Below are 115,343 nucleotides of genomic sequence, written 5' to 3' on the forward strand. Positions count from 1 at the left end.
ACTATTGCAAAATTGATAGTGCAGCGTCAGATGATGCTTGTTGAATCTAAATGGGTAGATTTAATTAATAAGATGAAACAGCAAGGTGCAACGGTTTTAGGTCTTCAGGAAATAACGGCCCCATGTAATTTAATTGAAAATTATGAAGGATGGTTATATACCTTACTTTACGGACTCAATATTAATTTTACTAATAAAGTTAATGATAAAGATGTATTTAGATTTAATCCAAGCGATGCTGAAGCCCCTATTTTTTATTTAGGTATAATATTTACCGGTAATATAAATAGAGTAAAAGCTCTTATAGAGTTCTTAAAAATTATACCGAAACAACCTAAAAAAATAGTAATTTTTGCAAATAATAAAAAAGATTTAGAAAATATGGACTCTTATTTAAGTATGGTTGATATAGGATATTATGGAATTGAATATTTGGGGTGGCAAATGTTACCGGGGTCACCTGATCATCAAATCGCTGAGTTGCAGCAATCTACGTTTTTAAATACCGGTCAGTGGTTAGAAGATGATACAGCTGCAAAGATGTTAAATAAATAATTATGAATGACAATTTAATTAATGCTTTAAAAGATTTAATTATTAATACCGGCAAGATTGCACTAGATATAAAAAAGGCAGGAATGTTGACTGATATTAAATCAGATGGGTCAGTAGTCACTAATGCCGATAAAGAAATTAGTAAAATAATTTATCAAACTCTACAAACCTTAACCTCTCAAATAGCTATAGTATGTGAAGAGCAGCCGCTACCTATATTCAGCAGTGATACTTTTTGGTTAATCGATCCTATTGATGGGACATGGAGCTATGTAAACGGTAAAAGTACATATACGGTCAATATAGGGCTTATTGAAAACGGTTTTCCAACCATCGGCTTGATATATCACCCTGAAACAGCAAAGCTATATTATACTGATGTAAACGGTCGGTTAAAAATCGAACAGAATTCTAAAGAAATATTTGTTAATCATGAACCTAAACATGAAGAGCTTAATGCGGTAATAGGTTTTTATAATTCAAATAAAGCTACTAAAGAATTTTTAAGTAAGTATTCATTCGGTCAAATAAATGCAATAGGCAGTTCAATGAAACTATGCTTAATTGCTGAAGGAGCAGCTGATATATATCCAAAATTCGGTCAAACTATGGAATGGGACATAGCGGCAGGTCATGCTTTAATTAAAGCCGGCGGTGGTAATATTTTAGATACGCATGGACAAGAAATTACTTACGGTAAAGAAAGTTTCGCTAATCCTAATTTTTTCGCCTGTAGTAAATATTGGTTGGAAAGGGAGGCAAGGTTGCATAGATACTAGATCGTCATTGCAAGCAGCAGTAGGCTGCGTGGCAATCTCATGAAATAATAACAAACTCCTGAGATTGCTTTGTCAAAACTTGCAGTTTTTCCTCGCAATGATGAAAAAACTGATCCACGCAGGCACTGCCAAACTCGCATCAAACCAACTTCTTTAACTCATAAATTAACTCAAGTGCTTCTTTAGGGGATAGTTTATCAGGATCGATAGTGCTGAATTTTTTATCTAATTTGCTGCTTATAGTAGTTTTATTAGGTTCAAGATAAAACAAACTCAAATTATTTGATTCCGTTGATAAAATATTTTTTCCTTTACCTGTAGAAGTTTTTTCAAATTTAAGCAGAATCTGCTCAGCTCTGTTTATAACACTCGCAGGAAGACCGGCAAGAGCCGCAACATGAAGACCGTAGGACCTATCGGCAGCACCTGATATAATATTATGTAAAAATAGAATATCTTTACCTGACTCCTCAATAGCAATAGTATAATTTTGCAAAGCCGGCAGGAAATTACTCATAACGGTTAGCTCATGATAGTGCGTTGCAAATAAACAGCGACATTTCAGCTTATCATGAATATATTCAAGCACCGACCATGCTATAGATACCCCGTCATAAGTGGATGTGCCTCTACCTACCTCATCAAGTATGATTAGTGAGTTTTTTGTAGATTGAGCAAGAATTGCCGAGGTTTCAAGCATCTCTGCCATAAAGGTCGATTGTCCCTTAATTAAGTCATCGGCAGCACCTATTCGGCTAAATATTTTGTCGACTACCCCTATTTTAGCACTTTTTGCCGGCACAAACGAACCTATTTGAGCAATGATTGCAATAATGGCGTTTTGACGTAAAAAAGTACTTTTACCTGCCATATTAGGACCGGTAATTAACCAAATACGCTCAAGCTCTGATAAATGACAATCATTATATACAAAGCTTTTGCTTTCTCGCTGTAGTGCTTTCTCTACTACAGGATGCCGTCCTTTAACGATATCAAAGCTTAAATCATCGGTAAACTCAGGCTTAACATAATCATATTCATCAGCGATGTAAGCAAAATTACAAAATACGTCAAGCCCGCTTAAGGAGCTTGCAAGCATTCGTAAATAGGAAGCTTTTTCGATTACTTGGCTACAAATATCCGCATATAATTCTTTTTCTAAGCTTATTACTAAGGTTTTAGCATTGACTAACTCACTTTCAAGCTTTTGTAGTTCAGCAGTAGTGTAACGAACATGATTAACCGTTGTTTGACGGTGAATAAATTTGGGATCAAGGATTTTATTAACATTTTTAGCGGTGATATCGATAAAAAGCCCTATAACATTATTATGAGATATTTTTAAACTGTCTATTCCCGTTTCTTTGCGATATTGATCTTGTAGCTTTTCAATATATAATTTTCCATTATTAATTAAATCATGTAATTGGGCTACTTTCGGATGATATTCATGTTTTATTATACCTCCGTCATTTAAATTATTCGGTGCATCTTCTCGTATTGTTTCGTCTATTAAATTATATAATTCTGCATCACCTGATAGAGGTTTAATAATTTTTTCGATAAAATCAGGTAAATTAAAACCGTAAGCGTCAAAGAATACTCCTTTAATAATCGTTGCCGTTTCTAAAGTATATTTAATGCTAAGTAAATCACGACCTGAACTTCTGTTCATCGTAATACGTGTTAAGCAGCGTTCTATATCACTAGTTTTTTTTAGAAGTTCTCTAATTTTTTTTACTATTTCTAAGTTGGAATAAAAGAACTCGGTAATATTTAAACGATGATTTATTTTAGCAATGTTGGTTAAAGGACTTGAAAGAAAATTATATAGTAAACGTCCACCTTGTTTAGTAACCGTATGATTAAGGGTGCTTAATAAACTTCCTTGCGAGCCGTCTTGTGAGTTTGTGACAATTTCAAGGTTGTGTCTAGTAGAGAAATCAATAGTCATATAGCTATGAAATTTGATAATTCTAGGGATTGGCAAATGAGGAATATTTTGTTTTTGCGTTAACGATAAATATTCTAAAACGCTACCTATGGCACAAATTTGACTACTAGATATCTCGCCGATTCCTTTAATATCTTTCATTTTATAAAAATCTAAAATGATTTTTTCGCATTTATTAATCGCAAAAAAACTATCAACTTGATAGGTAATACGAAAATTTAATTGTTTGAAAATACTATCCGCAAGATTAGAAGATCTCAGATTTTCGCTAAGCAGAATTTCACGAGGTTTTAAACGAGCCAGCTCATTAAGAATTTCCGTTTCCGGTACATTAACTACAACAATTTCGGAAGTAGAAAGATCAACATAACAAAGGCTAGCTGTTTCTTTATTTTTCGGTATTACGAGACTTGCTAAATAATTAGGTTCGGCTGAAGCAATTAAATTTTCTTCAATTATAGTTCCCGGAGTTATAATACGTGTAACATCCCTAGTAACGACCGCTTTATAACCGCCTCTATTCTTTGCTTCTTCAGGTGTTTCTAGTTGATCACAAATAGCAACCTTATAATTTGCTTCAATTAACTTAGTTAAATAATTCTCAAGGGCATGATAAGGTACCCCGCACATCGCAATTTCTTCTTCGCCGTTTTTGCCCCGCTTTGTTAAAGCAATGCCAAGTACATTGCTTGCTAGAATTGCATCTTCATAGAACATTTCATAAAAATCACCCATTCTAAATAGTAGTAAACAATCTAAATGAGCAAATTTAATGTCTAGATATTGCTGCATCATTTTCGTTGCAACATCGTAATTATATTTTTGTTTCAACTCTTGAAGATTCATATTAAGCAGCATAATTTATATTATAGTTTGGCTTTATTGCATGGATACCGAATCGTCATTGCGAGCGACTGCAAGGAGCGTAGCAATCTTATGAAATAGTGCAAAATGCCTGAGATTGCCACGTCGAGGCTTTGCCTCTCCTCGCAATGACGGATAATAACAATGTTTAACAGTTTATACAACTATTTTATCTTTGATAGGCGGGTGCTATGTCTGCCGCCTTCAAATTGGGTAGTTAAAAACTTATCTATAATATCAAATACTATTTTTTGGTCTATGGTTTTTGCTCCGAGTATCAAGATATTAGCGTCATTATGAGCTTTAGCATTTTCGGCAGTTAATATATTGTTGCACAAAGCGGCTCTTATTTCCGAGCTACGATTCGCAGCTATAGACATACCAATCCCCGTATCACTAATTAAAATACCGATAGGTGCTGATTTTTCAATAATAATATCTACTACTTTCTTAGCATAATCAGGATAATCAACGGTTTGTGTATTATTTGTTCCGCAGTCATAAATCTTTAGAGATTTCTGCTCTAAATAATTGATAATTTCAGACTTAAGCTCATAACCTGAATGATCACTAGCTATGACAATATTATAAGTTTTCATAGTTAATTTTTTGATGGAAAATAATGATAAAAATTATATACTATGTAAGATTTGTTTTCTAATGTAAATAATAGTTTTGTTAAATATATGAAATATCCTGTTGTACTTAGTATCGTTATATGTTTTTGTTTAGTTGCTTGTGTTGATCAGCCACCGGCTCCAATTGAGTATAAAGTAGGAGATGTTACTGCAAATAATAATTCTACCGCACTAGATCACGATGAGGGTATGATAGTTCAAAGAACTATGGAAGACAATCCCGCGTCAGAAAAAGTTAGCGGTAGACTCGAAGAGCCAAAGGCAAAAATTATAGAAGATGATAATGATGATATTGAGATTCCTATGTCTCGGAATGAAGACGAAGATGAAGAATCGATAGAACAATTACACTTTGTAAAACCGTTAAATGGGGTAATTATTACCGAGTTTAAAGCCGGTAAAAGTAAAGGGATAGATATTGTAGCTAAAGAATATAGTGAAGTTAAATCGATAGCTGCAGGAACGGTAATATATTCAGGTTATAATAAGCAATTCGGTAATTTAGTAATAGTTAAATTAGATAAAGACGATCTAGAAGTAGCATATGCGAGTTTAGATGATTTATTACTGAAAAAAGGTGATAAAATTGCTAGAAATAGTGTTATCGGACATGTAGAACATAAATTATATTTTGCTATGCGTAAAAATAAAATAGCAGTTGATCCTAATAAGTATATAGAATTTTAAATGGAAGATGTTATTACTCTTACCAAATATGGTGAACCTCAAAATGTTATAGTAAGAAGGAGTAGCAAAGCTAAAAATATAGCCATCCGCATTACGTCTAAAGGTGCAGAGCTTGTATTACCTCTTAAGGTAAAAGCCGAAAAAGGTCATAATTTTTTGTTAAGTCAAGAATATTGGGTTAGGCAAAAATTACGTCGTAATGTAACTGCGATACCAAAAGATGAAGATAAGATTTCTATTTTGGGTAAATCTTATGAAATAATACATATTGATTCGTCTAAAAATCAGATAAAATTAAATGATTCTACGTTAGAAGTGTATTGTTGTAGTCAGGTACTAAAAAAACTTAGTATAGAAGTATTCCTTAAAAAGAAATTATTAGCAGAAATAAAAATAATAGTAGAGAATATATCTAAAAAACATAATTTGACTTATTCCAATATTAGAATAATGGAAAATGTTAGCCGTTGGGGGAGTTGTTGTAGCAAAGGGAATCTTGTTTTTAATTGGCGGGTAGTTTTTGCCCCCTTTGAAGTATTGAAATATTTAGTAGCTCATGAAATGGCACATTTAAAAGAAATGAACCATAGTAAAAATTTTTGGGAGCTAGTTGAGGATATATATCCCGAATACCAACCGGCAAAATTATGGTTAAAAAGAAACGGTAAGAATTTATATAGTTATTTGCCATAACTTTATGTCATTCCCGCGAAAGCGGGAATGACATAAACGAGCCATGCAACAACGCAGTAATGACATCGGAAAGGTTAATTTAAAGAAAAACATAAAGGATAAATAGAATGCATAACACCACAAAAAGAGTAACAGTCCCGGCACTTGAAGAAATCTTATATGAGCCTATAAAAGTGTTAGATTACGGCTTTATTAGAGTGATCGACTATATGGGGGATGATAGTGCTATAGTACAAGCAGCTCGTGTTTCTTACGGTAAGGGTACGAAGCAATTAAACCAAGATAAAGGGCTGATAAACTACTTGCTTTGTCATTATCATACCACTCCTTTTGAGATGTGTGATATCAAGTTCCATATTAAACTACCGATATTTATTGCAAGGCAATGGATTAGGCATAGAACAGCTAGCGTTAACGAATATTCGGCAAGGTATTCTATTTTAGGTAATGAATTTTATCTACCTGAACCGGCAAATATTGCTTCCCAATCTGCTGTAAATAAACAATGTAGGGAAGGGGATAGCTTACCGAAAGAAGTGGCTGAAAAGGTCCTTGCAATTTTAGAGGAAGATGCTAGACAGTGCTACGGGCATTATAAGGAACTGATGAATGCCGATGAAGAGGGTAATATTATAGATGAGAACGCCACAGGGATAGCAAGAGAGCTTGCTCGTATGAATTTAACTTTAAATTATTATACGGAATGGTATTGGAAGATTAATTTACATAATTTACTTCATTTTTTAAGATTGCGAGCCGACCCTCACGCTCAATATGAAATTAGAGTTTATGCTGAAAAGATGCTTGAGATAGTCAAAGCTTGGGTTCCTTTTGTTTACGAAGCTTTTGAAGAATATCGTTTGCAGGGAGCAAACATTTCACGTAAAGGTTTGGATGTAATTAAAAGAATGATAAACGGTGAAAAAGTTACCCATGAAACTAGTGATATGACTAAGAGAGAATGGGAAGAACTGATGAAGATTTTTGGGTAATGTATGTCATTCCTGCGAAAGCAGGAATGACATACAACAACCATAACGGAATTTGATAAAAAGGAGTATTTTAAGTGAGAAATATTATATATTTTATACTATCACTATTGTTTAGCGTTACCAGCTATGCACTTGAAACAATAAACATTGAGCATGGGCGAGCTGACCCAACACCTATAGCGGTCAATAAATTTGATGCCGATAATTCTGCCGCTGATGTATTAGGTCACGATATGGTTAAAGTTATCTCTAATGATTTAAAGCTTTCGGGGTTATTCCGTCCTATTTCTGCTGCCTCTTTTATAGAAGAGAAGACAGGAATAGAATATAAACCGCTTTTTGCTGCATGGCGTCAAATTAATGCTAGTCTTTTAGTAAACGGTGAAGTTAAAAAACTAGAAAGCGGTAAATTTAAAATTAGCTTTATATTATGGGATACGTTGCTTGAAAAACAGCTCGCCGGTGAAATGCTTGAAGTACCGAAAAATCTATGGAGAAGAGCAGCACATAAAATTGCCGATAAAATTTATGAAAAAATTACCGGTGATGCCGGTTATTTTGACACTAAAATAGTGTATGTATCAGAAAGCAGCTCTTTACCGAAAATAAAAAGAATTGCTTTGATGGATTATGACGGGGCTAATAATAAATACCTTACCAATGGAAAGTCACTAGTCTTAACCCCAAGATTTGCTCGTTCGGCGGATAAGATTTTTTATGTTTCATATGCTACTAAAAGAAGAGTACTTGTTTATGAAAAAGATTTAAAAACAGGCAAAGAAAGTGTAGTAGGTGATTTTCCCGGTATATCTTTTGCTCCTAGATTCTCACCAGACGGTAGAAAAGCTGTAATGTCGATAGCTAAAAACGGCTCGACGCATATTTATGAAATCGACCTTGCTACTAAACGGCTTCATAAATTAACTGACGGATTCGGTATTAATACCTCTCCTAGCTATTCACCGGACGGTAAAAAAATTGTATATAATTCCGATAGAAACGGTGTGCCTCAATTATATATCATGAATTCAGACGGAAGTGACGTTCAGCGTATTAGTTTTGGCGGTGGTTCTTACGCAGCTCCTAGCTGGTCGCCTAGAGGAGACTATATAGCATTTACTAAGATTACTAAAGGAGACGGAGGAAAAACTTTTAATATCGGAATTATGAAAGCATGTCCTCAAGATGATGAGAATAGTGAAAGGATAATAACAAGCGGATATTTAGTCGAAAGTCCTTGTTGGTCGCCTAACGGACGAGTTATTATGTTTGCTAAAGGTTGGCCGTCGAGCGCTAAAGCTCCGGGAAAAAACAAAATTTTTGCAATTGATCTAACAGGTCATAATGAAAGAGAAATTATGACACCGGCAGATGCTTCTGATCCAGAATGGTCAGGTGTACTGAACTAATGTCATTTCTACGAAAGCATTGTTGGGTGGATCGTTTTTCCGTTGTCATACCGTGACTTAATCGCGGTATCCAGTAAAAATACTATTAGTTGTTTTTGGATCCTGTGGTCAAGCCACGGGATGACAGTCCAATAAGGCTTAAGCTACTTCTCTACTATGGTTTAAAATAAACTTCTTTATTTTTTCAAAAGCCGTATTTTCTATTTGTCTAATACGTTCCTTAGAAATATTATACTCATTGCTTAGAATATCTAGAGTTTTAGGAGTATCCGTTAATTTACGCTCTGTTAAAATACGCAGTTCCCTGTCGTTTAAAATCTTCATAGCATTTGATAGTAACTGCCTTTTACTGGTAGAATTTTGCTTATTAATAGCCATAGCTTCAGGAGTAGGGCGTGTTTCTGGTAATAGTTCTATTAATTCTCCGGATTCTGCATCGTCACTATTTATAGAGTTATTTAACGATAAATCAGGACCTGAAATTCTAGTATTCATTTCAGAAACTTCATTAACCGAAACGCCTAGCTCATCTGCTATTTGTACAAAATCATCGGTAGTAATAGCCCTTGAGTATAAATTAGTAATTTTATGCTTAACTTTATTAAGACTAAAAAATAATTTTTTTTGTGCGGCTGTTGTTCCCATCTTTACTAATGACCAAGATTTTAATATATATTCTTGTATGGCTGCTTTAATCCACCACATCGCATATGTTGATAGGCGAAAACCAAGTTCGGGATTGAATTTTTTTACTGCCTGCATTAAACCTATATTACCTTCTGAAACCAATTCGGTAATAGGAAGACCGTAAGTCCTATAGCCGCTTGCAATTTTTGCAACAAGTTTAAGATGGCTTGTTACTAATTTATGTGCAGCTTGTAAATCATTCCCTTCTAAATAGGATTTTGCTAATAACAATTCTTCTTCTTGCGTAAGTGAAGGAATTTTATTGATTTTCTGTAAGTAGCTATAAAATCCTGATTCGCTAGAAATTGCTAATGCATTAATATTATTAGTCATACTAACCTTAAAAACTATTTTTTTTATACTAACACATATATGATCTAAAATAAACTTTTTCTAGAATATTTTTAAATAAAATCAAATAATGTCTAAAAAATCCAATAAAAATTTAGCTTTTTCCTTGCTGGGATTAATAATTAGTATGGTGTTACTCAGTTTTGCTTCCGTACCTATCTATAATTTATTTTGTAAAGTTACAGGATATGGCGGCACTACTGCAAAAGAAACGGTGAGTGTATATTCTAAGGTAAAAGGCACTAAACCTATAATTATCGAGTTTGATGCTAATGTTGATAAAGATTTACCTTGGCGGTTTATTCCAAGGCAGCAAAGAGTGCAAATTGTTCCGGGGCAGAATACTCTAGTGTTCTATGAAACGGAGAATCTAAGCGATAACGATATAATAGGTACTTCCGTATATAATGTTACTCCAAATAAAGCAGGAAAATATTTCGTAAAAATTCATTGTTTTTGTTTTGAAGAACAATTATTAAAAGCCGGCGAAAGAGTCTTAATGCCGGTTACATTTTATATAGATAAGGATTTTGAGCTTGACCCTGAAATGCAAGACATTAAAGTACTTACTTTATCTTATAGTTTTTTTAAAGTACGAGAGATGTCGTCATTGCGAGGAAATTACGTAAGTAATTGACGAAGCAATCTCAGGAGTTTGTTATTATTTCATGAGATTGCCACGCTCTCTACGTTCGCTCGTAATGACGGCTTTGGAATTATGCAACAACACCGGCTCATTGAATATACTCGATAACCCATTTACGAAGTCTAACAATCGTCGGAGTATTTATAAGAGAGGTAGCAGGTAAAACTTTGCCGTTAGTATTAAAATTAATTATAGGATCTATACCGTATATGCTATACCAAGGTTTTAACGGTGAGCTATTTGAATATTTACGGTGGAACCAAGATAAAGAAGGTGTTGTTTTTTCATATTCTATTACTTTAACCGATTGTGGATTTTTATGATATATAAGGCTCAGTACCGATTGATCGGAATGATGCCATTTATATTCATCGTAATTAGGATGGATATTATAATTTTTACCTGAAAGAATTCTAATATCTTCACAACTTTTTAGCCATGTTTCAATGAAAGAACGAGAAAGCTTGGTATTACGCACAATAATAATGGCACTCCAAATGTGATCGTCATTTCTGCATTCGTCTGTAAGGCAATCCATTAAAGCAAAAGTTTCGCCTTTAACAAAACTACCGTTTTTACGATTGCGATCATGTACCAGTAATATATCATTATCGCCTAAAAGATTTGTTAAATTACTGATATGCTTTTTAATAACAAATGCTGAATCTAAATATACTATAATAGCTCCTTCTGGTGCATTTTTCATTGTTTCAAGTATAATATAAGGCTTCCATAGCCATAACCCCGCTCCTGCAGGTTCATTAAAAATTTCTTGGTTTTTTTCTATAAACGCTTGATTTATGTGCTTTTTCTTATAGTTAAATATGAAGTCTATACCTTTATTAATTGCATAATGAGTGGTTGCATTTTGATTACGATAAACATACTCCAGACCGTCGGCATAAGAAACTAAATAAATTGGTTCTTTTATGGAATTCTGAATAGATAAATCTACTTTTTGTAACGATAAGTCATTAAGAAAACCTTGACGTGCATATTCTAAAATAATCAGTATGAAATAAATTAGAGCTAATGTAATAACTGTTTTGTATAATATTTTAAATAACATATAATTTTTGCATTATTTGAAGCATTTTGTCATTCCCAGGTGGATTAGTAAAGCGTCATTGCAAGGAAATACGAAGTATTGACGAAGCAATCTCAGGAGTTTGTTATTATTTCATGAGATTGCCACGCAGCCTAGGGCTGCTTGCAATGACGAAATCGATAATTATTAGACAACGCCAATTATAGCATTTTAATATATTAAAAGATAGTGTTGTAATTTAATTATAAATTTAGTATAATTTGCTGTTTGTTTAAGGTTGGTATGATTAATTTAGGGGATAAGCAGTCTACTATAGTTGTCGCAATGTCAGGCGGGGTTGATAGTTCGGCGGTTGCCGCAATGCTGCATGAACAAGGACATAATGTTATAGGTATTACCTTGCAGCTATATGATCACGGTATGGCAGTAGGGAAGAAAAATGCCTGTTGTGCCGGTCAGGATATTTACGATGCTAAAATGGTAGCAAATAAGCTAGGTATTCCCCATTACGTACTTGATTATGAGAGCAAATTTAAAGAGTCGGTAATAGATAATTTCGTCGATAGCTATTTACAAGGTGAAACACCGCTTCCATGTGTGCAATGTAATAAATCGGTAAAGTTCAGGGATCTAATTAAAACGGCTAGAGAGCTTGGAGCAGATAAGCTTGCTACCGGTCATTATGTACGAAAAATAAACGGTGATAACGGAGCGGAATTACATACAGGGCTTGATCCAGCAAAAGATCAAAGTTATTTTTTATTTACGACAACTAAAGAGCAATTAGAATATTTACGTTTCCCTCTAGGAGGGCTTACTAAGGATGAAACACGAAAGCTTGCTAGTAAATTTGGGCTTGAGGTAGCGGATAAGCCCGACAGCCAAGATATTTGTTTCATACCTGACGGAAATTATAAGAGCGTAATAAATAAAATACGTCCAAATAGCAGTGAAAGCGGTAAAATTATTCATGTAAACGGGTTTGAGCTAGGAGAGCATAGCGGTATAATTAACTACACCATAGGGCAACGTCGTGGTCTTGGTATAGCTTATAATGAGCCTTTATATGTAGTAAAGATTGATCCTAAGGACAATATAGTATATGTAGGACCGGAGTCCGCATTAAACGTGCAGGAATTTATCATTAGAGATGTGAATTGGCTTGCAGATGAGATTAAAGATAACGAAAAGTTAGAAGTAGCAGTTAAAATTCGCTCGACAAGACCGCCGCGTCTAGCCGAAATAAGTAAACTCGGTGATGATAAAATGAAAGTAAAATTTTTATGCGAAGAAAAAGCCGTTGCCCCTGGGCAAGCATGCGTTATTTATGCCGGTGAAAGAGTACTTGGCGGCGGATGGATTACTAGAGAGATAAGGTAATTGTGTCATTGCGAGGAGCGAAGCGACGTGGCAATCTAGTTAGACCTCCTGAGATTGCCACGCTCCTTTTAGTTGCTCGTAATGAGACACAATTCACAAAAAAATAAGCTCACTAAAACAGGAGAAACTAATGAGTTTTTTAAGGAAGAAAAGTTTTGAATCAGTAAAAGAGATAGGCAGTTCAAGCGGTCTTAGCAAGACACTTGGAGCATTCGATTTAATATTACTGGGTCTTGGTGCGATGATCGGCACAGGCGTATTCGTCGTTACCGGTATAATTGCTGCTAAATATTCAGGACCTGCAGTAATGTTATCTTATGCGATTGCAGGTATTACCTGTATCTTTGTAGCGCTTGTTTATACTGAACTTGCTGCAATGCTTCCGACATCAGGAAGTATTTACACTTATTCCTATGTAGCATTTGGCGAAGTATTTGCTTGGATGATCGGTAGTGTTATAATATTAGAACTTGGTGTTGCTGCAGGAATAGTAGCTGCAGGCTGGTCGGGCTACGTACAAGGAATACTAGCAGCAGGTGGAATCAATTTACCGAAAGAATTAACTACTGTACCGACAAACGGCGGTATAATAAATTTACCGGCATTTTTAATCTCGGGATTTATTGGATTTATTTTATATTTAGGTACTAAAGATAGTAAGAGACTAAATGCAATTTTAGTTTTCATAAAAATGACTGCAATATTTGTATTTATACTCGCTGCTGCCCCTCATTTTGATGCTACTAACTGGAGTAATTTTATGCCTTTCGGTTTTAGTAATGTTTTAGTAGGTGCGTCTATTTTATTCTTAGCTTTTACGGGTTTTGGAACGATTGCAACCGCAGCTGAGGAGTGTAAAAACCCAAAACGCGATATAATGATCGGTATTATTGGCTCACTTGTTCTAACTACTATAGTTTATGTAACAATGGCAGGGCTTGTTACCGGTATTGCACCTTTTGATCAGTTAAATAACGATCAACCGCTTGCTTATGCTTTAACTATCAATAATAGCAAGATCGGCTCTGCTATTGTTGCAACCGGAGCAGTTTGCGGTATGATGACGGTGTTGATGATGAATATTTACGGTACTTCTCGTATTTTTTATGCTATTGCACGTGACGGTTTACTACCGAAAAGTTTTGCAAAGCTGCACCCAAAATATGATAGTCCGTATATTACGATTATAATATTTGCTTCTTTAGCCGCTATCCTTGGAGGATTTTGTTCTACGGAATTATTAACGCAATTAACTTCAATGGGAGCTCTTATTGATTATATAACCGTTACAATAATAGTGGTATTATTTAGGGTAACGCTACCTGATGCTCAAAGACCTTTTAGATGTCCTTTAGTATTTATTATCGTACCGTTTATTTTAATTGCTTGTGCATATTTACTATTTATTCAAATATATGACGGTGAATTTAATCTATTAACCGCAGGTCGTGCATTAATATATTGGTTTATTACAATATTTGTTTTATATATTATAAGATCGTTTTTTATGCAAAAAGAGCAGAATTAAGAGGGGGATATCCGTCATTGCGAGCGAACGTAGAGAGCATGGCAATCTCATGAAGTAGTACAAAATTCCTGAGATTGCCACGTCAAGGCTTTGCCTCTCCTCGCAATGACGAGTTAGTAGTATCCACGCAACAAAACAAAATTAACCAAATGACTGAAAAGCTGCAACCACTCCGAGGAATGAAAGATCTCTTGCCGGATGATTATAAAGTTCACGACTATATAATTAACAAAGCAAGAGATGTTGGAGTATTGTACGGCTATAAACAAATGAGTACTCCTATTGTGGAGTATACTAAAGTCTTTAACCGTTCGATGGGTGAAAGTTCTGACGTAATCAGCAAAGAAATCTATAGTTTTTTAGATAAAAGCAATGATTTCGTAGCATTACGACCTGAATTTACAGCGTGTATTATAAGAAGCCTCATCTCAAACAGATTACAACATAAATTACCATTAAAGTTTTTCGCTACCGGTCCTGTTTTTCGTTATGATAGACCGCAAGCAGGGCGTCAGAGACAATTTCACCAACTAAATTATGAGTATATCGGTGCTAAAGGAGCAATTACTGATGCTGATACTTTGAAGTTAGCCGTTGATATATTAAAAGCACTCGAAATAGAGCAGGATACTACCTTAGAGCTTAACTCTCTTGGATGTAATGAATCAAGAAGCGTTTATCAGCAAAAATTAGTAGAATATCTAAATGATTTTAAAGATCAATTATCAGAAGAAAGCAAAATAAGGTTATCCAAAAATCCAATGCGGATACTTGATTCTAAAAGTGAGACTGATCAGAAAATAATAGCAAACGCACCGGTTTTATCTGAATATTACACTGATGAATCCAAAGAATATTTTGAGGAGTTAATACAGTATCTAGATATTTTAGGTGTGAAATATAGCATAAATCCACGCTTGGTTAGAGGGCTTGATTATTATTGCCATACTGCTTTTGAATTCACTACAAAAAAGTTAGGGAGCCAATCTACTATTCTAGCTGGTGGACGTTATGACGGGCTTGCTAAAATCATGGGTAATAACGATGATGTGCCGGCTATCGGTTTTGCTGCCGGTATTGAGCGAATTGCTTTAATGCGGGAATATAATATATCTGAAGTTAAGCCAGTATTTGTATTACCTATAGGCAAAAATAATATTTGCTATGCTTTAGAAATTGTAGATAAATTGCGAACAGAAAATATTGCTATTATCATAGAATCCCTAGGTAAAATAGCTAAAAGAATGCAACGCATTTTTAATGAAAATGCTCAATTTATTATTTTTATAGGTGACGAAGAGCAGGCGAATAATAACTTAAAAATTAAAGACTTAAAAAAAGAAGAAGAATATATAGTAGATTTTGCAAAAGCTCTTGAGCTATTGAAGAAATAAGATTTTTTATTGTTATACCGTGAACCTTCCATGGTATCCATCAAAACTAACTTTAAGTAATAAGCATTTATGAATCTTGCCACAAGCTCGGCATTGCCCGCATGGCTCTTATGTTATGCCTGCATAGGTCTTGTTGTGTGGATACTGAAGGTCGTCATTGCAAGGAAAAACTGTAAGTTTTGACGAAGCAATCCAGTAAAAATTCTGATTTACAGAATTTTTTTATTATTGTTTTGGACTGCCACGCAGTCTACGACTGCTCGCAATGACAGGGCGGTATCTATGCAACAACGCCTTCGCTGGAATGACATAAAACGAGCCATGCAACAAGATCTGCAGTTGTTCACAATGGCGATTAGGTGTCTATACAATAACACCATTTAACCACGACATCTAAAAATATGATTATTATAAACGATTTAGCCATGAGTTATGGTACAAGAAATACTATTTACCGATGTAAATTTGCATATTAAAAACAATAAACGATATGGTGTAGTAGGTGCCAACGGAGCAGGTCAAACAACTTTTTTCAAAGTCTTAACTAAGGAAGAAGAGCCAGCTTTCGGTGAGATTAACATACCAAAAAACTCCAAAATAGGTTGTTTAAAACAAGATCAGTTTCTTTATGAAAATACTAAAATTATAGATACGGTAATAGCAGGGAAGAAGGAGTTATGGAAAGCTTTACAAGAAAAAGAAGAGATATTAAATCGGCAGGAATGTAGCGATGAAGATGGGTATAAGTTTGGTGAACTTGAACAGGTAATATACGATAATGACGGTTATACTGCTGAAATTTTTGCAGCTAGCTTGCTTGTAGGTCTTGGAATAGCCGAAAAATACCATTATGAGCCGCTTTCTGCGTTGTCAGAAGGTTATAAGCTTTCGTGTATTACTCGTACAAAGTCTATTTAATAATCCCGATATTTTACTACTCGACGAACCGACAAACCATCTTGATATAGAGTCAAGAGAAGCTCTTAAAAAATCTCTAATTGATTTTGATGGTACGGTAATATTAGTAACGCACGATCGGAATTCTTGCTCTTTCCCATAGGAAAAAGATTGTTGATTTTAAAGGTAAATATGATGATTATATTGAGAAATACGGCAACGATTATTTAAGTTCTACTACAAAATTATCCTAAGTTTTAGGTATTGCTCATTAAATATAGATATCGTCATTGCGAGGAGGCGTTGTTGCGTGGATACCACCACGTCATTGCGAGCAGCCATAGGCTGCGTAGCAATCTCGTCAAATATCCTGAGATTGCTTCGTCAATTGCTATGCAATTTCCTCGCAATGACAATAAAAATCGAGTCATACAACAAAGCAGAATCCTAAAGTTAATCACTCCACATTATAAAACTCCAAATGATGACCGCTAATAAACTTTTTTATTTCAGCATGGTTACCATACTCATCAACATTTAATAATAACCCTTGTTCATTAAAATATAATATATTCGTAAATAATCAGTCATCACAGTCCCACTTAGCTTTAAAAGCATTTTCTTTAATAAGTTTAACTCCGGTTACTCCGTGTTTGTGATATATTATTCCTTTTTTTAAAGCAGAAACAAAAGAGGTAACTTTACTTTTATCAAAGGTGTTATAGATTTTTTTAGACATTGTACCGTAACAATCAAATCCTCTATATTTGCCAAGAAATTTATCCGTACCTTTTGTTACTTCCTGATTATCAATTTTAATTTGATCTTCTTTAGGAATATTCCAAGAATTATTATTGAAGTTGGTAATCTTGTGAGTGGCTAGATAAAATTCATGTTTCTTTTTTAGTTGATAATATTGATGGATTTTTTTTGTATAATATTGAAGGGTTAATTGTTCTAAGTTTTCTATTGGCTTATTATCGGGGGAATAGCTTGCAATAATCCCTTCTTGTTTTTTTGACTTCATTTACTTGCATATTCTTGTACTTTTTTAGGTTATTATTTAATAAGGCGGTAACTACTCCAATTTCTAAAGTGTTTTCATTGCAAGAATCATTTTGCAGAGCATTTTCAACATTTTGGAAAATCTTTTTAGATTTTTCAGAAGTTAATTTAGTCTCGTTATCTGCTATTAAACCGGTATTAACGGCGTTAAGAACCTCTGTTTTTTCATTGGATGTTAGAGTATTATTTTGAGGTAACGTATAATTTGGGTCCACGTAACTCCGAAGTTTTATAATAGCCTTTTCATACAAATTTATTTGATGCTCAGGTATCTTATTTAAAAGATCAGAAGTCGTTTTAAATTGCTTACTACATAGGGCAAGTGAGAATGCTAGAAGTATGTTGTTTGGGGTATCACTAATTGCTTTTAGTTTTGCGGTTAATATTGATTGCTGGTTTTTGTTAATTTTTTTATTGGAAATGCTGTTATAAAAAGCCATGTATTCACAGCCATCATATATTGATGAATAGAAAGGAACTAAGGTATTTGTTTTATTACATCTAACGTCTTATAAGAAATTTCATATGGATGAGTTAACATTTCTAGAATGTATTGTATATATTCTACCGGCACATATTGTATTAAGTCATTAGCTTTATCACATTTGCCTTGTATTCTATAATTAGATCATAAATGATAGGCTGCTGTTGGATGTGTAGGTAGAAGCACAAAAGCATGTTCATAACATTTAGTGGACATATCATAGCTCCCGGTTTCTTCATAAACACGCCCTGTTCTATAATACCACTGGGCTAAAACCTGATTTTCAGTGTGAGTATTTAACGAAAAAATAGATTCTTCAAGTAAAGTTTTGACCCCTTCAAAATTTTTATTTTCCATTAATAAATCAGAGAATTGACCTGACAAATCTAAGCTGGATTTTATATACGGTACTAGTGCTTGGGTCATTTTAAGCTTAGATTCCGGTTCAATAAGCTTTAGTACGGGGAGTAGATATTCTGCACATTTGCTATATTGTTCAACTTCTTTTGCAAAGTAATTAAAATATAGATTTATTGCTGCAATTATACATTTAAATATCTCTTTAGCAGCTTCATTGTGTCTATTGAATATACTACATTGAAAGGCAAGACTCATTATTTGAATTTTGGTTAGCGTATCAGGTGGTATAGAAATGATTTTATCCGGCATCCATTTTATGAGTTCACCATCTAATTGATATTCAAAAAAGCCTGGTCTCTGTATTATTTCATAATTTTTCAACAATTCATGATTTGTGTAACTTTCATATGGATAATTAGGCATTAATTTATGTATTAGTGAATGCTTAATTTCTGTAACTTTCTTGCTACTTACTGTAGATTTTTCACTATTTAAATGTCCAAATATATAATGCATTACTTCTATAGCGGCACCAACAGTTGGTATAGATGAAAAGTTTTTATCCATTTCTACTACATCAAGACCGGAAAAGTTTTTTCTAAAATTTCTTATGTTACTTTCTGATAATATATTGAGGGTGTTATAAACCGTGATAATATCAAGCTTAAAAGTAATTGAAGGCTCTGCATTGTTCATGAATATAATTTAGTATTAGTTGGGCTTAAGAACTGCTACAATGTGATAGGAAAGGTTTAAAATTTTACATAGAATTATTATTAAAAACTTACAGTGTATGAACTTTTTATTACTGGATTCCTGCTTCTAGCTAGGAATGACATCGAGAGGCTCAATTAACTCACAAAGCAATTCTTTCTAAGTAATGTCTATTCAAACCCAAATCCAGTAAAATATTTATGAAAATATCCGGTATCATGACCTATCATTTTAACTTTATCATAATAATAAGGTGATTCAGATTCACGATATATAGTTGTGCCGTAATCCATATAGTAAATAGAATAAGATGGAAGGCCATAAGGTCTAAAAAAAGTGTCTTTACTTATAACTTTAGGAGCTTTATCGGATTTTTGTATATTTTCTGATTTCAGCATATTAATTTTCTTAATAAATGATTGTTTTATTAATATATAATTTTTATATATTATCACAAGAATAATTATAATAGCTATCTACAGAACCTAGAAATTCAGATTTATCAATTGCAGTATTATATTCATAAGGATATTCTAAATATTTTTGCAATTTTAAAGTATTTTTTTGAAACAATGGGTAATTATTTGATTGTTCGTGCTTTGATAAATTGAAATATTTTCTCGCCAAGAATTTCTTATCTTGAACATTATTAAAAGCTTTGATTTTTGAATATCTGTCTTGTTGTTTTTCTTGTAAAAAATAATCTTCATAGTCCTTATAATTCTTTGGAAGATTTAATATAAATCTAGCATATTGTTCTAACTGAAAGTTAGTTAACCAAGTAAATATAGAATATAAATTTGCTCTATAGTCCGAAGAAAAAATAACAGCAACTTCTGATTGCTTTATCTCTTCTCTTTGCTCTTTCAATAACGTTATTAGATAATATAAATAACGCTTTATTAAAATGTTTTTTATTTTCTTGAGTTTGAATGATTATATCAAACAGCTCAGTTTCTAATTCATCTGAGGTAAATAATTGTTTGTATTTTGTATTTTGTATTTATTAAGCCATGGAACAAAAGCTATAGATTCAAGTTTTTTTAAATATTGAATTAATTTATGTGCAACTTTAGATTAAATTTAAGAGCGGCATTTTATATGAAAAATTGACATAAGTCAAGAGATATTAAATTAATGGTTTAAAAATATGTGTCACCTCGTGATTTATTCACAGAATCCAGTTAAAAATACTAATAATATTAGTATTTTTAGTTGTTTTCTGGATACTGTGGTCAAGCTACGGTATGACACTGAAGTGTTTTTCAAAAGCCATACTAAATTGATGACTAAAATTTTTCACATAACCTAATGACAAAAATAAAATATGAATATATTATTTAATTTTAGAATAATTTAAATAATATATATTCAATGAGTGCAGATACTAATATTAGCGACGGTTTAGAAGTCATTACGCAAGATCATTTATCGATTTTTTCTTTAATAAGCTCCTCCGACATTATCGGTAAGTCAGTTATGCTGATGTTGCTTATTGCCTCTATTTGGTCATGGGCTATTATTTTGGATAAAATATTTAAGCTAGTGCAAGTGCAAAAAAGCATGCGGGCATTTGAAAATGTGTTTTGGTCCGGTGGAGTATTAGAGCAATTATATGAAAGCATAAAGAGGTCGGTTAATAATCCGCTAGCTTTAATTTTTGTCTCAGCTATGGATGAGTGTAAAAGCTTAAGCACTAAAGGGCTTTCTGAAGGCTTAAAAAACAACCATAAAGAGCGTATAACGGGTGCAATGTACTTAGCTCAAAATAGGGAAGTCGAAAAGCTCGAGAAAAATTTAAGCTTCTTGGCAACTGTTGGATCAAGTGCTCCTTTCGTAGGTTTATTCGGTACCGTTTGGGGGATTATGCATAGCTTCCAATCGATTGCTACTTCAAAAAATACTTCTCTTGCCGTAGTAGCTCCCGGAATTGCTGAGGCGTTACTTGCAACTGCGATAGGCTTATTTGCAGCTATTCCGGCAGTAATTTTTTATAATTATCTGATTTCCCGTATTACTCTTATCAATAATAAGATTGAAGATTTTATTAGTGAGTTAAACTCTATACTTTCTAAGGCAATTGATCAGGAGAAAATGTAATGGCTATAAAGCTTGCCGGAAGTAATAGAAAAAGTAAAAGAGCGGTAGTTAGCGAAATTAACGTTACGCCGCTTGTTGACGTGATGCTTGTGCTATTAATTATTTTTATGATTACTTCTCCAATGCTCGTGTCAGGAGTAAACGTGGATTTGCCTGAGACAAATTCAAGCCCGATTTCAGGTCAGGATGAGCCTTTGGTTGTTACGATCAATAATAAAGGCAAAATTTTCTTACTTGAAATTCCAATAGAAAGAATGCATTTAACCGACAAGCTTGCAAATATCACTAAAGAAAAAAAGGATGCTAGAATTTTTGTAAGAGGCGATAGAAATGTTTCTTATGGGCAGGTAGTAGAGATAGTTGCCGAAATTCATGCTGCCGGCTTTTCTCGTGTAGCTCTTATTTCAAATATTAAAAATAATGAAAAGTAATCAAAATAAGGATAATTTTACGGTTTTCCTTAGCTTCTCTATTGTTCTGCACTTACTTCTTTTATATTTTTTTCTATTCGGTATGCCGTCACTTTTTGAAAAATTACCGGAAGAGCAAACTATAACTTTTGAAATGTTACCTGTTAGCGATAAATCAAATATTATCACTCAGACAAAGCAAAAAGAAGCCCCTATAGAAAACGAAGACGCTAAAAAATCTGAGCAGAGTAAGCCAAAAGAAGAACCGCAAGATTTGCCTAAAGAAGAAAAAGCAAAAGAGCCTGAGGCTAAAACAATGGAAGCAAAGCCTAAAATAGAAGAGAAAAAACCTATAGAAGAACCAAAGTCTGAAGAAGCAAAAGAAGCGTTACCTGAGAAGAAAGAAGAAGTAAAGGAAGAAAAACCTAAAGAAGAAGAAAAAAAACAAGCAGAAGAAAAGAAGAAGCCCGAAGAAAAGAAAGAGGAAACGAAACCGGCTGAGAAACCTAAAGATGTGAAGAAAAAAGAGCCTAAAACCGATGAGCTTGATTCTTTGCTGAAGCATTTAGAGCAATCTTCAGAAGGGGATAATGTAAAATCCAATAAGCATCAAAGGTCAAAAAAAGCTGATAATGTACAAGAAGCTAAAGGGGTTTATACGGATGGGCTGCGTCTTTCCGATAGTGAAACATCTTTGATAAAAAGACAGATTGAAAGACATTGGAGTAATGTACCGGCAGGAGTTAGAGGTAATAATAAGGTAAAAGTCATTATTAGTATTACGCTAGATAAAGCAGGTAATGTTGAGCAGGCAAAGGTTAACAAAAAAATCTGTCCTAATATTCCGGCTAGTGTTTGTGAAGCTTTGGCAGATAATGCAATTAGAGCGGTATGGCAAGCAAGCCCTATCGAAAACCTTGACTCTGCACGCTTTAACCATTGGAAAGAGATTAATTTTAGCTTTGATCCAAGTAAATTGTAGGTTGGGCATTGCCTGCGTGGATACCACCCCGTCATTACGAGCAGTCGTAGACTGCATGGCAATCTCATGAAATAATAACAAACTCCTGAGATTGCTTCATCAATTATTTCATAATTTCCTCGCAATGACTATTTTCGAGCCACGTAGGTAAGCCTTTCGCAGGAATGACATTAAGAACCATGCAATAATTAAAAAATATTATTCATCATGTTCGTGGTGATCACCGATTAATTCAAGCCCCATATCTTTTGGCTCATTATTGAAACAACAGTAGCAGCAATAACCAAACAAGAATAATAAGGTTGCTTCCATTAAAAATAGGGTCAAAGCAGCATTACTAGAGCTTGCTAACTCATATTCTGAAGGTAATAAATCTGTAGGGATGTCTTTGTTCATAAAACTTAGTTATTATGTTTACTATTTGTAAATAAAAAAACTCTATAACTTTGTCTATTAAAATTACATTTATTTCACAAAGTTTTAAGAGCAGGATAAGTAAATAATAATACATGGCATAAATTTAGACCGAAATGAACTATCACAGAGCATAATATTTTGCCTGTTTTATAATATGCATAACCATAGAAAAAACCGCATATAGTGCTTAAAGCTATATATTCTGCCTTGAAAATATGTAATCCCAAATATTAAAGATGCTATAATAACAGCTAAAATCTGCTGTTTTGGTAAAAGATTTTGTAATGTTCTTTTTAAAAAACCCTCGAAAGAATACTTCCTACGCCATACAGACGAAAAAGAAATATTGTTGTAATGAGAAAAATGTAGGTGATAGTTAAGAATGACATATAAACCTTTGTAAAAAACTATTTTTAATATATAGTTATTTTTTAGCATTAAAAATAGAAAATTTATTAAATATAGAGATTTTTAATAAATAATAATTGGATTTTAAAAAGAAAATATAAAAGATAATCATCAAAAAAACCAATAAAATAAATAAATAAATATATATATATATATATATTTATATTTATAATATATATATAATGGGACGATTGTATGAAAGATATAGAATATTGGGAAAAAAATTTTGAAAGCTGTAAATATTCAGATCAATTAATCGAAAGGCTTTTATTTTTAAATACCCAAGTCAAACAACCTATCGATATTAGAGAAGTTCAAAAAGGTATTTATTATGCTCGTAAATATCATGGTGAGCAAATGCGTCAATCAGGTGACCCTTATTATTCTCATCCAATCGCAGTAACGATTATGGTAGCGGAATTTGTAGCAAAAGAAGTGCCTAAACTCTTTACTTTTAGAATGCTACAAGCTGCATTACTTCATGACACTATTGAAGATACTGAACTTACTGAAGAAATAATTAGCAATATTTTTGATGAAGAAGTAGCAAGGCATGTAGCAGGTCTAACTAGAATTAAACCTTGGGGCAAAATAAGTAGCGAGAAAAGTCTTATTTTATTAATTAAACAAAAAAGATACGATACTGCTCTTATAAAACTTTTTGATAGAATACATAATTTACAAACTTTGGAAGCAAAATCGCCTGAAAAAGCTCATAAAATAATTAAAGAGACATTAAAAAGCTTTTTAGTGTTAAGTGAAATACTTGAAATACCTTCAGTTTCAGAGCTTATATATGCTGAATGTTATAAAAATAATTTAAAATTTAATATAAATTCTACTTTTAATAAAATTATAAATTTCGATTCGTTTCCATTTTCTCAAAATAAGTTACTCCCATAAAAAAAGTTATACCTACCGGAATGAAAATTAAAAATAATCCCCAATATCCTAGATAATTGGTAATATAAACTAAACCAAATGACGTTATAATATAAGTAAATAATTTTGCTATTGCACTTAGCATACTAGTATATGTAAATCTCTTAAAAACCGGAAAATATTTATAAAATATAGGAGCTGCTGGTACGTGATCAAATACGAATAATGCAGCTAAACATTGAAAAATAAAAATATATAAAGGAGTAGGGTTATAATTTAACATTATAGGAAAAAAAATGAGAGAGGTAAAAAATAGATATAATTTTACCTTTAGGATTTTTAAAGGATGGATTTTATAGCTAATAAATGCAAGACCGATAATACCGAGTAAATCTATTATAGATACCCAAAAATTTTGATTTATAATTTGATTTGGAGTAAATCCACATTCTCTTGTTAATATATCACCGCAATATATATATACGAAATAAAAACACGGTGGTCTAGCACACTGGATAAAGAAATACCAAATAGAAGTGGTGTTTGGAACTTTTTGATCTAGAATATCTTTATCAATTTCTTCAAGCATAATATTATTTTCTTGAAGTCTTAGTTTTAATTGGTTTCTTTTATTTGAAAATGCCTCTGCTTCTTTTAAACTAGTCCTTGCAATAGTACCTACAAAAGCGATAGTTGCACCAACGAAAAAGGCTATACGCCAACTTGACTCATGGTGATAAATATTTTGATTAGTAAAAATTGATGCAATACCTAGTGCTACCGTAGTGCCTACGGCAGAAAATACGGTTATAATTGTTACTAATGGATATTGTATAGGAGGAGATGAATTTTCGGTTAAGTACAGCTCTGCACCTCGTGCTTCTGCAGTTGCTGACATACCTTGAATTATACGACATATAGTAAGAACCCAAGAGGCTGTTATACCTATCTGTGCATATGTTGGCATGCTGCCTATAATCACACAAGTAATAGCCATTAATAGGGTAGTTAAAACAACTACAATCTTACGTCCAAAATGATCGCCTATATACCCAAATATTAATGCTCCTATAGGTCTTAGCAAATAGGTAGAACAGAAAGAAAAGGCAGTAAGCAACGAAAAAGTGAAAGGATCATATTCCGGAAAAAATAAATTATTTAAAAGCACCGCCATATGCACATAAAGCATAAGGTCAAAATACTCTAGAAATGTACCTATAGAAAGTAATCCGACTGCTTGTTTTTGTTCTCTATTTAAACTTCTTTGTTCTTTTTCGTATCCTAACATAACCTTTGTATATTAATTAGATTACAAAATACGCTATACTGCTTTTGATTCAAAGTCAATAAAGGATTAAGAATTTTTAATAAATATTGTAAATATTTAGGTTTCGTAAAGTTATCTAACTTAAAATTTTCAAATTATCTATTTTTCTCTGAAAGCTTTAAATGCAGTATCAGTAACGGGATCAAGTAAATATCTAAGTAGTGTTCTAGTACCTGTTACGATTTGTACCTCAGCTTGCATACCGGGGTGTAATTCAAGATTTTTAACTTTAGCAACTTTGTTAAATTCATCCATATCGATTTCAACTCTTGCAACATAATAATTATCTTGCTGTTGTCCCGGATGCTGTCTTTCATCTTGTACGATATCGGGAGATATGCTTACTACTTTACCGGTAAATGTTGGAGTTGTTCTTGATTTAAATGCACTAAAACGTATTTTTGCAACTAATCCCTCATGTACTGAGTCAATGTTTTTTTGAGATACCTTTGCTTCTATTATTAATGGGTCATTAGTTGGCGAAATTTCCATAATAGGTTGTCCGTGACTTATAACACCGCCTATTGTATGATATTTTAAATTATTAACTATACCGTCAACAGGTGATCTGATTATCACACGATTAAGCGAATCCGTCAGGGCATTATATTTTTCTTTAAGAGATGCGGTTTGTACTTGAGCTTCACGAAGCTCTGTTAAAGTCCGTTCAGTGTATTTATTTTGTTGATTTATAATTTTAATTTGAGTTTCGGTAATAGCATGGCGTATTCCTGCTATTTCGGCTTCAGTTGTTGCAACATCGCTTTTTGAAGCGGCAACTTTTGCCTCTTGGTCTAATAAGGCTGCTTTTTGTATAAAGCCTTTTTCTTTTAACGTTCTTAAAGCTTTTAAACGGTCTTGATAAACTTCAGCAGTTTTGGAGGCGGCAACTTTTTTTGCTTCTAAACCTTCAATTTTTTTCTCAAGTTGAGCAATATTTTGATGTAATGCATCTTTCTCTGAGTTATATACTTCTTTTCTAGATCTAAATAAATTTTCCTGCGTATGAATTATTTTAGCTACTTCCGGTAAATTGATATCCTGCATTAGAAAATCAGAGAATTCGATTTGTTCTAAATTATCACGTTCGGCAATTAAACGATTTTCAGTTGCTAAAAAATTACGGTACTGACCAAGAATATTTTCATGTTCGCTTTTTATTCTAGTTTCTTCAAGCTCTATTAATTTATCGCCTTCTTTGACTTTATCACCTTGCTTCACATAAATAGCATTGATTATTCCGCCTTCATGATGTTGAATCGTTTTTTTATTTGTGCTTGGCATTACGATACCGACAGCTACAGCACCACTATCAAGTGGAGCAAGAGCTGACCATAATCCACCTATTAATACTAAAAAGATCATAACATAAATACCGAAAAGTATAGGTGATCTTGCAGCTTGGGCTACGTTATTACGATCTTTATCGGTTTTCTTGGTAATAAAATTAACAAACCTATCAAGTTTTACTAATAAGAATTCTATAGCATGAGAGGTTTTCTTTAATGTAGTATTTATTAAAGCTTTACGTTTAGAACTTTGACCTTTAAGATTTAACGCATCTTCTCTTAAGGACAATAATTGTTTTAAGTGTTCCGGAGTAATTTGAGGTTTATTGTGTTTTAAGTCCTGCATAATATTTAATCATTATTATATTTAGTCAGTATTGTTTGTATTTTGCGTCATTGCGAGGAAATTACGAAGTAATTGACGAAGCAATCTCGATAGAATTCATGAGATTGCCACGCTCACTAAAGTTCCCTCACAATGATGATTTGGAAGCCATGCAACAATGCCAATCAAGTCACGATATGACATTTTAGTTATTAATATGAATTGTACCGCTTTTTAAAGTTTTAAAGTGTTTTTGAATCTCTTCTTCCGTTCCGTAAACTGCAACGGCTCCATCCTGTAATATTAGAATTTTATCAACAACGGATAATACGGATGGTCTATGTGAAATTACAAGAACTGCTATTCCTTTAAGTTTTGCTTGTTTTAAGGCACTTGCAAGGGCAACTTCACCTGCCTCATCTAAATTAGCATTAGGCTCATCTAAAATGATGAGTTTTGGATTACCGTAAAAAGCTCTAGCAAGCCCGATACGCTGTCTTTGACCACCTGATAGATTAGAGCCTGCAGGACCGATATCAGAATCATAACCGTCAGGGAATCTTAATATCATTTCATGAGCTCCGGCTATTTTAGCTGCTTCAATAACTTTTTGCGGATCGGCATCTTCTTCCATTCTAGCTATATTTTGTTTAATACTACCGCTAAAAAGTTCTATTCCTTGAGGAAGATAGCCGACATGTCTACCGAAATCTTCTCTATTCCAACGATAAATTTCAGCACTATCTAAACGTACGGAACCTGATGATTCTTTCCATACCCCGACTATGATTTTAGCTAAAGTTGATTTTCCTGTAGCCGAAGGACCGATAATTGCTAAAACTTCGCCCGGTTGTACTGCAAAACTAACGCCTTTTAAGATATATTTCGGTACGGGAGGTTGCGGTAAATATTGCGGTATAGGGTGAGCATAATAAATATTTTCAACAGTAAGATGACCATCAACGTTCGGAATTGGCATCGTTTCGTCTCTAGAAGAATAAGTGTTAAATAAATTATTAATGTTTTTGTATGATTTAATAGCACCGCTCATACTTTTCCATAAATCAATAGCATTATCGAAAGGAGCAAGAGCTCTACCGACTATGATAGAACTCATAATCATATTACCGGGAGTCATATCTGCACTGTGAGATTTTACAACAATGTAAGCACCGACTCCGGTAACAGCCATTTGCATTATATTACGGATAAACCTTGAAAAGTTAGAAATAACACCGTTACGATAGCTAGCAACCGATTGCTTATCAAGTGCTAATATGTTAAATTTATGCCAATTTTTTGTAACATTCTTCATCATTCCCATTGCTTCAATTGCTTCTGCATTTCTGTTTGCAATATCGGCTTGTGTCATACCTTTGATCGAAAATTCGGTAGCTTCACCAAGTGTTTTATTAGTAGCTGCAGCGTTAAAGAAAGCGGTTGAAACTATTATAATTGCACCAAAAACGGTAATAAGACCGATATATGGATGAATTGAAAAAATAACCGCAATATAGATAAGGCTCCAAGGGGCATCGAATAAAGTATTAATTCCGGTACTTGTTAGGAATGTTTTGACGGCTTGAAAATCACGTAATAATTGGCTAGAACCCATATTTGCTCGTGTTGCAGCTGCAGAAATTGAAGAAGCAAAAATTACGGGAGCTACTGTTCTATCAAGCCATTCTCCTACCTTTATAAGTGTAAAAGAACGAGCAATTTGTAATAATCCGTAAACAAAATAAATATATGCGATTATTATTGATAAAAATAATAATGTTTGTAGATTACCGCTTCCAAGGACTCTATCAAGAACTTGTAGTGAGTAAAGAGGAGTAATTAACATTAGTAAGTTGATTACAAAAGCAAACCAAAAGACTATCCAAAAAGCTGTTCTACATTCGCCTAATGCTATTACTAGTGGGTTTTTTTTATTTAGATTATTATTTTTATTATCCATATTAGTTATATTATAAATAATTATTAATTAATTCTTCAGCAATTTGAACACTGTTTAAAGCTGCTCCTTTACGTAAGTTATCACATGTGATCCATAGATTTATCGTATTATCTCTACTTACGTCATTTCTAATTCGGGAGACATATACGGCATCTTCGCCTACCACTTCAACGGGTGAGATATACGCAAGGTAATTATTATTAGAAATTGTAACAATTCCATCGGCATCTTGTAATATTTCTTCGACTTCTTTGGCATCAATTTTGTCGTTAAATTCTATGTTAACCGATATAGAATGACCGATAAATACTGGTACTCTAACAGAAGTAACGCTAGCTTTAAAGTGATTACCTATAATTTTGTTTAGTTCAGAAGCAATTTTTGCTTCTTCACTTGTATAGCCATCTTTATTTAAATCACCTATATGAGGAAAAAGATTAAATGCAATCTGTTTTGGAAATTTCTTAGGATCATTCTCTCCAAAAACATATTTAGATTTTGTTTGGTCGTAGAGTTCGTCCATTCCTGCTTTACCTGCTCCTGATACTGATTGATAAGTAGATATCACTACTCTTTTAATCTTTATTTCATTATCTAGCGGTTTTAATGCTACTGCAAGCGGAATGACGATACAGTTAGGGTTAGCTATGATATTTTTAGTATTAAACTCTTTAAGTGTTGATAAATTAACCTCAGGTACAATTAACGGCACTTGATTATCAACTCTAAAAAGTGAGGATTTGTCGATAACTACACAATTACTAGCAGTAGCTTTTGGTATAAATTCTTTTGACACTTCTGAACCTGCACAAAAAAAAGCAATATCGATATCGTCAAAATGTAAACTTTTTAAACTATTAATTTGTAGTATTTTTTCTCCAAAGCTTACTTCCCGCCCTAGAGAGTTATCTGAAGCTATAGCATAAACTTTATTAATGGGGAAATTACGCTCAGCTAGAATATTTAGAGTTTCACGCCCTACATTTCCTGTAGCTCCGATTACTGCAATATTGTATTTTTTAGTCATTATTTATTAATCCGATGAGTTTTTCACCTCCGATAATATGGAAATGGAAATGAAAAATAGTTTGTCCCGATTTCTCGCCTTTATTAGTTATTAAACGATAACCGTCTTTATCTAAACCCGCTTCATTTGCTATATCAGAAAGTTTAGCAAAAAAATGTTTTATTTCGTCTATAGAAGCTTTAGAGATGAAATCGGCATAATCTATATATTCGTTTTTAGGTATAACGATAATATGTACAGGTGCTACGGGTGCTATATCTTTGAATGCTAAAATTTGTTCGTCTTCATAAATTATTTCTGCCGGAAGATTTTTACCTATGATTTTTGCAAAAACATTTTCTTTGTTATATATCATTTTATTCCTGTTAAAAGCTTTATTGTATGGTTTAATTTTCCGTCATTGCGAGTAAAAAATGTAAGTTTTGATGAAGCAATCCAGTAAGAAATGCTAATTTTAGCATTTCTTTAATTTTTTTCTGGATTGCCGTGCAGTCTACGACTGCTCGCAATGACGATTTAATATTTATGAAACCACGTTGCTGTTAAACAAGCATACTACGTTTTAGAAATTTTAATTCAGCTTCAATTCTAGAGTTGGCAATTATTATATCTTCTAGTCGGTAATTATTTCTTTTTAAATAATTTTCTCTAATATCTGAAGCAAAAAAGCCGAAGCCTAATATTAAGACTATCTTAAATATAAACTTTAACTCTTCGATATTAATCGCCGTAACGATTATATTCGCTATTACGGCAATAGCAACAATTAACCACATTTTATGGTATAATGCCCAAAATATACTTAAAAGAGCCGCTATCCATGAAAAGCCTTCTGCAATAACAATAAAATTATTATTTTTTTGTGTGGAGTTAATGTATATTGCGTATATATTCATTATTTAAGTTTAAGCCTTGAAAATTCAAGGGACAATAATTAATTAAATTGGATTAGTCAAGTATACTCGTTTAATTTGGAAAATTGGCTACGTCGTTTTGGTAAGTCCTCGGATGCGCACGTATTAATATACGCTCCGCTCCTCGGCTTACAGACTCCTTGCTCTTTTCCAAATTAAACTTCGTCTATTCGTCTACTTAACAGTAATTCTAATAGTACTTAATTAACAACTTAATATCAATAAATTTTATATTATGTCAGATAATTTATCCTTACACGGTACAACAATACTTTGTTTAAAAAAGAACGAAGAAATAATTATAGCAGCAGATGGACAAGTCTCGCATGGTAATACCGTACTAAAATCTACAGCACGAAAACTTCGGACTATAGCAAATAATAAAATTATTGCCGGTTTTGCGGGTTCTACGGCTGACGGTCTTGCGTTATTTGAAAAGCTTGCAGTAAAGATAGAGCAACATAAGCATAATTTACTTAGAAGTGCAGTTGAGCTTGCAAAAGATTGGCGTAGCGATAAATATTTGAGACGTTTGGAAGCAATGATGATTGTTGCTGATCGTAGTCATATATTAATTTTAACCGGTAACGGTGATGTCGTAGAGCCTGAAAATAATGTTGCAGCAATAGGTTCAGGCGGTTTATTTGCACTATCTGCCGCTCGCGCTCTAATGTCTTACGAGAATAATTTAACTGCTGAAGAAATTGCTTTAAAATCTATGAATATAGCTGCAGATTTGTGTGTATTTTCTAATCATAATATTATAATGGAAAAAGTTGTATGAAAGCTACTAAAACTACTTATAAAAAAGACCCTATGGGGCTTACCCCTTCTCAAATAGTGAATGAACTTAATAGATTTATCGTAGGTCAAGAAAAGGCCAAAAAAGCTGTTGCTATTGCACTTAGAAATCGTTGTCGTCGTAAAAGAGTAGAAGGTAATTTACATAATGAAATAGTACCGAAAAATATTTTAATGATTGGTTCAACCGGTGTCGGGAAAACGGAAATAGCAAGACGCCTTGCAAAGCTGACTAATTCTCCTTTCTATAAAATTGAAGCAACTAAATTTACCGAAGTCGGATATGTAGGGCGTGATGTAGAATCAATAATTCGTGATTTAGTCGAAATAGCCGTTAATACTGAAAAAACTTTAGCAAAAACGAAAGTAGATATTCATGCCCGTGAAAAAGCGATCGAGAGAATATTAGATAGTTTAGTAGGTAAAACTTCTAGTAGTGAGACTAGAGAAAAGTTCAAAGAAAAAATTTTAAACGGCGAACTTGATGATACGGAAATTGAAATTAGCGTAGCTGATACTACACCTGTCGGCGGTGGAAGTTTTGAAATACCGGGTATGCCGGGAGCATCTATGGGCGTTCTTAATCTTGGCGATATGATTGGACGAGCCCTTGGCAGTAGTAAGACTAAAACAAAAAAAATGCTAGTTAAAGATGCTATGGCTATTATTATACCTGAAGAATCAGAAAAATTAATAGACCAAGAAAAAATTATTCAGCAAGCTATAAATTTAGCTGAAAATGACGGTATAGTTTTTATTGACGAAATTGATAAAATAGCTTCAACTGGTAGTTCCGGAGCAAAAAATGCCGAAATAAGTAGAGAGGGAGTGCAAAGAGATTTGCTACCTTTGATAGAGGGCACGACGGTTAATACTAAATATGGACCGGTTAAAACCGATCATATATTATTTATTGCTTCCGGTGCTTTTCATATTGCTAAACCTTCTGATTTATTACCGGAGTTACAAGGAAGGTTACCGATTAGAGTAGAATTAAATTCGCTTACCAAAGATGATATGATTAAAATATTGCTTGAGCCTGAAACTAGTTTAATAAAACAATATTCGGCGTTAATAGGTACTGAAGACGTACGTCTTGAATTTGCTGCTTCTGCTATTGAGAAGATAGCGGATTATGCGATCACCGTTAATTTAGAAGTCGAAGATATAGGGGCTAGAAGGCTGCATACTATACTTGAGAATTTGCTTGAGGATATAAGCTTTGAAGCTAGCGAAATGAAAGGCAAAAAAATAACTATCGATGATAAATTCGTAGAAAATCAATTATCAAAAATAATAACTAATCTCGACTTAGCTAAGTTTGTTCTATAGTACGTTTTTCAATCAATGGTTAAGGTAAGATTGTTATTTTTCATCATTACGAGGCAATTACGTCAGTAATTGACCAAGCAATCTCAGGAGTTTGTTATTATTTCATGAGATTGTCACGCAGCCTATGTCTGCTCGCAATGACGATTTAGTAGTATCCATGCAATAACATCTACAACCTAGCAAAATAGTATTTTAAGAAAAATTTCATGATAAGGCATATAGCAAGTATAACGTGTTAAAGCAGTGTTATCTTCTATAGGGCTTGCACTACATACTAAAAAGATTTTAATAAATTTAGTTCTGGCAGATTTAGTAAAAGAAGGAAGCCACTTCGATCTTGCGATTGCTTGTGCCTTACCGCAATGAATATTTTATCTGAACTTGAAATTGCGGAATATTTGATAATAGGAGAGCTATCATTAGACGGTTCAAGCTTACCGGTAAGTGGAGCTTTACCTGCAGCGATTGGGGCTTCTGTTAGAGGTAAAGGTCTTATTTGTTCAAGTAAAAACAGCTCGGAAGTTGCTTGGTCGGGTAATGATAATATACTTGTTGCAGGTAATTTAATTGAACTAGTAAATCATTTTAAGGTTCACAAGTTTTAACTCCTCCGGAAGCTAAGCTACAAGATGAGCCGATAAATTATCCCGATTTTAAAGATATAAAAGGTCAAAAAATTGCTAAACAAGCTTTAGAAATTGCAGCATCAGGTGGCATAACCTTTTAATGTTTGGTCCTCCCGGAACCGGTAAATCAAGACTTGCTGCCTGTCTTCCCAGTATACTACCTAAAATGTCTACAAAAGAAATTTTAGAATGTAGTACGATTACAAGTATTGCAGGAAAATTTTTAGACGGTAAACTTACCAAAGCAAGGCCGTGTAGAACTCCACATTATTCATGCTCATTGGCCGCTATGGTCGGTGGCGGTGTCGGAAAAAAAGTAAAGCCTGGGGAAATTACGCTAGCTCATAACGGAGTATTATTTTGAGATGAACTACCTGAATTTCCACAGCATGTTATTGATGCATGAAGAAAGCCTATTGAAAACGGTGAAATACTAATCTCACGATCAAATGCTCATATAAAATATCTGGCAAATTTCCAGTTAATAGCAGCTATGAATCCTTGTAAATGCGGTTATTGAGGCGATTCTTATAAAGAATGTATGAAAGCTCCAAAATGTGCTAGCGACTATCAAATGAAAGTATCGGGACCTATTATGGATAGATTTGATTTGCATATAGAAGTATCTAGTATTAATGTTTATAATTATGACTTGATTGTAGATAACTCTGAGGAAGAATCTGAATATATAGCTGCAAGAGTTGAGAAAGTACGTTTAATTCAAGAAAAGAGATATGAGGGCTATAATATTAAAACAAATAACAGATTAGATGGGCAGTTATTAATAGATTATGCTATGCCTGCGGATGAAGGTAAAGATTTACTGAATGAAGCGGCAAATAAATTTTGTTTATCAATGCGTGCTTATAACCGAATACTTAGAGTAGCACGCACGATTGCTGATCTTAAGAATGTTGATAAGGTCTTGAAAGTGCATATTGCAGAAGCTTTGAGTTACCGTAAAATGGAATTTGATAATATGTATACGAAGATCAACTTCAAAAATGCTACGTCGTCCTACAAGAGCTTCGGTACTCACGTATTAAGTATACTCTGCGTTCCTCGCCTTGTGGACTCCTTGCTCTTTTTGAAGTTGATCTTCGTATACTGTCTTCATTTTTTGCAATATATTTAAGATGATTTAAGGATAAAAGATATGAGTACTATAATCAGTTTTGATTACGCTATAAAATATTTATTAAAAGATAAAGGGGATTATGAAATAGTCGAGGGATTTATTTCGGCTATTCTTAAAGATGCTGGTTATAGTGCTGTTAAAATAAAAGCCCCTTACTAGAAAGTGGCAGTAATAAAGAAAATGATAGCTTAAAATCTAGCGTAGCAGATGTCATTGTGGAAGATGAAGAAGGGCATAAATATATAGTAAATAGATAAATCCTATACAAATCTTTTTATGCATAAAGCTTGTTTTAATTCTAGTAGATTAATAGTTGATAGTATTTCTAAGAGCGAGGATTATTCTACTATAAAAAAATATTTCATATTAATTTATTGTATTTTCCTTTTGATAATATGAAAGCACCTTTATATCACGGTAAGACTATTTTTAGAAAAGTTGATAAAAAACACCCTATGAAATTTTCTTTGGGAGATATGAGAGGTAAAATATTTGATTTATATAATGTATTTCCAGAATATGTTGTAATATCAGTACCATTATTTAATGATGTTATAAGAGATGAATTGGATGAATGGCTATATGTAGTAAAACATTCTGAAGTTAAGAAAGATTTTAAATCACCATATATGAAGAAAGTAGCAAAACGTCTTGATATACTGAAGATGACTCCTAAAGAGCAAATAATTTATCATGCCTATATGAATAAAAGCTATAAAGAGCGTGATTATATAGTTTCTGCTGAAGAAAAAGGTAGAGAACAAGGTATGGCAAAAGGAATAGAGTAGGGGAGGAAAAAAGTAAACAAGAAGGTGAAGTTACAAAAAGTATAAAAATAGCAACAAAGATGTTAATGAAAAAAAACTCGATAGAAAAAATACATGAGATTACTGAAGTATCTATAAAAGAAATAGAGCGATTACAAACAGAAATTGAGAACCTTAAAAAATAACTATCTTTAATGACAAAAATTTACTTTATAGCTGGTGAGGTGTCAGGAGACTTTGTAGGTGGTCGTATAATGCAGCATTTAAAAAACAATACAGGAGTACAACTCAATTCACCTGTATCAAGTTTTGTGAATGACGCTGTACAGTTTGTTGGTGTTGGCGGCAAATATATGGAGGAAGCCGGTAGCTTTAAAAGCTTATTTCCTATTACTTCCATAAATTTAATGGGTTTTGTAGAAATTTTGCCTCATATTTTTAAGCTTAAAAAATTAATTGATAAAACTGTGGAGGATATAATAAATAGTAAAGCTGATTTATTAATTACCATAGATTCACCAGGGTTTACTTATCGTGTGGCAAAGCGAGTAAGGAAACTTTTACCAAAGCTGAAAATGATTCATATCGTTGCACCGTCAGTTTGGGCATATAAAGAGGGTAGGGCAGTAAAATACGCTAAAATTTATGATTGTTTATTTGCTTTACTACCGTTTGAACCTCCATATTTTACTAAAGTCGGTCTTGATTGTAGATATATAGGTCATCCGATTATGGAGCAAGAGTTTTATAGTGATAAAATAGCTTTACGTGAAGAGTTTAAAATAGATGAGAATGAGAGAGTTTTGTGTGTTACTCTTGGTAGTAGAAAGGGTGAGATTCTAAGGCATTTATCGGTTTTTGTTTCTTCTATTGAAGAAATATTCAAGAGTTGTGATAATCTTAAAGTTATATTTACTCTTGCAAATCCTGCTCATGAGGCAATAATAAAACCGTTTCTAGAAGATGTTAAGTTTAATTATTTATTTTCAAGTGAGAGACTTAAAACTTATGCTGTTGCGGATGTAGCTTTAGCAAAATCCGGTACTAATACTTTAGAGATAGCAGCTTCCGGTACTCCTATGATTGTGGCTTATAAAGTTAATCTTATAAGCTTTTTTATTATCAGGCTATTGATAAAAATAAAATATGTTACGTTGATAAATATTATAGCCGATAAAGAAATAATTCCGGAATTTATCCAATTTAATTGCCGAGCTAATCTTATTAGTAATAAGCTTCAAGAGTTATTATTTAATTCTAAGAAAGCTTATGAGCAGGTAATAGAAAGCCAAAAAATTTTGCAGCAATTAGGATTTAAATCAAACCGATTACAGCTAAATTCAGAAAGTTTTAGACACGATGAATTTAAAGGCAAGCTAGCTAGGTGTACAAAAGTACGTGAACACAGGCTTAGCTTGGAAAATTCGCTTGTATCAAGTGATCGAGATGACGCTGTACCTTCTTATATAGCTGCAGCAATTATTAAACAGGAGTTCTTAGAACCTAAAATAAAGTTGTTAAAAGAGAAAGATTAGTACTTGAAACCGGTGGTCCACAACATTTTCTGAATTATAATAAACATTAATATTAATATAATAACAAAATATATTTCCATGTTTTTTCTTATAGTATTAATTTGTTTCATTAAAATTTTTAAATCATTGGAAATTTTTTTGTATTCCTCATTGTTATCAGAACGCATTGTTGTCAAGAAACCGGATAAGTTTCCTAACTTATTTTGTAAAGCTTTTAACCTTGCAGTCTGTTCTTCGTGTTTTAGATCGGTATTGTGATCTTGTATCATAATATATAATGCCCATTATAAGATCAGTATTAACGCCGGTATAGTAATATGCACTATGAATAAAGATGTATATTTTTTGTTTGTAATAAAAATTCTAACTTTTCATTTTACAGGAGTATACTATTGTTATAGTAAATTGGTTTGCGTTATTAATTTGTTGCTCATTAGTTATCTCATTTTAATTACCAAATATTAAAACTATTGATTGATTTAGCACAAACTATATAATTTAAATTTAGCAAAAAGTTAGTTTTACTATATGTTATTTCAAATGTCAAGAAAAAAACCACATTTCATGGTAATTATTTTATCAATATTTCTAAGCCTTATAAAATAATAGTTATTATGTTAAACAACCTATTAAAAACTAAACTTTTTTTAGTTATAGTATCTCTAACTATATTTATTACTTTGCTAAATTTTAGTATATTTTATATTTTTGTGCCGGGTGATCTTACTCAAAATAAAACGATAATTATTGAACCTAAATTATCCGTAAATCAAATAGTTACAAAACTTTATTCTAATGAAGTAATCAAATATCCAAGAATTTTTAAGGTAATTGCTAAAATTTATTCTATAAAAAGACCTCTTAAAAGTGGTGAATATGTGTTTACTCGTAATATATCGCCTCTGCAAACTTTAAGAATATTAGCAAGCGGTAAATCTATAATACACAAGATAATTGTCCCGGAAGGTACGGTAGTTAGTGAGGTTATAAAGAAAATTAATGAAGAAAGTCGATTACTTGGAGAAATAAAAGGGATAATACCTGAAGGTTTTTTAATGCCTTCCACGTATTTTTTTTCTTACGGTGATCAAAAAGAGCAGATAATTGATCACATGAGAAATTTAATGTCTGCTAATTTAGATAAAGTAATGCAAAATCTTGCACCGGATTCTCCATTAAAAACTAGACTTGAGGTATTAACGCTAGCTTCGATAATTGAAAAAGAAGCCGGCTCAAATGCAGAAAAGCCTATTATAGCAGCAGTATTCATTAATCGTTTAAAGAAAAATATGAAGCTACAAGCCGATTCGACTACTATATATGCTTTGACTGAAGGAAAATTTAAATTAGCAAGAGCTTTAACAAAAAAAGATTTATTGCAAGAACTACCCTATAATACTTATTATATAAAAGGTTTACCACCCGGTCCGATTTCTTGTCCGTCGTTAAAATCTTTAGAAGCAGTGGTAAAATCTGCTAAAACGGATGCATTATTTTTTGTAGTTGACGGTAAAGGCGGGCATAATTTTTCTAACAATCTTAATGATCATAATAGATTTGTTGAAACTTATCGAAAAAGTTTGATTAAAGTACCTGAGCCGGCAATTGATCCTGAAAAACCATCTACTCGATGAACTTCAAAATTGGCTGCGTCGTCTTATAAGAGCTGTGGTGCTTATGTATTAAGTATACGCTCCGCTCCTTGCCTTATAGACTCCTTACTCTTTTTGAAGTTGATTTGCGTATATTTTTATCTACTTAAGGGATGTTATCATGAATAATATGAATAATAGTGAATTTAGTAAAATAGCCGAGACAACAATTGCATATATAGCAGAAAAGATAGAAGAGCAGGATAAAGAAGCAAGTATAGATGTAGATTTACAAGGCGATATATTAAACCTTGATACTGATAAAGGGGTATATGTAATAAATAAACAAAGTGCCGCCAAAGAAATTTGGTTGTCGTCGCCGGTTAGCGGTCCTTATCATTTTTTTTATGAACAAGGCGAATGGACAAATAGAGCAGGGCTTGAATTAATGGCTATTTTAACTGAAGAACTTAATATTAAATTTGATACTCGCCCCACTTGAAAAATTAGCAACAATGTCTTTGTAAGACCTCGGATGCTGAACGTTTAATATACGCTCCGCTCCTCGGCTGACAGACCGATTACTCTTTTCCAAGTTAAACTTCGTATCACTACTCTTCATTTTACTTCGGAGTATATATGAAAGATTTTGAAACTGCCGATAGTGCCGAAAAAGTTTATGATTTAATAATAAAAAATGCTCCTACTCGTGCATCTATATTCATTGATGTTGACGATACGCTTATAACTCCTAAATCAAAAACTTTTAAGCAGCCGCCTTATAATCAAATAATTGATAGAATTAAGGAAAATAAAAGTAGTTATGACAATTATGAGGAAATTATCAGTAATTGGCGTTTGCAGCGAAAAGTAATATTAATTGATGAAGAGTGGGTAGAAGTTATAAACAAGCTCAAGGAAAAGTTTTCGGTTTATGGTCTTACACAAATGAATACGGGAGCATTCGGCAATATTCCTTCTATGCAAGATTGGCGATATAAAGAACTAAAAGAGCTGGGTATCGAATTTTCAGATAATGAAAAATTAGCAATTTATAATTCAGGACAAAAGGATGATGCTATTTTTTATAAAGGTATATTTATAACCGGTAATCACTCAAAAAGTGGTACTTTATCAAAATTTTCTGAAGAGCTAAATGCTAGTTTTATTGTATTTGTTGATGATCGTGCGAAGCATATTGAAGATGTAGGAGATTATTGTAAAAAGAATAAAATAGGTTTTTTAGACATTTTATTTAACGGGCTTAAAAATTTAACAGGCGAACCTGATCCTACACTTGCCGAATTTTAAGAATCATATTTAATAGAAAACGCTAAATGGCTTGAAGACATAGAAGCTTATGGGCTAATGGTCAGGAAGTAATAATTAAATAGAATACATGCATACATAGATATCGTCATTGCGAGCAGCCATATAGGCGGTGTGGCAATCCATAAAAAATAATAAAAATTCTGTAAATCAGAATTCTAATTTCAAATCTAGTATCCGCAAATACTTATAGGCAGATACATTACAAAATAACACCTTTGTCTAATACGTCTGTTTCAGCTATCAAAGTTGAGACGGAAATAATCGGCAATATGAGTGGTGAGGTTGTTTTAGATTTACCCTATGCATGGACAAATGCCTACATATTACAAGCAAATCAAAAATGTTAAGCTAGAATATCCTATTGGAAAATTACAGTTTAGAAATCAAGACTCGAATAAAGCTATGTTAAATACGGGAAAAATCAATATTATTCGTTTAAGCTACGCAATATATCAAAAAACCGGTAATCCTTGTGATATCCACGAAGCAATAATTAGACAAAATTTAATTCATTCACCGGGTTATGGGCTTTTTGCTACTCCCGGTGATCTAAATGGAAATGATATAGTAGCGTTTAACATTGAATGGAATAATATTCCTGATAGTTGGGAAACAATATCAGATTATGGTCTTGGTAAAAGCGTGAAATTTAAAGCTATGCCGATTGAATTATATAGTGCAGTTTATGCAGCGGGTGATTTACGTGTTTACAAAATTGTCGATCAAAAAAATCCTGTATATCTTTCGTTACATGGTCAATTTGATTTTAAAGATTAAGAAATAGCTGCTTATATAAATAAAATTATCAAGGGACAAAGAACATTTTTCCATGATAATGATTTTCCTTATTATCTACTAAGCTTAATCGAGGGGAATCAACCTAGACATATAGGCAGAACGGGCTTAACTCATAGTTTTACTGCATTTATTCCTCAAGGTTTGGACAAACAGGATTATATAACGTTACTTGCTCATGAACATCTACATAATTGGACAGGGAAGAAAATACGTAATAACTTAGAACGATTAAATTATTGGTGGAGTGAGGGATTTACCGATTATTATAGCAGGGTTTTAGCCTTACGTTCTAGTGTTATAACGCTTGAGGAATTTGTAGAAGAATTTAATAAATTCTTTGAGAATTATTATTTATCACCTGTTATAAATGAACATAATAATTTAATCGAAACAGATTATTGGCAAGATTATGCAGTACAAAGATTGCCATATTATCGTGGATTTGTTTTGGCACTTTATTTGGACAATTTCATTAAAGAGAATAATAAGAGTAAATCGCTGGATAATGTTATGCTTGATTTATTTAAAACCTCAAAAGAACAAGAATTTTCAAGCGATTATTTTAAAACAATAGTTAAAAATTATGTTCCAAAGGGCATAGATAAAGAGATAAACGAATATATAGAACAAGGTAAAACTATAGATTTAGCTAATGTTGCTAAAGTGCTGCCGATCGAGAAAATAACAATGTGGGCATATGATCGTGGTTTTGATAGAGATGCTTTAATAAATAATTATACAATAAAAGATATTGACGAAAATAGTAACGCTTATAAATCTGGACTTAGAAACAGGGACATAGTTATAAAATATGATTTTCCTAAATGGGGTTCTCCTGATCAGATAGTTACAAGCAACACAATTAAAGGCGAGTTTCAATTTAGACCTGAAAGTGCTAATAAAAAAGATATATACGGGTTCAAGCCTACTTTGTCTAAAGAAGATAAGCTAAAAATCAAAAAGTTTTTTAACAGCTAAAACTTCTTTTTATCTTAAAGTATTATTAATTTTTTAATTATTTATTAATAATATCCATTAACACAACAACATTTAAGTTATAATTGCGTCACGATTTAATTTTAAGGGGAAAAATCATGACAAAAAACTATACGGGGCCACAAATAAATAGCGGAAACGTCAATTACAATAATAATGATTGTAAAAACTTCAAAAAAAACATCTAGTTACTTTGACAGTGCTACAATTCATTTTCAAAATGCTACCAAAGCTGCGACAGATTTCACAATGTATGTGCTACCTTAGCAACGGAACATGCTATTAATGTGATAGAAAACGGTGCAAAAACTGTATGTTCCGTTCAGGGTTGTGTTTCTGATGTGAACAACTCTAATTATTCTGTTGTATCTACATTTGCTCAAGCAACTGTAGCAAGCCTTGCAACTTTTGCTTATTACAATCCTCCGGTTTTTATCGGTGCTTTTACATTAGGAGCAATTTTAATTTCGCTGTCCGATTAATAAAAAATACAGTAAAAGCAGGACTAACTGCAGGATATGTAGCTTATGAAACTGTGGGAAGGTTTAGTAGCAGGAACAGCAGGTATACTTTCTCTTATTGCCGATAATATTTACGGTGATACCGCAAAGCTTGCCGGTGCTATTAATACTCACATGATAGAGTATTATAATTAAAATATTGTCATACTCAATTGTCATTGCGAGGAGTTGCATGGTTTCTATGTCATTCCCGCGAAAGCAGGAATCTAGTAAAACATATAAAAACTTGTTTTTATATGTTTATTTTACCAAATATATAATTTTTGTACCAATAAGATTATTTTTACTGGATCCCCGCTTTCGCGGGAATGACATAGAGAGTCACGCACTAGTTAAACGCTTTATTATCTCTTCTCTATCAATCAAAGGTAAAACGCTTGCGATTTCCGGTCCTGATTCTCTGGCGGTTAAAGCAAGGCGAAGAGGTAAAAATAACTCCTTACCTTTCCTGCCTGTTATATTTGTTATTTCTTTAGTCCAAATGCTCCAGCTATCTTTAGTGATTTCACCTTTCGGTAATAATTCTGCTGCTTGCTTTAAGTATTCCTTATCTAAATTTAGATTTTCTACATTCGGAGTTTGATGGCAAATTTCCCACCAATCTTTTACATCACGTAATTTTTGCAAGTTAGGGCTTACCGATAACCAAAAATTTTCATCAATATACTCGGCATCTATTTCTTTAAGGCGTTCTTTTACTGTATCAAAATCTAAACTTATAAGTAATTTATGATTTAATCTTTCTAAATCTTCCGGCTGATAGATAGTTGGACTTTTAGAGAAACTACTTATCTCAAATTGATTTGCTAGCTTCTCCATTGATTTATAAGGCAAGATTTGTGCTGATGAACCAAGTAAACTAAAAAAGCTAGCGATTGCCATAGCTTCGATTCCGATTTCTTTTCTAAGAGTTGCGATCTCAAACCCTCCAACTCTTTTAGAAATTTTCTCATCTTTATTGATTATTAAACTTAAATGCCCAAAAGTCGGAGGAGTAGTATTTAAAGCCTCAAACATTTGCATTTGAATGGCGGTATTGCTAACGTGATCTTCACCCCTAATAATATGAGTAATATCATAATCAATATCATCAATAACTGAGCATAACATATAGGTCATACTACCGTCTGCTCTTATCACTATTGGGTCGCTTAAAGCCTTGCCGTCATATTTAACTTCGCCTTTGATCATATCATGCCAGCTAATCGGTTCATGATTTACCAAAAATCTATAATGCGGTTTTCTTCCTTGTTCTATATATTTCTTTGCTTGCTCTTCAGTTAGATTTAAGCTAGCTCGATCATAAATCGGTGGTAAACCTTTAGATAATTGAAATTTACGCTTTAATTCTAGCTCTTCAGGAGTCTCATAGCAGGCATATAATCTTTTTTTGTCTAGTAATAGATTTTTGATTGCATCATATCTACTTAAACGACTTAATTGATTAAATGTCTGATCCCAATTAATATTTAAAAATTTTAGATCTTCCTCGATAGCGTCTTTATATTCCTGTTTACTACGCTCTAGATCCGTATCGTCAAATCTTAAAATAAACTGTCCGTTATGCTTCTTTGCATATAGCCAGTTAAGCAATGCTGCCCTGATATTCCCGACATGTAACATACCGGTCGGTGACGGAGCAAATCGTGTTATAACTTTTGTCATAAATAAGTAATTTTATTAATTGTCATCCCGTGGCTTGACCACGGGATCTTGTATCACAGCCTGTGTCCTGAGACCCCGTGATCAAGTCACGGGGTGACACTAAACCATTTACGCCTGTTTCTTCTCTAATTTCGCTTTATTCTCTTCAATTAGCTTCATCGCATCATCTAAGCTTAAATTTAGAAAATCATATTTTTTTTGCACCGAAATAAATTGACCCATATATTTTATGTAAGGACCGAATTTACCGTATCCTATCATAATTTCCTCGTCGCTATCTTTATGAATACCTATTTTTAGCGGTAAGCTTAGAAGCTTTAATGCTATATCAAGTGTAATATCATTTTGGTTCAAGCTAGCAGGCACGGGGCTACGTTTCGGCTTTACTTTGCCTTCTTGTTTGCCAAGTTGAATATAAGGTCCGTAAGGTCCTTTTTTCAGATATATTTCTACTCCGTCTTTATCCGTACCTAAAACTTTATTCTCACTAGGCATAGCGGCAGGCTCGCCTTCATTCTCGTTGTTATCGTTACCGCTAACAATAGATTTTCTAAAAGTACATTCAGGGTAATTACTACATGCTAAAAACGCTCCGAACTTACCAAGCTTTAAGCTAAGCTCGCCCGTGTTACATGAAGGACAAATTTTAGATTCTTTATTCTCACCGAACAGGTGATAATCAAGGGCTTTTTGTACATAGCTAATAATCTCGGTTATTTTCTGCTCGTTTACTGATTCAATATTATGGTTAAAACCGCTCCAAAAATTATTTAAAGCAGCTTTCCATTCAAGTTTGCCGGCTGCTATTGCGTCTAATTCGTTTTCAAGTCCTGCAGTAAAATCATATTCAACGTATTTTTTGAAGAAACCGACTAAAAATACCGTTACCAAACGTCCAAGCTCTTCAGGTATAAATCGTTTTTTCTCAAGAGCAACATATTTTCGATCTTGTAAGACCGATAAAATACTAGCATAGGTCGAAGGACGACCGATCCCAAGCTCTTCAAGTTTTTTCACTAAACTTGCTTCTGAATATCTTGGAGGCGGTTCGGTAAAATGTTGATTTGGAATAACTTCTTTAGTTTTCAGCGGCTCTTGTTCTTTTAAAGGCGGCAGCATTTTATTTTCTTCTTCAGCTTCATCGTCCATACTTTCACGATAAACCTTATAAAATCCGTCAAAGGCTATAGTCGATCCGTTTGCTTTTGCCAAATATTCTTTATTTTCCGAAGCTAAATTTGCAACTACCAAATCCATTATAACATTTTCCATTTGGCAGGCTATAGTTCTTTTCCAAATCAACTCATAAAGCTTATAATAATCCTTGTCTAGCTTTTCTTTTAAGCTATCAGGAGTATAAGTAATATTTGTGGGTCTTATTGCTTCATGAGCTTCTTGAGCATTTTTTATTTTGGATTTATAAATTCTAGGGCTAGTCGGTAAATATTTATCGCCGTAACTTTTATCGATTAACTTACGTATATCTGCTATTGCATCATTTGATAATGTAACGCCGTCGGTTCTCATATAAGTAATAAGCCCTATAGTTTCCTTACCTATATCAACACCCTCATAAAGTTTTTGTGCTATTTGCATAGTCTTTTTAGCACTAAAACCTAATTTTCTTGCTGCTTCTTGTTGTAGTGATGAAGTAATAAAAGGAGGTTGTGGTTGACGTTTTTGTTGTTTTTTTTCTATCTTATCGACATGAAATTTTTGAGATTTTAATTTTTTGGTTAAATCTTTGGCGTTTTTTTCGTTAATAATTGAGAATTTTTCTAACTTCTGATCGTTTACGTGAGTCAATTTAGCAGTAAATAGTTCGTTATTACTATTTTGCATTTTAAGGCTAATATCCCAATATTCTTCTGACTTAAAACGCTCTATTTCATCTTCTCGCTCACATATTAATCGCAGAGCCACGGACTGCACACGTCCTGCCGATTTACATCCCGGTAACTTACGCCATAAAAGAGGTGAAAGGGTAAAGCCGACTAAATAGTCTAAAGCTCTTCTTGCTTGTTGGGCATTTACTAAGTTAGTGTCAAGTTTCCTAGGGTTTTCAACGGCATGAATAATTGCTTTTTTAGTGATTTCGTTAAATGCTACCCTTTTGAAAAAATCATCGGATTTAACTTGATTCTTTTCTTTTATTACCTCTGCAACATGCCATGAGATAGATTCACCCTCACGATCAGGATCGGTTGCAAGATATACTGCATCAGCTTTTTTAGCATCTTTAACTATGGCATCTACATATTTACCGGCTTTATCGGAAATATCATATTTCATTGCAAAATTTTCATCAGGTAACACCGAGCCTTTTTTAGAAGGTAAATCTCTAATATGACCGAATGATGCAATGACCTTAAACTCATCACCTAAATATTTATTTATCGTTTTTGCCTTTGCCGGCGATTCTACTATTACTAATTTCATCTACTTATTATAAACTAATGATATTTTATTACCGGCGTGACTCATTACTGTCCCGGCGAGTTCTAATTCTAATATTACCGTATATATGATAGGAAGCGGTAATTCTATTTCTTTTTGTAAATATTCCAAGTCTATTATGGGTACTGCCGATAATAATTCCAATATAGCAAGCAGTACGCTCCTTTTGTGACGGTTCTTTAACATATCTCGTATTTACTGTTCCTAGCTCAACAAAATCCTTAAATAATCCATCATCTTTTTTCATAAATTCTTCATATTGCGGTAAATTAGCTACAATATCGTCTACTGATTCCACTAAATATGCTCCCTCTCTAATCAATTTATTTGTACCTTGACATTTTGGATCTAAAGGAAAGCCGGGAACAGCAAATATTTCCCTATTTTGTTCAAGTGCAAATTTTGCAGTTATTAATGAACCGGATTTTAAGCTTGCTTCTACTACCACTACTCCTAAGGCTAGTCCCGATATTATCCTGTTACGCTGTGGAAAATGTTTTCCAAGCGGGGTAAAGCCGATAGGTAACTCATAATATTAAACCTTCTTCTGCTAAATTTTCAAATAGTTTTTTATTTTCCGGTGGATATATATGATCAATACCGCCTGCAATAACTCCGATAGTTTGAGAAATTGCAGCTTGATGTACGCTGCTATCTATTCCTCGTGCTAACCCTGAAACGGTTATATAACCTTCTTTTACTAAATCATTTGCAATTTTATGCGCAAAGCTTCTTCCGTTTGCAGTAGCGTTTTTGTACCTACTATTGCAACGCATTTATATAGTATGATTTAATAACTCTATATTATTATAGCTTAATATTAGCAGTGGATCATAAATTTCAAGTAATAATTTTGATATTCCGGAGATTTATATGTGATGATCTTAGCATTGTCTTTTTCGAGAAGCTCTAACTCTTTTTCAGCATCGCTTTTACTGAAAAATTTAATTGGTTTTGACTTTCCGCCTCGCAATGAAAAATCCGGAACGTTATCTATGGCAGTTGCTACATCACCAAATAATTTAATTAAACTAAAGAAAGTTTTAGGACCGATATTTCACTCCTAATAAGACGTAAAATATTAATTGTTTCAATATTATAAGATATTTTAGGAGCAGAAAATAATTCTTTATTTAGGGTTATTTGATATTGCGTTAGTGCTGTATGTCATTCCTGCCTAGGCGGGAATCCAGTCAAGCATATAAAAATTTGTGTTTTTATATGTTTATTTTGTTAAATATGTAATTGTTTATCAATGTTAAGGTTATTTGTTGCTGGATTCCCGCTTTCGCGGGATATGACATCGAACCATGCAACAACACTAGACAAGCCACGGTAGGACAGTTTTCCACTTTAATAACACAGTAGTAATATATTACAGCTTCTCTGCATGTGAGCTTAAATAATGTGCTATACCTTCATGTGATGGGGTAATTGCTTCCTCACCTTTATGCCAGCCGGCAGGACAAACTTCGCCGTGCTTTTGATGATGAGTTAAAGCATCGATTACTTTTAATGTATAATTAATATCACGACCGATAGGTAAGTCGTTAACTAGCATGTGACGTACTATGAAATCCTTATCGATTAAAAAAGTTCCACGCAAAGCAACACCGTCTTCATTAAGTACATTATATTTTGAAGAAATATCCTTTTTTATATCGGAAACCATTGGGAATTGTACTTGTCCAAGCCCGCCTTTATTATGCGGAGTATTTTTCCAAGCTAAATGGCTAAAATGAGAATCAACACTAACAGCTACTACTTTAGTACGTCTTTCGGTAAATTCACCAAGCTTATTGTGAAATGCTATAATTTCCGATGGACAAACAAAAGTAAAATCTAGGGGATAGAAAAATAACACTATATTATCCCCTGCAGCATAATTGCTAAGTTTAAACTTATCGTCTATATTATTATTAGGCATAATAGCTTTAGCTGTAAAATCCGGAGCAGTTTTGCCGACAAATACTGACATATTCATAACCTTTTATTAATTAATAATCTGATATGATATATAAAACTAATTATTATTACAATAATAAATCGTTATAAATTGTTACTTATCTATTTTCGTTCCCGAAGAAGAAGCTTTTAATTGGTTAAATATAGTTAATGCTTCGGTTATAAAACTACTCGGTTCTGAAAGATTTGCAGGTAAAATTACGGTGTTGGTATCTTTAGCCAAATTACCGAACGCACTAATATATTGCTCGGCTATTTTAAGAGCTACTGCATCACTTCCTCCCGTTTTTTGTACGGCAGTTGCGACAATCTCAATACTATTTGCCGTAGCGGTAGCGACTAAGCCTATTGCTTCAGCTTCACCTTTTGCCCTGTTAACTTGATCTGTATAAGAAGCTTCTGAATTCAGTACGATTTGTGCTTTTTCACCTTCTGCATGATTAATTTTTGCTTGTCTATTACCTTCCGACTCTAGAATTTGAGCTCTTTTTTGACGTTCTGCCGCTACCTGCAATTCCATAGCTTTAAGTATAGTTTGCGGAGGTTGAATATCTTTAATTTCATAACGCATACATTGTATGCCCCAATTTATAGCAGCCTGATTAATAGCTGCTACAATTGCTACGTTTAAAGTTTCGCGCTCTTCAAAAGTTCTATCTAAAGGGAGTTTACCGATTTCCGAACGCATAGTAGTTTGAGCAAGCTGTGTTATGGCATAGTAAGGATTATTAACACCATAAGATGCTGCCATTGGATCAATGATCTTAACATATAAAACACCGTCTATAGATAATGTTACGTTATCGTTTGAAATAGCTGTTTGAGCGGTAACGTCTATTGCTTCTTCTTTTAAAGTATGTTTGTATGCTACTCTCTGAATAACAGGGATGAGTAAATTTAAGCCAGGCTGCAGTACCTTATCGAATTTTCCAAGTTTTTCTACTACCCATGCTTGTTGTTGCGGTACAACTTTAACCATTTGTATTATAACTAAAATCGCTATAATACTGAAAATTAATAATGCATATTCCATAATTCAATACCTTTTTTTATTTCCACTCTATATTATTTTTAATTATAAAAAAAGGATTTAAGTTAAACGGTACTTAATTATATATTTTTTTTATCATTAAAATGGGTTTTAATTACTTTGAGTAAAGAAAGAATGCTTGAATATTCTTCAAGTTGTTCATTTACATTTTTTATCTCATTTAAAGCGCTATTAAAATCTTTCTGCAATAAATACGTTTCAGCAGCTTTATTTTGTTCTAGTGTTTTAAGTAAAATACTTTGTAAAAATCTATAATAATAGTCGTCTAGTTTAGGTATATCAGACATAATAATAAATCATATAATTATATTTATATATAAATTTTTTAATAATTCAATAATTTTTAACTAGATTTACATATACTTAAGTCTTTATCTATTATGTCGGACTCTATATTTAAACAGTTAAGGATTGAATGAAATACATAATCATGGCTAATTTCGGTATTAGCATAATTTTTAATTGAAGATACTGATTTAGGATATTTGGCTTGAAAATCATCTGATACCCAAACTATAAGAGGTACGGTTATTTGTTCTGCAAGTAGTGGACCGCCGTGACCGTAATAACCATTTTCTCCGAGGGACTCGCCGTGATCAGATACATATAATAAAAATGCATTTTTATCTTTAAGCAAATCTATTAAATTATATAAAAAAAAATCGGTATATAAAATAGAGTTATCATAACTGTTAACTAAAGCAAGCTTATCGCAATCACTTGCATCTCCCTTAACCTTAATAGGACAGGTAGGGGTAAAATACTCAAACTCTTTTGGATATCTCGCATTATAGTTCCAATGGCTGCCGGAAGTGTGAACTACTAAAAATTGTTTCTCTGAGTTTGTTAGTATTTCTTTTATAAAAGGCAATATTTTTTCATCATGATCATTTAAAGAAAATAGGGCAGAGCCGCCCGGTACTATAGTAAAATTAACGTCATTATATATATTACTGAGGTCAAAATTTGCAAAACTCCTCATTAAAGTTTGAGTACCGATCCAGGTAGTATTAAAGCCAAGATTTGTTAAAATTGATAAAAAGCTGTTCTCTTGTCTACTATTTTCAATTTGACTTGCAGGATAACGTGAAAGTAACGACGGTACGGAAAGATAGGTAAGGTTAGAAGAAGATTTAGCTTTGAAAGAAATTAGGTTTTGAGTAGTCTTTAAGTAAGGAGTCGTATCTCTTTCATAACCGTTAATACCGAAATGATCAAATCTTGCTGATTCTCCTATAACTAAAACACCGATAATATCTTTATCTGACTTATCTATAAAGTTATATTGTTTGCTAATATCTATACATGCATAATTTTTTTCACCGAAATTTCCGGCAAAATTAAGGTAGCTATTATGTAAATACTGAGTGGGAAAATAATTTTTTAGTATCTTAAATGAAGGAGTAATAATGTTATATACAAAAATAAGTAAGCAAGCGGTAGATAATAGTTTTGTTACGAATGATTTAGAATTTTCGGCGGCAAAAGATTTGAGAGTATAAAAACAGATAAAAAGGCAAAAAATTATCCATATTATTAACTTAATGCTGGTTAATTCATAAACTTCGTTTAAATCCGTTGAGAAAAAACTACCTATTACTTGTTTAGTAGGATTGATTTTGAAGAAATAAATGTAATAACTAGCAATAGCGGATGTTATAAATAAAAACCCCACGCCGATTTTTAACACTAATCTATGTACGCTAAGACCGAAAAATGCTATAAAAGAAAATATATAAATATAGCAAAAATCTTTTGATAACTCTAATATCCCTCTAAAGATTGTTGCTTTATAATAATCAAATTTATAAATCAATATTGCGGTATTAAATAATAAACAATAAATAAAGGCTAAAATCGCCGATAATTTAATTAATTTCGTATCTAAATGTTTCTGAATAGTTTTTAGCATAAATAATAATTAATAAAGTAATTTTTATAACTATCATGATCATAAAAAATCTTCAAGAATTTTATCGGCTTTTAATACCAAATGCTCCGCTTATCGCTATTGATTACGGAAGCAAAAAATTAGGAATCGCATTATCTAATCAAGAACGTAGTATTGCTATGCCCTTAAATACTATAGCCGAGATAAATAAAAAAATTGTTATTACTTCCTTGCTTAATATCCTCGAGAAATATAAAGTTTGCGGTGTTATAATAGGTCTACCGATTGATATGAGCGGAGCAGTAACGGAGCAAACAAATATAGTGATGAAATTTGCTGAAGAGCTAGCAAAATCTATAAACTTGCCTATATATTTACAAGATGAAAGATTAACTACCAAAGCTGCAAATAATTTGCTTAAATCGTTTGGAGTGAAAAGAAAAGACCGTAATAATAACGATGATGCAGTAGCTGCTAGTATGATTCTTGAAACCGTGCTTGATTCTATAAAAAATATTTAATTAGGAAAGAATTGAGGAGTTGTTGTATGGATCGAAAAACCTACTCAATGTCATCCCCGCGAAAGCGGGGATCCAGCAAAATAACTTCAATATTGATATAGAAGTGGCATATTTGACAAAATAAACCTATAAAAACAAGTTTTTATAGGTTTTACTGGATGCCCGCCTACGCGTGAATGACATAAAACGGTCCATGCAACAAAGTCAAGAATAAATTACCTCCTATTTCACTGGGACAAATTTTACTAGCAGAATTTATGGAACCTATGGGGATTAGTCAAAGCAAACTTGCTCGTGATATTGATGTACCCGTTACTAGGATCAATAATAGAATTAAGCATCATCGTTCAATTGCCGCTGATACAGCCCTTCGTTTGGGTAAGTATTTTAATATTAATCCTCGTTGGGAATATGCAAGACCAATATGATTTAGAGCTTGCAGAAGATGAAGGTTGGAAAATTACAGAAGATAGAATAAGAACCTTTTCTATGGCAAGTTAATTATTTATAACTCAATATTGTTACGCACTCAAAACATTATTGTAAAGATATATTATTTATGATAGAACCGATTCGGTAAAAATAAATAAAATATACTATGAAAATATTAATTTTAGGTGTTACCGGTATGCTAGGTAATAGCATATTCAGGTTTTTAAGTAGTGATAAAAAATTTGACATTTTTGCGACAGCCCGAAATAATTCAGCTCGTTCTTACTTTTCTAAGGATTTATCCGATAAATTAATTACAAATGTAGATGTTGAGAACCATGATGTGTTAGTTGAGGTATTTAATCAAACAAAACCCGATATAGTAATAAATTGTATAGGGCTTGTAAAACAATTGGCAGATGCTAATGACCCGTTAAAAGCATTACCGATAAATAGTTTGCTGCCTCATAGGCTAGCTAATTTATGTAAACTAGCTAATTCAAGGTTAATCCATATTAGTACTGATTGTGTGTTTTCAGGAAAAAAAGGTAATTATAAGGAAAGCGATTTTTCTGACTGTTATGACCTTTACGGTCGTTCAAAATTTCTTGGTGAGGTAGATTATCCGCATGCTATCACATTGCGTACTTCCATTATAGGTCATGAGCTAGCAGGCAATAGAAGCTTAATCAATTGGTTTTTAAGTGCAGAAGGTTCAGTGAAAGGGTTTGAGAAAGCTATTTATTCAGGATTCCCGACAGTAGAGCTTGCAAGAATAATAAGGGATTTTGTGTTACCTAATAAAGAGTTGCACGGGCTTTATCATGTTGCCTCAAAACCAATTAATAAGTTAGAATTGTTAAAATTAGTAGCAGAAATATATAATAAAGACATCGATATTATTTCATCAGATGAGCTTGTAGTAGATCGCTCACTAGATAGCACTCGTTTTAATGAGGTGACGGGATATACGCCTCCTGAATGGCGTGAACTTGTAAAGCGTATGTGTGAGTTTAAGTAAATTGTCATTGCGAATATAGGCTTGTACACGGAATCCAGCATAAAGTGAGATAAATCGAGCTTTTTATGTTTGTATTTTTTATAACTGGACCCTGTGGACAAGTCACAGGATGACTACCTTAGAGTGTTTCTCGATTGACACAATGACAGAATGAATAATAACAAAATAGGTATTTATATATAATGTTTGTAGATAAAACTTTAATGATTACAGGAGGCACCGGTTCGTTTGGTAATGCAGTGCTTTCTCGTTTTCTTAAATCCGGTATTATTAACGATATTAAGGAAATTCGTATTTTCAGTAGAGATGAAAAAAAGCAAGAGGATATGCGTATTGCTTTAAATAATCCGAAACTTAAATTCTATATCGGGGACGTACGCAATTATAAAAGTATTGATGAGGCAATGCATGGTGTAGATTATGTATTCCATGCCGCTGCTTTAAAGCAGGTTCCGACTTGTGAATTTTATCCTATGGAAGCAATAAATACTAACGTCTTAGGTGCTGAAAATGTTTTAAGTGCTGCTATTAATAACAAAGTTACAAAAGTTATTGTACTGAGTACCGATAAGGCTGTATATCCAATTAATGCAATGGGATTATCTAAAGCATTAATGGAAAAGTTAGCAATAGCAAAAGCACGTATGCGTTCTCCAGGTGAGACTGTGCTGTGCGTTACTAGATACGGTAACGTTATGGCTTCTAGAGGTTCGGTCATTCCTCTTTTTATCAATCAAATAAAACAAGGTAAGGAATTAACAATTACAGAACCGTCAATGACACGTTTTTTAATGTCGCTTGTAGATTCGGTGGATTTAGTTTTATATGCATTTGAGCATGGTCATCAGGGTGATATTTTCGTACAAAAATCTCCGGCAAGCACAATTGAAGTACTCGCAAAAGCGTTACAAGATATATTCGATAGTAAAAATGAAATACGTTTTATCGGTACACGTCACGGCGAAAAACATTACGAATCATTAGTATCATCAGAAGAAATGGCAAAAGCTGATGATTTAAGGGATTATTACCGTATTCCTATGGACGGGCGCGATCTTAATTATGCAAAATATTTTGTTGAAGGTGAAAAGAAAGTAGCACTTTTAGAGGATTACACTTCCCATAACACAAAACGTTTAAATTTAGAAGAAGTAAAAGAGTTATTACTGACTCTTGATTACGTACAAGAGGAGCTAAAAAATGCTTAAGGTAATGACGATTGTTGGTACTCGTCCTGAACTTATTAAACTATGCTGCGTGATTTCTGAGTTTGATAAATATACTCATCACATCCTAGTGCACACCGGTCAAAATTATGCATATGAATTACATCAGGTTTTTTTTGATGATATGGGAATTAGAAAACCCGATTATTTCTTAGAAGTAGCAGCAGATAATACGGCAAAATCTATCGGGCTTATTATCGAAAAAGTTGATGCAGTACTTGAGAAAGAAAAGCCCGACGCCGTTTTATTTTACGGTGATACTAATTCATGTTTATCGGCAATTGCCGCTAAACGCCGTAAAATTCCGATTTTTCATATGGAAGCGGGAAATCGTTGTTTTGATCAGCGTGTACCTGAAGAAATAAACCGTAAAATCATTGATCATATTAGTGACGTTAACATTACGTTAACCGAGCATGCAAGACGTTATTTAATTTTTGAAGGTTTACCGCCTGAGCTTATTTTTAAATCAGGTTCGCATATGCCTGAGGTCCTTGATCGCTTTATGTCTAAAATATTAAAGTCTGATATTTTAGATAAATTGTCACTTACCACAAAGCAATATTTCTTAATTAGCTCACATCGTGAGGAAAATGTTGATGTCAAAAATAATCTGAAAGAATTATTAAGTAGTTTACAAACGCTTATTAAAGAGTATAATTTTCCTGTAATCTTCTCAACACACCCAAGGACTAAAAAAAGGCTTGAGGATTTAGAGGAGTTTAAAGAACTTGGCGATAAAATAAGATTTTTGCCAGCCTTCGGGTTTACGGACTACGTCAAACTTCAGATGAATGCATTTTGTATTTTATCCGATAGCGGTACTATCACTGAAGAGGCATCTATACTTAATTTACCTGCTTTAAATATTCGAGAAGCACATGAACGTCCTGAAGGTATGGACGCCGGAACGCTTATTATGTCGGGTTTTAAGGCTGAACGGGTACTACAATCGGTGAAAGCTATTACGGAAGAACACGAGAATAATAAACGCTTGCAAGAGATCGTGCCGGATTATGCAGAAGCAGGACTTGTATCAAAGAAAATATTACGTATAGTTTTAAGTTATGTGGATTATGTTAACCATACAGTATGGTTTAAAAAGTAATCCTATTCATTATTATCATATCAAAAACATGAAATTTTTTAAATTAATAAAACTTAACACTTTATTTTTAAGTGTTTTTTTACTAATAACTCTTATATCTTCTTTTTGCTATTCCAAAGAAAATTCTTATAAAAAAATAGTTTTCCTTGTTAGTACAGAGACATTCGGCGGCAAAGGCGTATACGCAATGTATAATGAGATGAAAAAAATAGGTCATGATGTCAAAATTGTAATAGTACCTCATCCTCATCCCAATATTCAAGGAGGAATAGATGCCGGGTTTATTAGTAAATTTGATGCACAAGATGTGATATATCCATGCGGTAAGTATGCTTCTTATTCAAATGTTAATACAAAATGTGAAATTTCTGAACTAAAAAATTATCAGCCGGATTTTATCTTTACGCAAAATCCTTACGAAAATTTTCAAGGCTATATATCAGAACCTTTTACGGCTGCTAATTTGTATAAGAGCTTTAGAGGAACTAAAACAAAAATTATGTATATAGTCTATGGTCCGCATATCTTTCATCAAAAAAATATTGATGATGATAAGTTATCAAGTTGCATAGAGACGGTATTTGTTGATTCAGAAAGTACAAAGGATATCTTTATTAGTAATTATAAATTTCCTAAGGATAGAGTTATTGTTTCAGGTTATCAACCATACTATGAAGTAAGAAATTATAATATTAAAGAAAAACCAAACTCGGAAACCATTTTATGGCTTCCTAGATGGGAATTATCATTTAAAAATAGAGATTTATATGAAGGAGGTTCTACTTTCTTAAATTATCACTATTTTTTCTATAATTATGCATTACAACATCCTAATATTCATTTTATTATAAGACCGCATGTTACACTATTTACCTATGCAGTCGGTAAAAATTACTTAAGCCAAAGTGATATGGATAATATATTAAGTAGATTTAACTCTTTAAAGAATGTTACTGTTTCTGCACATGCATTCAGGTCGTTACTGGATGATATAATGGTGTCAGATATTGTAATAAGTGACGGTACTTCATCTCTTGCTGAAGTAGTAGTTGCCGATAAGCCTATAATTTACTTAAGTAATGGTTGGAATAATGAATTTAATAGCAATGCTCTATCTAAAGAATTAAAAAAATATATGTATTTTGCTTATGAGCCGCAAGATATTATTAACTATATAGAATTTATTAAGCAAAATCATTATTTACCTTATTATGAAAATAGTAGTGGCAGAAATCAATTTAAAAAGATGCTTGATCCTGTAGAAAACCCTGCTGCATTTATCGCCGAATATTTATTAAAATTATAATAGTTTAAATAATTTATGTTAGAAGAAATTTATAATGATGGAGAAAGATTAATTCTTGGGGCAACTTATGATGTTTTAGAGGTAATGCGTCATAAAAGTAGCTATAAGATTTTTAAAAAAATTATAGAAGCCGATATACTTAATAGCCCATTAATGCTAAATCAAAAAATAAAAATTTTAGATATAGGTTGTGGAACGGGACACGGAACTTTCATGCTTAGCGATATATTAGGAGTAGAAATTACAGCAATAGATATCAGTAAAGAATCTATAATTTATGCTGAACAAAATTGTGGAGCATCTAATATACAATATATTAAATCTGATTTAGTTAGTTTTATTAAAAAGGCAGAAGAATATGATTATATTGTATCACGACATGCACTTGAGCATATTGAAGATGGGTTAAATCTAGCACTTAATCTTAAATATAAAAAACGATTAATAGTAAATGTACCTTTTAATGAACCGGAAGGGAATATACATCATTTAGTTAATTGAATTACTGAAAAAGACTTTGAATCATATCCGAACAAAGAATTTTTCTATGAAGGAGTAGATGGTGTAACTAACGACACGCATTCTGAAAAAATCCTCCTAATTCTATAATCTGTATATCTAGTAACTCAGATTTAAAGCCTATAAAACAATTATTTAACTATCCAATCTCAGCTTGGATTCTGGAATTTTTAGAAAAGCTAGGTTTGCAATCCCAAGATATATTAAAACAATTGCTGCAAACTAGAGATGCATTTAAAAATAGCGAAGAGAAACACTAAATTAAATAATACTGTAACAGAGCTAAATAATGCTTTAGAAGAAATAAAAATTTAAAAATAAACTAATTATTAGTGAAGAAGAAAAATCTATTTTTCTAAAGCTCTATAGAAAATTTAAACAATAAAACTAACATTTTATAAATTATTTTTAAAAGTTATGACAACTAGAAAAGATAAACCTCTAAATATTTATCATACTTTAGTTTCCATTATTATACCTGTCTATAATGGGGCTAATTATATGAAAGAAGCTATAAATAGTGCTTTAGCACAAACTTACAAAAATATTGAAATTATTGTTGTTAATGATGGTTCAAAAGATAATGGAGAGACAGAACGTGTAGCATTATCATATGGTGATAAAATACGCTATTTTCATAAAGAAAACGGAGGTTGCGGTTCGGCCTTAAATTACGGTATAAAAAACATGCAAGGGGAATATTTTTCGTGGCTTAGCCATGATGATATATATTATCCTAATAAAATCGAGCATCAAGTTGACATATTAAATAAATTAGATAATAAATATACTATCATTTACGGTGGTTATGAATTAATCGATGAAAAAGGCAACTCTCTACGTTATATTAAACCGGATAGTGTGCTACCTATAAATAAACTTAATATTTCTTTATTACCTTTATTACGAGGATTAATACATGGTTGTTCGTTATTGATGCCTGCTAAATATTTTCATGAAGTCGATATATTTAATGAGGCTTTACCGACAACGCAAGATTATGATTTATGGTTTAAAATTTTCCGTGTTGCCCCTATTCATTTTGACGAATCTATCCTAATTAAATCTCGTTTTCATTCAGAGCAAGGTAGTAAAAAAATATCAAATCATAACGAAGAATGTAATGTATTATGGTCATCGTTTCTTCACGAGTTAACAGAAGAAGAAATGATCAAAATGGAAGGTTCTCCTTATTTATTTTTAACTCGTACAGCTACTTTTTTATCCAATAATACTCCGTATAAAAAAGCCTGTGATTTAGCAAATACTATGGCTAAACAAGTACTAAATGATACTAAAATTAGTGTTATTATACCGGTATATAATAGAATAAATTGGGCAATTGAAGCTATAGAAAGTGTACTTATTCAAACACACAAAAATTTTGAGATACTTATAATAGATGATGGGTCGACTGATGATATATCAGAATTAACTGCAATATGCAAAAAAGATAAAAGAATAAAATATTTTCATAAAAAAAATGAAGGACCTGCTGCTGCACGTAACTTAGGTATTAAAAATGCTATAGGAAAATATATTGCTTTCCTTGATTCGGACGATTTATTTTATAAGGATAAAATAGAAATCCAATTAAAGTTTATGGAAGAAAATAATTTTATATTTTCTCATACTTCATATCAAAAAATAAATGAAAAAGGCAAATATATCGAATCTGTTCATTCCGGGCTTTTTAGTGGCAATGTTTTTCCTCAAGTCATACAAACTTGTCCAATAGCAATGCCGACAGTTATGGGAACTTTGACATTATTTCAAGAAAATTTATTTCCTGAAAATATAAGAAGTGGTGAAGATTGTTGTTTATGGATATCTATTGCTAGTAAAAACTCAATAGGCGGTATAGACAAAGAATTGTCTAAAGTACGAATTAGCGGTGGTACTAATACGTTTATGGACCCAAATAAATATTCAGTAGGTTTAATAAATATTACTTCTTATGTTCTTAATGATTCTTATTTAAGTAAATTTAGTCCGTTTACTATTAATTTGTTATTAGCAGCTGTTACACAATTAAGATTACTAGAAAATAAAAATGAAGACTATAAAAAAAGTAATATTTCTTTTTTCAAAAATAATTATGTAATTCAAAAAATACGAACCTATTGCTTTATGACAAAAATTTTGATTTTATTAACTATTACTTCTATAAGGCAAGAAGGAATACGTGCAACAATCTCTAGAATACAGAGATGGCTTAAAAAGCATATATAAATAACTATTCCTCAAGTATCTTAACTTTTGAGCCATCACCAATTTTAGTCATACCTTCGGTAACGACTAAGTCACCTGCTTTAATATCGTCAGAGATAATTTCAATTAGACCTTCTGTACGTGTACCGATTTTTACATATAATTGTTTTATCGTATAACCTTCTATTTTATAAATAAAATTACCTTGATTATTTCGTTGAATACAACTTTCAGGAACGGTTAGGTTTTTATGAGGGTTAATTATAAGCGTAACATCTACAAAGCTATTATGTAGGATTTTTGTACCCATAGGTAAAATAATTTTAGCTGTTAAAGTACCATTATCTGATAAGTAATGCGATACTGCCCCGATTGTACTTTTAATTTTTCCTGCAATTAAAACTTCAGTATCGACGCCAACTTTTCCGCTTAAAGACTCCAGCAATTCAATAAAAATACTTTGTGAGTTTTCTGTTCCGGTAATGCTAAAAAGATAGTCACCTATTTTTACTTCATCGCCGACCATAGACTTAATTACGCCTATTTTACCAGAGTAGGGTGCAGTAATTATCATATCATTATATGTTTTTAGAGCTTTGGAATAATTAAATTTTGCATCTTCAAGTTCGCTTTTTGACCTTTTATATTCCTCGTTGCTTACAAATTTTTTAGCGAATAAAGCTTCTTTTCTATTATAATCTTCTTGTTTTGTATTTAATAACGCTGCTGCTCTAGATTTAGTGGTTTCTGCTATGTTTTTATCTATCACTAGCAATATATCCCCTTTTTTTACTATTTCTCCTTGATGTGCTGAGACTTGTTCAACTACTCCGGTGGCATTGGCATAATAATCACGACTATTATCATTCTGGCATTGCCCTACAATATTAAATATGTCGTAAAGCTCAGCAATTTGTACTTTAGTTGCTTTTACTTCTGTAATTTTTTCTTCTTCCTTTTTACTTGCCATAGTAGAAAGCGAGATAAGTAAGGTAAAAAGAACAATAAGTTTTGCAAACATCATATATTATACTCTAAGGTGCATAGGTGTCATCTATTAGTTTGTCCACGGCATCTAGGAAAAGCAACTAAAAGTGTATGTTGTTGTGACATTTTTAGCTGGATACTGTGGACAAGCTACTAGATGACAAAGTATGCTTTTTCAGTTCCTCATCCGTTAACCATTTATATTCTTTTTCTAGAATTTCAAATCTAATTTTTTCTAATTGTGCATCAAGAACAGGTTCAGGAACGATAGCAGAACCGGTAAACTCAAATCCTTGATAGTTAATTTTTAGTTTCTTACAAATTTCTTGTAATGATAATAAATTTTCTTCTATATCATCGATAAATATTATTGATTGTGGATAATAACTTGTTTTTCGTAATACATACTCAAGCATGCTTCCTTTATCATATTCCGCAGTGTAAATTATTCCGTCTTTTAATGTAGGTTTACCGTAACCGGCATTAAAATCTTCTATTATTATCTCATCTTCTAAAGGTGAAAATTCTTGAAAATTTACCTTTAATTCAGTGAGTTCACGAATTCTCCATTCGATCATATCTTCAATTACGCCGAATTTACCGGTAGGAAGTTTAGTAAGACCCATTGCCGGTACATTTTTTTCTGTAAGTAGAGCAAATATCGTTAAGATATCTGGGTTAACAAATCTAGCTTTCCTATCTTTAAGAACAATACTAAGTAACAATTCACATTCTTTTCTAGTAAGTCTTTTTTCAATGTTCTTCATTAATTCTTTTCTATAACCATGTGTTAACCTAGATTCATCACTATCCATTACAATTACTTCATCTACATCAAAAAGCACCAAGCTAGTATTATCGGCTTGTTTTACCGCTTCTATAACTTCTTTAAAATCATGAACTTTATTTATGTTGCTATACATATTTATTGTTTATTTAATCTTACTTAAGAGTCTAATTACTTCTTCTAAGGAATTTGTCATTACCTTTAAATCTTCTTCTCTAGATAAATTATGGTGACCGTCTTTAATTAGCTTCATTACTATTTGTTTGCTCGTTATTTTTTCTAATAATTTTACTGAAACATTATAAGGCACGTCTTCATCTAACATCCCATGAATGAGATGTACCGGTATATTTATATCAATCTGTTTCTTTGTCAATAATAAATGTTTTTTTGCATCTTCTATCAGTTTATAGCTTATAGGATATTTATGCTCACAATTTTTACCGCTTACTTCTAGTATTTCCTCTTTTTGCATCTTATTTTGATCATTTAGAGATATATTTTGCCAAATATTTTCAGTACAATCTGGAGCAGGGGCTACACACACAAGTCCCTTTATTTTATCAGGAAATCTTAAAGCCGCAAGAAGTGCTAGCCATCCTCCTATGCTCGAACCTACTAATATCGCCTCCGTATTAATTAATTTATCTAAAATTAGTGATACTCCTTCTAACCAATCACTAATTGTTTGATCCTTAAATTGTCCTGATGCGTTTCCATGGCCGAAATTATCAAAAACAATAAAATTATAATTGTTTTTTTTACAATAATCTATTAAATAGATAGCCTTAGTTGATTGCATACTAGACATCAAGCCGTGTAAAAAAATTACAGATGGAATATTTGTATTAATTATTCTATAATTATCATAGACAATAAATTTGTCTTGTGTTTTATTATAAAGTTTGTGCATTTTAAATAATTATTTTAATAGATTGAGATTTAATGCCTTCATTAAAGTCAAGTAAACGATACAATAAATATACTATTTTGCAAGTAGTGCCTGCTCTAGTTTCGGGAGGGGTTGAAAGAGGTACTATAGAAGTTGCAAAATATCTTAAAATTCTCGGTCATACTCCTATCATAATTTCAGCAGGCGGTACTCTAGTTAAAGAGTTAGATAAGGAAGATATATTGCATATTGAAATGAATAGTAACAGTAAAAATCCTTTTGTAATTCTGAATAATGCAAAATTGATAGCAGAAATAATCAAAAAATATAATGTTGATATAGTTCATACAAGATCAAGAGCACCGGCATGGAGTTCATATCTAGCAACAAAATGGACAAATGCTAAATTTTTGACTACCTTTCATGGGGTTTATAATATTCCGAATAGTTTTAAAAAATATTATAATAGCATAATGCTAAAAGGCAAGAAAGTTGTTGCCGTGTCTAATTTTGTAAAACAACACTTGCTCGAAAACTATAAAATTGATGAAGATAAAATAGTAGTAATTGAGCGTGGAGTGAATTGTGATTATTTCGATCCCGCAAATTTAACGCCGGAAAAACTTGAAAAATGTTGTGATAAATATGATGTACCGAGTAACGTGCCGATAATATTAATGCCTTCTAGAATGACAAGTTGGAAAGGACATCTTGTTCTAGTAGAAGCATTAAGTAAATTAAAACATAGAGACTTTTATTGTTTAATGGTCGGTGATATATCTAGACATCCCAATTTTACTAATAGAGTAAAAGAGCTTATAGCTAATCTAAAACTTCAAAATAAAATTCAAATTTTTGGTAATGATTCGGATATAATAAACCTATATGGGATTTCCGATATTATCATTTCTGCCTCAATCGAGCCTGAAGCTTTCGGGCGTACTATTATAGAAGGGCAGGCGATGAAGAAGCTTGTTATTGCAACTAATATCGGTGGGGCAGTAGAGACAATAAATAATAATATAACCGGTTTCCACGTAGAACCAAATAATGCCGAAGCGTTAGCACAGAAAATCGATTATTGTTTCTCGATTTTAGGTACTGATCTTGCTAAGAAAATCCAAGAAGCGGCAAGACATACGGTAATTAATAATTTCTCTCTTGATCTGATGCTAAGAAAAAACCTTGAAATCTATAAAGAAATCTTAAAAAACTCCCATAATTGAACATCTAGATTTAGTATATACTCATGATAAATGAAAAGTAGTCAAGTATATAGGGTTGAATAGAATAGCTATTCTCCTAATAATTTTATTTCAGCATACAAATCTTCAAGATTTATACTGATCATAAAAATTATTATAGTCATGCGATTTACCGTCATGATGCACTACAAGCATTAAAGTTTCCGGTAAAAATTCTTTTAAAGCTTGTTATGCATTTTCTATAGATATTTTATCAAGATTAGCAAATACCTCGTCTAAAATTAATATTTTAGGGTTTGAAATTATAGCTTTAATGATTCCAATTTTTTTCTTTTGACTGCCACTTGGTGCATTTATTACATCATAATTTTTATCACTTAAGTGCTTAATGTATCTAGATCTAATTTTATAAGTAGTGTGTTAATTTTTTCTTCTAATAATTGCTTATTACTTTTAATGATTGATTGATCAAGGTCGGAGGTTATTATTTCAAATAAAGTAGATTAAACCGGTATGTAACTATTCTGATCAATAAATATTATTTTTGGATTTTGATAATGGGTAGGTATGGAAATTTCACCAACGCTATGGCATGGATCAGCAATACAATTGACTAAACTCTTTAAAAAAGTAGTGTTGCCTTTTCCTGAGGAAGCTGAAAGAAGATCATGTGCTCCTAGTTTGAATACTAATTTTTCAAAACTCAAAATAGTTCTTTCTTCTATAATTAGGTTATAATCAGAAATTACAAGTTCATCGTTTGTATCATTAATAGATCATATTATTCCTTTTTTATTCTCAGAAGAAATTGCCTCTATTAATTTTGTAATTCTCGCTTGTTATCTAACTGCTCCACTAAAGATTATTTTTAATGAGGAACTTGTTAAGAATGATTTTAAGGTTTCAAGCCAAGGATTAAGTAGTAGAGCTTGCTCAGGCGTAATCTCTCCATTTTTTACTTTTATAAATATAGTAAAGTGATTTTATGAATTTATCGGAGATATCTAGTATAGTAGTTATAGTATTTTTTGTGCTATCTAAAAACAACATTTTCTTTGATATTTCTTTTTTAGCTTTAAGTTGCTTGGTATATTGATTTTGTACAAATTGAGCAGAATCAGTTAACAAGATATTTGAAGTATTAGAGGATATATTTCTTACTATAGAAGCTGTATTTTCGTTAATTTCCTCTGGCTTCTTGCCTGTAAGAAATATTCAGTTGATATAATATATTTAAAAATCTTTCCTTAATATTTTCAAACGCATTAAATATAATAGCTCCTGGAACTAAATTCATTATATCTTGCAATGCAATAAGCTGTATAATTTTTTGAGTGGTTAAATTCCCTAATTGTAAAATTCCAATAGTGAAAGTATTATTAAGATCATTAAATAAATTATTAGTAATAGCTTCTATATCCTTTAATCCTAAGATTTTACTTTTATATTCTTCGTTTAGTAACAGTTCTAAAGTTTTTTGTTCGATTAAATCTTGAGTATTTTGTGTTAAAGAAACTTTATATGATTGGAATAGTGTGCTTATTATATTTTTTCCACACCATAAAATACTGATTTTTGCTCCTTGAGAAACAAGAGGTCCTATATCAGCATTAGGGTCCTGTATGAGTAAGGTTAATGCAATTAATGTATTGCCATCATTTCCGGTATAGTTAATAAAACTACTATTTATGTATGCTTCAATTAAATCTAAAACCCTTGGGTTACATCTTTAATTTCATTTTTTGAATCATTTTTAAAATTGTTAGAAAGTATATTAGGATCAATTACCCTAATATTAGGAGTTAAGTTTATCTGAATTTCTTTTAAATTTTCCTGATAATTTAAGAAATCAGTCCCATAATATGCTAAGCCTACTATTGCAGCTGTAGAAGTTAAATAAATTGGTACTGAATAATTAGGAAAAGTTGTGATGAGATTTGTAGTAATAGGGTAGATTAAATTTCCTTTAAATGTGGCAGAAGTAAGATAATGTTTCTGAAAATACCCTTCGGTTATTAAGATTTCATCAGCAAGAGTTGCCGAAACAAAAAGACTGCTTCCTGTTATCCCATTTACAATAAAACCAATTATACCGCTAATTATTAAATGCGTTCCATATGCTAACTTTTTGGAAAAGGTAGAAGCAGCATTATTTTTATTAAAAGTAGATATCGTTATTGTGAGTGGGCGTTGTTGTGTGTATCGAAAAAGGCACTCGGTGTTATACCGTGGTTTGACCACGGTATCCAAAAACAACTGAAAAACTGATCCACGCAGCAATACCTTTTGAGCGATTGAAAGTAGCGTGGCACTCCATAAAAATAATAAAAAAATACTAAAAATTAGCATTTTTATACTTCCTTGCTTCGTCAAAAATTACAGTTTTTTCTTAGCTCAGACGTTAAATTCTTAACTAATCTATCTTTAATAAAAGCTGCCGAATTAGGTGATAAGTTGTATTATAGTATAAAGAAAAAATGTAGGTGTAGGGAAGAAAGTAAAAAGGCAGATAAATAAAACCTGCCTTTTTATAATTATTAACGAGAATATAACTCGATTACTAAATGCACTTCTGCTTCAAAAGGATATGGGACATCAGAAAGAGCAGGAACTCTTAAGTATTTACCGGTTAATGAAGGTACATCAAATGATAAATACCCCGGTGTTGTTTGACCTTGTTTTGAAACGGATTCTTGGATAAGCGGTATTTGTTTTACGGATTCTTTAACTTCTATAACATCGTCTGCCTTTAGTCGTATGCTTGCGATATCGGCTTTCTTACCGTTTAATTTAATATGTCCGTGTGAAACTAACTGTCTTGCAGCAAAAATAGTTGGAGCTATATTCATTCTATAAACTACCGTATCAAGTCTACTTTCAAGTAACCCAATGAAATTTTCACCGGTATTACCTTTCATTTTTTGAGCAAGTGCAAAAATATTTCTAAATTGTTTTTCAGTGACACGACCGTAGTGGCATTTCAATCTTTGCTTAGCTTTTAAATGTAAACCATAATCTGAAGTTTTAATCATGGTATTCTGCCCATGTTGCCCGGGACGATAATTTCGTGTATTGAAAGCATCCTTGCTATCACCCCATAGACTTACTCCAAGTCTTCTACTAGCTTTATATTTAGAACGAACAATTTTTGTCACTGATAATATCCTTAACTTATTATTTATTATTTGAATTACAAAAAAATATATACATTTCTTGCATCAAAGTCAATCATTGATTTTTAACCTAAAACTTTTTATATTTAATTAAAAAATATTTCATATGAGTTCCTTAGTAAGACCAATCAATTTAGGTAAAATCAATCATTCACAAAGTACTGTTAAAGACTATATTTTACTTATGAAACCGCGTGTAATGTCGCTTGTGATTTTTACGGGTTTTGTAGGTATGTGGCTTGCTCCTTATTCCGTGCATCCGTTTATTGCTGGTATTGCAGTTGTTTGCATAGCGCTTGGGGCAGGTAGTGCAGGGGCAATTAATATGTGGTACGATAGAGACATCGATAGCTTAATGAAACGTACCCAAAAAAGACCGATAGTAAGAGGAGTTATAGAATCTGATGAAGCTTTATCTTTTGGTTTGATAACGGGATTTTTTGCAGTATTTTTTATGGCTTTATGTGTTAATCTACTTGCATCCTTTTTACTGCTATTCACTATTTTTTATTATATCTGTATTTATACTATTTGGTTAAAGCGTCGTTCTATACAAAATATCGTTATTGGCGGAGTATCGGGAGCATTACCTCCTGTGATAGGTTATGCAGCGGTAAGCAATACTATATCTCTAGAGTCGATTATATTATTTTTGATTATTTTTATTTGGACGCCGCCGCATTCATGGGCTCTTGCTTTATTCTGTAACGATGACTATAAAAACTGTAAAGTACCGATGATGCCTGCAGTAAAGGGGACTTTATATACTAAAAAACAAATTCTAATTTACAGTATTCTTTTATTTATTGTTTCGCTAATGCCTTTTTTTATTGGAATGAATAATTTTATATATTTAATAATTTCTGGTATCCTTGGGGTAGTATTTCTATATTATGCCGGTTCTTTATTCTATGACACCCCTGATAACAAACAAGCTAAACGATTTTTTGCCTATTCGATATTTTACTTGTTTTTTATATTTGTACTTTTGTACTCAACTAACACTATATCCACTATTAGCTGAGAGATAATAGTGTTGGGTTACTTTTATAGAAGCTAAAATTGAAACCCAACGTGAAGAAACATATCATAAGTGTATTTTCATGCAAGTGATTTTTTATTTATAACTGTAATTTTTAAATTTTATGCTTTTGTTTCGTAATTTTGATAAGTAGGAAGAGTTAGAATATATATCGTATTTTATTCCATGGGAGCAACCTGTCATGCAACACACTCTATCGTTGGATAAAAAACTACTCTTAATACCGGCTTTATAACGTACCGCCTTGCCTCCATATTTGCTTACTTTATTTTCCTGTATAATTTGGTTGCCAAATTAAAGCTTCACTCTCTAATCTATTTGAGGCAATATTTCTTTCATGCTGCTTATCGTTATGCGTTAAAAATATGCATTCCGCTTTTATAAACGGTTTATATTGGTTGTTTATGTATTGAGCTAAATCTTCAAATAACTTTGCATATTCGGTAAGCCAGCCTTCATAAGCAATAATAGGAGCAAAGTTTAGATGAACTTCGTAACCTGCTTCAATAAAAATATTCACCGCTTTTATTCTCTCGATAATTGGACTCGTTTTTGGCTCTAATATCTCACGCATTCTTGTCGGTATCAAACTAAATCTAATCCTTATTTTGTTTTCAGGATTAAAATTAAGTAATTTAGGATTGACATATTTAGTAGCAAAAGTTGCTTTAGCACGTGGATCTTCTTTAAAGAAATTAAATATCTTTAACCAATTAGTGTGTTTCCAATGCAAACTTACATCGGTAGAACAACCTATATCATATGTCCAATATTTAGAATCTGTTTGATTGGAAATTTTAGTCGGTAAATTTACTATATGTTTATCCAATACGTCAAGTATTTGATCTATATTTTCATTGATATATAATGTCTCATAGTTATGATGCATAACATAACAATAACTATTTCTGCAACCTCCGGCACAGCCATACATGAAGTTAGGCGTTATGTAATCAGCTGATCTTCCATTAGGACGTACGTGCAAAGTTTTCGTATTTTGTACTATTTTCTTAATCATACGATTTTAAATTAAAGTTTATTTAAACTACTTACTTAGCTTTACAAACTTCAGATTTATTTACTTACATTGAAATTGTGGTTATAAATTATTAATTACAAATATATCATAAGTTATGGAAAAACCAAGCTATCTAAATTTTGATAATAAAAGTTATAAATGGAAAAATGATATTGAGTATCGTAAATGCCCGGAAAGCTATAGAGTAGGTAAAGGGGAGCAAGGAGTATGCATTTGTCAACCATATAAAAATGAAATTTTGCCTTATTGGAAGTTTAAAACTTCTGAAATTGTTAAAGAAAGTAGTGAAAAAATATCTCGATCTTCATAACAGATATCCAATATCAAGAAGAAAAAGACAATCTACGAAGATTCGTTGAAACTGATCCTGAAGAACTTTCAAATTTTATTGAAACTTATGATAAAACTGAAAAATATAACAATAGAGAAGCTGAAGTTTTTCATAGTTTAAGTTCTATTTTAATGGAAAAACAACAAGATAATGCGATTAAATCATTAAAGAAAGCTATTGAACTAGATCCAAGTAAAGCATACTATCACGAAGAGTTTTTTAATAAATTACATAAAATAAATCCGGAGGAAGCACTCGCTTCTATCAAAAGAGCTATAGGGTTAAATCCAAATAAAAAATCATTATATGAAGACCTTATTATTTTGTTGAAAAAGGCAAATTATGATGAAGAAGCAGCAAAAATTACTAAAGTAATTCAAGATTTCCCTAAAAACATACCTAATTTGGTATTAGATACTGAGGAAACAAAGGATTTGTATCCAATTAGGTTTGGCACAGGAATAATTGTATCAAAACGTGGGTATTTATGAGTTTTGCACTGTCATCTAGTTGCTTGCTAACTAAGTCTAGAAAAAATAACTTCAACATTGTTACTACACTATATTATATGTTTTGCTGGATGATGACATAGAGAGGAATAATAAGTCACACAACACCCGTGACGGTCACATTAAAACAGTTTCTTCAATCCTTTTTGTAGAAGCTTATTCACAGGATCTGCTTGTTGGTTTTCCTGCGGAGGGCTGTTTTGTTCCTCTGTATTTGTATCCTTTTTCTTTCTGAGACCCAAAGCATCTTTAATAATATTTTCAGGTTTCTTCTCTCCGCTTTTTAAGTCTTTAATAACGCTATTAAATACGTTTTTAACTAAATATGTTTGAAAGGCTTGAACGTCTAATTTATGTTGCGGATTATTTATGAATCCGTATAATTTAACGGCTATAGGCGGTAAATCCGCAATAGTAACGCTTGCACTAACATCCATCATATATTGTGGTAAGTTAATTTGACCGCTTGCATTTGTTGTGGCAGGTGAAGCATCTAAACTACATTCATTTAAATTAAGCTTGCCTTGCGTTATATTTCCTCTGGCAATTAAATTTTTGAAAGATGTGGATCCGCCACTAAAGGAGCTGTTAATAAGTCGCAATACTCCTTCGGTATTTTTAGCATTATTTACCGCATCTGCGATTCGGTTTAAATCAAATCCGCTTATTTCCCCGTTATCGCTATTTACGTTAAATTGTCCATTTAGATTATTAACATATGTATAAACGCTATTACCGCGAGAAGTAAGATCAGCTTTAAAGCTTAGTCGCCCATCAGTTATTTTTATTTTATCCGATTGCGGAGTGAAACTTTTGAGATAGGCATTTTTAAAATCGATTTTAATTGCAGCGTTTTGATCTTTGGCTGAACTCACATAACCGGTGCTACTTAGTTCGCCACCGTAAATGCTTGCATTAACTGAAGTAATATTCAGCGTGCCGCCGGTGATATTTAATTTTGCTTTTAAATTATTTATGATTAATGAGTCGTTAGTTAATTTATCAATATTTGCGGATAATTGCCCTTCAATTTCATTTAAAAACCCTAAATTAATAGGATTATTTGACCAAGGAGAATTATTTTTAGCTGTAGGTATGTTTTGAGTAGCAGGACTATTAGTTTTATTTGGAGCAGGAGTAGGACTATTACTTGTAAGAATTTTATCCAAATTAACTAACGGACTATATAAGTTAAGATTAAAATTGGGCTTCTGAGTTTCTAAATTAATATCTCCTTTAATAGATATATTAGTATTAAAAGCGGATATTTTATTATTAATATGGAAAGTATCTTTAATTTTTTGCACTCCTCCGTTTAACTGCAATACTCCAATCTGACTTAAATTACTTACTCCCATAAGAGACATAAACGACTCAAAATTATTAATTTTTAGATTGTGCGAAATAGTTATATCTTGTGCTAAATTTTTAAGCTCAATATCTCCCGTTAGATTACTATTTGCAGCCGATAAATTAATATTTTGTAATTTTATTGCTTGAGAATTACTAATTACATTAGAAGTAAGTATAAGTTTTTGGTTAATAATAGGCGGTAATTTATCGGTCTTTAGTTTTAGAGCATCAAGTATAGGTTTTAAACTATCAGCTTGTAGCATAATATTTGTCTTATCTAAATTAGAGCTAATCTCGGTTATAATGTTACCGGGATTGATAATAATATTTGATTTCAGGTTATTACGCTCTATATCATAATTTGCATTTGCTAGTAATTCTATATTTGGATAATTAAGTCTAGCATCTTTAATAGCTATATTTTTACTATCGGCAGTAATTGCCGTAGTTAGCTCGTAGTCATTTTGTAAATCAGCAGGCATACCTAAAGTTTTAGTATTACCTTTAATATTTGCGTTACCTATGAACGAATTATTTTCGCTATCAAATTTTCCTTCGATTTTAATTTTTTCACCGGCAAGATTAATATTGGCACTTAACGGAATTATTTTACCGATTTCTTCAATATTGCCGTCTATATTAATTTGCTGTTCCAAAGCCTTTAAAGCTAAAGTCAAATCTATAGGACCTTTAAGGCTTTTAATTTTAGTCTCTAAGTTAATATCGTTAAATATTTTCTCACTGTTTTTTTCTATATATATTACTTTGCCGTCTATAATTTTAAAATGACTAATCAAAATAGGAAGTGCTAATTCAGTTTTAGTATCGGTAGATTCTACAGAGCTAAGTTCATTTGTTTTGGATGCATTATTAGGTGTAGAAAATTGCCAATTTTTTTGTCCATTACTTAAAACTTCTAGATTTATAATCGGTTTTTGCAGTTCTATAGAAGCTACTTCAATTGCTCCTCTAAAAAGAGGAAAAAGTCGTATCGATGACGCTTTAGCACCTTCAACGGAAACTAGATGAGGTTCTTTTGTACCGTTTATTGATGATAATTTAATTTCTGATAGTGATATTGCGGGATTCGGTAGTAAAGATAATTTTATGTCGCCGTTAATAGTTAAATCTCTATTTGTAGCCTCTTTAACTTTATCTATTACTATTCCTTTATAATGATTTAAAGGAATAAAGAAAGGAATAACAATTAATAATAATATTATACTTATAAATATAATAAGTGAGTATTTTAAAGTTTTAGGCATAGAGCTTAACCTTCTATTTATATACATATATTAATTATAGTATTTAAGGATTAATTGTCAATTTTATATAATTTACTCAATTAAGGATTAAAATAATTATATTCTATGTCATTCCCACGAGGCGTTGTTGCGTGGACCGGTAAAACCCACTGTGTCACCCCGTGGCTTGACCACGGGGGCCATAAAAACAATAAATACTAATAAATTTAGTATTTTTAACTGGATCCCGTGGTCACGCCACGGGATGAGACAGAGGTGAATAAGAATCGTAGGGTACTATAAAGAAATTGAAAACTACGGTAAATTATTCAAGCTTCTCTTTGATAATTTAAAATCACATAATCTTTAGTTATAATAGGAAAAAATTCTTTATTGAAAGGTAATAATTCGGTTGTTTGATCTGAAAATTCTATTTCAATTATGTCACCGGCACCAAAGTTAAGAATATTTTTAATTTTGCCTATTTCTTTATGATCTTGGTTTAATACCGGTAAATGAGTTAAATCCGCTATATAAAATTCATCTTCTTCTAGTTCCGGTAAACTTGCTCTTAAGCAAAATATTTTATAACCTTTTAAATTTTCAGCTTCATTTCGAGTAGCTATATCATTAAATGTACAAATTAATTCTCCTTTGGCATTTTGGCTAATTAGCTTAATATGTATATTTGCTCCTGACTCATTTACTAAATTTCTTTCAAGTATTTTTGTAGCAGGGTCGGTAAAAGATTTTAACATTACATGACCTTTAATTCCATGACATGATTTTATTACACCGACTAAAATTAAATTTTCTAAAGAATTCATTAATTTGCCTTTAAATTTTGATAATTATATATAATAATATATTTAAAAACTTTTTTACAGACATGATAAAAAAAATAGCTGCCGGCGTCATAATTTGTTTTTCATTATTGTTATTTATAATGTTTGGTGCATTATCGTTTGTTAACTATAATTCGGTTACTAATAATTTTACCAGTCATTTAGGAATTGCGAAAGAAAATATCGGAAAAATAAAGATGAATAAATTTCCTTTGTCCTATTTAGTTATTGAGAAGATAAGAGAAGAAGGAAAGTTAGATTTAGAGCAGATTAAAATTCATTTTTCGTTGTGGTCGCTTATAAAATTTAATCCTAAAATTAATAAAATAGATATATTAGATGCTAAATTTTATTCACATTCTAATGTATTAAATATTTATAATCATGAAGAGTTAATAAAGAATTTCTTTAAATATAAATTACAAAATATAAATCTAAATGTTACTAATCTAAGTATTATTAATAAACAAGATTATTCTATTTTAAATTTTAATAATTGTATATTAAAAAAAGAAAATGCTTTATCGTCTAATTACATATTTAAAACTACAAGTAACTATATAGGTAAAATTTCAGGTTCAATTAATAAACGTGACGATATAGTAGATTTTAGTCTTAATATTGATAATAATGATTATGGTTTTAAGTTATCGCAAATTTACAAAGATTCTAAGCTTACTAGCGGTAGTGGTGAATATCAGATTAAAAATTTAGCATCGGTAATGTATAATATATTACCGGATTTAAACCATCTTTTTAATAAATTTAATCAACATGAGGCAGTAAACGTTAAATTTAATATTTCAAATAATGAAGATGAAATAGAACTAAAAGACATAGTAATAGCATCATCTTTTATTATTGGTCATGGATTTGTTAACATTGCTAAAAATGATAATATTACTACTAATGTAAAACTAGATTTTCCTAAAATAGATTTAAGTTCGTTAATTTCTCCAAATGCAGAGGTAACATTTAATACTTCTTCTTCAGATAGTAGATTTATTTTTGCCAATAAATTACTTAAAGCAGACGTGGCAATTAACGAAATAATTTTAAGTAATAATGAAGAACTAAAAAAAATAGTCTTTTCTTCTAACTTATCAAAGGGTACTTTAAAGATAAATGAATTTTCAGGTAATATTAAATCAGGTGGAGAATTTAAGCTTACAGGTAATGTAACACAGAATGCCGTTAGAAGTATGTTCGATGGACAGCTATATTTAAAGCACAACGATATAAATTCGTTACTGAATATTTTAGGATTTAACGACGTTACTATTAAAGAAGCTATTCCTTTTAGCTTGTCATCGGATTTAAAACTCACTTTAATAGATTTATTTTTTAAAAATTTATTACTCAAAACAGATAATTTAAATTTATCAGGAAATTTTTCTAGTAAATTTATTGCTCAAACACCTCGTTTAGACGCTACGCTTAATATATCTTCGCTTGACTTAAGCAGTAGAACGTATCCAATAATTTCGCCGCTTATCGAATTTACAAAAAATTTAACTAAAGATATGAAAGCTCTAGATTATCCAAGTAAATTCATCCCTATTAGAACAATAGGATATTTAGCTAATTTAGATATTCTGATAGATAGCGTTAAGTATAACGATCATGTATTTGACAAAATGAATTTGCTTGCTAAAATCGTACCAGCTAATATAAAAATTAGTAATTTAGATTTTAAAACTGCTAACAGCTATTTATCAACTAGCTGGAACTTAGATGCATCGAGTGTATTACCGTCTTTGACCGTAGAAATTAAGGACGGTAATCTTACTACTGATTTATTATCACCGGCAGGAATGCTTAATTTAAGAAATAAATTAATAAATGATTATAGTTTAGATAAAGCTACCTTACAAGTTTCCGGTACATTGTCGACATTATTACAAAATGATTTAATATTGAAAAATGTTAAATTTTATGTAGCAAATAATAATAATTTATTACAATTTAATAATATTGAAGCAGAATTATTAGGTGGTAAGCTTCAAGGTAACGGCAATATTTTATTAGAACCTTATGCTATAAATTTCGTATATGCTTTAAATACAATAGATTTAAACAAAGTTTCAGCTCTTATGCCTAAAATATTTACTGCAAGTGGCGGAAAAATAAGTATAAGCGGTAGTTTAGGAACTAACGGTAACACTCTTCAAAGCCAGCTATATAACCTTACTACAAAATCACAATTTGCTATAAACAATATAGATGTTAATAATTTTGCAATTGATGCTTTTATAGAAAAAATTGATACAGCTGATTATAAGGTACAAAATTTAGATAAAGATATAAATAGTGCTATAACCACAGGACAAGAAAATATTAGAGGTATAAGCGGTGATATTGAACTACAAAAAGGTATTGCCCTTTTAAAGAAAGTAAAATTTGCAACACAATATAGTAGCGGTGCGGCCTCTTTTGCAGTTAATATATATAATTTTGATATGGATGCATCTAGTATTTTATCATTTTACGTGCCGGCAAGGCTTGTTAAGTTAAATACCTCAAATACAAGTTCTGATAAAGATAGCTTGGCACATCTTAATATAAAAATGCAAGGGAGTATTTTTGCTCCTAAGAAAACTTTTGATAGTAGTGAGCTAAAAAAATTACTTATACCCCAAACAACTGAAGACACAATTACTACAGATAACCATTAAAAAAATAAAAATAAATGACTAATACTAAAACTTTAGAAGCAAATATTAGCTTTGAAGAAGCTTTAAAAGAGCTTGAGGAAATTGTTAAAAAAATAGATAACGGACAAGAGAGTCTAGAGACGGCAGTTAATAGCTTTGAAAGAGGTATTTTACTTAAGAATCATTGTGAGAAAAAACTAAAAGAAGCTCGGTTAAAAATTGAAAAAATTACTAAACTTGCTGATTCTACAGTGGTCTTAGAAGAGATGGAAGTGTAGTGTTGACATAAAGCATACATTGTACTAATATCATAAGATGACAAAGAAATGTAATTATAGCTTTTCTGCTGAAAAAAATTATAAGTTAATAAGTGAGCGCAAGGTAAGTTTTGAAGAAATAATATCAGTTATAGAAAGTAATTGTTTATTGGATATAATAGAACATCCAAATCCTAATAAATATTCAGAGCAAAAAATGTATATAGTTAAATTTAATGAATACGCCTATTTAGTGCCTTTTATTAGTGAAGTTGATGGAACAGTTTTTTTAAAGACTATTATTCCACGTCACAAAGCTACTCAGAAATATCTAAAAATAGGAAAAAGTAATGAGAAATAAAGAGAATATATCAAATATAATACTAGATGCTGAAGAAAACGCATTGCTGGAGTCTTTTGAAAATGATGAATGGCAAAGAATTAAAAATTTTGAACAAGAGAAACATATATCACAAGTGGCAGCAGCTAATTATTTAAAAAAAGATACTCGAATAAATATTCGTATTTCTAGTAGTGATTTAATGAGAATAAAACAAAAAGCTGCTTATGAGGGATTACCTTATCAAACTCTTATTTCTAGTATATTACATAAATATTCAGCAGGACATGGTTAATAATACCTATGTAATCATATAATTGACTTTATCTATACCGTTCCTAATATTGTTTTATTCATCATAATAAATATTGTTTTGATGAGTTTTTGTGCGGGATGTTTATATTTAACAAAATACATTATTCCTAATAATTTTCAAAAAGAAGAGCTTGGAAGTCTTGGCGGGTTTTTATCGGGTGTAGTCGGTAGTATGTATGCGGTATCAACCGGTTTTGTATTAATTTATTTACTCGGTAATTTTAATAAAGCACAAGAAGGGGTGGCAGCAGAATCTATAGTGTTGATGAGGCTTGCAGATAGTGTAGGTTGGCTTCCTCATGAAATGAGGCCTACAATTTATCTAGATATTAAAAATTATACCAAAGGTGTAATGCGGCGTGAATGGCAATTAATGAAAGACGGCAAGCAAATCGGTCATGAAGCTCTTAGTTTCCTCCAAGATATTAATAAGAGACTACAAGCTTATAAAGCAAGCGAGCAAATGCAGCTATTGACTAAGCAGGAAATCATTGAGGAGATAAAAGAGCTTTATACAGTAAGGTATAACAGGATTAAAATGTCCTATTTTTCCTTAAATATTCAATATTGGATAGTTGTATGTATAATGACTGCTATTAATTTAATTTTTGTCTGTATGCTTGGCACCAAGCTTTATTTACATAAGATTTCGGTTGGTTTAGTTTGTATCACTTCATCATCAATGCTTTTGTTATTATTTATATTAGACAAACCTTTTCGAGGTCCTTTTGCCGTAAATCAATATGACCTTATTAAGGCTGTACATTATATTGAGAGATTAAATTAGTGATATCTGTAACAACATAACGCCATAATTTATCCGTGCCTTTAGTAATACCTATACGAGCAGTAGTAGAGTAGGGTAGCTTTAAGCCGATATCGCCGACAAAAAATTCGTTGTTATTTATAAGATCGCATTTATTATGAGAAATATTAATTCCTAAATATTTGCATAATTTACCCGGACCGTTGAGGTATAGATTTTCAGGCGAAATAACATGTACGCCTCTTATTAAGGTTGCAGCAGGGAAGCCTTTAGCTTCGGTTACGAAATTTAAACAATAATACATTCCGTAAATTAAATAGACATAGCTAAAGCCTGCAGGACCAAACATTATATCCGTTCTTTTTGTCCGCCCTCTTGCTGCATGGCAAGCAGGATCATTCTGCCCTATATAGCTTTCAGTTTCAGTAATGATAGCTGTTTTACCTTGGAAATAAAGAGCTTTACCGATTAACTCAGTGCTTACTACATTAGTATCTCTTGCAAAAAATTCACGAGGTAAAGGGATTAGTTTATTCATGTTTTTGAAAAAAAATATTTAAATTCTTATTCCATTTTGTAGGAGTGAAGTTAGTAATTTCATATTCAGCTATATTATTTATATAAAAAGGATCTTATCTTAATATATCTTTAAGTTGACTTAGTTTTTCTATATTAGCTAAAATAATACCGCCAATTCTTGGATGTATAGGACCTAATAAAATGTCCTTTATCATAACATGTATCTAAACATTTTCTATGTTTCGTAATAAATTGTTCAACAGAAGAAAGATCTAAGCCTAAGGTATATTTAAGGTTTACAATAAACATAATTTATATTTTTTTATTAAGTGGTTTAGAATTTTTTATAGAGATTGGAACGGTATCATATCCGCCGTCGCAAAACGGTTGACATTTGATGATTCTTTTAAAGGTAAACCACAAGCCTTTTATGCTGCCGTGCATTGATATAGCTTCTTTGGCATATTCAGAACAAGTGGGGTGAAACCGGCAATTATTGCCAAGTAGTGGAGAAATGAAATATTGATAAAATCTAAGTAATAATAATAAGATTCTAGTCATTTTGAAGCTTGTCTATTATTTCCCCCATTTTTTCTTGAGTTAGATCTTCATAATAATCGTCATTAATCTGTACGACCGGAGCGTTAACGCATGCTCCCAAACATTCTATCTCGCTTAAAGTAAATTTTTGATCTTCAGTAGTTTCTTTGAGTTTTACACCTAATTTCTTTTCGCAAATTTTCATTATATCATCACTACCACGCAGCCAGCAAGGAGTAGTAGTACATACTTGGATATGATATTTACCAACTCGCTTTAAGTTAAACATAGTATAAAATGTTGCAACCTCATAAGCCCGTATATAAGGCATTGCTAACATATTTGCGACATATTCGATAGCAGGAACAGGTAGCCAGCCGCCGTTTTGACGTTGTGCTAGATCAAGCAGCGGAAGTATTGCACTTCTTTTTCCATGCGGTGGATATTTTTTTATAATCTCTTCTGCTAGATTTAAATTTTTCTTATCAAATGTAAAATTTGTAATTTTTGTATTCATATATTTTTAGTACGGTATAGTTTTATGTCATTTCTGCGCAAGCAGGAATCCGTAGAACTATTTAATTAAATCTTTCCATTCAGGATTAGTTTTTTCTATCAGTTCTATTTTCCAACTACGTTGCCATTTTTTCAAGTTTTTTTCTTGTAAGTGCTTCTTGAATATCAGTAAATTCTTCTGTATAAACAAGCTTTATAATATTATATTTTGAGGTAAAACCTTTTATTATTTTTTGTTTATGTTCATAAGCACGACTTATTATATTATTAGTAATACCAATATATAAAGTACCATGCTTATTAGAGCATAATATATATACCCAATACATTTTTTGTTTTTTAGTTTTATTTTATGGATTCCTGTTTTCGCAGGAATGACAGAGTAACGCAAGTACAAGCCCACGGCATGACAAATATATTACCTATCTATCTCACCAAATACTATATCAAGCGTTGCAATAATAGTAATAACATCTGCCATTAAATGACCTTTAGACATAAAATCTAGTCCTTGCAAATGAGCAAAGCCGGGTGCTTTAATACGACATCTATAAGGTCTATTACCTCCTTGCGAGTATAAATATACACCAAATTCGCCTTTAGGGGCTTCTACGGCTTTATAGGTCTCGCCGGCTGGGACGTCATATCCTTCCGTATAGAGCTTAAAATGATGAATCATTGCTTCCATAGATTCTTTCATTTTGGCTCTTGTCGGTGGTGTTAATTTAGGATCATCGGTTTTAATTGCACCTTTCGGCATTTTTTCTATACATTGCTTGATTATCTTGATTGATTCGTACATTTCAAGCATACGAACGAAATATCTGTCGTAACAATCACCGTTTTTGCCGATTGGTACTTTAAAGTCCATTTCATCGTAAACGTCATAAGGGTTTGATTTGCGTAAATCCCAAGCTATACCCGAACCTCTAAGCATTGGTCCTGAAAACCCCCAGTCCATTGCCTCTTTTTGAGACGCAACGCCGATATCTACTAAACGTTGTTTCCATAATCTATTTTCATTTAGTAGACTTTCAATATCGTGAAGTTTAGGAGGAAACTGTTCTATAAACTTATCTATATCCTCAAGTAAACCTTCGGGTAAATCTGCTGCAACCCCGCCCGGTCTAAAGTAGTTTGAATGCATACGAGAGCCGGAAACATGCTCGTAAAATTCCATGATCTTTTCTCGCTCTTCAAAGAGCCATAATAAAGGAGTAGTAGCACCGATATCTAAAGCTTGGCTGCCAATATTCAAAGTATGGTTCAAAATTCTTGTTAGCTCTGAGAATAGTACCCTGATAAACTGAGCTCTTCGTGGGACTTCGCATTCTAATAACGACTCAACAGCTAAAGCAAATGCATGTTCCTGACACATCGGTGAAACATAATCAAGACGATCAAAATATGGTATAGCCTGCAAATATGTTTTATGCTCAATAAGCTTTTCCGTACCACGATGAAGTAACCCAATATGAGGGTCGGCATTATTTACTACTTCCCCGTCCATCTCAAGGATTAACCTTAAAACTCCGTGAGTTGCCGGATGCTGTGGACCAAGGTTTAGAGTTATAGTTTTGGTGTTGTTAGTCATAGTATTTTTCCTACTGTCACCTAGTTCGCTTGACCACGGGGTCCAGTCTTTTGTATTTTTTCTGAATCCCGCGATCAAGTCACAGGATGACATTCATTTTATTTCTGGATTCCTGCTTTCGCAGGAATGACATCGGTTGCCTTCTCATCACCTGGCAATACATAACTCGGGCTATGCCAGTGCGAGCTAAAATCAAACTCACGATATTCTATGTCTAAATCGACCGGTTCATAAGCTACTTTCTTTAGCTTCTCATCATATTTAACTTGTGTATAGCCTGTTAACGGGAAATCTTTACGTAATGGATGCCCCTCAAATTCGTAATCGGTTAGTATGCGTCTTTTATCGTCATTACCCTCGAAATTTACCCCGTACATATCATAAACTTCACGCTCATACCAACAAGCGGCACTAAATATATTCATTGCTGAAGGTATAGTTTCTTTTTCAGATATATATACTTTTATTATAAGACGCTTATTTAATTTTAAGCTTAATAAATTATATACTACTTCAAACCTTTTAGAGTCAATTGATTTGGACTCGCCTACATTGTCGCTCGTCGTTCTCCTATTAGTTATAGGCTTCGCGCCTTGCTCCTTGTGGCCAAGCCCAACTGAATTGACTACGTTATTCTGAGGAAAATCAGCCCCAAATAAATCAGTAAGTAAAGTGAAGCGTAATTCTTCCGATTCTTTTAAAGCTTTTAAAAACGGCAATAAAAAATTCGGCTCGATTTTATAAGCTAGGTAATCTTTAACCGTGATCGGAGTTATTAAAATGCTAGATTTAGCTGCAAGTCTTTCAATGAGTTTGTCTAGCGTCATACTTAAAACCTGTAGTGCGTTTAATTTTTTTCTGTAACTGCATAAGCCCGTAAATTAATGCTTCGGCGGTAGGAGGGCAGCCAGGGACATATACGTCAACCGGTACGATTCTATCACAGCCACGCACTACCGAATAGGAAAAGTGGTAATAGCCGCCGCCATTGGCACAGCTACCCATTGAAAGCACCCATTTAGGTTCAGCCATCTGATCATATACTTTACGTAGAGCTGGTGCCATTTTGTTAGTAAGCGTTCCTGCAACTATCATAAGGTCGGACTGTCTTGGACTTGGTCTAAATAACATACCGAAGCGATCCATATCATATCTACTTGCTGCTGCCTGCATCATCTCAATAGCACAACAAGCAAGCCCAAAAGTCATAGGCCATAAGGAATTAGCTCTCGCCCAGTCTATAACGTCATCAACTTTAGTGAGTAAGAATCCTCTATTAGAAAGCTCATTACTTAATAATTCGTCTTCTTGATAAAAATTATTTTTCATATTACTACCAGTCTAAAGCTCCTTTCTTCCATTCATATATGAACCCGATAATAAGTACGAATAAGAAAAACATCATTGAGAAAAAGCCTATTTTACCTATCGTATTAAGACTAATAGCCCAAGGCACTAAAAATGCAATTTCAAGATCAAAGATAATAAATAAAATAGCAACTAAGTAAAAACATATGTCAAATTTTGATCTTGCATCGCTAAAAGGCCCAAAACCGCACTCATAAGGTTCTAGCTTATCTTTATTATATTTTTTTGTCGATAATAGGTTAGGTAGAATCATTATTAAACCGGAAACCAATACCGCAATACCGAAAAATATAGCAATCGGTAGATATTCTTGTAAAAGTTCTGAGTTTTGTAGCATATGTTTTTTATTATATTGTTCCGTCATTGCGAGAAGAATTGCACAGTAATGCGACGAAGCAATCTCAGGATATTTGATGAGATTGCCACGCAGCCTACGGCTGCTTGCAATGACGTAGATTTAATGACACTTAACTCTATATTTACCTCAAATAGCATCAATTATCAATGACAATATCAGGTTTAACTAGTAGCTTCATTAAAACTAGTACCCAAATACCGCTTGATATCCACCATATTTGCCAAATATTATATGAAATCATGCCGATAATATAGTAATTTATAAAACATGCATAGGAAATTGCCTTGAAATTTTTATTTTCGAGATTACTAATTTGTTTGAGATATTTATAAACTAAGCATAAAAATAATATTAAACCTATTATACCGAGTTCAAGAGTAATTTGTAATATATTATTATGAGGATGAAGCGGCAAAGGATGCCATTTTTCTCCGTTGTAATCGATCATTTCACTATCACCAGCTTTGATATATTTAGAAGAAGCTAAGCCATAGCCTAAAATCGGCTTTTCAATGATTTTGTTTGCGACGAAATGCCAAATAAATAAACGATGAGCAGCGGAAGGTTGTGTAGCTAAATATTTTTCAGATAAATCTTGTGGTTCTATTTGTTTAGCTATCACAGGAAATAGTAACGAGCCGGTAATTAAACTTATTGCGATTAATTTGAAAAATATCGGCTTCATAAATCTTGTTAAAATAAATATTACTCCTCCTATACCGAAGCCTAAAAAACTTGCTAAACTATCGGAAATACTTAGTAAATAAAGTACTAATATATATAGCATTAAGGTATGTCGTTTTTTACCGTTAGAAAGTAAAATTATAATCGCTACCCAAGCGGTAATTGAAAGTAAAGCACAACCACGATCTAGCATATATAAGCCAAAACTAGTTTTGAATATTCTTGTTAAAAATCCATTAGAAGAATATTCGATGAAGAATAATAATATTGCTGTGAGAATTCCGAATATTAAGGCTTTTTTAAGTTGTAAGCGATTTTGAAAAGGAGCAGAATTACTAACTGCAAAGCCAAGAAATAAGAGTATAAAAACTTGAGTAAAAGTAGCTAAGCTATTAATAAGATGAATTGCGAATAAACAAGATATAAAGCACCAAGCGGTGAATAACATTGTCATCCCGTGAGCTTGTAGTGGGATCCAGTCTTTTTTTATTTTTTGGATACCGTGGTCAAGCCACGGTATGACATTGTTACTGGATTGCCACACTCCTTTCAGTCGCTCGCAATGACGATTAATACCTCGCAGGAATGATATAAGCAAAAAAATTGTAACAGTAGCTGCAACGGATAAGCCCGCCAGCATCCCAAGGCTTGGAATTAAAAATATTAAACTTGAAATTAAATATTGCATCTAAAAACAATCTTTAGCAAAAATTTCGTAGATTGGGTGTTCAAACGTTGAAAGTGAAATGCTTGAAGAAATCATCCATCCTTGAAAGAGTAAATTAGGATCTTCGTCTATTTTATATTCCGTTATGGTCATCAACAAATAATTATCTTCATTATATGGATCAAGGTTTTTTATACATTTGTGCAATTTGATTTTTATATTACCGAAATATTTTTCTTCCCCGACTTTAAAATCTATCTCTTCAGAAGTAGCAGTAATGTTATTTAGAGCAATAATTTTGCCATTTGTATAATTTTTAAACTCAGAACTATCATTAATATTATCGTTTGGATTTAAAATAGGATGATTTTCATCAAGAGGGATAAATACGTCATTTTCAATATCTTCGGTTGTAGTAACTGACTCTAAATTTTCTGCGAATATGGGAAAATTAATGCATATAGTAATGATAAAAATAATTTTTAGTAATTTCATAGATAAATATATTATTTTTCAAAATTATATACTATAGGGGATTAATGGCAATGATAATTTATGATAAGATTTTAAGGTCATTGCAAGCGATTTCAAGGAGCGTGGCAATCTCAGGAATCTTGCCTGAGATTGCTTAGTCAAAACTTACAATTTTTCCTCGCAATGACGATGTAGGTACAATATGCTCCACTCTAAAGAACTCTTAAATTCTATTTTACGACAGGATTTTCATAGTTTTATAATTAAGGTATTTAATACTATTAATCCTGGAGCGGAGTATTATCCAAGTAAGCATATAAGAATAATTCCGATTATTTAAATGCCGTGCAAAGCGGTGATATTAATCGCTTAATAATTAATATACTGCCAAGGAGCTTACTACAATCTATTTGTGTTAGCGTTGCTTGGCCTGCTTATTTATTGGGGGTTAATCCTACCAAAAGGATTATGGTTGCCAGCTATTCTCAAATACTTAGCATTAAACACTCACTAGATTGTCAGTTCATTTTAAATTCTGATTGGTATAAAGAACTTTTCCCAAGTACTATCCTTAGTAAACCCCATAATCAAAAAAGTAAGTTTTTAACGACAGCTAATGGCTTTAGATTTGCAACATCGGTTGGAGGATCGGCAACAGGTGAGGGCGGTGATATCTTAATTATCGATGATCCTCATAACCCCACGCAAATTCATTCTTATAAAATACGTAAGAAAGTTTATAGATTGGTTTGAGCAAACTTTTGTTAGCAGACTAAATAATCGTAATAAGGGAGCGATAGTTTTAGTTATGCAGCGTCTGCATACGGATGATTTATCCGGTTATCTACTTAATAATAGCAATTCATGGCATCATTTAAAAATTCCGGCGATTAGCATTCAAGATTACTCCTTTAAATTAATGAATAAAGAATATCAATATCTTAGTGGTAAAGTTATTAGACAGCTATTAAAGAACCTCTTGATTGTTTAATGAAATTAGAGCAGGAAATAGGTAGCTATAATGATAATGCTCAATATTTACAAGAACCGATAGCACAAAGGTCATCGTTACTGAATATGGAAGATATTAGATTTTATGAAAATCTACCTTCAAGATTTGATTATTTTGTGCAAAGCTGGGATACGGCAATTAAGAGTTCCGAAGATTCCGATTATAGTGTTTGTAATATATGGGGGATTCAGAAATATTATCTAGTATCATTAGTACGGAAAAAAATTAATTATCCTGAGCTTAAGAATTTGACGGAAAAATTAGCTAGAGAATATCAGCCAAAATTTATATTAATCGAAGATAAAGCAAGTGGTCAACAATTGATTCAAGATATAGGATTTTTAGGTGGTAATATTAGAGTGATAGGAATTAAGCCAAGCTTTGATAAAGTTACAAGATTCGCCTCGGTAGTTCCTTTATTTCAATCAGCTAGTGTTCTAATACCTAAACAATCAAGCATAATTTTAAAGGAATTACTGAATTTTCCCCATATTAAAAATGACGATATAGTAGATTCAGTTAGCCAGTTCTTGAATTGTATGAAGGATAAATCGTTTAAATATCCTGCAAGGATTAGGAGTTTAATATAAAAATAGTTGCTTTTTTGTATCGATGTTGGTAGTATTTATGTCATTCCCGCGAAAGCGGGAATCCAGTAAAAATACAATTATCCGTTTATGGATTCCTGCTTTCGCAGGAATGACATAGGATTGTGGTATGACACTGATTAGGCTGGGTAGCAAAGTGGTAATGCCGTGGACTGCAAATCCTCTATTCGTCGGTTCGATTCCGACCCTGGCCTCCATTATAGAAATTAAAACATCTTATGGAATTTATTGCGCAATTCCTAGAAATGCTTTTAGCCGAGAGAGCATTGTCAAAAAATTCTATACTTAGCTATAAGCGTGACTTATTCGATTTTCAAAATTATCTTGCTAAACACAAATTATCCGAATTAAATATTACTACTGAGAATATTAGAGACTGGATTGAGTATCTAGCAAGTAATGATTTGCAAGCACGCTCAATCAACAGAAAAATCTCAACTATAAAAAGTTATTATGAATTTTTAATTAGTGAAAACCATACCGCGTTTAATCCGGTTCTTAACGTAGATTTGCCCAAATATCAAAATAAACTTCCCAAAATATTATCTATAGCTCAAATTAAATCGTTACTTGAACATTGCTCTCAAGATAATTCTCCTGAAGGTATCAGGCTTAATGCTATGATTCATTTGCTTTATGCTAGCGGTCTTAGAGTCTCGGAGCTTGTTAGTCTTAAGCTTGCTGATATTCTGACTAATAAAACGTTTAAAGGAGAAGTAAGAAAAATATTTTCGGTACTTGGTAAAGGTAATAAGGAAAGAGTCATAGTAATAAATGAACAGGCAGTTATCAGTATTGCTAAATATCTTGCAATTAGAGGTGTTTTTGTGAATAAAGCTAAACCAAGAAATCTAATTTATTTATTTCCTTCATCAGCTTTAGCGGGTTATATGACTAGGCAAAATTTTGCTATTCTGTTAAAATCTGCTGCCCTTTATGCAGGACTTAACCCTGAGTATATTTCTCCGCATATATTACGTCACAGTTTTGCAAGTCATTTGCTTGAGGGCGGAGCAGACTTAAGAGTAATTCAAGAGCTGCTTGGTCACGCTGATATATCTACTACCCAAATATATACTCATCTTCAAACTAATCATCTCAAAAAAGCATTGTTGCATCATCCTCTCAATAAAAATTAATTTATCTTAATCTTCTATAAAGTACTTGTTAATATTTCTTCACTAAATATAATACTCCTTATTAAATAGTAAGGAATAAATTATATGAAGCTAAAAGACATTATGAGTTTTTGTATTAGTAAACCTAGAGAAATTGAAAAAGAATATCCTGGATTAGCTCAAAAGCAAGAATCAGGATGCAATGTTTATGCCGGGTTAGGATGCAAAAATCAAGAAGTAAAATTTAGCAACTATTATGAGTTACTTAAAAAAATTCAACAAGGAGAAATAACTTTAGAAGTTCTAGAAAATTTAAGGAAATTAAAAATAGATGATAAAAAATCTTTTCTAGCAGATGCAGCAGAGGTGATATCTAACAATATGTTACATGAGCTTAATGCAACAATAATGAAACATGCTTTAGATTTAGTTGATTCTAAAGATGCAGCTTTTTTACTTCGTAGAACAAAAGAGGATAGTATATTTCGAGATCTAATATATTTAGAAGCAAAAGAAAACAGGTTTACTGTAGAAATTGATAAAAAAGGAACTTTGAAAATTAACTTTCCTAGTGGGATACTTGAGCTTTACAAGCTATTAATTGATAATTTCTATTTGAAAAAATTTGAGGACGAGGTATTGCAGAAAAAATTATATCAAGAATTATTACCTGATTTCAACATTCCTTTTGAAGAACTAATTGAAAAAAAGGAATTGCAGAAAAAATTATATCAAGAATTATTACCTGATTTCAACATTCCTTTTGAAGAACTAAATTTTTTTGAAAATTTTATTGAATGCTTAAAAGGCTTGTATATTAAAAATAGTTTAGCACGAAGCATAATGAGTTTATTTGTAAGTAGAGATATTAAAGAACATGCTGTATGTGAAGAATTACTTGAATTAGATACATTTAAAAAATTATTTGAGGCAAAAATGTCATTATATGGAACTTCTGCTGATTCTAAATTATTAGTGGTTGATTATGTATTAAATGATGTACAAGGTGTTTATATTAGCAATTTAGCATCTTCAAATATTTTAGATTTAGTAATGCATAGTCAATCGCATAATGAAACAATAGAATCAATAGAAATTTTGGGTAATAGCTCAGAACCAGTATGACTTGCTAGATACTGTTTTAAAGTTTTGATTATAAATATAGTAAAAACATCTAGAAATTAATTTAATCTATCATTAATATTTAAATAATTATAAGTGAGATTAATACTAAATATGGCTACAAAAAATAAAAAAGAAACAGTGAATACTGAAACAAAAAATTTAGCAAATTTAGTTATCCAAGAAATAGGTAACAAAAATTTTGATTTTGTTGTTTTGCAAAAGATGCATCAGGCTTTTAGTACTGCAAGTAAGCAAAAACAAAGAGAAGCTTTTATAAGTTTGTTAGATAAAAAACTTAATAAAGAGCAATTACATAAACTCAATCAAGCAATAATGGAAAATGCAAATGAATTAATGCCGGATAACGATCCTAATTTCGTTTGTCGTACTCCTAATAATAAAGTTTTTCAAGAAATATTATTATTGGAAGCCAAACGCTCAGGTATGAAAGCAAAATTTAATGATAAAGGAGAATTACAATCTCTTGATGTAAAAGATATAACACAGGAAATATTAGATCACTATCGTATTTTACAAGAAAAATTTTATCCCAAAAGAGATTCTAAAGATTTGATAGATAGTAGAATAGCTCAAAGTATTAATTTTTTATTATATGCTCCACTTTTCCGAGAATCAGATATATATACAAAATTAGGTTTAAAATCTGCTGAGATAGAGCGAGAAATACAAGATCCTAACGGTAAGTATGCTAAACAATTAGTAGATGCTAAAATAGGAACTAATATAAATTTTAATACCAAAGAAAATTTAGAAAATAAAGCACATGAAGGAAAAGAAACTAAGATATCTTCAATAATTGAAAAAGCAATAACAAAACTCAAGAAAGACAAAAAAGTAAATATTGAAGATAAGAGACAAGGAGAAATAAAAAGGCATTTATCTAAATCTTTAGAAGGAGCTTCTGATTATATATTAACATTTAAAAAAAATGATTTAGTAGATGTAATATATCAAGGATTAGATAAAGGCCAAACTTGGTGGTCAAAGATTGTTAATTATATAGGTATAAAATCATATTCTATTTCTAAAGAAAATCTTGAGAAAATAGGCACAATAATAAATAGGGAAATGAAAAATTCTCATACTCCTTTAAAGATAGAAGTACAAGAACAGTTAAAACAAATCTCAGAAGAGTTAAATAGATTCAATAATCTGGCATTGCCGTTAGAGGCTAAAAAGGTTCAGGCAAAATCTAAAAAACCGCCTGTTCCTCCAAAACCTGAACACCTCAAAAAAAGAAATCATGGATTGTGATGATTTTGTTGTGTGACTTGAAAAATACAGTTGTCATCCCGTGATTTATTCACGGGATCTAGCTTAAAATACTAATATTATTAGTATTTTTATTGTTTTTATGGACCCTGTGGTCAAGCCACGGGGTGACCACAGTGGATTTTATTGGTTTACACAAGCAAGCCTTTTGCGGGAATGACATTAATCCCTACAATAATTTATTACTTCCCATAATATTATAACCGCAATCTACATAATGGATTTCACCGGTAACACCTTTAGATAATTCACTAAATAAATATACTGCTGCTCCTCCTACATCTTCTTGGGTAGTATTACGTTTTAACGGTGCGGTTGCAGCGTGAGATTTAAGCATAGTACTAAAATCACCTATTGCACTAGATGCTAAAGTTTTGATAGGTCCTGCCGAAATAGCATTTACCCTAATATTATTTTCTCCCATATCGTTTGCTAGATATTTTATACTAGCCTCAAGTGCAGCTTTGGCTACTCCCATAACGTTATAATTAGGTATAACTTTTTCAGCGCCGTAGTAAGTTAATGTCACAATGCTTCCGCCGTTATGCATTAAGGCTTCTGCGGACCTTGAGAGTTCTAACAGAGAGTAACATGATATATGTAAAGAATTATGAAAATTTTCTAAGCTAGTATCAACATAACGTCCTTTTAATTCATTTTTATCGGCAAAAGCCATACCGTGAAGTAAGAAATCGAAGCTACCCCATTTCTCTTTTATATCATCAAATAAATTACTAATTGATTTTGGCTTCGTAACATCAAGTTCGCTAACAAAATTACAACCTATTTCCTCAGCGAGTGGTTTAACTCGTTTTTCTAGTACTCCCGATTGATAAGTAAACCATAGCTCTGCTCCGTGTTTTTTAGCAAGCTGTGCAATCGCCCACGATATTGACATATTATTTGCAATACCTGTAATTAAGCCTTTTTTTCCTTGTAGTAATCCTGTAGTCATTTATTTACTCATTATATTAAAACTTGCTGAAATGATAGCATGATGTATTATTTTGTAAACAAATAATCGATAAAAATGTATAAACCTAAAATCATATGTTTACTGCTAGGGATATTAAGCGGTTTAGTTTTTGCTCCGACTTTCTTTATACCGGCATTATTAACGTTATCTTACTTATGTTATATAGTTCAAAAATCCGAAAATTGGCAAGAAGCCACAAAATTTGGTTATTTATTCGGTTTTGGGCATTTTTTAAGTGGAATATATTGGATAAGTATCGGTGTTAGCGTTTATATTGCAGATTTTTGGTGGGCAATTCCTTTTGCGTTATTTGGACTACCTATAGTTTTAGCTTGCTTTATATCGGCAAGCTGCACGCTTAGTTTTTTTGCTAAAAATAATAAATATTACCAATTTATATTCTGTTTATGTTGGGTATTATTTGAGTGGGTACGTTCATGGATTTTTACCGGTCTTCCTTGGAATTTGATTGGTTATGCTTTTTCGTTTTCAGATATTTTAATACAGCCTTTAAGTATAATAGGGATATATGGGCTTAGTTTTATAGTTATATATATTTCTACATCAGCTTATCCTTTATTTAGCAAGCAATTTACTCAGTTAAAAATATTACTAGCTAGTTCAGTCCTAGTATTAACCATCATTGTCATTTATGGAGCAGTAAGGCTAAGTAATAACCATACAAATTTCACTGATATAAAAGTACGATTAGTGCAACCTTCAATACCTCAAACCGAAAAATGGAATGAAGAAGAATTTTGGCATAATTTAATGCTACATATTAATTTATCGGAAAATTTGGAACCTACCGATTTAATTATTTGGTCTGAGGCAGCATTAGTAGTACCTGATGATATACCGCAAGTTAAATCAAAATTATTAAAAATGCTAAATTCTACAAATGCTATTTTGATAACAGGAGGAATTTCGGATAATAAAAAACAAGGTGATGAGTTTGAACTTTACTCAGCTATGTATGCTCTTGATAAAAATAATCATAAATTATTTGAATACCATAAATCACATTTAGTACCTTTCGGTGAGTATATGCCCCTTAAAAAGATACTACCGTTTAAAAAATTAACTCATGGTTTAATTGATTATAAAGAAGGAAACGGAGGGCTTGTTTATCTTGAAAAATATAATCTTAAAATTAAACCTTTAATTTGTTATGAATCTATTTTTCCTGATTTTGTACGGACGAATAATGAAATAGCCGATGTAATAATTAATATTACAAATGATGCATGGTATGGTAAATCCAGCGGTCCATATCAGCATTTTCATATTAGTAGAAGTAGAGCCGTAGAGAACGGTTTACCTATGATTAGAGTAGCGAATAACGGTATTTCAGCTATAGTAGATCCTTTTGGCAGAACAATAAAAAAACTAAATCTAAATGAAATAAATGGTACTCAAGGTTTAATTCCTAAAAAACTAATCTCTCCCACTATATTCTCGCAATTCGGTAATTTTACTATTTTATTACTCATCGTTTTTATACTTTTAATTAATTATTTATTAGCCTTGATTCTTGATCACCAAAGGGTTTTAGCATTATTATATTAAATTTTTAATAAAGTTGCTTGATTAAATATAAAGTAATATATACTGCATTTAAAGTTGAATAGTCTTCATTAATAATTAATTTTTAATTAAAGCTTATTGTTAAAATGAATTATTCAATAAAACATCCAGACAAACTCGCAAGTGAACGTTTAAAAGAACGACGTCTTGCTGTAGGTATTATCCAAAAAGAATTAGGGCAAGCTTTTTCGATATTAGTGCTCTCCAAGTTAAAAAATATGAAGAAGGTTTAAGTAATATATACCTATAAGTAGGTTATATGTTTTTGCAAAAGTTTTAAATACGCCTTTAAAATATTTCTTTAATAGTTCTGAAGAAGAAAAGTTAAAAGCTGACAATGAAAATACTCCTAATAATAAAATTGAATATCTATTCAAAGAAATAGAAAGTGATTTCTTAAATAATATTGCTGAAGCAGAAGGGCAATATGAACATGACATCTCTTTTGATTATAAAGAATTATCAAGGACTATGGAAAGAGCACTTTTATCGTTAACTAGAGCATTTACTACGAATATTAGAAAAATAATCATTGAACGTGTCAGATCAGTATCGATACCTTGTGAATAATATTTAAATTTTCATTGACTTAGCATTACCAAAGTATTAATTTTCGTTAAGGTTTAGTAAATTCTGAACCGTCAACAATTATTAAATATATTGGAGGAAGGTTATGAGTAAAAGTAAGGCTATTGAAAATAACGGTATTAGTAATACCAATAGTCCAAATGGTAAATATATGGCCCCAAGACCGGAAGGAGTAAAACCTACCTGTGTAGTAATTACTTATTCTGTAAGCAAGGATATTAAGGCTGTTCGTGAAGTATTGGATGAGCGAGGTGCAAGTGTTCATTACATAATTGATAAGGATGGGACTCAAAAAGAATATCATAATGATTTAACAGATCAAGCTTTTTATGCAGGCAAGAGTAGTTGGAAAGGAGAAGTAGGTGTTAATAAGTTTGGTATTGGAGTCATGCTTATTAATGATGCAAAAAGTGATTTTCCTGCAGAGCAAATAGGGAAATTAAAAGAATTTCTTAAGGATGTAACAGAAAGATATCCAAATTTAGATTTAAAACATGATTTAGTCGGTCTTGGTGAAGTAACTGTAAACCGAGAAGGCAATGCTCATATAGCTCCTGGATCAAAATTTCCTTGGAAAGAATTAGCTGAAGCTGGTTTTGGTAGATATTTTGAGACTACGCAAGAGCAAAAGAGTAAATTATTATTAAGTCTTGATAGTACTGGAGAAAAAGTTAATACTTTACAGGAAAATTTAAAAGAATATGGCTATGGAGTAGAATCCACAAGTACATTTGATCAATTTACTCAGCAAGCAGTGAGAGTATTTAATGATCGTTATGGTACAGGTTTACCAAACGAAGAGCCACCTGTAAGTTGGACTGAAGCAGGTCAAGATGTTCTATCGCAATTACTAGGGCAAACGGTATTAGAACAAACAGAAAATGCATAGTTTAAGAAATGAATTCCTTTTTCATTTTGCAAGCCTTGCTGCCATGGGTACTGAATCGTCATTAAGAGGATTAATGGCTTGTTTAGGTCATTCCTGCGTGGATCGATTCCACCCCTGTCATCCCGCGACTTAATCGCGGGATCCAATTTAAAATACTAAAAATTTAGTATTTTAAAGTTACTTTTATGGATGCCATGGTCAAGCCACGGTATGACACCAAATACATTTTTCGATCTACGCAACAATGTTATGCGGGGATGACATCGAGTAGGTTGTGTTTGTAGCCGTGCAACAACTTTATGCAATAATAACGTTTCGTAAAAGCGGTCATGACATCGAAGTATAGGCTATCTCAAGTAATTCTTTTAGTACTATTTATTGGTTATTGACATAGTCTAAAAATAGTGCTAAACATTAAAAATTAAGGGGCTATCTGTAAATAAGTTTTAATTGGTAATTAAAGAGCTTTTTTAGTGAAAATTGATAAGATTTTTGAAAGAATATTACTTTATATTTCAAAAAAGTCTTACAATTTGCAGTAAAAAATAATTTAATTACCAATTAAAACTTATTTACAGATAGCCCCTAAGGTAGAGCTTTCTTGACTATTTAGCTTCTAGTCAAAGAAAGCTAAGTTTTTTATCTTTACTTTATATTTCTACAGTTAAAAATATTTATGATATCTTTAAAGGTTAATAGTTTAATACAAAATTGGCGTTGGCGTAGATAATTTTTTGCGTTTATGTGTTTGCTATATGCAAATTTAAATTTTGATTATTAAATTATAACTTATAACAGGATATTAAAATGTTTATCTCTAATATTTTTCAAAAAGTTTTTTCTTTTCTTTTTGTTTTATTCATCACAGCTGCAGTTTATGCGGATCAAAAAAAAAGTAGCAGTCATTGTTCCACTTGAACATGCCGCAATGACTGAGATTATATCAGGAATTAAAGAGTCGCTAAAAGATATAGATGCAGAAATTATAGTTAAAAATGCTCATGCTGATTCTAATATTTTACTTGCCATTATAAAGCAAATAACAGATCAGGATATTGATGTAATAATTCCAATAGGCACGACAGCCAGCCAAACTGTTATTTCTCATATAACAAATAAACCGATTGTTTGTGCTGCTGCTATGATTAATAGTAAAAACCTACCTTTAGTTACTGGTGTTAACGATGAGATAAAAATCACTGACACCATTAGTAAATTACCTTTTTTACAGAATATCACTTTAATTTATAGCAGTAGCGAGAAAGTTATACCTGAAGTAGAAATGTTAAAATTATATGCTGGAAAAAACAATATTTCTCTGCACACGGTAATGATACAAAATTTCAATGATATGCCTGTGGCTGTAAAAAATGCTCCTGAAAATACGCAGAGTTTTATAATTTTGAAAGATCATTTAATAGTCAGTGGGATTAATATTTTAAAGCAAGAAGCATTTAAACGCCGTATTCCGATAATTGCTTCCGATGAAGGTTCGGTAATTAGCGGGGCAACTATTGCGGTAGGAGTACAAGAGAAGCAAATAGGCGTAGAAGCAGGTTTAATGGCAAAAAAAATCTTACAAGGAATAGAACCGAAAGATATTCCATTTGGGGATATGAAAGACTTAACTTTATTTATTAACCTTAAATCATTTGTTAAACAAGATATTCTTACTAAAGAAAATTTATCCGTATTTCCTTTCGCGCGTAAAGAACTTGAAGAGTAGTAACATGAACATTTTAGTTACTGCTCTTGAGCAATCCTTAATAATGCTGCCGCTTATTTTAGGGATGTATATAAGTTATCGGATTCTCAAAATTACCGATCTTACCGTAGACGGTACTTATGTACTTGGTGCGGCAGTGTTTGCCCGCAGCCTTTCATTTGGGTTATCTCCTGCATTAATATTTGCCGTAATAGCAGGCGGAATTATAGGCAGTATAGTTAGTGTTATGCAGAAGAATAATCGCATTAACGGGCTTATAGCCGGAATACTTGCAAGTTTTATGCTTTATTCGGTTAACTTACAAATTATGCAGCGTCCTAATATATCGGTTCTTGGTATGCCGACTCTATTATCTATATTAGATCTCGAAAATTGGTTAATACCTTTAGTAATAATCAATTGTCTTATTATATGTTCAGTTATAATTTTATTAAAAGGTAAGCTCGGTTTATTTCTTCGTGCTTTTGGTTTTAATAAAGATTTATTGATTAATTTAGGAAAACCTGCTGAGCTTTACCGTACTATCGGTTTTAGCATAAGTAATTGTTTGGCTGCTTTAACCGGTACTTTATCTGCACAAGTAAATGGTTTTGCCGATATTAATATGGGTTTCGGGGTGGCACTAGTCGGTATTGGTGCAATTGTTATAGGGCGTCATATTTTAATCCATGCTAATAATTTTAATGCGTTTAAAGAGATATTGTCTTGTTTGATAGGTATATTATTTTACTTTATTGCTCTGGGCTTTTTACTCCGAATTGGAATCGATCCCATAAATCTTAAGCTTATTTTAGGTATAGTATTGTTTATTTCGTTGAGTTCTGTAAAAAGAGAGGCTTTATGAAACCTTATTTATATGCAGAAAATATAAAGTTCAAAGTTAAAGAAAGAACCGAACCTATAATTGCTGAAACTACTTTAAATATTGCTAAAGAAGAGTTTGTTGTAATATTGGGTCATAACGGTAGCGGTAAGTCTACTTTAGCTAAAATACTTGCCGGCTATTTAAAACCTACTAGCGGGAAAGTGTTTCTAGATCAAGTCAGAATCGATAAAATACCTAAAGGACAAAAAGTTTCTACATTAGTTACATTAACACAAAAAGCTGAAGAGAGGCTATTTACCGAGCTAACCCTTGAAGAAAATATCATTTTGTGGGAAAGTAGATTCTCTAGTAATGAACGGTTAGCAAGTAGCGAGTTGTTAGAGCTTACAGGTGCGCCTAAACGCTTTTTGCCTTTACTTTCACAGCCATTAGGTAAATTTTCCGGTGGAGAAAAGCAGATGATACTGCTGGCACTTATCATAGCTCATCCACCTAAAATATTATTTCTAGACGAACATACGGCAAATTTAGATCCGAAAGCTTCTTTGGAAGTGATGAAAAAAACAGCAGAGATTATAGAGAAACATAAGATCACTTCCGTTATGATCACGCATAATTTAGAAGATGCCGTAAATTACGGCAAAAGGCTTATAGTCTTAGATAGTGGTAAGGTAGTACTAGACTACCTAAAACCACCGGGTTTTTCTTTAAAAGAACTTAAAGAGATTTTAAATTAGAATTGAATATCTGCACCTATCTGTCCGGCTAATTCAGTATCGAAAGAATATTCACAGATATAATCTATTAACTCACTTTTTACATTCTCGTTAGTAGTCTGATAAAGAAGCACGAAATTAATAATATCATCCTTATTTTCCCTATTGTAAGGCGTGTCTTCACTTTAGCCGATAACTTTTCTTCTGTTGAAGTTGATGGAGCCGGTACTACTGTTGCTACAGGAGTAACTAATGCTGGAGCTGCTACAGGATTATTATCATTAACATTATAATTTAAAACTTTTTCTATTAACTCTGTTCTTGTATCTTCATTAATACTAATCTCAATTAATGTATTAATAATGCCATCTTTATCTTCACCGTTTTTAAGACGTTGCATAACATCTTTTAATAATTTTTCGTGTGTATTTTTTGCAAACCCTTCTTCATCCGGTAAATCATAATTATAATCATTAACATCCATGTCTTTATAATTGTTAGCTGATTTTGCACCCAAGTATTTTTGTATGGTGTTAATTTTTAATTGCTCATTAATATGAGAATTATCTTTTCTTTATCAACACCTATCTTTACAAGTTTTGCTATACTGTGATCGAATGGATTATGCAATAGAACGCCTTGTCGTCCTATATCAGCACCTTTAGATCTTAACTTCTCAAGTAACCATTTATCTCTTGATGTTAGTGCGTGATTAAAAATTGACTCACCACACGCATTAATCTTAAGATTAACATAAAAAGAAGTCCAGTAACGTTTTATTTTGACCTGATTCATGCTTTAGTAGCAAATAGAAAAAAGGTGTGCCGCCATAATTGTCTACTGTATCAATTTCACTGCCGGGTTGTAATAAAATTTGAGTTATTTCGTGCTGTTTAGAATAAGTTGCATAATGTATAGGTATACGTCCCTTTCCATCTTTAGTATTAACATCCACATTTTTTTTAAGTAAAAAGCTTCTTATTTCCTATTGTTGCCGCATAATGTATAGGTGAGTATAGATATTTATGCTCAACTTCAAAACTTGTCCCTTTGTCTAATAAAATTTTAGCTATTTCTTTAGTGCTTGCATAAAATAATGCCGTATTTCCTTGTTCATCCTTAGCGTTGACATTATGACCTTGCTCAATTAATTTTTGAACAATATTTGCATTTCCAGCTGAGGCTGCTATACTAAACGGTGTACGGTTGTCTTCAGCTTCAATTAAGGTGTCATATATTTCAGGGTTTGGTGCACGTACATTGTCCTCTGCTGCTATTTCTGTAGAAGTAGTGGTTGTTACTGGTGCCGGTGCTGCTACCGGAGCTATTACTGGATTATTATCGTTAAATTATAATTAAAAAGTTTTTCTATTAATTTCTCTCTTGTAACATCATCTATATCAGAATAAAATTCAGGATTCATAATTAATCCGTTGATAATTTTATTTTTATCATCCTCATTTTTAATATTTTTCTTCATCTCAGCAAGCTTTTGTTCTGCTTTGAATTCAGGTAGTGCTGAGCGTGTATTAGCGGAATCAGTTAGTATTTCTTTAATTTCTGGTTTAGATGCATAATCTATAGTTTTTTTCCTTTAGCATCTAAAGCATTAACATCGGCACCTTGTGAAAGTAAAAGTCTAACATTATTTACATTCCCTATACGTTGCTGCATTATGTAAAACCGTACTACCGTCTGGAAGTCTGTAATTAGCATTATTTGTTGGTTGATTCATCATATAAATATTCCTTTATGTTTAAATATTATTTTGTCGTGTGAGCATTATACATAATATTTTGAATTTCTGCAATCCAATAGTTAATTTTTTAACTATTTATTAGATTTTGGATAAAACCAAACGAGGAGTAAACAGATTAGAAGACCGATATTTAAGAGTAGATTATACTCTGTCATAGAAATACCAAAGATTTTGATGGCGGGTTTCATGCAGGACGTGATTGGCTGCGAGTAGAACATTTGTTTGATGTGTTGTATAGACAAGCCTTTCGGGATATGAAGCATTGATGAACAAAGAGCACTTGGTTGTACTATGCCTCTTTCTACGAAGCTATGATAGGTTGATAATATACAAGAGCTAAGGATAGTTAGGAGAATGAATATTAAAGTATATTTACTTAACTGTCGGATGATTAAAGCAGTTAAGCAAATTTTGATTAGGGTTAAATAGGGAAATCGTTCGTAAACGCATAAAGGACAGGGTGTATAATGGAATATATATTCAGCAATATAAGCGGTAGAAAGTGCTATTATAGAAATTGCGATCAGTCCTAAATGTAGAACTTTATAGCTATCTTTTCTGATGTAATTTATAATAGTATTAAATGGCATGTTTTTTTTGTTCTTAATGTCATTGCGAGCGACTGCAAGGAGCGTGGCAATCTCGGGAAGTTTGATGAGATTGCCACGTCGCTTCGCTCCTCGCAATGACGGCGTTTAATTTGATATTTTACAAATAAATAAATTTGGTATATTGTCACTGATTATTAATTAAAGTGCAAGAAAAATCAATGTCAGAAATTTGGGAAGATGCTATTAAGTCAAACGCGTGGCCTTTTGTTGAGGCTAAGAAGATATTAGATAGCTTAAACGGTCAAATTCCTGAGAAGGGGTATGTATTATTTGAAACGGGTTACGGTCCTTCAGGTTTACCTCATATCGGTACTTTTGGTGAAAATGCCCGTATGGTGATGGTACAGAAAGCATTTGAGCAATTATCCGATATTCCGACTAAACTAATTTGCTTTTCCGATGATATGGACGGGCTTCGTAAAGTACCTAGCAATATCCCAAATCCTGAAATGGTGGCACAGTATATGGATATGCCGCTTACTTCTATCCCTGATACATTCGGTGAATGTGAAAGTTATGGGCATTATATGAATGCAAAGCTTCGCTCATTCCTTGATAAATTCGGCTTTGAGTATGAATTTTATAGCAGTACTAACTGTTATAAAGCTGGTATGTTTGATGAGATGCTGATAATGGTGCTTGAGAAATATGACGAGATAATGGAGCTAATGCTACCGACTTTTAGAGAAGAGCGCAAGGCTACCTATTCACCTTTCATGCCTATATGTCCGAAAACAGGTAAGGTACTGCAAGTACCTATAGAGAAATGGGATGCTAAAGCAGGCACTGTAACGTATAAAGACAAAGCCGGTAATTATATAGAAGTACCGGTAACGGGAGGGCATTGCAAATTACAGTGGAAGCCGGATTTTGGTATGCGTTGGGCTGCGCTTAAAGTCGATTATGAGATGTACGGCAAAGACCATTTGGCAAATGCTCGTCTTTATTCGGAAATTTGCCGAATCCTAGGAGGAAAGCCGCCGGTGCAGTTATGTTATGAGTTATTCTTAGATGAAAACGGTGAGAAAATATCAAAATCAAAAGGTAATAGTATTAGCATTGATGATTGGCTTAAATATGCTCCTGTTGAAAGTATGGCATTATTTATGTATCAAAATCCGACTAGAGCTAAGCGTTTGTTTTTTGATGTAATTCCTAAAAATGTTGATGAATATATTACTTTTAACCAGAAATATCATTTAGAAGAGGACAGGGCAAAGCGTTTTGCAAATCCCGTTTATCACATCCATCACGGAAATGTACCGAAAATTGAGACTTTTGGAATTACCTATTCGTTGCTTTTAAATCTTACTTCTGTGTGTAATCCTTCGGATAAATCGGTGCTTTGGGGATTTATTAGCAAATATGAGCCAAAAGCAACTCCAAATACTAACCCTTATCTTGACCATTTAGCAGAATTTGCTATAAGATATTATAATGACTTTATTAAAGCACATAAATCATATTTATCTCCTTCTGAAAAGCATAAGGTTATTTTGCAGGATATATTAGATATGTTATCTGATATAGCTGATCAAACCGAAGCTGAAGCAATTCAGAAAGCAATATATGATATAGGAATGAAAGCAGGATATGAAAATCTGCGTGATTACTTCAAAGATTTATATCAAATATTGCTTGGACAGAATGAAGGTCCAAGACTTGGGACTTTTATAAAGCTTTACGGGGTGCAGGAAATGAAAAAGCTGGTTGAAGGGCAGTTGTAGCCTATATATCATTCCCGCATGGGTATCTAAGCGTCATTGCGAACGAAGTGAGTGTGGCAATCTCAGGAAGTTGGACGAAATTGCCACGTCGCTTCGCTCCTCGCAATGACGTTAAAATAAAAACTATTAACAAATGAATGAAATTTTTTGTAGTACGTTACCTATTTTTTTAATTACGCTGCTTGGTAGTATTATCAAAAATAAATGGTTAACTTCAGAAGAATTTTGGCGTGGTATTGAGAAATTATCGTATTTTGTACTATTTCCTGCCATGTTGTTTAGTTACGTATCTACTGCCGATTTAAGCATTGCACCCATAATTAAATTAGTAGTGGCTCTTATTATATCCACTATTCTTGTATCAATCGGTCTTATAATTTACCAAAAAAAATACAACATAGATAAAGTCCAATTTACTTCCATTTTTCAAGGATCGATTCGTTATAATAGCTACATTTTTTTTGGGGTAAGTAGCCCCTTGCTTGGTTCTAGCGGACTTTCAATCGTTGCCATTATTTCTTCTTATATGATTATTTTTACCAATATTTTATCGGTAATGATTTTCGCTTATTATATCCCTAATAAATCCGTGACTAATACTATTAGCACTAGTTTTGTTTTAATGATGAAATTAATTGTGCGTAATCCGTTAATTATCGCAAGTTTAGTAGGATTCGTTTTTAATTACTCAAATCTTGAATTACATTTAGGGCTTAAGAAAACGTTAGATAGCCTTTCTAATGCCGCTTTAGCTATCGGTATGCTAAATGTTGGGGCAGGGCTTAATTTTACTATTAGACAAGAGCTTTTACATAATGTAATGTTTACAAGCTTTGTTAAATTAGTTGCATTTCCTCTAGTTAGTGTAGTAGTACTATGGTTAATGTCTATTGACGGATTAGATAGATCGGTAGGAATATTATATAGCTGCCTTCCATGTGCGAGTACGGCTTATGTTTTATCTCGTCAACTTGACGGTGATCCTGATTCTATGGCGTCGATTATAACATTTACTACTTTTTTCTCGGTAGTTACTATATCAATTATTATGTATATAATGGGGTGAATTTACCACGTCATTGCGAGCGACTGAAAGGAGCGTGGCAATCTCAGGAATGTTGCCTGAGATTGCTTCGTCGATGCCTATTGCGTCTGCTCGCAATGACGAAAAACTAAAACAAACAAATAAAACAGGAATTTCTAAAATGGATGAAATGAATAAAATAAATTATGCTGAGGCCCTTGAATATCATGAAAAAGATAAGCCTGGTAAGATCGCTATTTCTGCAACAAAGTCTTTAGTTACTCAGCAAGATTTATCACTTGCTTATTCCCCAGGGGTTGCGGCTCCTTGCCTTGAAATTGCTAAAAATTTAGAGGATGTATATAAATATACTGCTCGCGGTAATTTAGTGGCCGTAATCTCTAACGGTACTGCCGTACTTGGGCTTGGTAATTTAGGAGCTGCCGCTTCAAAACCGGTGATGGAAGGTAAAGCGGTACTATTCAAAAAATTTGCTGATATTGATGCAATTGACTTGGAAGTGAATACGGAAGATCCTGAAGAATTTATTAATGCCGTGAAGTATCTCAGTTATAGTTTTGGGGGTATTAATCTTGAAGATATTAAAGCTCCGGAATGTTTTATTATAGAAGAAAAATTAAAATCTTTAATGGATATACCGGTCTTTCATGACGATCAGCATGGAACAGCGATTATTACCGCCGCAGGGCTAATAAATGCTGCGTATCTTACTAATCGCAAGCTTGAAGATTTAAAAATCGTAGTTAACGGAGCAGGTGCAGCAGCTATTGCTTGCATTGATTTATTAATTGCTCTTGGAGCTGATAAATCAAAGATTATTGTATGTGATACTAAAGGCGTTGTTTACAAAGGACGCCTAGAAGGTATGAATAAATGGAAAGAGCTATATGCAAGTGATACCAAGTTTAGAACTTTAGCGGAAAGCTTAAATAACGCTGATGTATTTATAGGGTTATCGGTAAAAGGCGCAGTAACTAAAGATATGGTGAGTAGAATGGCAAGTAATCCGATTATTTTTGCTATGGCTAACCCTGATCCGGAAATTACTCCGGAAGATATACAACTTGTACGCGATGATGCGATTATAGCAACAGGGCGATCTGATTATAATAATCAGATTAATAATGTTATGGGATTTCCTTATATTTTTAGAGGAGCATTAGATATAAGAGCTAAGACTATTAATACGGAAATGAAAATAGCTGCAGCAAAAGCCATTGCAGATTTAGCCCGTAGACCTGTACCGGAAGAGGTGTATAAAGCTTATTCAGGGCGTAAGATGGTTTTTGGTAAGGAATATATCATTCCTGTACCGTTTGATCCTCGTTTAATTACCGTAGTAGCAGTGGCGGTTGCCGTTGCTGCAATAGAAAGCGGCGTTGCTAGGGTTAAAGATTTTAGTATAGGTAAATATAAGAAAGAATTAGGTAGCAGATTAAATCCTACTGCTAACTATATGAATTTCTTAGCTGAAAAAATTCATAATGCACCGCTTAAACGGATTGTTTTTGCTGAAGGTGAAGAAGAAGAAGTAATTTCTGCCGCTCTTATGATGCGAGACAAGAAATACGGTCATCCGATTATAATTGGTCGTGTTGAACGAATTGAGGCTATGTTAAAAAAGATAGGTCAAGATATTAGCTTAGACGGAATTCAAATAATGAATGCGGCCGTAAGCGATAGTTTAGAGAAATATACTGATTATTTATATAAAAGACTTCAGAGAAAAGGTTATTTATACCGTGATTGTGCAAAGCTTGTTAAAACTGATAAGAATATTTTCGCTGCTTGTATGTTAGCATGCGGTGACGGTGATGCTCTTCTAACCGGTGTTACACAAAGTTATATCGATAGTTTAGAAGATATCATGAAAGTCATTTCACCAAAAACTAATCGTAGCATCCTTGGCTATTCAATTATGATTGCTAAAGATAATAATATTATTATTGCCGATAATTGTATTACAGAATATCCAAACAGTTGGGAACTTGCACAAATAGCAACCCAAACTGCAGAAATTGCTAAAAATATGGGAATCACGCCTCGTGTTGCACTTCTTTCTTTTTCAACATTCGGTAATTCTTCTAAGGCAAAAACAGCTCGTATTCGTGAAGCAGTAAATATACTAGATAATTTTAGCAAGGACAAAGAAGAGCTGAGCGGCATGAAGGTAGATTTTGAATATGACGGAGAGATGTCGGTTAAAGTGGCTTTAGATGGTGATTTACGTAAATTATATAAATTTTGTAGATTATCAGGATCTGCAAATGTATTAATTATGCCTGGTTTAAATTCAGCTGCTATTTCTACTGAGTTGTTACAAGAATTTTCGTCAAACAGCTTTATAGGTCCTATAACAAACGGTTTTGAAAAACCCGTTCAAATACTTCAAGCTGCAGCAACAGCTAATGAAATACTAAAAATAGCAACTTTTGCTTGCGTTGAAGCTATAAACGAGGTTTAATTACTATATCTTTAAAATCAATTAACTTGTGAGAGGTAAAGTGGCGTCGATTACAGAACTTCATAAAAATATACAAGAAATTACAAAAGATTTACGAAAACATGATCCTCAAATACCTAATGCCAGTAAAAAACCGTTAGCTTCTAGAGAAAATTTTGACGATCTAATACATTCTGATTTAGGACAGCCTGTACGAAATAAACCGCTTTCTTTTGATGAAGAGTTAAAGAAAAAAGTTCAAAGCAGACAAGTACAGGATTTTTTCGAGCAGCAAACAAAAAGTACAGAAGAAAAAATAGATAATCATGCAAAACGTATAGAAGAATTAAAGCAAAAACAGAAAGAACTAGAAGAGAGGAAAAAGTGGCTTGAAGAAAAAAAAGCTAATTCTAATATTACTAGAGAAGAAAGATGGAAAATCGCTGCAGAATTAGAAGCTATTAATAATCAATTTAAGGCTATAGAAAAAGAACATAATACTATTAATAGTGCTTCCGATAGAGAACAAAAGTTTGATAATAAAAATAAACACTTAACTGCTACAAAAAGAGAGCCGATAGCTGCAGATTTATAGCAACAAGGAGCATTAGCAGCTATAAAACGTATGAAAGAAGAGAAGATAAAGCAGCAGCAAGCAGAAGCTGTTAATCAATCTTCAAAAAATACTCCAACTATGCCTAGCGGTACTATACCGATGCCGCCTCTAATGCCTGGAAGCGGTATTCCTATTCCCCCATCGCCTCCGCCACCACCTATATCAATTCCAAAAACTATAAAAAAGAGGCAAAGGATGTTGGTAAACAAATGCCTCAAGGAGGAGATCAGCATAAAGAAGAACTAGCAAAGGCTATGAAAGCACGAAGAGCAAAAATAGAAAAGCAAAACTCAGGAAGAGGAAGGTAATTATTATAGTATCATAATGGCTCTTTTTTCAAATTTTATCATAAAATGAGCTGTTAGTCTCTATGAAGATTTCTAAGAAGATTTAATTTTGGTTATTTTTTGCTGCAAATTATAAGGTTTCTTTGAAATAGGAGTAGCTATTCTTTCAAAAATCTTATTAATTTTCGCTAAAAAATACCTCAAAATAGCAAATCAATTAGAAATCTTCGTAGAGCTTAGCGAATTAGAACGATTTTACAATTTAATTGCAGTTTAGCCCAAATTTTATCTGCAGTATATATAGGATAGCCTGTAATTAATCCTAGGCTAATGCAAGCTCTGTCACCAAGAGATAAGCCAAATTGTTCTGTTTCTTTCTTTAAGCGTCCAATTTCTATAGCTTGATCAAAATCTAAGGCTACAATTTTATTTATGGAAGCTGAGATCATTTCTTTACTTTGAATAAAAGATATGTTCAATTTTTTATCTAGTTCAGCTACTACTTCTGCTATATTTACTGTAGACATAATAGATAACGGTAATAATTCTTCGACCTTGTCACTACCAGTTTCTAAGTTAAATAATGCAAGTAAAGCAGATGAATCTAAAATATATTTATTCATTATTAAATTCCTTTCTTCTTGATTCAATTAAAGAGTCAACTAATGATATGTTATCTTTATTTCTAGATTTTACTAATGCTTGAAATTCTTTAATTTTATTTTTTAGAGGAATCAATGTTAATTCTTTATCAAGTATTAGCATTAACTGATCTCCTGAAGCAAGATGTAATTGATCACGAATTTTTGCAGGAATATTTATTCTGCCATTTTCAGATATAGTAACTTTATATTCTAAGTGCATATTTTTAAAACGGTTAAAAATTGAATATATACCAAATATAAAATATTATAATTAAAACTACAATAGTAAAATAAATATAAAAGATTTCTATATTGAAATTATGTTGTAGTTGTTCCTATTTCAAAAAAATCTTATAATTTGTAGACGCAAAGAGTAAAAATAGATTAAATTAATTTTCTTTCACACAGCCTAAATAGTTGGTATCATATGCTGTTGCCACAAAAAGAAAATATTATATGTCTAATTCAGCTTTTTTAGTTGCATTTTTTACAACGATTATCCGTTATTATGATTATGCTCTATTCGGTTTATCGGCTAGTATTCTTGCACAAAATTTCTTACCTAATATAGAGCAGGATAAACAACTACTTGGTTTTTTTGCTATTCTTAGTGCAGCTGTTATAGTACGACCTTTAGGGTCCTTAATTTTTGGATTTATCGGAGATAAATACGGGCGTACTAAATCTATCAAGATATCAATGTGCATGAGTAGCATTGCTACCGGATTAATTGCTATTACTCCTTCCTTTGAGATAATAGGTATTTTTGCTACGGTAATACTAACATTATGTCGAATGGTTTTTTTAGCAAGCCTTGCCGGAGAAGTTGACGGAATAAAGGTTTATGTAGCTGAAAAAACAGGAGATAATCAGAAAAATTTAAATATAGGAATAGTTTCATGCTGTAGCCAAATAGGTGCATTACTTGCGGCTATAGCTTATTATTACGCTAGTAATTCCGATATCCAATATTTATGGCGTTTTAATTTCTTTATTGGTGCAATATTTGGTTTATTTGCTATTTTGATGAGAAATTTTTTTAAAGAAAGTAGCGAGTTTTTAAGAACGTCATCAAAAAGTACCTTGCGGCAAATTATATGGAATAATAAACTATCCGTTATAATAGCATTACTAATAAACGGTGCTATTGGGGGAGTGTATCACTTTTTAGTAATTTTCTTAGGAGTTTTTTTAACAAAAATAGCTCTTATAAATCATCCTGAAATAAGATTTATGAATATAGCTCTTACTACTACCTATGGAATATCAGCTGTTTTTGCAGGGCTGTTTGCCGATAAAATAAACTCTTTAAGACAGATTACATGGGCTTTATTTGTCAGCATTATTGTTGCTTTAGGAATGCAAATAATGTTATACAAACAAATATTTAATATTCTCTGTCCCGTTATATTAATAGGACTTGCAGCATTTTATGCAGTACCGCTACAAATTATTGTTCAATCCTTATTTAAGACTAATGTTAAAATGAGGCTTTATAGTCTATCACATTCTTTTGGAGGTATTATTCTATCCTCAACTACTCCTTTCTTTAGTATGTTGTTATGGCAAAATTTTAAGTCACTATCTCTCACTTTAAGCTTTTTCATATTTTTGCTTATAATATTAATGAGTACAGTGTTGGTTTTACGTAGGATGTCATCCTCACAACAGTAAAGTCTTGTTGCATGGCTTGAAAAACCTACTCAATGTCATCCTCGCGAAAGCGGGGATCTAGCAAAATAACTTCAATATTGATATATTTGACAAAATAAACACATAAAAAACTTGTTTTTTTTACTGGAGTCCCGCCTCCGCGGAAATGACATAAACGAGCCATGCAACAAGACCCAAAAACAAGAATAACATCAATTGCCTTATATATTTCTTCCGTCTTTACTGCAACCTGTAGGTTTTATGCTAGGACTACTTGAAGATTTGGAGCGTTGCTGTGCTTGTGTCCCAATTTGCTTCGCTTCTTTTGCTAAGTTTTCAAATTTGTCTTTTAAGTTTTTTGTATTGCCTTTTAGCTTTAAATCGTGAGTTATTTCGTTAATATTCAATTTTTCAGGAGTTGGATGATATATAGGCTCTTTAGATTGAGTATGTTTAGAATGTTCTATTGCAAATTTTGTACGAGGTCTTATTAGTTCATTCTCTTTTCCTATACCTTTCTGTTTTTCTTCCTCCCATTTATCCTATCCCGCCGGTGATGTCCAGTATCTTGTTGTTTTACTATCAAAGCCTTTTTCAAATTTGTTTATTAAATTTTTGGTACTATTCTCTTTAATTTCTTTACCTCGATTTTCAAACTCAAAATTTTTCTGAGGAGTTATATAGTCAGATTGAGTATTTTCATGTTGTTTTTCTACAGTCTGTTTCTTTTCTTCTGTCCAGTATTTTTTGATTTTGCTGTCAGAGTCTGCTTCAATTTTTGCTATTCTATCTTTTATACCGGTAACTGCTCCTGTAGATATTTTAGGTTGATCTTGGGTTGATTGCTTAATATGTTTCGGAGATGTATTTTTAGATAATTCATAAGTCAAAGATTCTAAATTAGATAAATTCTTTTAAACTTTTTCTATATTGGAATTTAAATATTCTATTTCGGGTCCTTTATATTCCATTATATTTTTTAATGTGGTATTAATTTCTACAAAAGATGCTTTAATCTCTTTATTAAATTTATCATCATTATTACTTATCTTACTACAATTAGTAGAAATTTTTTGAAGTTTATCTAATATATCATTAATTCTCTCATCTTGTTGAGAAGTTGATACCATACTTACTAAAAATTCACTTCTTCCTAAATTTCTATTAACATTATTTCAATATAGAGGTATGGTAGAGGCTTTAGTATAATCTTGTGGAAATTTATCGATCTCTTCTTTAAACCTCTTTAAGAACTTTATTGTATCATCGAATATAGGATGAGTATTCCAGGAAAGAGCAGGAGGAGTCGGTATTGCTTCCTGCATTGGATGAGTTATTGCCTCAACTTGTTTCGGGGATGTATCTTTAGATAGCTTTTCATTTTGTAGCTCAGATATATAATCATCTACTGCTTCTTTTAATTTATCTGAAACGGCACTATTTTGGGCAGGAGGCAGTATTCCGGTGTCATCCCACTCTAAATCAGTATCAGTAAGTTAGCATTCCAGTATCATCCTGCTCTAAAGCGATATTATCGCTTCTACGCTCCTCACGAGGATCAGTTAGCTTATAGTAATTTTTATTTAGTAAACGAGGAACACGTGAATTGTCGCTCTTTTCATATTCCTTAATTTCTTCAAATCTAGTGTCTTATAAATATTATCTATTTCTTCTTGAGTAAGTCTTTCATTGCTTACTTCTTTTGGTTGGATAGATTTTTGTAGTTCTTTTGTTACCGTTAACTTATCTTTTGCTATATTTGAATTTGATAAAATTTTCGCTTGTACTAAAAAGAGCTTCAATTAAATTAGTAGAGCTGCTTTTTCCAAATGTGGTAGATAATTCTTCTTGACTTGAGGCTATTCCTGAATCAATAGAAGAAGATCTAGAAACGGTATTAGATTGAGGATTAATATTTGCCTGTTGTACATAAGATTTGCCGGTATCTATTAATATTTTATCAGTGAATTGTGCTAGTTCATTGAATGAATTTTCTAGTTTTGCAAAAAGTTCTGTTGAGGAATGTACTATTGCCGGTGATAACTTAGGTATAGAATCTTCAGGTATAGTTTCTAAAGAAGGAGAATATTTACCTGTTTCTTTTTGTAGTACCGATTCATTTTGCTTGATTAAATTTGATATAAATTTATTTGGATAATATATCAATCTTGTTATTGTTATTACTTCTGGCATATAAGACTAGAGCCTCCTTTATATTTTGCGAGATATTATCTTAACAACATCTTATATTGTAAATCTAATTCGCTTGAATTATTAGTATTACGGAAGTAATTTTTATTTACTGATATACTTTTGCTGAGTATATTTTTAGAAGCTTCTATAAGTTCTTTTTCCCCTGTCGCTTCTTTATTTTTTAACTTCTCAAATAAATTTTGTAAACCATCTGAAAAATCCCAGGCATTATCAAGGTATAAAAATTTACTTCTTATAATCTCTTGCGCTTTTTGATTGGACGCTTGTTGCACTTTTTGTTTCTCTTGTATTACGCCTAGAATGATATTTTTATCTAATGAATTAATCACATCATAAAAATTTTTCATTTCATATAATTTTTCTCTAGGCTCTTTTATTTTTTGTAATCTCTCTCTTAATTCTTGAAATTTATCCCATTCATGTTGTTCAAGAAAAAATCCCTCTATTTTTGTATTTTTAGTATTAGGGCTTTCTCCGCTACTCAGGATTTTATTTCTAGCTGCCTGTAATCTAGATGGTTGATGAGCGTTGATATTATTAATCAAACCTAAAATTTCTTTTGATGTCTTATTAAATTCTTCATTATTAGTTGGATTTTTGATTGTTTCTTGAACTGCTTCCCTTAACTTGATTATTTCTTCTTTAAGGCTAAGTTCTACTTTTTGTTGACCGTGTGTTATAGCTTGTTCGTTTTTTTGTGAGGTAAGTACTTTTTTATCTTGCTTTATATTTAAGCTCTTTGCCCCTACTTTCTGAACAACTTCTTCCATCAATTGCAATAGATTAATATTGCCCTTTATTTCTAGTTCTTGCTCATTAGTGATCGGTAATGAATTACTTAGTCTTAATAATGCTGAAAAATCTGAAGGGGATATTAGGATATCAAGTTGAGCCTTTGTTTTTCTACCTTTTCCGTCTTCCTTAAAGCCTTCAACTTTACCAATACTAATAGGTAGATTTTTTAAATAAATTTCTTTACTAGCACCCTGTATATTTTTATCATTTGTTACTTTGAAGTTAGCTTGTTGTTGAGAAACATACGGTCCCGGCGTTCTAGGGTCTATTTTGTTTATTAGAGCTTCTATAAAATTAGTTGTACGTGTTATAGCTAGTTTATCTGTTTCTAAAATACTAATTTTTAGCCGGTCTAATTCATTCTTATGTTTCATAATTTCCCTCTATTAATAAAAATAAACCAAAATGTAATACCATTTATGTAACAATACTAATAATTAGTATTAATTCAATATTTTAAATCTTGTTGCATTTGTGCTTCAATAATATAATTTTATCATTTATTTTATCGTCTCAATGAGTTTTTTAACTCCCTCGACTGATTTATCAAATAGTGCTTTTTCCTCTGCGGTTAACTGCAGTTCTATTACTTTTAGAACACCTTCTTTACCGATCATAATAGGCACTCCGACATATAAATCATGTACGCCGTACTCACCTTGTAAATGAGCGGCACAAGTTAGAATCTGACGTTTATCTTTTAAATATGACTCAAGCATTTCTATTGCTGAGGCTGCGGGAGCATAATAAGCAGAACCTGTTTTAAGTAATGCAACAATCTCACCGCCGCCGTTTCTAGTACGATCGATTATTTTTTCAATATTTTCATTACTTGATAAGCCCATTTTTATCAAGTCAGGTATCGGCACGCCTGATATTGTAGAATATCTTGCAAGAGGTACCATAGCATCGCCGTGACCGCCGAGAACCATGCTATTAACATTGCTAACCGATACTTTAAACTCTTCAGCAAGAAAAAGATTAAATCTTGATGAGTCAAGTACTCCTGCCATACCGATTACTTTATTGTGAGGCAATCCGCTTTCTTTAAGCATGACATATACCATAACATCAAGTGGATTGGTAATTACTATTACAAAGGCATCAGGAGCGTATTTTTTAACATTTGCTGCAACCGTTTTCATAATACCGGTGTTAATGCTAATTAAATCGTCTCTACTCATCCCTGGTTTTCTTGGTAAACCGGCAGTAATAATTATGGCATCAGATCCTTCAATATCTTTATAGTCGTTTGTGCCTTTTATTTTGATATCAGACCCGGCTATTGTACCGGCTTGCATGAGATCCAATGCTTTTCCTTGCGGTACTCCTTCAGTCACATCAAATAACACGATATCGCCGAGTTCTCTAAGGCTAATTAAGTGAGCAAGTGTACCACCTATGTTACCGCTACCTATTAATGAGATTTTTGGATTTTGTTTCATTACTCCCTCTACAAATATTAAATATGCCTATTACTATATTATAAATAGATTCAAGAAAAAAGAATTTTTAAGTTATATTGTTAATTGGTTAATTCATAAAAATTAACCATTCACATTGACTTTATTAAAATATATTAATATAATGTCGAGTCAAAAATACCATGAAACATGGAATTTTAATAAAATAACTAAAAAAATAATTATGCCTAAAATTTCTAAGTTAATAAATATTTTTAAATCTTGTATAGGAAAGGGGAGTAATGCAAAAGAATGTAAAACCGCTCCAGAAATGTTTCATGATTTACGCATTAGTATTAACAATAGTCTTAATAGTAAAACAGTAAAGACGTTAGTTTTGATACGGTAGATAGCCCAGAAAACAAAAGTACCCTACATTATGTAACTGACTTAGCAGACCTTAAAGAGTTACTGCAAAAAGGTATTGATCTTAATATACAAGATGAGAATGGTGATACTGCTTTAGAGGTTACAGGTAATTTTAAAAAAGCCAAAATGTTACTTGAATATGGTGCTACGGTGAATGACTTATAAACAGATGACTGAAGTATTACATTACTGTGGTCGTAACTTAGTAGAAAACAAAATTATTCTTTCACTATTAATGCATAACAATGCTAATACTAATTTTACAAAAGCAAATTTAGTAAGACAATGTAAAGAACCGTATGAAGAGGCAGAGCGGTTAATAAAACAAATTGAAAAAATAGAGAGCTTAATATATCAAAGTAAAGAAATAGAGACGTTAAGAATATATGTTGACAGATTACAGAGCTTAAAAAATAAATATGAAAAAGCAAAGGATAGTAGCCAAGCTGTTTTAAAAATAATATTAGATTATATTAAAAATCAATAGAGTGATGGTTTAAAAGCTCAACTTGTTATTATTGTCAAAATCTAGGGTTAATCGAAAATTATTCGGAAGTAGCTCAAGAAAATGCAGTATATAAGTGCTTGGATGAGGCTTTTGATTTGCTTGATCAAGGATTAATAGGAGAGGATGTTCAAAATACAGTAGTTTGATTCATAGCATCAAGCAATTTTTGAAAAGCACTGGTCATTTCTGTTCAGCATTGTATACATGGATCGTTTTATATCATTCCCGCGTAGGCGGAAATCTAGTAAAACCTATAAAAAATTTGTTTTTTTAGGTTTATTTTTTTAATAAATAACTTCTATATCGATATTTGAAGTTATTGTGCTAGATCCCCGCTTTTGGGCCTTGTTGCGTGGATCAGTTTTCCCGATGTCATCCCGGCGCGACTTGATCGCGGGATCCAGTTAAAAATACTAGAATTATTAGTATTTTTTATTGTTTTTATGGATCCCGTGGTCAAGCCACGGGATGACACAGGGGATTTTACCGGTCTACGCAACAATATTGAGCTACGAATGACATCGTACGCCTTTTTTGAGTCATGCAACAACGCCTACGTAGCTCATGAAGATTATAGGTATCAACGCAAGCAAGCCTTCGCAGGAATGGATATCCGTATCAACGTTGTATCATCTTATTATAATATTTTGATAAAACTTTCACGCCATATAGCCATAATAGACATACGATAATAAAACTAAACATCAATAAACCGGCTATGTCGTTATGTATGGCGTTCGGGAAAATACTAAAGGATATGAATTGAATAATAGCACCTATTGATTTACCGATTTTAGCACCCATAACATCAACTGCAGCTTTACCTTTGGTCTTCATTTCACTATCGAGCGGAATATATACCATTTCTTTGGTAGCATCAAAAAGTGAATATTTTACGGATTTAGAAAGTACATGCCAAAGTCCGCCGATAAAAACTATAACGACAAGCGGTGCACTATAGCCGAGAGTATTTACGATATTTCCTAGGTGATTTTCAAAAACCGTGAATGAAAAGAACATAACACCTGCTCCAAACATCATAATCGGTGTTATAATAGCTCCCCAAAACCAGCCGCATATTCTAATTAAACTACTGCCTAAAAACGCACTAACTAACGTGAGTATTCCCGTCCAAAAAAACACTTTACCGTGATAGGCTATAAAATCCTTTGTAGCGGGATAGAGTTGCTTTACTTTGGACATCCATAATCCTTCTATTAGGCTAATACTCATAGAATAAGACATTACAAGAAGACAAATAAAACCGAGATATCTAGAAGTTAATATTACTTTTGCACTGTCGACTAAGCTTAATTTTAATATATCTATTCTTTGGTTTTTAAATTTAATATTTTTGTCAGCTTCTACGACTGATTTATCAATAAGTTTATGAAGAGCTAGACAAATTAATCCGGATATTAAAATAACCATAATAAATGATTTTAAAAGAATTTCATTTGTATCGTTTAGATGAGAAAATAAAGGTAATAAGAAATGCTCACTCTTAGCAAAATAAATAATTACGGTTCCTGAGATGAGTAAATTAGTTTGTCCGAATAAAGTAAAAAATGAGTAAAATCTTGGTGCTTCTTCGACTTTAGTAATTTTATTTGCAAGCTGCCAATATAAAAGAGTAAAGACTATAACCGGCCATAATTCTCCCATAATATAAAATAATACCAAACTCCACTGTCCCCAAATTATTAAAAACCATTTTAAGTGAGGAAGAACAGTGATATAGTGCTTAATTAATTCGGGATCGGGATGAAAAAACTCTCTGTACGGAAATAAAATAAAACCAAAAATTGCGAAGAAAAATAAAAAAGTACCGGTAATTATCCTAAAAACTTGCTCTGTTGTCATAATATTACAGAGTTTAGAATAAAAAATAACAAATAAAATTCCCATCGGCATTTCGCCCCAAAGTTTGATAAAACTCAATACTTCTGAGCTAATTAAGGTAACAACAAAACTATCTTTAATACTACGAACTAAGTTTTGATTAAGTAGAATAAAAAACATTAGTAAAGCCATCGGGATGAACTTGGTTAATTCATACGATCTAATCGGCCATACTATATGCCTAAATTTACTGTTTCTGGCTTTATTCCAAATTGTGAAATTAGAATCCACGCTATCCATTGATTTACTATGAGCTTATTTTTTAATGTTATGTTTTTGCAAGGCTTAGAGCTTTATAGGTCATTCCCGCATATGCGGGAATGACCTCAAACGCTTTTTAGAAACTGTCCGGCTATTATTTTTTATGCACCCTAGACTATAATAAAAACTATGTCAAGATTTTTTAA

126 protein-coding genes, 1 tRNA gene and 7 pseudogenes (1 of these 134 cut by a window edge) are annotated in these 115,343 nt (G+C 32.1%); 70 read left to right on the forward strand and 64 right to left on the reverse strand.

Annotation, left to right across the window (positions count from 1 at the left end; genetic code table 11):
- Together RSL_RS02085 and RSL_RS02090 are read left to right on the forward strand one after the other, a co-directional pair.
- On the forward strand, positions 1–555 hold the 3' portion of the coding sequence (locus RSL_RS02085) for a DUF2608 domain-containing protein (protein WP_014419757.1). It extends 291 nt beyond the left edge of the window; only the last 555 of its 846 coding nucleotides appear in the window; the start codon falls outside the window, past its left edge; its stop codon occupies positions 553–555.
- A gap of 2 nt (positions 556–557) precedes the next feature.
- Positions 558–1,334: a 3'(2'),5'-bisphosphate nucleotidase CysQ family protein gene (locus RSL_RS02090; RefSeq protein ID WP_010977054.1), complete on the forward strand. Its 777-nt coding sequence runs from the start codon at positions 558–560 to the stop codon at positions 1,332–1,334.
- Between the two features lie 139 nt (positions 1,335–1,473).
- Here RSL_RS02090 and mutS read toward each other — a convergent pair whose 3' ends face one another.
- Positions 1,474–4,134 carry a DNA mismatch repair protein MutS gene (mutS, locus tag RSL_RS02095; RefSeq protein WP_014273343.1) on the reverse strand — a complete coding sequence of 887 codons (2,661 nt, stop codon included), beginning with the start codon at positions 4,132–4,134 and terminating at the stop codon, positions 1,474–1,476.
- Positions 4,135–4,316: 182 nt separating this feature from the next.
- Entirely contained in the window at positions 4,317–4,751 is a 435-nt protein-coding gene (rpiB, locus tag RSL_RS02100; RefSeq protein ID WP_010977056.1) for a ribose 5-phosphate isomerase B, read from the reverse strand.
- Positions 4,752–4,802: 51 nt separating this feature from the next.
- On the opposite strand from rpiB, the gene RSL_RS02105 reads away from it, so the two are divergent.
- The 4 genes from RSL_RS02105 (at position 4,803) to tolB (ending at position 8,571) form a co-directional block, all read left to right on the forward strand.
- Positions 4,803–5,477: a murein hydrolase activator EnvC family protein gene (locus RSL_RS02105; RefSeq protein WP_014419758.1), complete on the forward strand. Its 675-nt coding sequence runs from the start codon at positions 4,803–4,805 to the stop codon at positions 5,475–5,477.
- A complete protein-coding gene (locus RSL_RS02110) occupies positions 5,478–6,170 on the forward strand; it encodes a M48 family metallopeptidase (RefSeq protein ID WP_014273345.1) in 693 nt (230 codons plus the stop codon).
- 107 nt (positions 6,171–6,277) lie between these two features.
- Positions 6,278–7,162: an FAD-dependent thymidylate synthase gene (gene thyX, locus RSL_RS02115; RefSeq protein WP_014273346.1), complete on the forward strand. Its 885-nt coding sequence runs from the start codon at positions 6,278–6,280 to the stop codon at positions 7,160–7,162.
- Between the two features lie 74 nt (positions 7,163–7,236).
- On the forward strand, positions 7,237–8,571 hold the full coding sequence (gene tolB, locus RSL_RS02120) for a Tol-Pal system beta propeller repeat protein TolB (RefSeq protein ID WP_014273347.1): 1,335 nt from the start codon (positions 7,237–7,239) through the stop codon (positions 8,569–8,571).
- 138 nt (positions 8,572–8,709) lie between these two features.
- On the opposite strand, the gene rpoH is transcribed toward tolB, so the two are convergent.
- The gene (rpoH, locus tag RSL_RS02125) at positions 8,710–9,591 is read right to left on the reverse strand and encodes an RNA polymerase sigma factor RpoH (protein WP_012736778.1); all 882 of its coding nucleotides are present in this window, start codon (positions 9,589–9,591) and stop codon (positions 8,710–8,712) included.
- Between the two features lie 88 nt (positions 9,592–9,679).
- Between rpoH and RSL_RS02130 the strand changes: the two genes are divergently transcribed.
- On the forward strand, positions 9,680–10,246 hold the full coding sequence (locus RSL_RS02130; RefSeq protein ID WP_004996151.1) for a cytochrome c oxidase assembly protein: 567 nt from the start codon (positions 9,680–9,682) through the stop codon (positions 10,244–10,246).
- A 97-nt stretch (positions 10,247–10,343) separates the two neighbouring features.
- On the opposite strand, the gene RSL_RS02135 is transcribed toward RSL_RS02130, so the two are convergent.
- Positions 10,344–11,324: a hypothetical protein gene (locus RSL_RS02135; protein ID WP_014273348.1), complete on the reverse strand. Its 981-nt coding sequence runs from the start codon at positions 11,322–11,324 to the stop codon at positions 10,344–10,346.
- Positions 11,325–11,585: 261 nt separating this feature from the next.
- Between RSL_RS02135 and mnmA the strand changes: the two genes are divergently transcribed.
- The 5 genes and pseudogenes from mnmA to RSL_RS09820 all read left to right on the forward strand — a co-directional run.
- Entirely contained in the window at positions 11,586–12,683 is a 1,098-nt protein-coding gene (gene mnmA, locus RSL_RS02140; protein WP_014410544.1) for a tRNA 2-thiouridine(34) synthase MnmA, read from the forward strand.
- A 130-nt stretch (positions 12,684–12,813) separates the two neighbouring features.
- Positions 12,814–14,211, forward strand: coding sequence for an amino acid permease (locus RSL_RS02145; RefSeq protein WP_004996146.1), 1,398 nt, complete (start codon positions 12,814–12,816; stop codon positions 14,209–14,211).
- 149 nt (positions 14,212–14,360) lie between these two features.
- Entirely contained in the window at positions 14,361–15,605 is a 1,245-nt protein-coding gene (hisS, locus tag RSL_RS02150) for a histidine--tRNA ligase (protein WP_014419759.1), read from the forward strand.
- A 432-nt stretch (positions 15,606–16,037) separates the two neighbouring features.
- Complete coding sequence (locus RSL_RS09500; protein WP_014419760.1) at positions 16,038–16,523, forward strand: ATP-binding cassette domain-containing protein; 486 nt, start codon at positions 16,038–16,040, stop codon at positions 16,521–16,523.
- A 260-nt stretch (positions 16,524–16,783) separates the two neighbouring features.
- A pseudogene (locus RSL_RS09820) lies at positions 16,784–16,929 on the forward strand (polysaccharide polymerase); the annotation flags it as partial.
- Positions 16,930–17,085: 156 nt separating this feature from the next.
- Here RSL_RS09820 and RSL_RS02160 read toward each other — a convergent pair.
- From RSL_RS02160 to RSL_RS08565, 5 genes are all read right to left on the reverse strand, one after another.
- The gene (locus RSL_RS02160; RefSeq protein ID WP_014273351.1) at positions 17,086–17,529 is read right to left on the reverse strand and encodes a hypothetical protein; all 444 of its coding nucleotides are present in this window, start codon (positions 17,527–17,529) and stop codon (positions 17,086–17,088) included.
- A complete protein-coding gene (locus RSL_RS02165; RefSeq protein WP_014273352.1) occupies positions 17,480–18,007 on the reverse strand; it encodes a hypothetical protein in 528 nt (175 codons plus the stop codon). Before RSL_RS02165 ends, RSL_RS02160 begins: the two co-directional genes overlap by 50 nt.
- A 188-nt stretch (positions 18,008–18,195) precedes the next feature.
- Complete coding sequence (locus RSL_RS02170) at positions 18,196–19,107, reverse strand: hypothetical protein (protein ID WP_014273353.1); 912 nt, start codon at positions 19,105–19,107, stop codon at positions 18,196–18,198.
- 188 nt (positions 19,108–19,295) lie between these two features.
- Complete coding sequence (locus tag RSL_RS02175; RefSeq protein ID WP_041472146.1) at positions 19,296–19,523, reverse strand: hypothetical protein; 228 nt, start codon at positions 19,521–19,523, stop codon at positions 19,296–19,298.
- Between the two features lie 43 nt (positions 19,524–19,566).
- Positions 19,567–19,995 carry a hypothetical protein gene (locus tag RSL_RS08565; protein ID WP_014419763.1) on the reverse strand — a complete coding sequence of 143 codons (429 nt, stop codon included), beginning with the start codon at positions 19,993–19,995 and terminating at the stop codon, positions 19,567–19,569.
- 504 nt (positions 19,996–20,499) lie between these two features.
- Between RSL_RS08565 and tolQ the strand changes: the two genes are divergently transcribed.
- Genes tolQ through RSL_RS02195 form a run of 3 tightly spaced genes read left to right on the forward strand, consistent with a single transcriptional unit; the run spans position 20,500 to position 22,617 of the window.
- Positions 20,500–21,225 carry a protein TolQ gene (tolQ, locus tag RSL_RS02185; protein ID WP_004996137.1) on the forward strand — a complete coding sequence of 242 codons (726 nt, stop codon included), beginning with the start codon at positions 20,500–20,502 and terminating at the stop codon, positions 21,223–21,225.
- Positions 21,225–21,656, forward strand: a complete 432-nt coding sequence (gene tolR / locus RSL_RS02190; RefSeq protein ID WP_004996134.1) for a protein TolR — start codon at positions 21,225–21,227, stop codon at positions 21,654–21,656. The genes tolQ and tolR overlap by 1 nt, the downstream gene beginning before the upstream one ends.
- Positions 21,646–22,617 carry a cell envelope integrity protein TolA gene (locus RSL_RS02195; protein WP_014419764.1) on the forward strand — a complete coding sequence of 324 codons (972 nt, stop codon included), beginning with the start codon at positions 21,646–21,648 and terminating at the stop codon, positions 22,615–22,617. Before tolR ends, RSL_RS02195 begins: the two co-directional genes overlap by 11 nt.
- 198 nt (positions 22,618–22,815) lie before the next feature.
- Here RSL_RS02195 and RSL_RS02200 read toward each other — a convergent pair whose 3' ends face one another.
- Positions 22,816–23,013: a hypothetical protein gene (locus RSL_RS02200; protein ID WP_014273355.1), complete on the reverse strand. Its 198-nt coding sequence runs from the start codon at positions 23,011–23,013 to the stop codon at positions 22,816–22,818.
- Between the two features lie 74 nt (positions 23,014–23,087).
- Positions 23,088–23,261, reverse strand: a complete 174-nt coding sequence (locus RSL_RS07510; RefSeq protein WP_014419765.1) for a CPBP family glutamic-type intramembrane protease — start codon at positions 23,259–23,261, stop codon at positions 23,088–23,090.
- 376 nt (positions 23,262–23,637) lie between these two features.
- On the opposite strand from RSL_RS07510, the gene RSL_RS02205 reads away from it, so the two are divergent.
- Complete coding sequence (locus tag RSL_RS02205) at positions 23,638–24,345, forward strand: HD domain-containing protein (RefSeq protein WP_004996129.1); 708 nt, start codon at positions 23,638–23,640, stop codon at positions 24,343–24,345.
- Here the strand turns inward: RSL_RS02205 and RSL_RS02210 are convergent.
- From RSL_RS02210 to RSL_RS07515, 7 genes are all read right to left on the reverse strand, one after another.
- On the reverse strand, positions 24,296–25,612 hold the full coding sequence (locus tag RSL_RS02210; RefSeq protein ID WP_014273356.1) for an MFS transporter: 1,317 nt from the start codon (positions 25,610–25,612) through the stop codon (positions 24,296–24,298). The genes RSL_RS02205 and RSL_RS02210 overlap by 50 nt on opposite strands.
- A gap of 138 nt (positions 25,613–25,750) precedes the next feature.
- Positions 25,751–27,286, reverse strand: coding sequence for an HlyD family type I secretion periplasmic adaptor subunit (locus RSL_RS02215; protein WP_014273357.1), 1,536 nt, complete (start codon positions 27,284–27,286; stop codon positions 25,751–25,753).
- 184 nt (positions 27,287–27,470) lie between these two features.
- Positions 27,471–29,225, reverse strand: a complete 1,755-nt coding sequence (locus RSL_RS02220) for a type I secretion system permease/ATPase (protein WP_014273358.1) — start codon at positions 29,223–29,225, stop codon at positions 27,471–27,473.
- A gap of 10 nt (positions 29,226–29,235) precedes the next feature.
- Positions 29,236–30,252 carry an aspartate-semialdehyde dehydrogenase gene (gene asd / locus RSL_RS02225; protein ID WP_014273359.1) on the reverse strand — a complete coding sequence of 339 codons (1,017 nt, stop codon included), beginning with the start codon at positions 30,250–30,252 and terminating at the stop codon, positions 29,236–29,238.
- Entirely contained in the window at positions 30,245–30,604 is a 360-nt protein-coding gene (locus tag RSL_RS02230; protein ID WP_012150637.1) for an HIT domain-containing protein, read from the reverse strand. The genes asd and RSL_RS02230 overlap by 8 nt, the downstream gene beginning before the upstream one ends.
- A gap of 190 nt (positions 30,605–30,794) precedes the next feature.
- Complete coding sequence (locus tag RSL_RS02235) at positions 30,795–31,148, reverse strand: DUF2628 domain-containing protein (protein ID WP_004996102.1); 354 nt, start codon at positions 31,146–31,148, stop codon at positions 30,795–30,797.
- Positions 31,149–31,218: 70 nt separating this feature from the next.
- Positions 31,219–31,320: a palindromic element RPE5 domain-containing protein gene (locus RSL_RS07515; protein WP_014419766.1), complete on the reverse strand. Its 102-nt coding sequence runs from the start codon at positions 31,318–31,320 to the stop codon at positions 31,219–31,221.
- Between the two features lie 81 nt (positions 31,321–31,401).
- Between RSL_RS07515 and hslV the strand changes: the two genes are divergently transcribed.
- The 10 genes and pseudogenes from hslV to lpxB all read left to right on the forward strand — a co-directional run bounded on the left by hslV (position 31,402) and on the right by lpxB (position 37,365).
- Positions 31,402–31,950 (forward strand): ATP-dependent protease subunit HslV, encoded by a 549-nt coding sequence (hslV, locus tag RSL_RS02240; RefSeq protein ID WP_004996101.1) that lies wholly within the window; start codon positions 31,402–31,404, stop codon positions 31,948–31,950.
- Positions 31,947–33,299 (forward strand): ATP-dependent protease ATPase subunit HslU, encoded by a 1,353-nt coding sequence (gene hslU, locus RSL_RS02245; RefSeq protein ID WP_014273362.1) that lies wholly within the window; start codon positions 31,947–31,949, stop codon positions 33,297–33,299. The genes hslV and hslU overlap by 4 nt, the downstream gene beginning before the upstream one ends.
- A gap of 243 nt (positions 33,300–33,542) precedes the next feature.
- On the forward strand, positions 33,543–33,665 hold the full coding sequence (locus RSL_RS09825; RefSeq protein WP_231287738.1) for a magnesium chelatase domain-containing protein: 123 nt from the start codon (positions 33,543–33,545) through the stop codon (positions 33,663–33,665).
- Positions 33,662–33,904, forward strand: coding sequence for a hypothetical protein (locus tag RSL_RS09830; RefSeq protein ID WP_231287740.1), 243 nt, complete (start codon positions 33,662–33,664; stop codon positions 33,902–33,904). The genes RSL_RS09825 and RSL_RS09830 overlap by 4 nt, the downstream gene beginning before the upstream one ends.
- A gap of 121 nt (positions 33,905–34,025) precedes the next feature.
- A pseudogene (locus RSL_RS10970) lies at positions 34,026–34,502 on the forward strand (ATP-binding protein); the annotation flags it as partial.
- Between the two features lie 18 nt (positions 34,503–34,520).
- A complete protein-coding gene (locus RSL_RS10975; protein ID WP_231287773.1) occupies positions 34,521–35,060 on the forward strand; it encodes a magnesium chelatase subunit ChlI family protein in 540 nt (179 codons plus the stop codon).
- A gap of 21 nt (positions 35,061–35,081) precedes the next feature.
- A complete protein-coding gene (locus tag RSL_RS09280; RefSeq protein ID WP_014273363.1) occupies positions 35,082–35,222 on the forward strand; it encodes a hypothetical protein in 141 nt (46 codons plus the stop codon).
- Between the two features lie 56 nt (positions 35,223–35,278).
- Positions 35,279–35,462, forward strand: a pseudogene (locus tag RSL_RS07525) (hypothetical protein).
- Positions 35,438–36,015 (forward strand): annotated as a pseudogene (locus RSL_RS02265) (hypothetical protein). Before RSL_RS07525 ends, RSL_RS02265 begins: the two co-directional pseudogenes overlap by 25 nt.
- A gap of 9 nt (positions 36,016–36,024) precedes the next feature.
- Positions 36,025–37,365 carry a lipid-A-disaccharide synthase gene (gene lpxB / locus RSL_RS02275; protein WP_014419767.1) on the forward strand — a complete coding sequence of 447 codons (1,341 nt, stop codon included), beginning with the start codon at positions 36,025–36,027 and terminating at the stop codon, positions 37,363–37,365.
- Here lpxB and RSL_RS02280 read toward each other — a convergent pair.
- A complete protein-coding gene (locus RSL_RS02280; RefSeq protein WP_014273365.1) occupies positions 37,362–37,634 on the reverse strand; it encodes a hypothetical protein in 273 nt (90 codons plus the stop codon). The two genes, lpxB and RSL_RS02280, sit on opposite strands and share 4 nt — an antisense overlap.
- A gap of 345 nt (positions 37,635–37,979) precedes the next feature.
- Here RSL_RS02280 and mltG point away from each other — a divergent pair, with 345 nt between their 5' ends.
- From mltG to RSL_RS10420, 7 genes are all read left to right on the forward strand, one after another.
- On the forward strand, positions 37,980–38,999 hold the full coding sequence (gene mltG, locus RSL_RS02285; RefSeq protein ID WP_010977088.1) for an endolytic transglycosylase MltG: 1,020 nt from the start codon (positions 37,980–37,982) through the stop codon (positions 38,997–38,999).
- 148 nt (positions 39,000–39,147) lie between these two features.
- Entirely contained in the window at positions 39,148–39,459 is a 312-nt protein-coding gene (cyaY, locus tag RSL_RS02290; protein WP_010977089.1) for an iron donor protein CyaY, read from the forward strand.
- A 137-nt stretch (positions 39,460–39,596) separates the two neighbouring features.
- Entirely contained in the window at positions 39,597–40,268 is a 672-nt protein-coding gene (locus RSL_RS02295) for a DUF2608 domain-containing protein (protein ID WP_014273367.1), read from the forward strand.
- A 321-nt stretch (positions 40,269–40,589) separates the two neighbouring features.
- Positions 40,590–41,066, forward strand: a complete 477-nt coding sequence (locus tag RSL_RS02300) for a hypothetical protein (RefSeq protein ID WP_014419768.1) — start codon at positions 40,590–40,592, stop codon at positions 41,064–41,066.
- 162 nt (positions 41,067–41,228) lie between these two features.
- Positions 41,229–42,065, forward strand: a complete 837-nt coding sequence (locus RSL_RS02305; protein WP_014273368.1) for a M61 family metallopeptidase — start codon at positions 41,229–41,231, stop codon at positions 42,063–42,065.
- Between the two features lie 305 nt (positions 42,066–42,370).
- Complete coding sequence (locus RSL_RS02310) at positions 42,371–42,565, forward strand: hypothetical protein (RefSeq protein WP_014419769.1); 195 nt, start codon at positions 42,371–42,373, stop codon at positions 42,563–42,565.
- Between the two features lie 45 nt (positions 42,566–42,610).
- The gene (locus RSL_RS10420) at positions 42,611–42,739 is read left to right on the forward strand and encodes a hypothetical protein (protein WP_014419770.1); all 129 of its coding nucleotides are present in this window, start codon (positions 42,611–42,613) and stop codon (positions 42,737–42,739) included.
- 186 nt (positions 42,740–42,925) lie between these two features.
- Here the strand turns inward: RSL_RS10420 and gltX are convergent, their stop codons facing one another.
- From gltX to RSL_RS02355, 10 genes and pseudogenes are all read right to left on the reverse strand, one after another.
- Positions 42,926–44,269 carry a glutamate--tRNA ligase gene (gene gltX, locus RSL_RS02315; RefSeq protein WP_012150650.1) on the reverse strand — a complete coding sequence of 448 codons (1,344 nt, stop codon included), beginning with the start codon at positions 44,267–44,269 and terminating at the stop codon, positions 42,926–42,928.
- A gap of 108 nt (positions 44,270–44,377) precedes the next feature.
- Positions 44,378–46,708 carry a type I DNA topoisomerase gene (gene topA / locus RSL_RS02320; protein ID WP_014273369.1) on the reverse strand — a complete coding sequence of 777 codons (2,331 nt, stop codon included), beginning with the start codon at positions 46,706–46,708 and terminating at the stop codon, positions 44,378–44,380.
- A complete protein-coding gene (locus RSL_RS09840) occupies positions 46,709–46,912 on the reverse strand; it encodes a DprA-like winged helix domain-containing protein (RefSeq protein WP_231287748.1) in 204 nt (67 codons plus the stop codon).
- A 166-nt stretch (positions 46,913–47,078) separates the two neighbouring features.
- Positions 47,079–47,246 (reverse strand): annotated as a pseudogene (locus RSL_RS10425) (DNA-processing protein DprA); the annotation flags it as partial.
- 7 nt (positions 47,247–47,253) lie between these two features.
- The gene (locus tag RSL_RS10430) at positions 47,254–47,502 is read right to left on the reverse strand and encodes a DNA-processing protein DprA (protein WP_014419772.1); all 249 of its coding nucleotides are present in this window, start codon (positions 47,500–47,502) and stop codon (positions 47,254–47,256) included.
- Positions 47,503–47,546: 44 nt separating this feature from the next.
- A complete protein-coding gene (locus RSL_RS10635; protein ID WP_324602859.1) occupies positions 47,547–47,780 on the reverse strand; it encodes a DNA processing protein DprA in 234 nt (77 codons plus the stop codon).
- Between the two features lie 321 nt (positions 47,781–48,101).
- A complete protein-coding gene (locus tag RSL_RS02340) occupies positions 48,102–48,704 on the reverse strand; it encodes a peroxiredoxin (protein ID WP_012150652.1) in 603 nt (200 codons plus the stop codon).
- An 81-nt stretch (positions 48,705–48,785) separates the two neighbouring features.
- A complete protein-coding gene (locus RSL_RS02345; RefSeq protein ID WP_004996064.1) occupies positions 48,786–49,724 on the reverse strand; it encodes an SPFH domain-containing protein in 939 nt (312 codons plus the stop codon).
- Between the two features lie 77 nt (positions 49,725–49,801).
- On the reverse strand, positions 49,802–50,029 hold the full coding sequence (locus RSL_RS02350) for a hypothetical protein (protein ID WP_014273371.1): 228 nt from the start codon (positions 50,027–50,029) through the stop codon (positions 49,802–49,804).
- A 56-nt stretch (positions 50,030–50,085) separates the two neighbouring features.
- The gene (locus RSL_RS02355) at positions 50,086–51,654 is read right to left on the reverse strand and encodes a phosphoethanolamine transferase (protein WP_014273372.1); all 1,569 of its coding nucleotides are present in this window, start codon (positions 51,652–51,654) and stop codon (positions 50,086–50,088) included.
- A 35-nt stretch (positions 51,655–51,689) separates the two neighbouring features.
- Between RSL_RS02355 and ruvX the strand changes: the two genes are divergently transcribed.
- From ruvX to RSL_RS02400, 9 genes are all read left to right on the forward strand, one after another.
- On the forward strand, positions 51,690–52,154 hold the full coding sequence (gene ruvX, locus RSL_RS02360; RefSeq protein ID WP_014273373.1) for a Holliday junction resolvase RuvX: 465 nt from the start codon (positions 51,690–51,692) through the stop codon (positions 52,152–52,154).
- A gap of 266 nt (positions 52,155–52,420) precedes the next feature.
- Positions 52,421–52,582: a helix-turn-helix transcriptional regulator gene (locus tag RSL_RS09850; RefSeq protein ID WP_041472147.1), complete on the forward strand. Its 162-nt coding sequence runs from the start codon at positions 52,421–52,423 to the stop codon at positions 52,580–52,582.
- On the forward strand, positions 52,566–52,655 hold the full coding sequence (locus RSL_RS09855) for a hypothetical protein (protein WP_012150658.1): 90 nt from the start codon (positions 52,566–52,568) through the stop codon (positions 52,653–52,655). The genes RSL_RS09850 and RSL_RS09855 overlap by 17 nt, the downstream gene beginning before the upstream one ends.
- Positions 52,656–52,752: 97 nt before the next feature.
- Positions 52,753–53,607, forward strand: a complete 855-nt coding sequence (locus tag RSL_RS02375) for a dTDP-4-dehydrorhamnose reductase family protein (protein ID WP_014273375.1) — start codon at positions 52,753–52,755, stop codon at positions 53,605–53,607.
- A 182-nt stretch (positions 53,608–53,789) separates the two neighbouring features.
- A complete protein-coding gene (gene capD, locus RSL_RS02380) occupies positions 53,790–54,815 on the forward strand; it encodes a UDP-glucose 4-epimerase (RefSeq protein WP_014273376.1) in 1,026 nt (341 codons plus the stop codon).
- Positions 54,808–55,941 carry a non-hydrolyzing UDP-N-acetylglucosamine 2-epimerase gene (gene wecB / locus RSL_RS02385; RefSeq protein ID WP_010977102.1) on the forward strand — a complete coding sequence of 378 codons (1,134 nt, stop codon included), beginning with the start codon at positions 54,808–54,810 and terminating at the stop codon, positions 55,939–55,941. The genes capD and wecB overlap by 8 nt, the downstream gene beginning before the upstream one ends.
- Positions 55,901–57,247: a hypothetical protein gene (locus RSL_RS02390; RefSeq protein WP_041472078.1), complete on the forward strand. Its 1,347-nt coding sequence runs from the start codon at positions 55,901–55,903 to the stop codon at positions 57,245–57,247. The genes wecB and RSL_RS02390 overlap by 41 nt, the downstream gene beginning before the upstream one ends.
- A gap of 15 nt (positions 57,248–57,262) precedes the next feature.
- Positions 57,263–57,748 carry a class I SAM-dependent methyltransferase gene (locus RSL_RS02395; RefSeq protein ID WP_014273378.1) on the forward strand — a complete coding sequence of 162 codons (486 nt, stop codon included), beginning with the start codon at positions 57,263–57,265 and terminating at the stop codon, positions 57,746–57,748.
- 435 nt (positions 57,749–58,183) lie between these two features.
- A complete protein-coding gene (locus RSL_RS02400) occupies positions 58,184–59,998 on the forward strand; it encodes a glycosyltransferase family 2 protein (protein ID WP_014273379.1) in 1,815 nt (604 codons plus the stop codon).
- A gap of 4 nt (positions 59,999–60,002) precedes the next feature.
- Here RSL_RS02400 and RSL_RS02405 read toward each other — a convergent pair whose 3' ends face one another.
- From RSL_RS02405 to RSL_RS02415, 3 genes are all read right to left on the reverse strand, one after another.
- On the reverse strand, positions 60,003–61,001 hold the full coding sequence (locus RSL_RS02405) for an efflux RND transporter periplasmic adaptor subunit (RefSeq protein WP_014419773.1): 999 nt from the start codon (positions 60,999–61,001) through the stop codon (positions 60,003–60,005).
- Between the two features lie 91 nt (positions 61,002–61,092).
- Positions 61,093–61,887: a DUF2608 domain-containing protein gene (locus tag RSL_RS02410; protein WP_014273381.1), complete on the reverse strand. Its 795-nt coding sequence runs from the start codon at positions 61,885–61,887 to the stop codon at positions 61,093–61,095.
- Positions 61,888–61,896: 9 nt separating this feature from the next.
- A complete protein-coding gene (locus RSL_RS02415; protein ID WP_014419774.1) occupies positions 61,897–62,664 on the reverse strand; it encodes an alpha/beta hydrolase in 768 nt (255 codons plus the stop codon).
- 32 nt (positions 62,665–62,696) lie between these two features.
- Between RSL_RS02415 and RSL_RS02420 the strand changes: the two genes are divergently transcribed.
- Positions 62,697–63,869, forward strand: coding sequence for a glycosyltransferase family 4 protein (locus RSL_RS02420; RefSeq protein ID WP_004996031.1), 1,173 nt, complete (start codon positions 62,697–62,699; stop codon positions 63,867–63,869).
- A 1,686-nt stretch (positions 63,870–65,555) separates the two neighbouring features.
- Here the strand turns inward: RSL_RS02420 and RSL_RS02430 are convergent.
- Complete coding sequence (locus RSL_RS02430) at positions 65,556–66,197, reverse strand: hypothetical protein (RefSeq protein WP_014273387.1); 642 nt, start codon at positions 66,195–66,197, stop codon at positions 65,556–65,558.
- Between the two features lie 188 nt (positions 66,198–66,385).
- Entirely contained in the window at positions 66,386–67,003 is a 618-nt protein-coding gene (gene rpsD, locus RSL_RS02435; RefSeq protein ID WP_014273389.1) for a 30S ribosomal protein S4, read from the reverse strand.
- 124 nt (positions 67,004–67,127) lie between these two features.
- On the opposite strand from rpsD, the gene cyoE reads away from it, so the two are divergent.
- Positions 67,128–68,045 (forward strand): heme o synthase, encoded by a 918-nt coding sequence (cyoE, locus tag RSL_RS02440; RefSeq protein ID WP_014419775.1) that lies wholly within the window; start codon positions 67,128–67,130, stop codon positions 68,043–68,045.
- 283 nt (positions 68,046–68,328) lie between these two features.
- On the opposite strand, the gene RSL_RS02445 is transcribed toward cyoE, so the two are convergent.
- Positions 68,329–69,081 carry an SPL family radical SAM protein gene (locus tag RSL_RS02445; RefSeq protein ID WP_041472079.1) on the reverse strand — a complete coding sequence of 251 codons (753 nt, stop codon included), beginning with the start codon at positions 69,079–69,081 and terminating at the stop codon, positions 68,329–68,331.
- 115 nt (positions 69,082–69,196) lie between these two features.
- Between RSL_RS02445 and RSL_RS02450 the strand changes: the two genes are divergently transcribed.
- Together RSL_RS02450 and RSL_RS02455 are read left to right on the forward strand one after the other, a co-directional pair.
- Entirely contained in the window at positions 69,197–69,412 is a 216-nt protein-coding gene (locus tag RSL_RS02450) for a DUF4385 family protein (protein ID WP_014273392.1), read from the forward strand.
- Between the two features lie 152 nt (positions 69,413–69,564).
- A complete protein-coding gene (locus RSL_RS02455) occupies positions 69,565–69,924 on the forward strand; it encodes a hypothetical protein (protein ID WP_014273393.1) in 360 nt (119 codons plus the stop codon).
- Positions 69,925–70,064: 140 nt separating this feature from the next.
- Here RSL_RS02455 and RSL_RS02460 read toward each other — a convergent pair whose 3' ends face one another.
- Both RSL_RS02460 and rimM read right to left on the reverse strand, forming a co-directional pair.
- Entirely contained in the window at positions 70,065–72,560 is a 2,496-nt protein-coding gene (locus RSL_RS02460; protein WP_014273394.1) for an AsmA family protein, read from the reverse strand.
- Between the two features lie 308 nt (positions 72,561–72,868).
- Complete coding sequence (gene rimM, locus RSL_RS02465; protein WP_012719604.1) at positions 72,869–73,366, reverse strand: ribosome maturation factor RimM; 498 nt, start codon at positions 73,364–73,366, stop codon at positions 72,869–72,871.
- A 62-nt stretch (positions 73,367–73,428) separates the two neighbouring features.
- Here rimM and RSL_RS02470 point away from each other — a divergent pair, with 62 nt between their 5' ends.
- The 5 genes from RSL_RS02470 (at position 73,429) to RSL_RS02490 (ending at position 77,737) form a co-directional block, all read left to right on the forward strand.
- On the forward strand, positions 73,429–76,059 hold the full coding sequence (locus RSL_RS02470) for an AsmA-like C-terminal region-containing protein (RefSeq protein ID WP_014273395.1): 2,631 nt from the start codon (positions 73,429–73,431) through the stop codon (positions 76,057–76,059).
- A gap of 14 nt (positions 76,060–76,073) precedes the next feature.
- Complete coding sequence (locus RSL_RS02475; RefSeq protein ID WP_004996011.1) at positions 76,074–76,316, forward strand: exodeoxyribonuclease VII small subunit; 243 nt, start codon at positions 76,074–76,076, stop codon at positions 76,314–76,316.
- Positions 76,317–76,353: 37 nt separating this feature from the next.
- Entirely contained in the window at positions 76,354–76,656 is a 303-nt protein-coding gene (locus RSL_RS02480) for a hypothetical protein (protein WP_016926161.1), read from the forward strand.
- Complete coding sequence (locus tag RSL_RS02485) at positions 76,646–76,930, forward strand: CopG family antitoxin (RefSeq protein WP_010977119.1); 285 nt, start codon at positions 76,646–76,648, stop codon at positions 76,928–76,930. Before RSL_RS02480 ends, RSL_RS02485 begins: the two co-directional genes overlap by 11 nt.
- Before the next feature lie 81 nt (positions 76,931–77,011).
- Positions 77,012–77,737, forward strand: a complete 726-nt coding sequence (locus RSL_RS02490) for a bestrophin-like domain (protein WP_014273396.1) — start codon at positions 77,012–77,014, stop codon at positions 77,735–77,737.
- Here RSL_RS02490 and RSL_RS02495 read toward each other — a convergent pair.
- The 10 genes and pseudogenes from RSL_RS02495 to RSL_RS02540 form a co-directional block, all read right to left on the reverse strand.
- Positions 77,703–78,254 carry a DNA-3-methyladenine glycosylase gene (locus tag RSL_RS02495; RefSeq protein WP_014273397.1) on the reverse strand — a complete coding sequence of 184 codons (552 nt, stop codon included), beginning with the start codon at positions 78,252–78,254 and terminating at the stop codon, positions 77,703–77,705. The genes RSL_RS02490 and RSL_RS02495 overlap by 35 nt on opposite strands.
- A 293-nt stretch (positions 78,255–78,547) precedes the next feature.
- Positions 78,548–78,796 carry a membrane protein insertion efficiency factor YidD gene (yidD, locus tag RSL_RS02500; protein ID WP_012262333.1) on the reverse strand — a complete coding sequence of 83 codons (249 nt, stop codon included), beginning with the start codon at positions 78,794–78,796 and terminating at the stop codon, positions 78,548–78,550.
- Positions 78,789–79,292: an NADH-quinone oxidoreductase subunit NuoE gene (gene nuoE, locus RSL_RS02505; RefSeq protein WP_014273399.1), complete on the reverse strand. Its 504-nt coding sequence runs from the start codon at positions 79,290–79,292 to the stop codon at positions 78,789–78,791. Before nuoE ends, yidD begins: the two co-directional genes overlap by 8 nt.
- Before the next feature lie 57 nt (positions 79,293–79,349).
- A pseudogene (locus tag RSL_RS02510) lies at positions 79,350–79,620 on the reverse strand (GIY-YIG nuclease family protein).
- 89 nt (positions 79,621–79,709) lie between these two features.
- Entirely contained in the window at positions 79,710–80,885 is a 1,176-nt protein-coding gene (gene nuoD / locus RSL_RS02515) for an NADH dehydrogenase (quinone) subunit D (protein WP_014273401.1), read from the reverse strand.
- 98 nt (positions 80,886–80,983) lie between these two features.
- On the reverse strand, positions 80,984–81,712 hold the full coding sequence (locus RSL_RS02520; RefSeq protein ID WP_014273402.1) for an NADH-quinone oxidoreductase subunit C: 729 nt from the start codon (positions 81,710–81,712) through the stop codon (positions 80,984–80,986).
- Entirely contained in the window at positions 81,690–82,214 is a 525-nt protein-coding gene (locus RSL_RS02525; RefSeq protein WP_014273403.1) for a NuoB/complex I 20 kDa subunit family protein, read from the reverse strand. Before RSL_RS02525 ends, RSL_RS02520 begins: the two co-directional genes overlap by 23 nt.
- Positions 82,215–82,218: 4 nt before the next feature.
- Positions 82,219–82,590, reverse strand: a complete 372-nt coding sequence (locus tag RSL_RS02530; protein ID WP_014419777.1) for an NADH-quinone oxidoreductase subunit A — start codon at positions 82,588–82,590, stop codon at positions 82,219–82,221.
- Between the two features lie 157 nt (positions 82,591–82,747).
- Complete coding sequence (locus RSL_RS02535) at positions 82,748–83,983, reverse strand: O-antigen ligase family protein (RefSeq protein WP_014273405.1); 1,236 nt, start codon at positions 83,981–83,983, stop codon at positions 82,748–82,750.
- On the reverse strand, positions 83,984–84,457 hold the full coding sequence (locus RSL_RS02540; RefSeq protein ID WP_004995979.1) for a DUF2155 domain-containing protein: 474 nt from the start codon (positions 84,455–84,457) through the stop codon (positions 83,984–83,986).
- 324 nt (positions 84,458–84,781) lie between these two features.
- Here RSL_RS02540 and RSL_RS09860 point away from each other — a divergent pair, with 324 nt between their 5' ends.
- The 7 genes from RSL_RS09860 to RSL_RS02575 all read left to right on the forward strand — a co-directional run bounded on the left by RSL_RS09860 (position 84,782) and on the right by RSL_RS02575 (position 89,574).
- A complete protein-coding gene (locus tag RSL_RS09860; RefSeq protein ID WP_231287750.1) occupies positions 84,782–85,189 on the forward strand; it encodes a hypothetical protein in 408 nt (135 codons plus the stop codon).
- A gap of 55 nt (positions 85,190–85,244) precedes the next feature.
- Positions 85,245–85,427 carry a hypothetical protein gene (locus RSL_RS09865; RefSeq protein ID WP_004995971.1) on the forward strand — a complete coding sequence of 61 codons (183 nt, stop codon included), beginning with the start codon at positions 85,245–85,247 and terminating at the stop codon, positions 85,425–85,427.
- Complete coding sequence (gene terL / locus RSL_RS09870) at positions 85,427–86,038, forward strand: phage terminase large subunit (protein WP_231287752.1); 612 nt, start codon at positions 85,427–85,429, stop codon at positions 86,036–86,038. Before RSL_RS09865 ends, terL begins: the two co-directional genes overlap by 1 nt.
- Positions 86,039–86,178: 140 nt before the next feature.
- Positions 86,179–86,253: transfer RNA gene (locus tag RSL_RS02560), tRNA-Cys, on the forward strand.
- 21 nt (positions 86,254–86,274) lie between these two features.
- Positions 86,275–87,195 (forward strand): site-specific tyrosine recombinase XerD, encoded by a 921-nt coding sequence (gene xerD / locus RSL_RS02565; protein WP_014273406.1) that lies wholly within the window; start codon positions 86,275–86,277, stop codon positions 87,193–87,195.
- A gap of 84 nt (positions 87,196–87,279) precedes the next feature.
- Entirely contained in the window at positions 87,280–88,299 is a 1,020-nt protein-coding gene (locus RSL_RS02570; RefSeq protein ID WP_014273407.1) for a DUF5410 family protein, read from the forward strand.
- Positions 88,300–88,410: 111 nt separating this feature from the next.
- On the forward strand, positions 88,411–89,574 hold the full coding sequence (locus RSL_RS02575) for a DUF5410 domain-containing protein (RefSeq protein ID WP_014273408.1): 1,164 nt from the start codon (positions 88,411–88,413) through the stop codon (positions 89,572–89,574).
- A gap of 187 nt (positions 89,575–89,761) precedes the next feature.
- Here the strand turns inward: RSL_RS02575 and fabI are convergent, their stop codons facing one another.
- Positions 89,762–90,547: an enoyl-ACP reductase FabI gene (gene fabI, locus RSL_RS02580; protein WP_014273409.1), complete on the reverse strand. Its 786-nt coding sequence runs from the start codon at positions 90,545–90,547 to the stop codon at positions 89,762–89,764.
- Positions 90,548–90,622: 75 nt separating this feature from the next.
- On the opposite strand from fabI, the gene lnt reads away from it, so the two are divergent.
- The 5 genes and pseudogenes from lnt to RSL_RS02605 all read left to right on the forward strand — a co-directional run bounded on the left by lnt (position 90,623) and on the right by RSL_RS02605 (position 96,921).
- Positions 90,623–92,137, forward strand: coding sequence for an apolipoprotein N-acyltransferase (gene lnt / locus RSL_RS02585; protein WP_004995965.1), 1,515 nt, complete (start codon positions 90,623–90,625; stop codon positions 92,135–92,137).
- Between the two features lie 691 nt (positions 92,138–92,828).
- The gene (locus RSL_RS02590) at positions 92,829–93,632 is read left to right on the forward strand and encodes an N-acetylmuramoyl-L-alanine amidase (protein WP_004995964.1); all 804 of its coding nucleotides are present in this window, start codon (positions 92,829–92,831) and stop codon (positions 93,630–93,632) included.
- An 807-nt stretch (positions 93,633–94,439) separates the two neighbouring features.
- Positions 94,440–95,358, forward strand: a pseudogene (locus RSL_RS02595) (ABC transporter substrate binding protein).
- A 4-nt stretch (positions 95,359–95,362) separates the two neighbouring features.
- The gene (locus RSL_RS02600) at positions 95,363–96,202 is read left to right on the forward strand and encodes an ABC transporter permease (RefSeq protein WP_014273411.1); all 840 of its coding nucleotides are present in this window, start codon (positions 95,363–95,365) and stop codon (positions 96,200–96,202) included.
- A complete protein-coding gene (locus RSL_RS02605) occupies positions 96,199–96,921 on the forward strand; it encodes an ATP-binding cassette domain-containing protein (protein ID WP_014273412.1) in 723 nt (240 codons plus the stop codon). Before RSL_RS02600 ends, RSL_RS02605 begins: the two co-directional genes overlap by 4 nt.
- Before the next feature lie 79 nt (positions 96,922–97,000).
- Here RSL_RS02605 and RSL_RS02610 read toward each other — a convergent pair whose 3' ends face one another.
- From RSL_RS02610 to RSL_RS09875, 4 genes are read right to left on the reverse strand one after another with little or no spacing between them, the layout of a single operon-like run.
- Positions 97,001–97,417, reverse strand: coding sequence for a hypothetical protein (locus RSL_RS02610; protein ID WP_014273413.1), 417 nt, complete (start codon positions 97,415–97,417; stop codon positions 97,001–97,003).
- 23 nt (positions 97,418–97,440) lie between these two features.
- Positions 97,441–97,695 carry a hypothetical protein gene (locus RSL_RS09125; RefSeq protein WP_014419779.1) on the reverse strand — a complete coding sequence of 85 codons (255 nt, stop codon included), beginning with the start codon at positions 97,693–97,695 and terminating at the stop codon, positions 97,441–97,443.
- Positions 97,649–97,855: an ankyrin repeat domain-containing protein gene (locus RSL_RS10640; RefSeq protein ID WP_014273414.1), complete on the reverse strand. Its 207-nt coding sequence runs from the start codon at positions 97,853–97,855 to the stop codon at positions 97,649–97,651. Before RSL_RS10640 ends, RSL_RS09125 begins: the two co-directional genes overlap by 47 nt.
- Before the next feature lie 7 nt (positions 97,856–97,862).
- Positions 97,863–98,177, reverse strand: a complete 315-nt coding sequence (locus RSL_RS09875) for an ankyrin repeat domain-containing protein (protein ID WP_324602881.1) — start codon at positions 98,175–98,177, stop codon at positions 97,863–97,865.
- Here RSL_RS09875 and RSL_RS09880 point away from each other — a divergent pair.
- The gene (locus RSL_RS09880; RefSeq protein WP_014419780.1) at positions 98,107–98,259 is read left to right on the forward strand and encodes a hypothetical protein; all 153 of its coding nucleotides are present in this window, start codon (positions 98,107–98,109) and stop codon (positions 98,257–98,259) included. The genes RSL_RS09875 and RSL_RS09880 overlap by 71 nt on opposite strands.
- A 471-nt stretch (positions 98,260–98,730) precedes the next feature.
- Here RSL_RS09880 and RSL_RS07600 read toward each other — a convergent pair whose 3' ends face one another.
- Complete coding sequence (locus tag RSL_RS07600; protein WP_012736929.1) at positions 98,731–99,249, reverse strand: disulfide bond formation protein B; 519 nt, start codon at positions 99,247–99,249, stop codon at positions 98,731–98,733.
- 179 nt (positions 99,250–99,428) lie between these two features.
- Here RSL_RS07600 and RSL_RS02625 point away from each other — a divergent pair, with 179 nt between their 5' ends.
- The 4 genes from RSL_RS02625 (at position 99,429) to RSL_RS02640 (ending at position 105,080) form a co-directional block, all read left to right on the forward strand.
- Complete coding sequence (locus RSL_RS02625; RefSeq protein WP_004995948.1) at positions 99,429–100,997, forward strand: lysine--tRNA ligase; 1,569 nt, start codon at positions 99,429–99,431, stop codon at positions 100,995–100,997.
- 133 nt (positions 100,998–101,130) lie between these two features.
- Positions 101,131–102,063, forward strand: coding sequence for an AEC family transporter (locus RSL_RS02630; RefSeq protein ID WP_010977145.1), 933 nt, complete (start codon positions 101,131–101,133; stop codon positions 102,061–102,063).
- Between the two features lie 139 nt (positions 102,064–102,202).
- Positions 102,203–104,506 carry an NADP-dependent malic enzyme gene (locus RSL_RS02635; protein ID WP_014419781.1) on the forward strand — a complete coding sequence of 768 codons (2,304 nt, stop codon included), beginning with the start codon at positions 102,203–102,205 and terminating at the stop codon, positions 104,504–104,506.
- 40 nt (positions 104,507–104,546) lie between these two features.
- Positions 104,547–105,080 (forward strand): hypothetical protein, encoded by a 534-nt coding sequence (locus RSL_RS02640; protein ID WP_014419782.1) that lies wholly within the window; start codon positions 104,547–104,549, stop codon positions 105,078–105,080.
- A gap of 74 nt (positions 105,081–105,154) precedes the next feature.
- Here the strand turns inward: RSL_RS02640 and RSL_RS09885 are convergent, their stop codons facing one another.
- The 3 genes from RSL_RS09885 to RSL_RS02655 all read right to left on the reverse strand — a co-directional run bounded on the left by RSL_RS09885 (position 105,155) and on the right by RSL_RS02655 (position 106,252).
- The gene (locus RSL_RS09885; RefSeq protein WP_231287754.1) at positions 105,155–105,310 is read right to left on the reverse strand and encodes a hypothetical protein; all 156 of its coding nucleotides are present in this window, start codon (positions 105,308–105,310) and stop codon (positions 105,155–105,157) included.
- Between the two features lie 314 nt (positions 105,311–105,624).
- Entirely contained in the window at positions 105,625–106,011 is a 387-nt protein-coding gene (locus RSL_RS02650) for a type II toxin-antitoxin system VapC family toxin (RefSeq protein ID WP_012150708.1), read from the reverse strand.
- On the reverse strand, positions 106,004–106,252 hold the full coding sequence (locus tag RSL_RS02655) for an AbrB/MazE/SpoVT family DNA-binding domain-containing protein (protein WP_010977150.1): 249 nt from the start codon (positions 106,250–106,252) through the stop codon (positions 106,004–106,006). The genes RSL_RS02650 and RSL_RS02655 overlap by 8 nt, the downstream gene beginning before the upstream one ends.
- A 236-nt stretch (positions 106,253–106,488) precedes the next feature.
- Here RSL_RS02655 and RSL_RS02660 point away from each other — a divergent pair, with 236 nt between their 5' ends.
- The gene (locus tag RSL_RS02660) at positions 106,489–107,706 is read left to right on the forward strand and encodes an MFS transporter (protein WP_014273419.1); all 1,218 of its coding nucleotides are present in this window, start codon (positions 106,489–106,491) and stop codon (positions 107,704–107,706) included.
- Between the two features lie 200 nt (positions 107,707–107,906).
- Here the strand turns inward: RSL_RS02660 and RSL_RS02665 are convergent, their stop codons facing one another.
- The 7 genes from RSL_RS02665 to mdh all read right to left on the reverse strand — a co-directional run bounded on the left by RSL_RS02665 (position 107,907) and on the right by mdh (position 112,139).
- Positions 107,907–108,092, reverse strand: coding sequence for a hypothetical protein (locus RSL_RS02665; protein ID WP_014419784.1), 186 nt, complete (start codon positions 108,090–108,092; stop codon positions 107,907–107,909).
- Between the two features lie 135 nt (positions 108,093–108,227).
- A complete protein-coding gene (locus RSL_RS02670; protein WP_014410616.1) occupies positions 108,228–108,575 on the reverse strand; it encodes a hypothetical protein in 348 nt (115 codons plus the stop codon).
- 24 nt (positions 108,576–108,599) lie between these two features.
- Positions 108,600–108,815 carry a hypothetical protein gene (locus tag RSL_RS02675; RefSeq protein WP_014419785.1) on the reverse strand — a complete coding sequence of 72 codons (216 nt, stop codon included), beginning with the start codon at positions 108,813–108,815 and terminating at the stop codon, positions 108,600–108,602.
- 45 nt (positions 108,816–108,860) lie between these two features.
- Positions 108,861–109,010, reverse strand: coding sequence for a hypothetical protein (locus RSL_RS09890; RefSeq protein WP_014419786.1), 150 nt, complete (start codon positions 109,008–109,010; stop codon positions 108,861–108,863).
- A 418-nt stretch (positions 109,011–109,428) separates the two neighbouring features.
- Positions 109,429–109,878 (reverse strand): hypothetical protein, encoded by a 450-nt coding sequence (locus RSL_RS09520; RefSeq protein ID WP_014419787.1) that lies wholly within the window; start codon positions 109,876–109,878, stop codon positions 109,429–109,431.
- A gap of 35 nt (positions 109,879–109,913) precedes the next feature.
- Positions 109,914–111,068, reverse strand: a complete 1,155-nt coding sequence (locus RSL_RS02690; RefSeq protein ID WP_014419788.1) for a hypothetical protein — start codon at positions 111,066–111,068, stop codon at positions 109,914–109,916.
- A gap of 126 nt (positions 111,069–111,194) precedes the next feature.
- The gene (mdh, locus tag RSL_RS02695; protein WP_014273420.1) at positions 111,195–112,139 is read right to left on the reverse strand and encodes a malate dehydrogenase; all 945 of its coding nucleotides are present in this window, start codon (positions 112,137–112,139) and stop codon (positions 111,195–111,197) included.
- A 541-nt stretch (positions 112,140–112,680) separates the two neighbouring features.
- Here mdh and RSL_RS02705 point away from each other — a divergent pair.
- Positions 112,681–113,013: a hypothetical protein gene (locus tag RSL_RS02705; protein ID WP_014419790.1), complete on the forward strand. Its 333-nt coding sequence runs from the start codon at positions 112,681–112,683 to the stop codon at positions 113,011–113,013.
- A 639-nt stretch (positions 113,014–113,652) separates the two neighbouring features.
- On the opposite strand, the gene tlc2 is transcribed toward RSL_RS02705, so the two are convergent.
- A complete protein-coding gene (gene tlc2 / locus RSL_RS02710) occupies positions 113,653–115,176 on the reverse strand; it encodes a nucleotide exchange transporter Tlc2 (protein WP_014273421.1) in 1,524 nt (507 codons plus the stop codon).
- Positions 115,177–115,343 lie beyond the last annotated feature (167 nt).

This window comes from Rickettsia slovaca 13-B (genome assembly GCF_000237845.1).
In the GTDB taxonomy this organism is placed as follows: Bacteria; Pseudomonadota; Alphaproteobacteria; order Rickettsiales; family Rickettsiaceae; genus Rickettsia; species Rickettsia rickettsii.

Excerpts from the sequence above, each read along its gene's own strand:
- RSL_RS02090 (WP_010977054.1), top strand. The coding sequence starts at position 558 with ATGAATGACAATTTAATTAATGCTTTAAAAGATTTAATTATTAATACC.
- mutS (WP_014273343.1), bottom strand. The coding sequence starts at position 4,134 with ATGAATCTTCAAGAGTTGAAACAAAAATATAATTACGATGTTGCAACG.
- rpiB (WP_010977056.1), bottom strand. The coding sequence starts at position 4,751 with ATGAAAACTTATAATATTGTCATAGCTAGTGATCATTCAGGTTATGAG.
- RSL_RS02110 (WP_014273345.1), top strand. The coding sequence starts at position 5,478 with ATGGAAGATGTTATTACTCTTACCAAATATGGTGAACCTCAAAATGTT.
- thyX (WP_014273346.1), top strand. The coding sequence starts at position 6,278 with ATGCATAACACCACAAAAAGAGTAACAGTCCCGGCACTTGAAGAAATC.
- rpoH (WP_012736778.1), bottom strand. The coding sequence starts at position 9,591 with ATGACTAATAATATTAATGCATTAGCAATTTCTAGCGAATCAGGATTT.
- RSL_RS02130 (WP_004996151.1), top strand. The coding sequence starts at position 9,680 with ATGTCTAAAAAATCCAATAAAAATTTAGCTTTTTCCTTGCTGGGATTA.
- RSL_RS02135 (WP_014273348.1), bottom strand. The coding sequence starts at position 11,324 with ATGTTATTTAAAATATTATACAAAACAGTTATTACATTAGCTCTAATT.
- mnmA (WP_014410544.1), top strand. The coding sequence starts at position 11,586 with ATGATTAATTTAGGGGATAAGCAGTCTACTATAGTTGTCGCAATGTCA.
- RSL_RS02145 (WP_004996146.1), top strand. The coding sequence starts at position 12,814 with ATGAGTTTTTTAAGGAAGAAAAGTTTTGAATCAGTAAAAGAGATAGGC.
- hisS (WP_014419759.1), top strand. The coding sequence starts at position 14,361 with ATGACTGAAAAGCTGCAACCACTCCGAGGAATGAAAGATCTCTTGCCG.
- RSL_RS09500 (WP_014419760.1), top strand. The coding sequence starts at position 16,038 with ATGGTACAAGAAATACTATTTACCGATGTAAATTTGCATATTAAAAAC.
- RSL_RS02160 (WP_014273351.1), bottom strand. The coding sequence starts at position 17,529 with ATGAAGTCAAAAAAACAAGAAGGGATTATTGCAAGCTATTCCCCCGAT.
- RSL_RS02165 (WP_014273352.1), bottom strand. The coding sequence starts at position 18,007 with ATGGCTTTTTATAACAGCATTTCCAATAAAAAAATTAACAAAAACCAG.
- RSL_RS02170 (WP_014273353.1), bottom strand. The coding sequence starts at position 19,107 with ATGAACAATGCAGAGCCTTCAATTACTTTTAAGCTTGATATTATCACG.
- RSL_RS02175 (WP_041472146.1), bottom strand. The coding sequence starts at position 19,523 with ATGCTGAAATCAGAAAATATACAAAAATCCGATAAAGCTCCTAAAGTT.
- tolQ (WP_004996137.1), top strand. The coding sequence starts at position 20,500 with ATGAGTGCAGATACTAATATTAGCGACGGTTTAGAAGTCATTACGCAA.
- tolR (WP_004996134.1), top strand. The coding sequence starts at position 21,225 with ATGGCTATAAAGCTTGCCGGAAGTAATAGAAAAAGTAAAAGAGCGGTA.
- RSL_RS02195 (WP_014419764.1), top strand. The coding sequence starts at position 21,646 with ATGAAAAGTAATCAAAATAAGGATAATTTTACGGTTTTCCTTAGCTTC.
- RSL_RS02200 (WP_014273355.1), bottom strand. The coding sequence starts at position 23,013 with ATGAACAAAGACATCCCTACAGATTTATTACCTTCAGAATATGAGTTA.
- RSL_RS02205 (WP_004996129.1), top strand. The coding sequence starts at position 23,638 with ATGAAAGATATAGAATATTGGGAAAAAAATTTTGAAAGCTGTAAATAT.
- RSL_RS02210 (WP_014273356.1), bottom strand. The coding sequence starts at position 25,612 with ATGTTAGGATACGAAAAAGAACAAAGAAGTTTAAATAGAGAACAAAAA.
- RSL_RS02215 (WP_014273357.1), bottom strand. The coding sequence starts at position 27,286 with ATGCAGGACTTAAAACACAATAAACCTCAAATTACTCCGGAACACTTA.
- RSL_RS02220 (WP_014273358.1), bottom strand. The coding sequence starts at position 29,225 with ATGGATAATAAAAATAATAATCTAAATAAAAAAAACCCACTAGTAATA.
- asd (WP_014273359.1), bottom strand. The coding sequence starts at position 30,252 with ATGACTAAAAAATACAATATTGCAGTAATCGGAGCTACAGGAAATGTA.
- RSL_RS02235 (WP_004996102.1), bottom strand. The coding sequence starts at position 31,148 with ATGAATATATACGCAATATACATTAACTCCACACAAAAAAATAATAAT.
- hslV (WP_004996101.1), top strand. The coding sequence starts at position 31,402 with ATGTCAGATAATTTATCCTTACACGGTACAACAATACTTTGTTTAAAA.
- hslU (WP_014273362.1), top strand. The coding sequence starts at position 31,947 with ATGAAAGCTACTAAAACTACTTATAAAAAAGACCCTATGGGGCTTACC.
- RSL_RS09830 (WP_231287740.1), top strand. The coding sequence starts at position 33,662 with ATGAATATTTTATCTGAACTTGAAATTGCGGAATATTTGATAATAGGA.
- RSL_RS10975 (WP_231287773.1), top strand. The coding sequence starts at position 34,521 with ATGGATAGATTTGATTTGCATATAGAAGTATCTAGTATTAATGTTTAT.
- RSL_RS09280 (WP_014273363.1), top strand. The coding sequence starts at position 35,082 with ATGAGTACTATAATCAGTTTTGATTACGCTATAAAATATTTATTAAAA.
- lpxB (WP_014419767.1), top strand. The coding sequence starts at position 36,025 with ATGACAAAAATTTACTTTATAGCTGGTGAGGTGTCAGGAGACTTTGTA.
- RSL_RS02280 (WP_014273365.1), bottom strand. The coding sequence starts at position 37,634 with ATGATACAAGATCACAATACCGATCTAAAACACGAAGAACAGACTGCA.
- mltG (WP_010977088.1), top strand. The coding sequence starts at position 37,980 with ATGTTAAACAACCTATTAAAAACTAAACTTTTTTTAGTTATAGTATCT.
- cyaY (WP_010977089.1), top strand. The coding sequence starts at position 39,148 with ATGAATAATAGTGAATTTAGTAAAATAGCCGAGACAACAATTGCATAT.
- RSL_RS02295 (WP_014273367.1), top strand. The coding sequence starts at position 39,597 with ATGAAAGATTTTGAAACTGCCGATAGTGCCGAAAAAGTTTATGATTTA.
- RSL_RS02300 (WP_014419768.1), top strand. The coding sequence starts at position 40,590 with ATGCATGGACAAATGCCTACATATTACAAGCAAATCAAAAATGTTAAG.
- RSL_RS10420 (WP_014419770.1), top strand. The coding sequence starts at position 42,611 with ATGAAACTGTGGGAAGGTTTAGTAGCAGGAACAGCAGGTATACTTTCT.
- gltX (WP_012150650.1), bottom strand. The coding sequence starts at position 44,269 with ATGACAAAAGTTATAACACGATTTGCTCCGTCACCGACCGGTATGTTA.
- topA (WP_014273369.1), bottom strand. The coding sequence starts at position 46,708 with ATGAAATTAGTAATAGTAGAATCGCCGGCAAAGGCAAAAACGATAAAT.
- RSL_RS09840 (WP_231287748.1), bottom strand. The coding sequence starts at position 46,912 with ATGTTAAAGAACCGTCACAAAAGGAGCGTACTGCTTGCTATATTGGAA.
- RSL_RS10430 (WP_014419772.1), bottom strand. The coding sequence starts at position 47,502 with ATGCGTTGCAATAGTAGGTACAAAAACGCTACTGCAAACGGAAGAAGC.
- RSL_RS02340 (WP_012150652.1), bottom strand. The coding sequence starts at position 48,704 with ATGTCAGTATTTGTCGGCAAAACTGCTCCGGATTTTACAGCTAAAGCT.
- RSL_RS02345 (WP_004996064.1), bottom strand. The coding sequence starts at position 49,724 with ATGGAATATGCATTATTAATTTTCAGTATTATAGCGATTTTAGTTATA.
- RSL_RS02350 (WP_014273371.1), bottom strand. The coding sequence starts at position 50,029 with ATGTCTGATATACCTAAACTAGACGACTATTATTATAGATTTTTACAA.
- RSL_RS02355 (WP_014273372.1), bottom strand. The coding sequence starts at position 51,654 with ATGCTAAAAACTATTCAGAAACATTTAGATACGAAATTAATTAAATTA.
- ruvX (WP_014273373.1), top strand. The coding sequence starts at position 51,690 with ATGATCATAAAAAATCTTCAAGAATTTTATCGGCTTTTAATACCAAAT.
- RSL_RS09850 (WP_041472147.1), top strand. The coding sequence starts at position 52,421 with ATGGGGATTAGTCAAAGCAAACTTGCTCGTGATATTGATGTACCCGTT.
- RSL_RS09855 (WP_012150658.1), top strand. The coding sequence starts at position 52,566 with ATGCAAGACCAATATGATTTAGAGCTTGCAGAAGATGAAGGTTGGAAA.
- RSL_RS02375 (WP_014273375.1), top strand. The coding sequence starts at position 52,753 with ATGAAAATATTAATTTTAGGTGTTACCGGTATGCTAGGTAATAGCATA.
- capD (WP_014273376.1), top strand. The coding sequence starts at position 53,790 with ATGTTTGTAGATAAAACTTTAATGATTACAGGAGGCACCGGTTCGTTT.
- wecB (WP_010977102.1), top strand. The coding sequence starts at position 54,808 with ATGCTTAAGGTAATGACGATTGTTGGTACTCGTCCTGAACTTATTAAA.
- RSL_RS02390 (WP_041472078.1), top strand. The coding sequence starts at position 55,901 with ATGTGGATTATGTTAACCATACAGTATGGTTTAAAAAGTAATCCTATT.
- RSL_RS02395 (WP_014273378.1), top strand. The coding sequence starts at position 57,263 with ATGTTAGAAGAAATTTATAATGATGGAGAAAGATTAATTCTTGGGGCA.
- RSL_RS02400 (WP_014273379.1), top strand. The coding sequence starts at position 58,184 with ATGACAACTAGAAAAGATAAACCTCTAAATATTTATCATACTTTAGTT.
- RSL_RS02405 (WP_014419773.1), bottom strand. The coding sequence starts at position 61,001 with ATGATGTTTGCAAAACTTATTGTTCTTTTTACCTTACTTATCTCGCTT.
- RSL_RS02410 (WP_014273381.1), bottom strand. The coding sequence starts at position 61,887 with ATGTATAGCAACATAAATAAAGTTCATGATTTTAAAGAAGTTATAGAA.
- RSL_RS02415 (WP_014419774.1), bottom strand. The coding sequence starts at position 62,664 with ATGCACAAACTTTATAATAAAACACAAGACAAATTTATTGTCTATGAT.
- RSL_RS02420 (WP_004996031.1), top strand. The coding sequence starts at position 62,697 with ATGCCTTCATTAAAGTCAAGTAAACGATACAATAAATATACTATTTTG.
- RSL_RS02430 (WP_014273387.1), bottom strand. The coding sequence starts at position 66,197 with ATGCTAATTTTTAGTATTTTTTTATTATTTTTATGGAGTGCCACGCTA.
- cyoE (WP_014419775.1), top strand. The coding sequence starts at position 67,128 with ATGAGTTCCTTAGTAAGACCAATCAATTTAGGTAAAATCAATCATTCA.
- RSL_RS02445 (WP_041472079.1), bottom strand. The coding sequence starts at position 69,081 with ATGATTAAGAAAATAGTACAAAATACGAAAACTTTGCACGTACGTCCT.
- RSL_RS02450 (WP_014273392.1), top strand. The coding sequence starts at position 69,197 with ATGGAAAAACCAAGCTATCTAAATTTTGATAATAAAAGTTATAAATGG.
- RSL_RS02455 (WP_014273393.1), top strand. The coding sequence starts at position 69,565 with ATGGAAAAACAACAAGATAATGCGATTAAATCATTAAAGAAAGCTATT.
- RSL_RS02460 (WP_014273394.1), bottom strand. The coding sequence starts at position 72,560 with ATGCCTAAAACTTTAAAATACTCACTTATTATATTTATAAGTATAATA.
- rimM (WP_012719604.1), bottom strand. The coding sequence starts at position 73,366 with ATGAATTCTTTAGAAAATTTAATTTTAGTCGGTGTAATAAAATCATGT.
- RSL_RS02470 (WP_014273395.1), top strand. The coding sequence starts at position 73,429 with ATGATAAAAAAAATAGCTGCCGGCGTCATAATTTGTTTTTCATTATTG.
- RSL_RS02475 (WP_004996011.1), top strand. The coding sequence starts at position 76,074 with ATGACTAATACTAAAACTTTAGAAGCAAATATTAGCTTTGAAGAAGCT.
- RSL_RS02480 (WP_016926161.1), top strand. The coding sequence starts at position 76,354 with ATGACAAAGAAATGTAATTATAGCTTTTCTGCTGAAAAAAATTATAAG.
- RSL_RS02485 (WP_010977119.1), top strand. The coding sequence starts at position 76,646 with ATGAGAAATAAAGAGAATATATCAAATATAATACTAGATGCTGAAGAA.
- RSL_RS02490 (WP_014273396.1), top strand. The coding sequence starts at position 77,012 with ATGAGTTTTTGTGCGGGATGTTTATATTTAACAAAATACATTATTCCT.
- RSL_RS02495 (WP_014273397.1), bottom strand. The coding sequence starts at position 78,254 with ATGAATAAACTAATCCCTTTACCTCGTGAATTTTTTGCAAGAGATACT.
- yidD (WP_012262333.1), bottom strand. The coding sequence starts at position 78,796 with ATGACTAGAATCTTATTATTATTACTTAGATTTTATCAATATTTCATT.
- nuoE (WP_014273399.1), bottom strand. The coding sequence starts at position 79,292 with ATGAATACAAAAATTACAAATTTTACATTTGATAAGAAAAATTTAAAT.
- nuoD (WP_014273401.1), bottom strand. The coding sequence starts at position 80,885 with ATGACTAACAACACCAAAACTATAACTCTAAACCTTGGTCCACAGCAT.
- RSL_RS02520 (WP_014273402.1), bottom strand. The coding sequence starts at position 81,712 with ATGACGCTAGACAAACTCATTGAAAGACTTGCAGCTAAATCTAGCATT.
- RSL_RS02525 (WP_014273403.1), bottom strand. The coding sequence starts at position 82,214 with ATGAAAAATAATTTTTATCAAGAAGACGAATTATTAAGTAATGAGCTT.
- RSL_RS02530 (WP_014419777.1), bottom strand. The coding sequence starts at position 82,590 with ATGCTACAAAACTCAGAACTTTTACAAGAATATCTACCGATTGCTATA.
- RSL_RS02535 (WP_014273405.1), bottom strand. The coding sequence starts at position 83,983 with ATGCAATATTTAATTTCAAGTTTAATATTTTTAATTCCAAGCCTTGGG.
- RSL_RS02540 (WP_004995979.1), bottom strand. The coding sequence starts at position 84,457 with ATGAAATTACTAAAAATTATTTTTATCATTACTATATGCATTAATTTT.
- RSL_RS09865 (WP_004995971.1), top strand. The coding sequence starts at position 85,245 with ATGCAGCGTCTGCATACGGATGATTTATCCGGTTATCTACTTAATAAT.
- terL (WP_231287752.1), top strand. The coding sequence starts at position 85,427 with ATGAAATTAGAGCAGGAAATAGGTAGCTATAATGATAATGCTCAATAT.
- xerD (WP_014273406.1), top strand. The coding sequence starts at position 86,275 with ATGGAATTTATTGCGCAATTCCTAGAAATGCTTTTAGCCGAGAGAGCA.
- RSL_RS02570 (WP_014273407.1), top strand. The coding sequence starts at position 87,280 with ATGAAGCTAAAAGACATTATGAGTTTTTGTATTAGTAAACCTAGAGAA.
- RSL_RS02575 (WP_014273408.1), top strand. The coding sequence starts at position 88,411 with ATGGCTACAAAAAATAAAAAAGAAACAGTGAATACTGAAACAAAAAAT.
- fabI (WP_014273409.1), bottom strand. The coding sequence starts at position 90,547 with ATGACTACAGGATTACTACAAGGAAAAAAAGGCTTAATTACAGGTATT.
- lnt (WP_004995965.1), top strand. The coding sequence starts at position 90,623 with ATGTATAAACCTAAAATCATATGTTTACTGCTAGGGATATTAAGCGGT.
- RSL_RS02590 (WP_004995964.1), top strand. The coding sequence starts at position 92,829 with ATGAGTAAAAGTAAGGCTATTGAAAATAACGGTATTAGTAATACCAAT.
- RSL_RS02600 (WP_014273411.1), top strand. The coding sequence starts at position 95,363 with ATGAACATTTTAGTTACTGCTCTTGAGCAATCCTTAATAATGCTGCCG.
- RSL_RS02605 (WP_014273412.1), top strand. The coding sequence starts at position 96,199 with ATGAAACCTTATTTATATGCAGAAAATATAAAGTTCAAAGTTAAAGAA.
- RSL_RS09125 (WP_014419779.1), bottom strand. The coding sequence starts at position 97,695 with ATGAATCAGGTCAAAATAAAACGTTACTGGACTTCTTTTTATGTTAAT.
- RSL_RS07600 (WP_012736929.1), bottom strand. The coding sequence starts at position 99,249 with ATGCCATTTAATACTATTATAAATTACATCAGAAAAGATAGCTATAAA.
- RSL_RS02625 (WP_004995948.1), top strand. The coding sequence starts at position 99,429 with ATGTCAGAAATTTGGGAAGATGCTATTAAGTCAAACGCGTGGCCTTTT.
- RSL_RS02630 (WP_010977145.1), top strand. The coding sequence starts at position 101,131 with ATGAATGAAATTTTTTGTAGTACGTTACCTATTTTTTTAATTACGCTG.
- RSL_RS02635 (WP_014419781.1), top strand. The coding sequence starts at position 102,203 with ATGGATGAAATGAATAAAATAAATTATGCTGAGGCCCTTGAATATCAT.
- RSL_RS02650 (WP_012150708.1), bottom strand. The coding sequence starts at position 106,011 with ATGAATAAATATATTTTAGATTCATCTGCTTTACTTGCATTATTTAAC.
- RSL_RS02655 (WP_010977150.1), bottom strand. The coding sequence starts at position 106,252 with ATGCACTTAGAATATAAAGTTACTATATCTGAAAATGGCAGAATAAAT.
- RSL_RS02660 (WP_014273419.1), top strand. The coding sequence starts at position 106,489 with ATGTCTAATTCAGCTTTTTTAGTTGCATTTTTTACAACGATTATCCGT.
- RSL_RS02675 (WP_014419785.1), bottom strand. The coding sequence starts at position 108,815 with ATGGTATCAACTTCTCAACAAGATGAGAGAATTAATGATATATTAGAT.
- RSL_RS09890 (WP_014419786.1), bottom strand. The coding sequence starts at position 109,010 with ATGCAGGAAGCAATACCGACTCCTCCTGCTCTTTCCTGGAATACTCAT.
- RSL_RS09520 (WP_014419787.1), bottom strand. The coding sequence starts at position 109,878 with ATGCCAGAAGTAATAACAATAACAAGATTGATATATTATCCAAATAAA.
- RSL_RS02690 (WP_014419788.1), bottom strand. The coding sequence starts at position 111,068 with ATGAAACATAAGAATGAATTAGACCGGCTAAAAATTAGTATTTTAGAA.
- mdh (WP_014273420.1), bottom strand. The coding sequence starts at position 112,139 with ATGAAACAAAATCCAAAAATCTCATTAATAGGTAGCGGTAACATAGGT.
- RSL_RS02705 (WP_014419790.1), top strand. The coding sequence starts at position 112,681 with ATGACTTATAAACAGATGACTGAAGTATTACATTACTGTGGTCGTAAC.
- tlc2 (WP_014273421.1), bottom strand. The coding sequence starts at position 115,176 with ATGGATAGCGTGGATTCTAATTTCACAATTTGGAATAAAGCCAGAAAC.